94 protein-coding genes and 2 riboswitches (2 of these 96 only partly in view) are annotated in these 115,343 nt (G+C 73.3%); of the genes, 54 read left to right on the top strand and 40 right to left on the bottom strand.

Annotated features, from left to right (window positions below):
• Positions 1-199: the 5' portion of a methylmalonyl-CoA epimerase gene (mce, locus tag ACY0MR_RS12120; RefSeq protein ID WP_055602101.1), read on the bottom strand. 254 nt of this gene lie to the left of the window's left edge; 199 of the gene's 453 nt are visible here — the first part of the coding sequence; its start codon is at positions 197-199; the stop codon falls past the left edge of the window.
• 137 nt (positions 200-336) lie between these two features.
• Between mce and ACY0MR_RS12115 the strand changes: the two genes are divergently transcribed.
• Positions 337-1,539: an acetyl-CoA C-acetyltransferase gene (locus ACY0MR_RS12115; protein ID WP_361853495.1), complete on the top strand. Its 1,203-nt coding sequence runs from the start codon at positions 337-339 to the stop codon at positions 1,537-1,539.
• Positions 1,540-1,574: 35 nt separating this feature from the next.
• Positions 1,575-2,531, top strand: a complete 957-nt coding sequence (gene meaB, locus ACY0MR_RS12110) for a methylmalonyl Co-A mutase-associated GTPase MeaB (protein WP_361853498.1) — start codon at positions 1,575-1,577, stop codon at positions 2,529-2,531.
• Positions 2,532-2,630: 99 nt separating this feature from the next.
• On the opposite strand, the gene ACY0MR_RS12105 is transcribed toward meaB, so the two are convergent.
• The 4 genes from ACY0MR_RS12105 to ACY0MR_RS12090 all read right to left on the bottom strand — a co-directional run bounded on the left by ACY0MR_RS12105 (position 2,631) and on the right by ACY0MR_RS12090 (position 5,261).
• The gene (locus ACY0MR_RS12105) at positions 2,631-3,107 is read right to left on the bottom strand and encodes a MarR family winged helix-turn-helix transcriptional regulator (protein ID WP_361853501.1); all 477 of its coding nucleotides are present in this window, start codon (positions 3,105-3,107) and stop codon (positions 2,631-2,633) included.
• Between the two features lie 83 nt (positions 3,108-3,190).
• Positions 3,191-3,976, bottom strand: a complete 786-nt coding sequence (locus ACY0MR_RS12100; protein ID WP_473560683.1) for an AIM24 family protein — start codon at positions 3,974-3,976, stop codon at positions 3,191-3,193.
• A complete protein-coding gene (locus ACY0MR_RS12095; protein WP_361853507.1) occupies positions 3,973-4,623 on the bottom strand; it encodes an AIM24 family protein in 651 nt (216 codons plus the stop codon). The genes ACY0MR_RS12100 and ACY0MR_RS12095 overlap by 4 nt, the downstream gene beginning before the upstream one ends.
• Positions 4,623-5,261, bottom strand: coding sequence for an AIM24 family protein (locus ACY0MR_RS12090; protein WP_221745145.1), 639 nt, complete (start codon positions 5,259-5,261; stop codon positions 4,623-4,625). Before ACY0MR_RS12090 ends, ACY0MR_RS12095 begins: the two co-directional genes overlap by 1 nt.
• Before the next feature lie 107 nt (positions 5,262-5,368).
• Between ACY0MR_RS12090 and ACY0MR_RS12085 the strand changes: the two genes are divergently transcribed.
• From ACY0MR_RS12085 to glxA, 4 genes are all read left to right on the top strand, one after another.
• The gene (locus tag ACY0MR_RS12085; protein WP_388793545.1) at positions 5,369-5,722 is read left to right on the top strand and encodes a DUF3817 domain-containing protein; all 354 of its coding nucleotides are present in this window, start codon (positions 5,369-5,371) and stop codon (positions 5,720-5,722) included.
• Positions 5,719-6,015 (top strand): MTH1187 family thiamine-binding protein, encoded by a 297-nt coding sequence (locus ACY0MR_RS12080; protein WP_361853513.1) that lies wholly within the window; start codon positions 5,719-5,721, stop codon positions 6,013-6,015. The genes ACY0MR_RS12085 and ACY0MR_RS12080 overlap by 4 nt, the downstream gene beginning before the upstream one ends.
• 205 nt (positions 6,016-6,220) lie before the next feature.
• Complete coding sequence (locus tag ACY0MR_RS12075) at positions 6,221-8,038, top strand: glycosyltransferase family 2 protein (RefSeq protein ID WP_473560681.1); 1,818 nt, start codon at positions 6,221-6,223, stop codon at positions 8,036-8,038.
• Between the two features lie 3 nt (positions 8,039-8,041).
• Complete coding sequence (gene glxA / locus ACY0MR_RS12070; RefSeq protein WP_473560679.1) at positions 8,042-10,006, top strand: radical copper oxidase GlxA; 1,965 nt, start codon at positions 8,042-8,044, stop codon at positions 10,004-10,006.
• A 29-nt stretch (positions 10,007-10,035) separates the two neighbouring features.
• Here the strand turns inward: glxA and ACY0MR_RS12065 are convergent, their stop codons facing one another.
• Positions 10,036-11,052 carry a glycoside hydrolase family 6 protein gene (locus ACY0MR_RS12065; protein WP_388793551.1) on the bottom strand — a complete coding sequence of 339 codons (1,017 nt, stop codon included), beginning with the start codon at positions 11,050-11,052 and terminating at the stop codon, positions 10,036-10,038.
• 79 nt (positions 11,053-11,131) lie between these two features.
• A complete protein-coding gene (locus ACY0MR_RS12060) occupies positions 11,132-12,124 on the bottom strand; it encodes an ArsR/SmtB family transcription factor (RefSeq protein ID WP_473560677.1) in 993 nt (330 codons plus the stop codon).
• Positions 12,125-12,217: 93 nt separating this feature from the next.
• Between ACY0MR_RS12060 and ACY0MR_RS12055 the strand changes: the two genes are divergently transcribed.
• The 4 genes from ACY0MR_RS12055 (at position 12,218) to ACY0MR_RS12040 (ending at position 16,638) form a co-directional block, all read left to right on the top strand.
• Positions 12,218-13,879 carry an MFS transporter gene (locus tag ACY0MR_RS12055; protein ID WP_473560675.1) on the top strand — a complete coding sequence of 554 codons (1,662 nt, stop codon included), beginning with the start codon at positions 12,218-12,220 and terminating at the stop codon, positions 13,877-13,879.
• 31 nt (positions 13,880-13,910) lie between these two features.
• Positions 13,911-14,420 carry a MarR family winged helix-turn-helix transcriptional regulator gene (locus ACY0MR_RS12050; RefSeq protein ID WP_361863175.1) on the top strand — a complete coding sequence of 170 codons (510 nt, stop codon included), beginning with the start codon at positions 13,911-13,913 and terminating at the stop codon, positions 14,418-14,420.
• 113 nt (positions 14,421-14,533) lie between these two features.
• Positions 14,534-14,866, top strand: a complete 333-nt coding sequence (locus ACY0MR_RS12045; protein ID WP_361863178.1) for a DUF3817 domain-containing protein — start codon at positions 14,534-14,536, stop codon at positions 14,864-14,866.
• Between the two features lie 71 nt (positions 14,867-14,937).
• Positions 14,938-16,638 carry an acyl-CoA mutase large subunit family protein gene (locus ACY0MR_RS12040; protein ID WP_388793558.1) on the top strand — a complete coding sequence of 567 codons (1,701 nt, stop codon included), beginning with the start codon at positions 14,938-14,940 and terminating at the stop codon, positions 16,636-16,638.
• A gap of 101 nt (positions 16,639-16,739) precedes the next feature.
• On the opposite strand, the gene ACY0MR_RS12035 is transcribed toward ACY0MR_RS12040, so the two are convergent.
• Positions 16,740-17,369 carry a TetR/AcrR family transcriptional regulator gene (locus ACY0MR_RS12035; protein ID WP_361858005.1) on the bottom strand — a complete coding sequence of 210 codons (630 nt, stop codon included), beginning with the start codon at positions 17,367-17,369 and terminating at the stop codon, positions 16,740-16,742.
• Positions 17,370-17,694: 325 nt separating this feature from the next.
• Here ACY0MR_RS12035 and ACY0MR_RS12030 point away from each other — a divergent pair, with 325 nt between their 5' ends.
• The 4 genes from ACY0MR_RS12030 (at position 17,695) to ACY0MR_RS12015 (ending at position 21,951) form a co-directional block, all read left to right on the top strand.
• Positions 17,695-18,672 carry a tetratricopeptide repeat protein gene (locus ACY0MR_RS12030; RefSeq protein WP_361858002.1) on the top strand — a complete coding sequence of 326 codons (978 nt, stop codon included), beginning with the start codon at positions 17,695-17,697 and terminating at the stop codon, positions 18,670-18,672.
• 590 nt (positions 18,673-19,262) lie between these two features.
• On the top strand, positions 19,263-19,946 hold the full coding sequence (locus tag ACY0MR_RS12025; RefSeq protein ID WP_361857999.1) for a DUF6230 family protein: 684 nt from the start codon (positions 19,263-19,265) through the stop codon (positions 19,944-19,946).
• A gap of 117 nt (positions 19,947-20,063) precedes the next feature.
• A complete protein-coding gene (locus tag ACY0MR_RS12020) occupies positions 20,064-20,651 on the top strand; it encodes a DUF6114 domain-containing protein (RefSeq protein WP_392862285.1) in 588 nt (195 codons plus the stop codon).
• Entirely contained in the window at positions 20,641-21,951 is a 1,311-nt protein-coding gene (locus ACY0MR_RS12015; RefSeq protein ID WP_473560671.1) for a hypothetical protein, read from the top strand. Before ACY0MR_RS12020 ends, ACY0MR_RS12015 begins: the two co-directional genes overlap by 11 nt.
• Before the next feature lie 88 nt (positions 21,952-22,039).
• Here the strand turns inward: ACY0MR_RS12015 and pyk are convergent, their stop codons facing one another.
• From pyk to pta, 3 genes are all read right to left on the bottom strand, one after another.
• Positions 22,040-23,470, bottom strand: coding sequence for a pyruvate kinase (gene pyk / locus ACY0MR_RS12010; RefSeq protein WP_388793566.1), 1,431 nt, complete (start codon positions 23,468-23,470; stop codon positions 22,040-22,042).
• Between the two features lie 82 nt (positions 23,471-23,552).
• On the bottom strand, positions 23,553-24,863 hold the full coding sequence (locus ACY0MR_RS12005; protein ID WP_392862288.1) for an acetate kinase: 1,311 nt from the start codon (positions 24,861-24,863) through the stop codon (positions 23,553-23,555).
• Positions 24,860-26,953 carry a phosphate acetyltransferase gene (pta, locus tag ACY0MR_RS12000; RefSeq protein WP_403311909.1) on the bottom strand — a complete coding sequence of 698 codons (2,094 nt, stop codon included), beginning with the start codon at positions 26,951-26,953 and terminating at the stop codon, positions 24,860-24,862. Before pta ends, ACY0MR_RS12005 begins: the two co-directional genes overlap by 4 nt.
• A 346-nt stretch (positions 26,954-27,299) precedes the next feature.
• Between pta and ACY0MR_RS11995 the strand changes: the two genes are divergently transcribed.
• Both ACY0MR_RS11995 and ACY0MR_RS11990 read left to right on the top strand, forming a co-directional pair.
• A complete protein-coding gene (locus ACY0MR_RS11995) occupies positions 27,300-28,325 on the top strand; it encodes an ATP-dependent 6-phosphofructokinase (RefSeq protein ID WP_388793572.1) in 1,026 nt (341 codons plus the stop codon).
• A gap of 664 nt (positions 28,326-28,989) precedes the next feature.
• Positions 28,990-30,204: a helix-turn-helix domain-containing protein gene (locus ACY0MR_RS11990; protein ID WP_473560667.1), complete on the top strand. Its 1,215-nt coding sequence runs from the start codon at positions 28,990-28,992 to the stop codon at positions 30,202-30,204.
• A 204-nt stretch (positions 30,205-30,408) separates the two neighbouring features.
• Here ACY0MR_RS11990 and ACY0MR_RS11985 read toward each other — a convergent pair whose 3' ends face one another.
• Positions 30,409-31,149: a tyrosine-protein phosphatase gene (locus ACY0MR_RS11985; RefSeq protein WP_388793576.1), complete on the bottom strand. Its 741-nt coding sequence runs from the start codon at positions 31,147-31,149 to the stop codon at positions 30,409-30,411.
• 155 nt (positions 31,150-31,304) lie between these two features.
• Between ACY0MR_RS11985 and ACY0MR_RS11980 the strand changes: the two genes are divergently transcribed.
• Together ACY0MR_RS11980 and ACY0MR_RS11975 are read left to right on the top strand one after the other, a co-directional pair.
• Positions 31,305-32,546 carry a phage baseplate protein gene (locus tag ACY0MR_RS11980; RefSeq protein ID WP_392205857.1) on the top strand — a complete coding sequence of 414 codons (1,242 nt, stop codon included), beginning with the start codon at positions 31,305-31,307 and terminating at the stop codon, positions 32,544-32,546.
• Between the two features lie 50 nt (positions 32,547-32,596).
• The gene (locus tag ACY0MR_RS11975) at positions 32,597-33,058 is read left to right on the top strand and encodes a hypothetical protein (protein WP_404085409.1); all 462 of its coding nucleotides are present in this window, start codon (positions 32,597-32,599) and stop codon (positions 33,056-33,058) included.
• A gap of 69 nt (positions 33,059-33,127) precedes the next feature.
• Here the strand turns inward: ACY0MR_RS11975 and ACY0MR_RS11970 are convergent, their stop codons facing one another.
• The 3 genes from ACY0MR_RS11970 to ACY0MR_RS11960 form a co-directional block, all read right to left on the bottom strand.
• Entirely contained in the window at positions 33,128-33,739 is a 612-nt protein-coding gene (locus ACY0MR_RS11970) for a helix-turn-helix domain-containing protein (RefSeq protein ID WP_388794110.1), read from the bottom strand.
• Positions 33,740-33,915: 176 nt separating this feature from the next.
• Positions 33,916-34,611 (bottom strand): response regulator, encoded by a 696-nt coding sequence (locus tag ACY0MR_RS11965; protein WP_361862221.1) that lies wholly within the window; start codon positions 34,609-34,611, stop codon positions 33,916-33,918.
• Complete coding sequence (locus ACY0MR_RS11960) at positions 34,608-36,347, bottom strand: sensor histidine kinase (protein WP_473560663.1); 1,740 nt, start codon at positions 36,345-36,347, stop codon at positions 34,608-34,610. The genes ACY0MR_RS11965 and ACY0MR_RS11960 overlap by 4 nt, the downstream gene beginning before the upstream one ends.
• A 138-nt stretch (positions 36,348-36,485) precedes the next feature.
• On the opposite strand from ACY0MR_RS11960, the gene ACY0MR_RS11955 reads away from it, so the two are divergent.
• The 4 genes from ACY0MR_RS11955 (at position 36,486) to ACY0MR_RS11940 (ending at position 41,408) form a co-directional block, all read left to right on the top strand.
• Positions 36,486-37,907: a cation:dicarboxylate symporter family transporter gene (locus ACY0MR_RS11955; protein ID WP_388793586.1), complete on the top strand. Its 1,422-nt coding sequence runs from the start codon at positions 36,486-36,488 to the stop codon at positions 37,905-37,907.
• Between the two features lie 327 nt (positions 37,908-38,234).
• On the top strand, positions 38,235-38,669 hold the full coding sequence (locus ACY0MR_RS11950; protein ID WP_388793588.1) for a MerR family transcriptional regulator: 435 nt from the start codon (positions 38,235-38,237) through the stop codon (positions 38,667-38,669).
• Positions 38,666-39,004 carry a thioredoxin family protein gene (locus tag ACY0MR_RS11945; RefSeq protein WP_451061323.1) on the top strand — a complete coding sequence of 113 codons (339 nt, stop codon included), beginning with the start codon at positions 38,666-38,668 and terminating at the stop codon, positions 39,002-39,004. Before ACY0MR_RS11950 ends, ACY0MR_RS11945 begins: the two co-directional genes overlap by 4 nt.
• Before the next feature lie 157 nt (positions 39,005-39,161).
• A complete protein-coding gene (locus ACY0MR_RS11940) occupies positions 39,162-41,408 on the top strand; it encodes a HelD family protein (protein ID WP_473560660.1) in 2,247 nt (748 codons plus the stop codon).
• Here the strand turns inward: ACY0MR_RS11940 and ACY0MR_RS11935 are convergent.
• From ACY0MR_RS11935 to ACY0MR_RS11910, 6 genes are all read right to left on the bottom strand, one after another.
• Positions 41,383-42,297 carry a ScbA/BarX family gamma-butyrolactone biosynthesis protein gene (locus ACY0MR_RS11935; protein WP_473560658.1) on the bottom strand — a complete coding sequence of 305 codons (915 nt, stop codon included), beginning with the start codon at positions 42,295-42,297 and terminating at the stop codon, positions 41,383-41,385. The genes ACY0MR_RS11940 and ACY0MR_RS11935 overlap by 26 nt on opposite strands.
• Positions 42,298-42,459: 162 nt before the next feature.
• Positions 42,460-44,751: a 1,4-alpha-glucan branching enzyme gene (gene glgB / locus ACY0MR_RS11930; RefSeq protein ID WP_388793596.1), complete on the bottom strand. Its 2,292-nt coding sequence runs from the start codon at positions 44,749-44,751 to the stop codon at positions 42,460-42,462.
• 183 nt (positions 44,752-44,934) lie between these two features.
• Complete coding sequence (locus ACY0MR_RS11925; protein WP_404085394.1) at positions 44,935-46,284, bottom strand: maltokinase N-terminal cap-like domain-containing protein; 1,350 nt, start codon at positions 46,282-46,284, stop codon at positions 44,935-44,937.
• A 246-nt stretch (positions 46,285-46,530) separates the two neighbouring features.
• Positions 46,531-48,225: a maltose alpha-D-glucosyltransferase gene (gene treS / locus ACY0MR_RS11920; RefSeq protein ID WP_388793600.1), complete on the bottom strand. Its 1,695-nt coding sequence runs from the start codon at positions 48,223-48,225 to the stop codon at positions 46,531-46,533.
• Positions 48,222-50,216, bottom strand: coding sequence for an alpha-1,4-glucan--maltose-1-phosphate maltosyltransferase (locus tag ACY0MR_RS11915; RefSeq protein ID WP_388793602.1), 1,995 nt, complete (start codon positions 50,214-50,216; stop codon positions 48,222-48,224). Before ACY0MR_RS11915 ends, treS begins: the two co-directional genes overlap by 4 nt.
• Before the next feature lie 364 nt (positions 50,217-50,580).
• Positions 50,581-51,507, bottom strand: coding sequence for an SDR family oxidoreductase (locus ACY0MR_RS11910; RefSeq protein WP_388793604.1), 927 nt, complete (start codon positions 51,505-51,507; stop codon positions 50,581-50,583).
• A 118-nt stretch (positions 51,508-51,625) separates the two neighbouring features.
• Between ACY0MR_RS11910 and ACY0MR_RS11905 the strand changes: the two genes are divergently transcribed.
• The 6 genes from ACY0MR_RS11905 (at position 51,626) to glgP (ending at position 60,986) form a co-directional block, all read left to right on the top strand.
• Positions 51,626-52,609: an AraC family transcriptional regulator gene (locus tag ACY0MR_RS11905; RefSeq protein WP_361854254.1), complete on the top strand. Its 984-nt coding sequence runs from the start codon at positions 51,626-51,628 to the stop codon at positions 52,607-52,609.
• A 212-nt stretch (positions 52,610-52,821) separates the two neighbouring features.
• Positions 52,822-54,252, top strand: a complete 1,431-nt coding sequence (locus ACY0MR_RS11900; protein ID WP_473560654.1) for a 4-hydroxyphenylacetate 3-hydroxylase family protein — start codon at positions 52,822-52,824, stop codon at positions 54,250-54,252.
• On the top strand, positions 54,249-55,682 hold the full coding sequence (locus ACY0MR_RS11895) for an MFS transporter (protein WP_473560652.1): 1,434 nt from the start codon (positions 54,249-54,251) through the stop codon (positions 55,680-55,682). Before ACY0MR_RS11900 ends, ACY0MR_RS11895 begins: the two co-directional genes overlap by 4 nt.
• An 88-nt stretch (positions 55,683-55,770) precedes the next feature.
• Positions 55,771-56,880 carry a monodechloroaminopyrrolnitrin synthase PrnB family protein gene (locus ACY0MR_RS11890; protein ID WP_388793610.1) on the top strand — a complete coding sequence of 370 codons (1,110 nt, stop codon included), beginning with the start codon at positions 55,771-55,773 and terminating at the stop codon, positions 56,878-56,880.
• A 22-nt stretch (positions 56,881-56,902) separates the two neighbouring features.
• On the top strand, positions 56,903-58,282 hold the full coding sequence (locus ACY0MR_RS11885; RefSeq protein WP_392862312.1) for an FAD-dependent monooxygenase: 1,380 nt from the start codon (positions 56,903-56,905) through the stop codon (positions 58,280-58,282).
• 127 nt (positions 58,283-58,409) lie between these two features.
• Positions 58,410-60,986, top strand: a complete 2,577-nt coding sequence (glgP, locus tag ACY0MR_RS11880) for an alpha-glucan family phosphorylase (protein WP_473560650.1) — start codon at positions 58,410-58,412, stop codon at positions 60,984-60,986.
• A 93-nt stretch (positions 60,987-61,079) separates the two neighbouring features.
• Here glgP and ACY0MR_RS11875 read toward each other — a convergent pair whose 3' ends face one another.
• The 6 genes from ACY0MR_RS11875 to glgX all read right to left on the bottom strand — a co-directional run bounded on the left by ACY0MR_RS11875 (position 61,080) and on the right by glgX (position 72,169).
• Positions 61,080-62,624: a sensor histidine kinase gene (locus ACY0MR_RS11875; protein WP_403311887.1), complete on the bottom strand. Its 1,545-nt coding sequence runs from the start codon at positions 62,622-62,624 to the stop codon at positions 61,080-61,082.
• Positions 62,617-63,276, bottom strand: a complete 660-nt coding sequence (locus ACY0MR_RS11870) for a response regulator transcription factor (RefSeq protein WP_473560648.1) — start codon at positions 63,274-63,276, stop codon at positions 62,617-62,619. The genes ACY0MR_RS11875 and ACY0MR_RS11870 overlap by 8 nt, the downstream gene beginning before the upstream one ends.
• Before the next feature lie 143 nt (positions 63,277-63,419).
• Positions 63,420-65,450 carry a M4 family metallopeptidase gene (locus ACY0MR_RS11865; RefSeq protein ID WP_473560646.1) on the bottom strand — a complete coding sequence of 677 codons (2,031 nt, stop codon included), beginning with the start codon at positions 65,448-65,450 and terminating at the stop codon, positions 63,420-63,422.
• A 602-nt stretch (positions 65,451-66,052) separates the two neighbouring features.
• Entirely contained in the window at positions 66,053-67,861 is a 1,809-nt protein-coding gene (locus ACY0MR_RS11860; RefSeq protein ID WP_473560644.1) for an ABC transporter ATP-binding protein, read from the bottom strand.
• On the bottom strand, positions 67,858-69,681 hold the full coding sequence (locus tag ACY0MR_RS11855) for an ABC transporter ATP-binding protein (RefSeq protein ID WP_473560642.1): 1,824 nt from the start codon (positions 69,679-69,681) through the stop codon (positions 67,858-67,860). The genes ACY0MR_RS11860 and ACY0MR_RS11855 overlap by 4 nt, the downstream gene beginning before the upstream one ends.
• A gap of 286 nt (positions 69,682-69,967) precedes the next feature.
• A complete protein-coding gene (gene glgX / locus ACY0MR_RS11850; protein ID WP_388793625.1) occupies positions 69,968-72,169 on the bottom strand; it encodes a glycogen debranching protein GlgX in 2,202 nt (733 codons plus the stop codon).
• Positions 72,170-72,373: 204 nt separating this feature from the next.
• Between glgX and ACY0MR_RS11845 the strand changes: the two genes are divergently transcribed.
• From ACY0MR_RS11845 to ACY0MR_RS11820, 6 genes are all read left to right on the top strand, one after another.
• Entirely contained in the window at positions 72,374-73,552 is a 1,179-nt protein-coding gene (locus ACY0MR_RS11845; RefSeq protein ID WP_473560640.1) for a L,D-transpeptidase, read from the top strand.
• A gap of 207 nt (positions 73,553-73,759) precedes the next feature.
• Positions 73,760-75,022, top strand: coding sequence for a L,D-transpeptidase (locus ACY0MR_RS11840; protein WP_392862323.1), 1,263 nt, complete (start codon positions 73,760-73,762; stop codon positions 75,020-75,022).
• A gap of 86 nt (positions 75,023-75,108) precedes the next feature.
• Positions 75,109-75,876, top strand: a complete 768-nt coding sequence (locus tag ACY0MR_RS11835) for an enoyl-CoA hydratase/isomerase family protein (protein WP_388793631.1) — start codon at positions 75,109-75,111, stop codon at positions 75,874-75,876.
• An 80-nt stretch (positions 75,877-75,956) separates the two neighbouring features.
• Positions 75,957-76,463 carry an ATP-binding protein gene (locus ACY0MR_RS11830; RefSeq protein WP_361852203.1) on the top strand — a complete coding sequence of 169 codons (507 nt, stop codon included), beginning with the start codon at positions 75,957-75,959 and terminating at the stop codon, positions 76,461-76,463.
• A 405-nt stretch (positions 76,464-76,868) separates the two neighbouring features.
• Positions 76,869-77,633, top strand: coding sequence for a polysaccharide deacetylase family protein (locus ACY0MR_RS11825; protein ID WP_404085374.1), 765 nt, complete (start codon positions 76,869-76,871; stop codon positions 77,631-77,633).
• The gene (locus ACY0MR_RS11820; protein ID WP_388793635.1) at positions 77,633-78,853 is read left to right on the top strand and encodes a YncE family protein; all 1,221 of its coding nucleotides are present in this window, start codon (positions 77,633-77,635) and stop codon (positions 78,851-78,853) included. Before ACY0MR_RS11825 ends, ACY0MR_RS11820 begins: the two co-directional genes overlap by 1 nt.
• A gap of 53 nt (positions 78,854-78,906) precedes the next feature.
• Here the strand turns inward: ACY0MR_RS11820 and ACY0MR_RS11815 are convergent, their stop codons facing one another.
• Positions 78,907-79,545 (bottom strand): GNAT family N-acetyltransferase, encoded by a 639-nt coding sequence (locus tag ACY0MR_RS11815; protein WP_388793637.1) that lies wholly within the window; start codon positions 79,543-79,545, stop codon positions 78,907-78,909.
• 74 nt (positions 79,546-79,619) lie between these two features.
• Here ACY0MR_RS11815 and ACY0MR_RS11810 point away from each other — a divergent pair, with 74 nt between their 5' ends.
• Complete coding sequence (locus ACY0MR_RS11810; RefSeq protein WP_030320427.1) at positions 79,620-79,835, top strand: EF-hand domain-containing protein; 216 nt, start codon at positions 79,620-79,622, stop codon at positions 79,833-79,835.
• A 712-nt stretch (positions 79,836-80,547) separates the two neighbouring features.
• Positions 80,548-80,808, top strand: coding sequence for a hypothetical protein (locus tag ACY0MR_RS11805; protein ID WP_361857698.1), 261 nt, complete (start codon positions 80,548-80,550; stop codon positions 80,806-80,808).
• A 43-nt stretch (positions 80,809-80,851) separates the two neighbouring features.
• On the opposite strand, the gene ACY0MR_RS11800 is transcribed toward ACY0MR_RS11805, so the two are convergent.
• Positions 80,852-81,835 (bottom strand): helix-turn-helix transcriptional regulator, encoded by a 984-nt coding sequence (locus ACY0MR_RS11800; RefSeq protein WP_388793639.1) that lies wholly within the window; start codon positions 81,833-81,835, stop codon positions 80,852-80,854.
• A 150-nt stretch (positions 81,836-81,985) separates the two neighbouring features.
• On the opposite strand from ACY0MR_RS11800, the gene ACY0MR_RS11795 reads away from it, so the two are divergent.
• Positions 81,986-82,513: a hypothetical protein gene (locus ACY0MR_RS11795; protein WP_388793641.1), complete on the top strand. Its 528-nt coding sequence runs from the start codon at positions 81,986-81,988 to the stop codon at positions 82,511-82,513.
• A 52-nt stretch (positions 82,514-82,565) separates the two neighbouring features.
• Positions 82,566-83,171 carry a response regulator transcription factor gene (locus ACY0MR_RS11790; RefSeq protein WP_361857691.1) on the top strand — a complete coding sequence of 202 codons (606 nt, stop codon included), beginning with the start codon at positions 82,566-82,568 and terminating at the stop codon, positions 83,169-83,171.
• A gap of 95 nt (positions 83,172-83,266) precedes the next feature.
• Here the strand turns inward: ACY0MR_RS11790 and ACY0MR_RS11785 are convergent, their stop codons facing one another.
• From ACY0MR_RS11785 to ACY0MR_RS11770, 4 genes are read right to left on the bottom strand one after another with little or no spacing between them, the layout of a single operon-like run.
• Positions 83,267-84,382 carry a 3-dehydroquinate synthase II family protein gene (locus ACY0MR_RS11785; RefSeq protein WP_015036309.1) on the bottom strand — a complete coding sequence of 372 codons (1,116 nt, stop codon included), beginning with the start codon at positions 84,380-84,382 and terminating at the stop codon, positions 83,267-83,269.
• On the bottom strand, positions 84,354-85,343 hold the full coding sequence (locus ACY0MR_RS11780; protein ID WP_361857688.1) for a 2-amino-3,7-dideoxy-D-threo-hept-6-ulosonate synthase: 990 nt from the start codon (positions 85,341-85,343) through the stop codon (positions 84,354-84,356). The genes ACY0MR_RS11785 and ACY0MR_RS11780 overlap by 29 nt, the downstream gene beginning before the upstream one ends.
• Entirely contained in the window at positions 85,340-87,022 is a 1,683-nt protein-coding gene (locus tag ACY0MR_RS11775) for a class I adenylate-forming enzyme family protein (protein ID WP_473560635.1), read from the bottom strand. The genes ACY0MR_RS11780 and ACY0MR_RS11775 overlap by 4 nt, the downstream gene beginning before the upstream one ends.
• A gap of 44 nt (positions 87,023-87,066) precedes the next feature.
• A complete protein-coding gene (locus tag ACY0MR_RS11770) occupies positions 87,067-88,527 on the bottom strand; it encodes a multicopper oxidase family protein (protein WP_361857682.1) in 1,461 nt (486 codons plus the stop codon).
• A gap of 377 nt (positions 88,528-88,904) precedes the next feature.
• On the opposite strand from ACY0MR_RS11770, the gene ACY0MR_RS11765 reads away from it, so the two are divergent.
• From ACY0MR_RS11765 to ACY0MR_RS11755, 3 genes are all read left to right on the top strand, one after another.
• Positions 88,905-90,443 carry a SagB/ThcOx family dehydrogenase gene (locus ACY0MR_RS11765; RefSeq protein ID WP_473560634.1) on the top strand — a complete coding sequence of 513 codons (1,539 nt, stop codon included), beginning with the start codon at positions 88,905-88,907 and terminating at the stop codon, positions 90,441-90,443.
• 142 nt (positions 90,444-90,585) lie between these two features.
• Positions 90,586-90,762, top strand: coding sequence for a thiazolylpeptide-type bacteriocin (locus ACY0MR_RS11760; RefSeq protein WP_073912617.1), 177 nt, complete (start codon positions 90,586-90,588; stop codon positions 90,760-90,762).
• 36 nt (positions 90,763-90,798) lie between these two features.
• Positions 90,799-90,969, top strand: a complete 171-nt coding sequence (locus tag ACY0MR_RS11755) for a thiazolylpeptide-type bacteriocin (protein WP_015036315.1) — start codon at positions 90,799-90,801, stop codon at positions 90,967-90,969.
• Positions 90,970-91,209: 240 nt separating this feature from the next.
• Here ACY0MR_RS11755 and ACY0MR_RS11750 read toward each other — a convergent pair whose 3' ends face one another.
• Complete coding sequence (locus ACY0MR_RS11750; RefSeq protein ID WP_388793649.1) at positions 91,210-91,773, bottom strand: DUF7010 family protein; 564 nt, start codon at positions 91,771-91,773, stop codon at positions 91,210-91,212.
• 234 nt (positions 91,774-92,007) lie between these two features.
• Between ACY0MR_RS11750 and ACY0MR_RS11745 the strand changes: the two genes are divergently transcribed.
• Genes ACY0MR_RS11745 through ACY0MR_RS11720 form a run of 6 tightly spaced genes read left to right on the top strand, consistent with a single transcriptional unit; the run spans position 92,008 to position 102,145 of the window.
• The gene (locus ACY0MR_RS11745; protein ID WP_392862332.1) at positions 92,008-93,222 is read left to right on the top strand and encodes a hypothetical protein; all 1,215 of its coding nucleotides are present in this window, start codon (positions 92,008-92,010) and stop codon (positions 93,220-93,222) included.
• The gene (locus ACY0MR_RS11740) at positions 93,219-95,915 is read left to right on the top strand and encodes a lantibiotic dehydratase (RefSeq protein ID WP_473560631.1); all 2,697 of its coding nucleotides are present in this window, start codon (positions 93,219-93,221) and stop codon (positions 95,913-95,915) included. Before ACY0MR_RS11745 ends, ACY0MR_RS11740 begins: the two co-directional genes overlap by 4 nt.
• Positions 95,912-97,684, top strand: coding sequence for a hypothetical protein (locus ACY0MR_RS11735; RefSeq protein ID WP_473560629.1), 1,773 nt, complete (start codon positions 95,912-95,914; stop codon positions 97,682-97,684). Before ACY0MR_RS11740 ends, ACY0MR_RS11735 begins: the two co-directional genes overlap by 4 nt.
• Positions 97,674-99,623, top strand: coding sequence for a TOMM precursor leader peptide-binding protein (locus ACY0MR_RS11730; RefSeq protein ID WP_473560628.1), 1,950 nt, complete (start codon positions 97,674-97,676; stop codon positions 99,621-99,623). The genes ACY0MR_RS11735 and ACY0MR_RS11730 overlap by 11 nt, the downstream gene beginning before the upstream one ends.
• Positions 99,620-101,182, top strand: a complete 1,563-nt coding sequence (locus ACY0MR_RS11725) for a nitroreductase family protein (protein WP_473560626.1) — start codon at positions 99,620-99,622, stop codon at positions 101,180-101,182. Before ACY0MR_RS11730 ends, ACY0MR_RS11725 begins: the two co-directional genes overlap by 4 nt.
• Before the next feature lie 12 nt (positions 101,183-101,194).
• Positions 101,195-102,145, top strand: coding sequence for a thiopeptide-type bacteriocin biosynthesis protein (locus tag ACY0MR_RS11720; protein ID WP_473560624.1), 951 nt, complete (start codon positions 101,195-101,197; stop codon positions 102,143-102,145).
• 72 nt (positions 102,146-102,217) lie between these two features.
• Here the strand turns inward: ACY0MR_RS11720 and ACY0MR_RS11715 are convergent, their stop codons facing one another.
• Positions 102,218-103,051, bottom strand: a complete 834-nt coding sequence (locus tag ACY0MR_RS11715; RefSeq protein WP_361854087.1) for an ABC transporter permease — start codon at positions 103,049-103,051, stop codon at positions 102,218-102,220.
• On the bottom strand, positions 103,048-104,037 hold the full coding sequence (locus ACY0MR_RS11710) for an ABC transporter ATP-binding protein (protein WP_392862345.1): 990 nt from the start codon (positions 104,035-104,037) through the stop codon (positions 103,048-103,050). The genes ACY0MR_RS11715 and ACY0MR_RS11710 overlap by 4 nt, the downstream gene beginning before the upstream one ends.
• A 220-nt stretch (positions 104,038-104,257) precedes the next feature.
• On the opposite strand from ACY0MR_RS11710, the gene ACY0MR_RS11705 reads away from it, so the two are divergent.
• Together ACY0MR_RS11705 and ACY0MR_RS11700 are read left to right on the top strand one after the other, a co-directional pair.
• Positions 104,258-105,580 carry an FAD-dependent monooxygenase gene (locus ACY0MR_RS11705; protein ID WP_473560622.1) on the top strand — a complete coding sequence of 441 codons (1,323 nt, stop codon included), beginning with the start codon at positions 104,258-104,260 and terminating at the stop codon, positions 105,578-105,580.
• A gap of 151 nt (positions 105,581-105,731) precedes the next feature.
• Complete coding sequence (locus ACY0MR_RS11700; RefSeq protein ID WP_361854081.1) at positions 105,732-105,971, top strand: hypothetical protein; 240 nt, start codon at positions 105,732-105,734, stop codon at positions 105,969-105,971.
• A gap of 75 nt (positions 105,972-106,046) precedes the next feature.
• Here ACY0MR_RS11700 and ACY0MR_RS11695 read toward each other — a convergent pair whose 3' ends face one another.
• From ACY0MR_RS11695 to gcvT, 4 genes are all read right to left on the bottom strand, one after another.
• Complete coding sequence (locus ACY0MR_RS11695; RefSeq protein ID WP_404085355.1) at positions 106,047-107,417, bottom strand: L-serine ammonia-lyase; 1,371 nt, start codon at positions 107,415-107,417, stop codon at positions 106,047-106,049.
• A gap of 162 nt (positions 107,418-107,579) precedes the next feature.
• The gene (locus ACY0MR_RS11690; protein ID WP_388793671.1) at positions 107,580-108,839 is read right to left on the bottom strand and encodes a serine hydroxymethyltransferase; all 1,260 of its coding nucleotides are present in this window, start codon (positions 108,837-108,839) and stop codon (positions 107,580-107,582) included.
• Between the two features lie 24 nt (positions 108,840-108,863).
• The gene (gene gcvH / locus ACY0MR_RS11685; protein WP_361854072.1) at positions 108,864-109,241 is read right to left on the bottom strand and encodes a glycine cleavage system protein GcvH; all 378 of its coding nucleotides are present in this window, start codon (positions 109,239-109,241) and stop codon (positions 108,864-108,866) included.
• A gap of 77 nt (positions 109,242-109,318) precedes the next feature.
• Positions 109,319-110,443 carry a glycine cleavage system aminomethyltransferase GcvT gene (gene gcvT, locus ACY0MR_RS11680; RefSeq protein ID WP_473560619.1) on the bottom strand — a complete coding sequence of 375 codons (1,125 nt, stop codon included), beginning with the start codon at positions 110,441-110,443 and terminating at the stop codon, positions 109,319-109,321.
• 59 nt (positions 110,444-110,502) lie between these two features.
• A riboswitch (glycine riboswitch) is annotated at positions 110,503-110,614 on the bottom strand.
• Between the two features lies 1 nt (position 110,615).
• A riboswitch (glycine riboswitch) is annotated at positions 110,616-110,714 on the bottom strand.
• 151 nt (positions 110,715-110,865) lie between these two features.
• Between gcvT and ACY0MR_RS11675 the strand changes: the two genes are divergently transcribed.
• The 5 genes from ACY0MR_RS11675 to ACY0MR_RS11655 all read left to right on the top strand — a co-directional run.
• The gene (locus ACY0MR_RS11675) at positions 110,866-111,528 is read left to right on the top strand and encodes an AAA family ATPase (RefSeq protein ID WP_388793676.1); all 663 of its coding nucleotides are present in this window, start codon (positions 110,866-110,868) and stop codon (positions 111,526-111,528) included.
• Between the two features lie 180 nt (positions 111,529-111,708).
• The gene (locus tag ACY0MR_RS11670) at positions 111,709-112,449 is read left to right on the top strand and encodes an enhanced serine sensitivity protein SseB (protein ID WP_361854064.1); all 741 of its coding nucleotides are present in this window, start codon (positions 111,709-111,711) and stop codon (positions 112,447-112,449) included.
• An 86-nt stretch (positions 112,450-112,535) separates the two neighbouring features.
• Positions 112,536-113,327 carry an enhanced serine sensitivity protein SseB C-terminal domain-containing protein gene (locus ACY0MR_RS11665; RefSeq protein WP_388793678.1) on the top strand — a complete coding sequence of 264 codons (792 nt, stop codon included), beginning with the start codon at positions 112,536-112,538 and terminating at the stop codon, positions 113,325-113,327.
• A 364-nt stretch (positions 113,328-113,691) separates the two neighbouring features.
• A complete protein-coding gene (locus ACY0MR_RS11660) occupies positions 113,692-114,717 on the top strand; it encodes an ABC transporter permease (protein WP_361854058.1) in 1,026 nt (341 codons plus the stop codon).
• 109 nt (positions 114,718-114,826) lie between these two features.
• A protein-coding gene (locus ACY0MR_RS11655) for an ABC transporter substrate-binding protein (protein WP_388793680.1) crosses the window boundary here: on the top strand, positions 114,827-115,343 show its 5' end (the start). Its footprint extends 1,250 nt past the window's final position; the window shows 517 of its 1,767 coding nt (coding positions 1-517); it begins with the start codon at positions 114,827-114,829; its stop codon lies beyond the right edge, outside the window.

The raw sequence follows: 115,343 nt of genomic DNA, 5'->3' as shown, positions 1-115,343 counted from the left end.
CCCGGGTGGGCTCCAGGAGCTGGAGGTAGGAGGCCCCGCCGTCCGAGGTGTCGTTGATCTTGAGCATGGCCTCGCGGACGCCCTGCTCCTCGTTGACCTCGGAGTGGAAGACCTCGAAACCGTACGTGGCACGGTAGAACTCGACGGTCTTGTCCAGGTCGAAACAGGCGATCCCGATGTGGTCGATTCGCGTCAGCATGCCTCCAGTGCAGCGCCGCCGGGGTGGTTACGCAACGTGCGCGCCGTCACACCGACCGGCCGATGACCGGGCGGTCCGCCGCTCAGTACATTGGCGGTAAACCCTCGTTCACTTCTCATCCCTAGGGGCCGTGCCTCATGTCTGGAACGACCGGTACCACCTCAGTGATCGTCGCGGGCGCCCGTACGCCCATGGGTCGCCTGCTCGGTTCGCTCAAGTCCTTCTCGGGCGCCGACCTCGGCGGTTTCGCGATCAAGGCCGCCCTCGACCGTGCGGGCATCGGCGGCGACCAGGTGCAGTACGTGATCATGGGCCAGGTGCTCCAGGCGGGTGCCGGGCAGATCCCCGCCCGCCAGGCCGCGGTCAAGGCCGGCATCCCGATGAACGTGCCGGCCCTCACCGTCAACAAGGTGTGTCTGTCCGGTCTCGACGCCATCGCGCTCGCCGACCAGCTGATCCGCGCGGGTGAGTTCGACGTGGTCGTGGCCGGCGGCCAGGAGTCGATGACCAACGCCCCGCACCTGCTGCCGAAGTCCCGCGACGGCTTCAAGTACGGCGCCGTGGAGATGCTCGACGCCATGGCGTACGACGGTCTGACCGACGCCTTCGAGAACATCGCCATGGGCGAGTCCACGGAGAAGCACAACACCCGCCTGGGCATCCGGCGCCCCGAGCAGGACGAGATCGCCGCCCTCTCGCACCAGCGTGCCGCCGCGGCCCAGAAGAACGGCATCTTCGAGGCCGAGATCACCCCGGTCGAGATCCCGCAGCGCAAGGGCGAGCCCGTCGTCTTCTCCAAGGACGAGGGCATCCGCGCGGAGACCACCGCCGAGTCCCTCGGCAAGCTCCGCCCGGCCTTCGCCAAGGACGGCACCATCACCGCCGGCTCCTCCTCGCAGATCTCCGACGGCGCCGCCGCCGTCGTCGTGATGAGCAAGGCCAAGGCCGAGGAGCTGGGCCTGGAGTGGATCGCCGAGATCGGCGCCCACGGCAACGTGGCCGGTCCGGACAACTCGCTCCAGTCGCAGCCGTCGAACGCCATCCTGCACGCGCTGAAGAAGGAGGGCCTGACCGTCGACGACCTCGACCTGATCGAGATCAACGAGGCCTTCGCCGCGGTGGCCGTCCAGTCAATGAAGGACCTCGGCGTTACCCCCGAGAAGGTGAACGTCAACGGTGGCGCCATCGCCCTCGGCCACCCGATCGGCATGTCCGGCGCCCGCGTGGTGCTGCACCTGGCCCTGGAGCTCAAGCGGCGCGGCGGCGGCATCGGCGCGGCGGCCCTGTGCGGCGGCGGCGGTCAGGGCGACGCGCTGATCGTCCGCGTCGCCGGCAAGTAAGTCACCTCGGCAAGGTCAGGCAAGGAGCTCAGCACATGGTGGACGTCCCCGCTCTGGTCGCCCAGGCACGGGAGGGCAGGCCGCGGGCCGTGGCCCGGCTGATCTCGCTCGTGGAGGGGGCGTCCCCGCAGCTGCGCGAGGTCATGGCGGCGCTCGCGCCGCTCACCGGCGGCGCGTACGTGGTGGGCCTGACCGGCTCGCCCGGCGTCGGCAAGTCCACGTCGACGTCCGCGCTGGTCTCCGCCTACCGGCGGGCGGGCAAGCGGGTCGGCGTCCTGGCCGTCGACCCGTCGTCGCCGTTCAGCGGCGGTGCGCTTCTCGGCGACCGGATCCGGATGGCGGACCACGCCTCCGACCCGGGCGTCTACATCCGCTCCATGGCCACCCGCGGCCACCTGGGCGGACTCGCCTGGTCGGCGCCGCAGGCGATCCGCGTCCTGGACGCGGCCGGCTGCGAGGTGATCCTGGTGGAGACGGTCGGCGTCGGGCAGTCGGAGGTCGAGATCGCCTCCCAGGCCGACACCTCCGTCGTCCTCCTCGCGCCGGGCATGGGTGACGGGATCCAGGCCGCCAAGGCGGGCATCCTGGAGATCGGCGACGTGTACGTGGTGAACAAGGCGGACCGGGACGGCGCGGACGCGACCGCCCGGGAGCTCAACCACATGCTGGGGCTGGGCGAGGCGCGCGGGCCCGGCGACTGGCGGCCGCCTATCGTGAAGACGGTCGCGGCGCGCGGCGAGGGCGTCGACGAGGTCGTGGAGGCCCTGGAGAAGCACCGCGCGTGGATGGAGGAGCACGGGGTCCTGGCGGAGCGCCGCCGGGTCCGCGCCGCGCGCGAGGTGGAGACCATCGCGGTCACGGCGCTGCGGGAGCGGATCGGCGACCTGCACGGCGACCGGCGTCTGGACGCCCTCGCGGAGCGGATCGTGGCGGGCGACCTCGACCCGTACGCCGCCTCGGACGAGCTGGTCGCGAGCCTGACGGGCAACTGAGCGGGGCCGCGGCCCCGCGGGTACGGAGAAGGGCCCCACCGGGACGACCGGTGGGGCCCTTCTCCGTCAGGTCCGCCGGGTCCGACGGGTCCGTCGGGGCTACGGCTTGCCGCGGCGGCCGCGCAGCTGGTCGGCGACCGGCTTGAGGGACTCGCGCAGGTCGCCGAGGGCGTCCGGGCCGATCTGGTCGATGAAGTGCTTGCGCACCGACTCGACGTGGTGCGGGGCGACCTTCTGCATCGTGGCCATGCCCGCGTCGGTCAGCACCGCGTACAGCCCGCGCCGGTCGGACTCGCAGTTCTCCCGCCGGACCAGTCCGGCGTTCTCCATCCGGGTGATCTGGTGCGAGAGCCGGCTCTTCGACTGGAGCGTGGCCGCGGCCAGGTCGCTCATGCGCAGTCGCCGTTCCGCCGACTCCGAGAGGTTCACGAGGATCTCGTAGTCGTTCATCGTCAGGCCGAAGGGCTGGAGGTCCCGCTCCAGCTGGTACGTCAGCATTCTGTTGACGTCCAGGAATGTGCGCCACGCACACTGCTCGGCGTCGGTGAGCCACGGAGTGGCGGTCTCGGTCTCCATGTATGGATTCTACCTAAGAAGTTGAATACTTGACGAAGTCTGGGAGCGTGCGTTCGATGACGTCACACTCCGCAGACTACCGCTCACAGCCCGAAGCGACGCTGGAGGTCACCGAGCTGGCCGGGAAGGCGCGGTACCGAGCCTTGCACAGACTGGCCTGAACCGGGCGATCCGTGGCCCCCCGGCACGCCCGCCTGGGCCGGCGGCCCGCCGATCTCCCGCTCCGCCATCAGGATCTCCGTCGACTGGAGCAGGACCGTCCCCGTCCCCACGAACTCGAACTGGTGCTCCTCGCCGGAGGTGCCCCCGAGGCCGGTCAGCGCGCGCACGCCCCCCATCACGCCCGTCATGTACCCGTGGTCGTAGTGGTGGCAGGGGGAGGGGCAGTCCGCCCAGCCGACCAGCGCCTGCGGGTCCACCCGCATCGGGGGCTCCATGAAGACCACCGGGCCGTTCGACGCGGCCACGAACTTGCCGGTGCCGATCAGCGTCACGAAGCCCGGCACGATCGACTGCTTCAGCGCGAGGCTCGGCTGGTAGGCCAGCAGGTTCCCCGAGCGGATCGTCAGGTTGCCCTCGTCGAGGTCGAACGAGTTCACGTCGAAGGCCCGGTCCGCCAGCAGCATCTTGCCGCTGCCCTCCGCGACCACCCAGTCGCTCGCGTGCAGCGGCGAGTGGAAGGACGTCCGGACCAGGCGGTCCAGCCGCCCGTGCCCGATGCCGTTGAACTCGATCCGCCCGTAGTAGGCGATCATCTTGCCCTTCTGCAGGAACCACTGGGAGCCCTTGAGCTCCACGCAGAAGGTGTACGCGTTCACGTTGTCGTCCGACGGCAGGGTCGCCGGGTCGTGGATCACGGGACCGGTCACAGCTTCTCCTCCGAGGCCTGCACGTACACCGCACCGCTGCCGCTCAGCTCCAGCTGGAACGCCTCGCCCGAGCCGCGGCCCACCATGTCGCGCCAGCCGAGCGCGGTGGAGAGCTTGTTCCGCACGTCGCCGTGGTGGGCCACGTACGCCTGCGGGTCCACGTGGACCGGGCGGCCCGGGGTGATCGGCAGCTCGATCACCCCGCCGTGCGCCATCACCGCGACCGCGCCGTGCCCCCTGAGGGTGGTGGTGAAGAGGCCCTGGCCGGTCACCTGGCCGCGGACCATGCCCATGACCCCGCCCTGCGAGCCCATGAACATCGTGCCCTGCTCCAGGGTGCCGTCGAAGGCCAGCAGCCGGTCGGCCTCCACGTACAGGGTGTCCCCGGTCAGCCCGATCACCTGGATGTGGTGACCGCCGTGCCCGAACATCACCGTGCCGTTCCCCTCGACGGTCATCAGCGGCGTCGCCTCGCCGGCCACGCGGCGGCCGATCATCGACATCACACCGCCCTGGCCGCCGGCGGTGTTCGGCGTGAAAGTGACGTCGCCGCGGTACGCGAGCATCGCGCCACGCTGGCTGAACATCCGCTGCCCGGGGACGACCGTCGCCTCGATCATCTTCGAGTTGATCTCACGGAACGGCACTAGACGTCCCCTCCGACCGTGTTGCGCTCGCTCGGCTGGACGTACACGAGGCCGTCCCCCTCGAACCGGATCTGGAAGGCCTCGCCGCCGCCCTCGCCCATGAAGGTGCGGAACGTCACACCCGACTGGAAGTGCTGCTGGAGGTTGCCCTGGTGGGCGATGTACGCGCCGGGGTCGACCTGGAGCGGGTACTGCGGGGTCACCCGCAGCACCACCGCCGGGCCGTCGGACATGATCGCGGCCTGGCCCGTCCCCTCCACGGTCGTGGTGAAGAGGCCGTTGCCGGTCGCTCCGCCGCGCAGGCCCGTGAAGGTGGTGCCGGTGCGCAGCCCCGCGTCGGTGCAGAGCAGATTGCTCGCCTCGACCCAGAGCTTGTCGCCGTGCAGCGAGACGAGGTTGATCTCGGAGGCCCGGTCGGCGAACCAGCAGGTCCCCTGGCCGCGCACCTCCATCACCTCCATCTGCTCACCCGTGAGCCGGCGGGTGACCATGCCGCGCAGGCCCTCACCGCCACCGCTCATCTTCTTGAACGCCATCTGGCCGTCGTAGGCGACCATCGAGCCGTTCTTCGCCTTGACGGCGTCGCCGGTCATGGAGACGGCGAGCACCTTGCTGCCTTGGAGTCGGAACGTTGCCACCCGCTGAAGGTACTGGGGACCCGGATAAAGAGACAGCAAAGTCGGCATGCACAATGGACGGGCCCTTGTGCATCCGTTCACAAGATCGAACGAAGGTGACCCCCTCCGTGGACATCAAGACCGCTTCCTCCCTCCACCGGCTCCGGCTCGTCTCCGCGCCGGAGGCCGTCTCGTTCCTGCTCCTGCTCGTCTGCTCGGTGCTGAAGCGGACGACGGACTTCAACGCGGTGCCGGTCATGGGTGCGATCCACGGCCTGCTGTTCGTCCTCTACGTGCTGTTCTGGCTGGACGCCTGGAACCGCACCAAGTGGAGCTTCGGGACCGCCGCCCTCTACTTCGTCCTCTCCGTGCTGCCGTTCGGCGGCTTCTACGCCGAGCGGAGGCTGAAGCGCGAGGCCCAGGACGCGGTCATCGCCTCCCGCGCCCGCGCCGAGCAGACCCAGGGCGCGGTGAAGGCGTGATCGTCGCGTTCTCCGTCACCCCGCTGGGCGTGGGGGAGGAGGTCGGCGAGTACGTCGCCGACGCCGTCCGCGTGGTCCGCGAGTCCGGCCTCCCCCACCGCACCGACGCCATGTTCACCTCCGTCGAGGGCGAGACCTGGGACCAGGTCATGGACGTCGTGAAGCGCGCCGTCGCCGCCGTGGAGGCGCGGGCGCCGCGCGTCTCGGTCGTCATGAAGGTCGACATCCGCCCCGGCGTCACGGACGGCCTGACCAGCAAGGTCGCCACGGTGGAGCGGTACCTGGAGGGCTGAGGCCCCCGCTCCCGCCCCCCGGCGAGAAGCCCCCGGTCCCCTGCGGGACCGGGGGCTCCGTCGTGCCCGGGGGCGGCCGCCCCCGCGCCTGGAGGGTGCCGCCGGCCTCCCCCGGACCGACCCACTCGGAGTAGTCCAGTCGACACGCCGGTGGTTCGCCCCTTTTGCTGGGCTATCGGCATGTTCGACGACCGCGGGAGGCATCGTGGGCCGAGGAGGGTACGACTACGAGACCTACAGCCGACTCGCCGGTCCGCTCACCGAACCCGACCCGGTGGCCTACACGGTCCGGTACCGGAGCCTGCTCGCGAAGGAGCCGCACCGCGTCCGGGCCGTCCTCCTGATGAGCCTCGCGCCCGTCCTCTCGGGCCTCCTCCTGGCCTACCTCGTCTGGCCGAGCCACCGCACCGTCCGGGAGGGCGGCGACCCCCTGCTCGTCCACCTCGACACCGCGATGCTCGTGTCGATCGGCCTCATCTGCCTCTTCATGCTGGTGAACGTCACGTCGATCGCCCACGCCACCATGGTCGCCCGCGACCCCATACCCGTGTACGCCGAGCCGGGCACCCGGGTCGCCTTCCTCACCACGTACGTCCCGGGCAAGGAACCGCTCGCCATGGTCCGCGCGACCCTCCGGGGCGCCACCCGGCTGCGGCACGACGGCCCCCTCGACCTCTGGCTCCTCGACGAGGCCGACTCCGCCGAGGCCCGGGAGCTCTGCGCCGAACTGGGCGTACGCCACTTCAGCCGGGCCGGCGTCCCGGAGTGGAACCGCGCCGAGGGAGTCCACCGGGCGAAGACCAAGCACGGCAACTACAACGCCTGGCTCGCCGCGCACGGCGACGCCTACGACTACTTCGCCTCCGTCGACACCGACCACGTCCCGCTCCCCGACCTGCTGGAGCGGATGCTCGGCTACTTCCGCGACCCCGACGTCGCCTTCGTCGTCGGACCGCAGGTGTACGGCAACTACACCGGCGTCGTCACCAAGGCCGCCGAGTCCCAGCAGTTCCTCTTCCACGCCCTCGTCCAGCGCGCCGGGAACCGCTACCACGCGCCCATGTTCGTCGGCACCAACAACGCCGTCCGGATCTCCGCGCTCCGGCAGATCGGCGGCCTGCGCGACTCGATCACCGAGGACATGGCCACCGGCTTCGAACTGCACCGCAGGAGGAACCCGGACACCGGCCGCTTCTGGCGCTCCGTCTACACCCCCGACGTCCTCGCCGTCGGCGAGGGCCCGGCCTCCTGGACGGACTTCTTCACCCAGCAGCTCCGCTGGTCCCGGGGCACGTACGAGACGATCCTCCGGCAGTACTGGAAGACGCCCTTCCGCGTCCCGCCGGGCCGCTTCCTCAACTACACCCTGATGCTCGCCTACTACCCGATGACCGCGGTCAACTGGCTCCTGGGCATCCTCAGCAGCGTCCTCTACCTCTGGTTCGGCGCCTCCGGCACCCAGGTCTCCACCTCCGTCTGGCTGATGATCTACAGCGACGCCGTCGCCCTCCAGATCGGCCTCTACCTCTGGAACCGGCGGCACAACGTCTCGCCCCACGAGCCCGAGGGCTCCGGCGGCCTCGCCGGCATGGCGATGTCCGCGGTCTCCGCCCCCGTCTACCTCATGTCGCTGGGCTCGGCGGTCCTGCGCACCCGCGGCCGCTTCGTCGTCACCCCCAAGGGCGGCGAGGCCAGCCCCGACCGGCTCGCGACCTTCCGCATCCACCTCTTCTGGGCGGCGGTCCTCCTCGTCTCGCTCGCCGCCTCCGTCCCCCTCGGACACACCCACGCGGCCATGCGCACCTGGGCGTCGCTCGCCCTCGTCATCGCCCTCGCCCCGGTCACCCTCTGGGCCTGCGCGGCCGTCCGCAGGAGGCGGGTGCTCCGCGTCCGCGCCCAGGCCCGCGCGCGGACCCGCGCCCGCCGCCCCGCCGGGACCCGCGAAGGGGCCGCCACGGCAGCCGCCGCGCCGCACCCGACCGCCCCCGTGGGCCCCGCGCCCACGACGACCGGAGGGAGCTGACCCATGGCGAACCGGCCGTCGGCGAAGTTCCGGAAGACCCTCCTCGGCAGCGGGGCGGTCGTGGTCCTCGCGGCGCTCAACGCCCCCGCCGCGGTCTCCTTCGCCGAGCAGAGGTACCACGCCTACAAGATCGCCCAGCCCGGCTACCAGCGGCGCTTCGGCTCCTGGGCCGAGGTCCCGGTCCCCGAGCAGTACCGCGTCAACGCCATCCACGCGGCCCTGCTGCACACCGGCAAGGTCCTGCTCATCGCCGGCTCCGGCAACAGCCAGAAGAACTTCGACGCGGGGACCTTCGAGACCGTCCTCTGGGACCCCGCCGCGAACACCTTCAAGAAGATCCCGACGCCCGTCGACTTCTTCTGCTCCGGCCACACCCAGCTCCCCGACGGCCGGCTGCTCGTCGCGGGCGGCACCGCCCGGTACGAGATCCTCGACGGCGAGGTCAGGAGGGCCGGCGGGGGCATGCGGGTCAAGAACGAGAACCCCGACAAGGCCGTCACCCTCAGGAAGGGCACCGTCTTCCGCTCGCCCTCCGGCATCGAGTACGTCTCCCGGTTCGACGTCACCGTCCCCAGGGCGAAGCGCGAGTTCGAGATCTCCTACGACGGCGGCGGCCGGATGAAGCCGTGGAAGACCAAGGTCACCGCCGCCGAGGCCCGGGTCTTCGTCGAGGCCCGCGAGGAGGGCCCGCAGGCCCTCACCACCGAGGCCGCGCAGTACGAGGTCGTCGGCCTCAAGGGCGACGACGCCGACGACGTCTACGGCCTGGCGCAGAAGCTCACCACCGAGAAGCAGGACTTCCAGGGCATCAAGGGCGCCTACGAGTTCGACCCGAGGGCCGAGCGGTACGTCCCCGTCGCCCCCATGAAGGACGCCCGCTGGTACCCCACCCTGGTCACCCTCGACGACGGCCGGGTCCTCGCCGTCTCGGGGCTCGACGACGTCGGCGACGTCGTCCCCGGCGACAACGAGATCTACGACCCCGCGACGAAGAAGTGGACCAAGGGCCCCACCCGCTACTTCCCCACCTACCCCTCCCTCTTCCTCACCCGGGGCGGCAAGCTCCTCTACACCGGCTCCAACGCCGGATACGGCCCCGCCGACAAGGGCCGCGCGCCGGGCCTGTGGGACCTGGAGAAGAACGCCTTCACCCCGCTCGGCGGGCTCACCGACCCCGACCAGCTGGAGACCTCCTCCTCCCTGCTGCTCGCCCCGGCCCAGGACCAGAAGGTGATGGTCCTCGGCGGCGGAGGGGTCGGCGAGTCGCCCCGGTCGACCGCCCGCACCTCGATCGTCGACGTCTCCGCGGACAGTCCCGTCTTCACCGACGGGCCGGCGCTCCCGCAGGGCACCCGCTACCTCAGCAGCGTCCTGCTGCCCGACGACACCGTCCTCACCACCGGCGGCTCGCGGGACTACCGGGGCCGCGGCGGCAGCGACATCCTCAAGGCCCAGTTCTACGACCCGCGGACCAACGCCTTCACCGCGGCGGCCGCACCCACCGTCGGCCGGAACTACCACTCCGAGGCGCTGCTGCTGCCCGACGGACGGGTCGTCACCTTCGGCTCCGACCCGCTCTTCGACGACAAGGACGACACCCGCCTCGGCACCTTCGAGCAGCGCGTCGAGGTCTTCACCCCGCCCTACCTCCACCGGGCCGGCGCCGACCGGCCCGTCCTGGGGGAGGGGCCGCAGGAGCTCGACCAGAACGGCCGCGCCACCTTCAAGACCGCGGACGCCGGCCGGATCGCCGAGGCCCGGCTCATGCGCCCCAGCGCCGTCACCCACACCACCGACGTCGAACAGCGCTCCGTGGAGCTCGGGCTGACGAGGAGCGGGAACGGGACGACGGTCACCGTCGACGTGCCGGACGACCGGACCCTCGTCCCGCCCGGCTGGTACATGCTCTTCGTCACCGACGCCGACGGCATCCCGTCCGAGGCGAAGTGGATCCAGGTCGGCGACTGACCCGGGCGGCCCGCCGCGGGCCCGCGGAGCTACCCCCGCGCCCGGCGCGCCAGACCCAGGGCGTACTCCGGCCACCAGGTGCCCGCGGCCGGGCCGCCCCGGCACGTGCCGTCCGAGTCGCCGGGGCGTTTGATCCACAGGTACGCGTCCACCAGGCCGTCCCCGGTCCGGTCGGTCGGCGGGACGCCGAGGGCCCGGCCGGGCGGATTGCACCAGGCGTCCGCCCGGTCGCCGGGGAGCGGGCCGTCGCCGTTGCGGCTGGTGTCCACCGTGAAGTGCGCGCCGCCGAGCAGCCCCGACAGCGCGGCGCCGAACTCCCGCACCCGGTCGGTCGTCTGGAAGTTGGAGACGTTCAGCGCGAAGCCGTCCGCGCGGGCGACCCCCGCCCGGCGCAGCGGCTCCACCAGCCGGCCCGGGTCGTCGATCCACGCCGGGTTGCCCGCGTCCAGGTAGACCCGCGTGCGGGGCTGCCGCTTGAGCCGGTCGACCGCCTCGGCCAGCAGCCCGTACCGCTCGTCGTGGTACTCGGCCGGGGTGCAGCCGTCCACGAGGTGCGGCACCGCGTCCGGCTCCAGGACGACGATCGCGGCGGACTCCCCGAGCGCGGCGGCGAAGGACTCGATCCAGGCCCGGTAGGCCCCCGCGTCGTGCGCGCCGCCCGCCGAGTACATGCCGCAGTCGCGGTGCGGGATGTTGTACGCCACGAACACCGCCGTACGGTCCTGCGCGGCCGCCCCCCGCACCGCACGGGTGATCTCCGGCACGGGATCGTCGCCGGCCGGCCAGTCCGCTACCGGGCGGTCCGCGATCCGCCGCAGGACCTTCGCGTCCTCGGCCCGGCCCCCCGCCTCGTACGCGCGCACCTGGCGGGCCGCGTCGCTCTCCGGGTCCACCCAGAACGGCGAGCCGCCTTCGGGGGCCGCCGTCTCGCCGCGCGCGGACGGCGGACCGACCGGACCCCGCCGCGGCGCGTCCCCGCCGCACCCGGCCACGAGCAGGAGGCAGGCGAGGACCAGGGCGGCGGCGGTGACGGTGCGGCGGGACATCCGGCCCCCAGGCTCGGGTACGGCGGGCACGGCGCCCCGGGCGGACGGCGGGGCGAGCCGGGCCATCGTGACACGCGGGTCAATCCGTTCCGGGCTGCGACACCGCGATCCCCAGCGGGGTCCGCTCGTACAGCACCTGGTGGCCGTACCGCCGCGAGGTCAGCAGTCCCGCGTCCCGCAGCACCGCCAGATGCGCGGAGACGGTGGACGGGGCCCGGCCCAGCAGGTGCGAGAGCGCCGTCGTCCCCATCGGCTCGGCCAGGGCGCACAGGACGTCCGCCCGCACCGGGCCGAGGAGCCGCCCGAGCGCCTCCGGGGTGCGGTCGCCCGCCCCGGACCACAGACCGCCGATCCCGCGCGCCGGGTAGACCACCGTCGGCTGCCACGGCGGATCGAAGCCGCTCACCACGTCCGGCCAGGTGAACACCGACGGCATCAGGACGAGCCCCTGCCCCTCCAGCGGCCGGACGTGCTCGCCGCGGTAGGCGACCCGCAGCGTGGCGGCCCGCGCGTCCCACGCGAAGGCCGGGTGCAGCTCGTCCAGGAGCCGTTCGAGCCCGCCCTCGGCCAGCCGCCGCGAGTGGTAGGCCACGTCCGCCTCCAGGAGGGCCCGCAGCCGGGGCCAGTCCGGGGCGATCAGCGCCTCCCACGCCGCCCTGAGCAGCTCGGCGAGCCGCAGCACGGCCCCGGCGGGATCGGCGAGGAGCCGCCGCCCCTCGGGTGTCTCCGCGGCCCCCGGGGTGTCCGCGAGCGCCCGCTCGAAGTCGGTCAGGACCAGCGCCGGATCGGTCTCCCGCACCGCCGCGATCTCGTCCTCGAAGGCGGCGGCCGGTCCCAGCGGCGGCGGGTAGAGGAAGTCCGGACTGTGCCCGTGCAGGGGCATCAGCAGGTGCAGCGGCCCGAGGTCGAGCTCCCGCGCGGCGGACGCGATCCGCCGCATCCACGGCAGGTGGTAGCCCTGCCTGCCGGGCCGGGCCAGGACCCGTACGGCGGAGTGCGTCTCCCAGAGGGGCGAGATCGCGAACCGGATCCGCAGCGGATCGGCCTCGCCGAAGCGCAGGTGGTACGGCACGGGCCCTCCGGGCGGGACGAGCGGACGAGCGGAAGATTCGCCTGGGTCCGAAAGTCTAGGGCGGGCCGCCCCGCCGACGGCACGCTGCCTGCCATGCCCACCCACGACGACCCCACCACCGCACCACCCGGGACCGGACCGCGACCGACCGCACCCGCGACCGTCCCCGCGCTTGCGCCCGCGACCCCGTCCGCACCCGTACCCGCGCCCGCGTGCGCACCCGTACCCGCGACTGCGATTGAGTCCGCGCCCGTCCCCGCACCCGCAACCGTCCCCGCGCTTGCGCCCGCGCCCGCGACCCCGTCCGCACCCGTACCCGCGCCCGCGTGCGCACCCGCACCCGCGACTGCGTCCGCACTCGCACCCGTCCCCGCGCCCCCGCCCGAGCCCGAGCCCGCGTCCGCACCCGCGACCGTCTCCGCGACCGAGCCCGCCTGCGAGCCGCCGGCCGCGCCCGCGGACCCCGCCGCCCCCGGCCCCGCTCCCGGTCCCGCCGGACGGCCCGGCTACCGGGCCGTCTTCCGGGTGCGGGAGTTCCGGGTCGTCTTCGTGGCGCACCTGTTCTCGCTGCTCGGCGTCGTCGTCAGCGAACTCGCCCTCACCGTGCTCGTCTACGACCTCACCCGCTCCCCGCTCCTCTCCTCCCTCACCTTCGCCCTCGGCTTCCTCCCCTACCTCGTCGGCGGCACCCTGCTCGCCGGGCTCACCGACCGGTTCCCGCCCCGCCGGATCCTGGTGGTCTGCGACCTCTTCTGCGCGGCCTGCGTCGCGCTCATGGTCGTCCCCTCCACCTCCGTCGCCGTCCTGCTCGTGCTGCGCTGCGCCATCGCCGTCGTCTCGCCCGTCTTCAACGGCACCCGGATGGCGACCCTCGCCGACATCCTGGGCGAGGGCGACCTCTTCGTCCTGGGCCGCTCCCTGCTCCGGATCGTCTCCCAGAGCGCCCTGCTGACCGGCTACGCCGTCGGCGGCGTCCTGCTCACCGTCCTCCCGCCGCGCGGCGCGCTCGCCGTCACCGCCACCACCTTCCTCGTCTCCGCGCTGCTCCTCCGGTTCGGCACGGTCCGCCGGCCCGCCCGCGCCCCCGCGTCCGGGGCGGCCGGGAGCGGGCTCTCCGGCACCTGGGCCGTCCTGCGCGACCGCCGCGTCCGCGCCCTGATGCTGATGTTCTGGGCGCCGCCGCTCTTCGCGGTCGTCCCGGAAGCGCTCGCCGCGCCCTACGCCGACCGGATCGGCGTCTCCACCGCGGCGCTCGGCCTCCTCATGTGCGCGCTGCCCGTCGGCACCATCGCGGGCGAGCTGTTCGCCGGGGCCTTCCTGTCCGCCGCGACCCGCTCCCGGATCGTGCTGCCGCTCGCCGTGACCGGCGTCCTGCCGTACCTGCTCTACGCGCCCGAGCCCGGCGTGCCCCTCGCGGCCGCCGCCCTCTTCCTGGCGGGTGCCACCGGGGCGTACACCCTCGGCCTCGACGCCTGGTTCGTCGCCGCCGTCCCGGAGGAGCAGCGGGGGAGGGCCATGACCCTGATGACGGCGGGCATGATGACCGTCCAGGGCGTCGGGATGGCGGGCGCCGGCCTCGCCGCCGAGTTCGTCCCGGTGCACGCGGTCGTCGCCGGCACGGGGGTCCTCGGCACCCTCTGCCTGCTCGCCGCCGCCGCCGAACTGCGGGCGGCCGGGGCGGCGGGCGCGCCGGGAGGGGCGCGGCGGCGGGGGACCGGCGGGGCGGCCGGCGACCGAAAGGCGAGACGGGGCTGACCGGCATGTGACCAGTCGGTAAGGTCGACGCGTGCCGAAGCCGCTCAGTCTCCCCTTCGACCCCATCGCCCGCGCCGACGAACTCTGGCAGAAGCGCTGGGGCCCGGTCCCCTCGATGGCCGCGATCACCTCGATCATGCGCGCCCACCAGATCCTCCTCGCGGAGGTCGACGCCGTCGTCAAGCCGTACGGGCTGACCTTCGCGCGCTACGAGGCACTGGTGCTGCTCACCTTCTCCAAGGCGGGCGAGCTGCCGATGTCCAAGATCGGCGAGCGGCTGATGGTCCACCCGACGTCTGTGACGAACACGGTGGACCGGCTCGTGAAGTCCGGGCTGGTCGACAAGCGCCCCAACCCCAACGACGGCCGCGGAACGCTCGCCTCCATCACGGAGAAGGGCCGTGAGGTGGTCGAGGCCGCCACCCGCGACCTGATGGGGATGGACTTCGGGCTCGGCGCCTACGACGCCGAGGAGTGCGCCGAGATCTTCGCGATGCTGCGCCCGCTGCGGGTCGCCGCGGACGATTTCGACGAGAGCTGACGCGCCCGGCCGCGGGGGCCGGTCGGGACCGGCCGGCCGGGCCGACCGGCCGGGGCCCGTCGGGACCGGACCCGCGCGAAGATCGCCCGGAACGTGCCGTTACGCTCGACGGCATGAAATCCAGCGTGCTGACCCGTTACCGCGTCATGGCGTACATCACCGCCGTCATGCTGCTCGTGCTGTGCACCTGCATGGTCTTCAAGTACGGGTTCGACATGGGCGAGGACGTGACCTTCGCGGTCTCCCAGGCCCACGGCGTCCTCTACATCATCTACCTCGTCTTCGCCTTCGACCTGGGCTCCAAGGCTCGCTGGCCGTTCGGGAAGCTGCTCTGGGTCCTGGTCTCGGGCACCATCCCCTTCGCCGCGTTCTTCGTCGAGCGCAAGGTCGTCGCCGAGACCCTGCCGCTGATCGACGGCGCCCGGCCGGAGCCGGTCAAGGCCTGACACGGACCCCCGCACTGGTGTGCGGGGGTTTCCCATCGACATTTACTAGGACGTCCTAGTAAATTCGAAGCATGGACGCTGACGCCATCGAGGAAGGCCGCCGTCGCTGGCAGGCCCGTTACGACAAGGCCCGCAAGCGGGACGCCGACTTCACCACGCTCTCCGGCGACGCCGTCGAGCCGGTCTACGGGCCCCGGCCCGGCGACACCTACGAGGGGTTCGAGCGCATCGGCTGGCCCGGCGAGTACCCCTACACCCGGGGCCTCCACGCCACCGGCTACCGCGGCCGGACGTGGACCATCCGCCAGTTCGCCGGCTTCGGCAACGCCGAGCAGACCAACGAGCGCTACAAGATGATCCTCGCCGCCGGCGGCGGCGGCCTCTCCGTCGCCTTCGACATGCCCACCCTCATGGGCCGCGACTCCGACGACCCCCGCGCCCTCGGCGAGGTCGGCCACTGCGGTGTCGCCATCGACTCCGCCGCCGACATGGAGGTCCTCTTCAAGGACATCCCGCTCGGCGACGTCACCACCTCGATGACGATCTCCGGCCCCGCCGTGCCCGTCTTCTGCATGTACCTCGTCGCCGCCGAGCGCCAGGGCGTCGACCCCGCCGTGCTCAACGGCACCCTCCAGACGGACATCTTCAAGGAGTACATCGCGCAGAAGGAGTGGCTCTTCGAGCCCGAGCCCCACCTGCGCCTCATCGGCGACCTGATGGAGCACTGCGCGCAGGGCATCCCCGCGTACAAGCCACTCTCCGTCTCCGGCTACCACATCCGCGAGGCCGGGGCGACGGCCGCGCAGGAGCTCGCGTACACCCTCGCCGACGGCTTCGGCTACGTCGAGCTCGGCCTCAGCCGCGGCCTCGACGTGGACGTCTTCGCCCCCGGCCTGTCCTTCTTCTTCGACGCCCACCTCGACTTCTTCGAGGAGATCGCCAAGTTCCGCGCCGCCCGCCGGATCTGGGCGCGCTGGATGAAGGAGGTGTACGGCGCCCGGACCGACAAGGCCCAGTGGCTCCGCTTCCACACCCAGACCGCCGGTGTCTCCCTCACCGCCCAGCAGCCCTACAACAACGTCGTCCGGACCGCCGTGGAGGCCCTCTCCGCCGTCCTCGGCGGCACCAACTCCCTCCACACCAACGCCCTCGACGAGACCCTCGCGCTCCCCAGCGAGCAGGCCGCCGAGATCGCCCTGCGCACCCAGCAGGTCCTCATGGAGGAGACCGGCGTCGCCAACGTCGCCGACCCGCTGGGCGGCTCCTGGTACGTCGAGCAGCTCACCGACCGCATCGAGGCCGACGCCGAGAAGATCTTCGACCAGATCAAGGAGCGGGGCCGCCGGGCCCACCCCGACGGACAGCACCCCATCGGGCCGATGACCTCCGGCATCCTGCGCGGCATCGAGGACGGCTGGTTCACCGGCGAGATCGCCGAGTCCGCCTTCCAGTACCAGCGGTCCCTGGAGAAGGGCGACAAGCGCGTCGTCGGCGTCAACGTCCACCACGGCTCCGTCACCGGCGACCTGGAGATCCTCCGCGTCAGCCACGAGGTCGAGTGGGAGCAGGTCCGGGTCCTCGGCGAGCGCAAGGAGCGCCGCGACGACGCCCGGGTCCGCGCCTCCCTCGACGCGATGCTGGCGGCGGCCCGGGACGGCTCGAACATGATCGCCCCGATGCTGGACGCCGTCCGCGCCGAGGCCACCCTCGGCGAGATCTGCAACGCCCTGCGGGACGAGTGGGGCGTCTACACGGAGCCCCCGGGCTTCTGATCCTCCGCCCGCGACGGCCCCTGCCCGGGCCGTCCGGATCGCGCCCTCACGCGTCAGGGGCGGTACGGGACGTCCCGTACCGCCCCTGACGCGCGGAGCCCTCAGCCCGCGGCGGCCGCCGCCCCCAGGCCGCCCACCAGGAGCGCCGAGAGCCGGGCCACCCACGGTTCGTCGACCGGCTCCGCGCTCACCAGGGCGCGGTGCACGACCGCGCCCGCGATCACGTCGAAGATCAGGTCGTCGGTGGCGTCCACCGCCACCGGGTCCCGGTCCGCCGGGAGTTCGCCGCGCCGCTGCGCCCGCATCCGGCCCTCCAGGACGAGCCGCTTCTGCCGGTCGACGATCGAGGCCCTTATCCGTTCGCGCAGCGGTTCGTCACGGGTCGACTCGGCCACCACCGCCATCAGGGCCGTCTTGGTCTCGGGGCGTTCGAGCAGGGCCGCGAACTGGAGGACGACGTTCTCGATGTCGGCCTGGAGGGAACCCAGGTCGGGCAGTTCGAGTTCATCGAAGAGGACGGCGACGGCGTCGACCACGAGCTCGCTCTTGTTGGCCCAGCGCCGGTACAGGGTGGTCTTGGCGACCCCGGCCCGGCCCGCCACGTCCCCCATCGTGAGCTTGGACCAACCCAGCTCCACCAGGGCCGCCCGGGTCGCCTCCAGGATGGCCGCGTCGGCCTCGATGGAGCGGGGGCGCCCGGTACGGGTGATGCGGTCGGTGCGGCTACACATGGAGGTCGACCATACCCGCCGGTAGGTACGGCGCCAGAGGGGCGGCGTGTGAGGCAGTTCACCGTACGGATCCGGCCCGCGCCCTCCCCCCGGCTCACCCCGGGGAGTTACGCTACGACCCGTAGCGAAAGGCATTGAGCGGCCTGAGCGACAACCAAGCACCGGGTGGGGACCCGGCGCAAGCAGGCACCGGATGGGGATCCGGTGTGAAGCGAAGACGAAGAACCGTGTCGCCCCACGTCTCGCACACCGGCGGGAGACGTGTGGACGGCACGGTTCAGCCATGGCTTACCGGTTACGCGCGCGGAGGGGGGAGGATGTACGTATGCAGCCCCGAAACATGTCCATGAGCGGCGTCGTCGACCTCGCCGCGGTGAAGGCGGCCGGAGAGGCCAAGGCGAAGGCGGAGCAGACGCGCGCCGCCGCCGCCCGGCAGGGCGGCCCCGCCGCCGTGCCCCCGTCCGCCCTGGTGATCGACGTCGACGAGGCGGGCTTCGAGCGCGATGTGCTCCAGCGTTCCGCCGAGGTCCCGGTCGTCCTCGACTTCTGGGCCGAGTGGTGCGAGCCCTGCAAGCAGCTCGGCCCGCTCCTGGAGCGGCTCGCCGTCGAGTACAACGGCCGCTTCCTGCTCGCGAAGATCGACGTCGACGCCAACCAGATGCTGATGCAGCAGTTCGGCATCCAGGGAATTCCGGCCGTTTTCGCGGTGGTCGCCGGGCAGGCGCTGCCGCTCTTCCAGGGCGCCGTGCCCGAGGCCCAGATCCGCGAGACCCTCGACCAGCTGATCCAGATCGGCGAGGAGCGCTTCGGTCTGACCGGTATCGTCGTGGACGCGGACGGCGCGGGCCCCGACGGCGAGGCGGCCGAGGCCGGCCGGCCCGCCGGCCCGTACGACGCGATCCTGGAGGCGGCCATGGCCGCCCTCGACGCGGGCGATCTGGCCGGCGCCGTGCAGGCGTACAAGAACGTGCTCGCCGACGACCCGGCCCACCCGGAGGCCAAGCTGGGCCTCGCCCAGGCAGAACTCCTCGCCCGGGTGCAGGACCTCGACCCGGCCGCGGTCCGCAAGGCCGCCGCCGACGGTCCGGCCGACGTGGCCGCGCAGATCGCCGCCGCCGACCTCGATCTGGTGGGCGGTCACGTGCAGGACGCCTTCGGGCGTCTCGTCGAGACCGTGCGCCGCACGGCCGGCGAGGACCGGAACGCCGCGCGCCTGCGGCTCCTGGAGCTCTTCGAGGTGATCGGCGCCGACGACCCGCGGGTCACGGCGGCCCGGCAGGCCCTGGCGCGGGTGCTCTTCTAGCCCCGTCCCGTGCGCCCGATCGTCCGACGATTTGGCAGCAGAGTGACAAAAGGCGGCCGCGCTTTACCAAAACTTGGTAATCGCGGCCGCTGTTACTTGCAGTAAATCGAACCTGTTGTTCTGTCCGTATTCTTCCGGTCATCTGACGACATTCCCTGTGTCGCGAACGCACCCTCCGTGCCCGTTCGGCCCCACCCCGCCATGGCGTGGTTATCCACCCGTTACTAGCCAGTAACGAACCCCCTTGTGCGGGGGCCCGGAATGGACCACGATCGGCGACGCTCGGTCCGAACCGCACCACCCCGGCAACCACCCGGGACGCGGCGAGGGTCCCCACCGGGCGGACCGGTGTTCCGGCACCGGTCGTGGACAGGGGGGTTCCCGCTCTCACCGAACGGGGCCTGTCCAATCAGGTCGCGCGCCAAGGCGCGGCCCATGGTTGTCGCTCGGGGGTGATCGCCGGTGATTCGGACGCGCAACGCGCCGCCTGATGCCTCGGCGCTCTCCTTCCCGAGGACGTAGCTCTTCTCCCATCCCAGGACGGGCCCCGGGCCCTTCCGGAGATGTACGTCCGAGAAGGAGGAATTCTCATGAAGTCCCAGGTTCGTGGCGGGACCAGATGGAAGCGGTTCGCCGTCGTCATGGTCCCGAGTGTGGCCGCGACGGCCGCGATCGGTGTCGGCCTGGCCCAGGGCGCGCTGGCCGCGTCCTTCAGCATCTCCGGCCAGGAATTCAAGGTTAAGGCGAACAGCCTCGTCGGTACGGACTTCGTCCAGTACGGCAGCGTCGACGCCGGCAAGGACCTCGAGGGCAAGGACTTCGCCGCCCCGGTGGCGGTGTCCGGCTTCTCCGAGGCCTGGATCACGAACATGTGCCAGTCGGTCGTCACGCCGAAGGTGCCGTTCATCGGTGACGTCACCCTCCGCCTGGAGGCCGGCACCGAGGCCGCCAAGACCGGCAAGACCCAGGACAAGGTCTACGCGAAGGGCATCTACCTCGATGTCTCCGAGCTCAAGGCCGACGCCGAGTTCAGCAACATCGACATCGGCGTCGCGGCCGGCCAGCTCAACGCGGGCCCCGACGGCAAGCCGGTTCCGGGCAAGCCGGGCATCCAGCCCAACACCAAGGCCAACCCGTACGGCTTCGGCCAGCGTGCCGAGCAGGCCACGCTGAACAACGTGGAGCAGAAGGCGTGGGCCACCACGGCCGGCACCTTCAAGCTCCCCGACCTTCACCTGTCCCTGAGCCGGGGCACGTCGAAGGAGTGCTACTAGGACTGACCGGTCCGTGAGGACCAGGTCGTCCTGAGGGTGGGGCCGCCCCGTGCGGTCCCACCCGCCAGGCACCCTCTCTTCAACTTCTCAGCAACACCGCTTCCAGGGAGCTGTTCCATGAGCGCCGAGATCCCCGCCTCCCGCGAAGTCCCCACGAAGGAGAACCGGTTCAAGGTCTGGCGGCAGACCCGGCCCTTCTGGGCGGGACTGTTCACCATGATCGGCGGCGTGCCGATCGCCTACCTTCCGTACGGGGACATGCGGCTCGGCAATGTCACCCTCGCCATGCAGACGACCGCCGGAGCCGGCGCGCTGATCATCGGCGTCCTGCTCATCACGCTCGGTCTGACGATGTGGTTCCAGCCCATCGTCCGGGTGTTCGCGGGTGTCGCGACGATCGTCCTGGCGCTCGTCTCCATTCCGGTCTCGAACTTCGGCGGCCTGGTCATCGGCTACCTGTTCGCGGTCATCGGCGGCGGCATGTCCGCCGCGTGGGCGCCCGCCCCGCCGGCCGAGGAGACCGAAGAGGAGGCGGCCGACGCAGAGCACGACAGCAGGCCGGAGGCCGCCGGTGAGGCCGCCCCCGCCCTCGACCCCGAGACCGAGGCCATGGTCGCTGCCGTGTTCCCGGAGCAGCGCGAGGGCCAGAAGCCGCTGACCGACACCACGATCGACGCCAAGGGCGGGAGGAACAGTGCGGGGTGACGAGACCCAGTCTGCGCTCGCGAAGGAGGGCCCGCGGCACGCGGCCCCCCGCAGGTCGCTGCTGAACAGGATCCAGGGACCCGCGGGCAAGGCGATGGCGCTCGCCGCCATGCCGACCGCGGTGTTCGTGGGCATGGGCCTCACGCCCAAGCTCGCCCTCGCCGACGAGAAGGACATCCCCTTCGCCCCCGGCCCCTGCGTGACGCGCTCGGACGAGCCCGCGCAGGAGGAGACGACCAAGCCGGCGGAGACGGCCAAGCCGAAGCCGTCCGACACCCCCACCGCGACGCCCTCGGCGACCGCGCCCACCGCCACCGCGGCCCCCACCGCCACCGGAAGCCCGACGCCGACCGCGACGGAGACCGGGCAGGCGACCACCGAGCAGACGGGCGACCGGGCGAAGGCCACCGCCGCGCCGACCGCGACGCCGACGGCCACGCCCACACCGACCACGTCCAAGAACCCGCTCGACCCGCTGGGTCTCGGCGACGCCCTCAAGGACCTGTTCGACGGCCCGGACCCCAAGCCGTCCGAGACGCCCACCACGGCGGCCCCGACGACCCAGGCGCCCACCCCGAGCGCCTCCACGACGCCTCCCGCGGACAAGCCGGACACCGCCGACGAGCCGGCCTCGACCACCGCGCCGAAGCCGGCCGACTCCCCGAAGCCGGCCGACGACCCGGCGGAGAAGACCAAGCGGCAGATCGAGCAGGCCGCGGAGAAGGCCGGCGCCGAGGTCGAGGAACTGCCGGAGGGCGCCAAGGGCCTCGACGCCAAGAAGGACGAGGACATACCCGACGGGGCCAAGCCCCACATCCCGTGCGCCGTCCCGGACCCCGAGGCGCTGGCGGCGGCCGAACTGGAGCCCGGCATCCCGCTGCTCCCGGACGAGCCGTGGCGGCTGGACAGCACGAAGCTCACCCTGGAGGGCCTCCACTACCACGGCATCGTCGAGGTCAGGACCGGCAGCGGCAAGATCAAGAAGGCGCTGAAGTTCACCGCGTCCAAGGTCAAGATCAAGGACCTGCACCAGACGACGGTCCACTCCGACGGCCGGTCGGCCCACGTCCGGTCCACCCCGGGCAAGGAGTCGACCATCACCGAGGGCACGGTGACCATGTACACGGAGTCCCTGAAGGGCAACCTCTTCGGGCTCTTCCCGGTCACCTTCAGCCCGGCGACCCCGCCCCCGCTGGACGTCCCGCTCGCCATCTTCACCGACGTGACGGTCATGCAGGCCGGCCAGTTCGGCGGCACCCTGCGGGTCCCGGGCCTCCGCAACACGATCGAGCCCAGCTGATCCCGACCCGCACCCGGCCCCGTCCGCACGGCGGTCCGTACGACGAAGCCCCCGTCCGCACCGAGCGGACGGGGGCTTCGTCGTGGCGTCAGGCGCGCTCGCCGCCACCGAGGTGGTGGACGCGGACCATGTTGGTGGTGCCGGGGACGCCGGGGGGCGAGCCGGCGGTGATGACCATGGTGTCGCCCGCGTTGTAGCGCTGGAGCTTCAGGAGCTCGGCGTCGACCAGGTCGACCATCGCGTCGGTGTTGTCCACGTGCGGGACGACGAAGGACTCGACGCCCCAGCTCAGGGTGAGCTGGTTGCGGGTGTTCTCGTCCGTCGTGAAGGCGAGGATCGGCTGCTGCACGCGGTAGCGCGAGAGGCGGCGGGCCGTGTCGCCGGACTGGGTGAAGGCGACGAGCGCCTTGCCGCCCAGGAAGTCGGCGATCTCGCAGGCCGCGCGGGCGACGGAACCGCCCTGGGTGCGCGGCTTCTTGCCCGGGACCAGGGGCTGGAGGCCCTTGGAGAGCAGCTCCTCCTCGGCCGCCGCGACGATCTTCGACATCGTCTTGACGGTCTCGATCGGGTACGCGCCGACCGAGGACTCGGCCGACAGCATGACCGCGTCCGCGCCGTCCAGGATCGCGTTGGCGACGTCGCTCGCCTCGGCGCGGGTCGGCCGCGAGTTGGTGATCATCGACTCCATCATCTGGGTCGCGACGATGACCGGCTTGGCGTTGCGGCGGCACATCTCCACGAGGCGCTTCTGCACCATCGGGACCTTCTCGAGCGGGTACTCGACGGCGAGGTCGCCGCGGGCCACCATGACCGCGTCGAAGGCCGCGACGACGGCCTCCATGTTCTCGACGGCCTGCGGCTTCTCCACCTTGGCGATGACGGGGACCCGGCGGCCCTCCTCGTCCATCACCTTGTGGACGTCCTTGACGTCGTCGGCGTCGCGGACGAAGGAGAGGGCGACCATGTCGCAGCCCATGCGGAGCGCGAAGCGGAGGTCGTCGACGTCCTTCTCCGACAGGGCGGGGACGTTCACGGCCGCGCCGGGCAGGTTGATGCCCTTGTGGTCCGAGATGACGCCGCCCTCGACGACGATCGTCTTGACCCGGGGACCGTCGACCTCGACGACCCGCAGCTCGACGTTGCCGTCGTTGATCAGGACCTGGTCGCCCTTGGAGACGTCTCCGGGCAGGCCCTTGTAGGTGGTGCCGCAGATGGACTTGTCCCCGGGGACGTCGTCGGTGGTGATGGTGAACTCGTCACCGCGCACCAGCTCGACGGGGCCCTCGGCGAAGGTCTCCAGCCGGATCTTGGGGCCCTGGAGGTCGGCGAGCACACCGACGGCGCGACCGGTGTCCGCGGCGACCTGCCGGACGCGGTCGTACCGCTCCTGGTGCTCGGCCTGGGAACCGTGGCTGAAGTTGAATCGGGCCACGTTCATGCCGGCCTCGATGAGAGCCTTCAGCTGCTCATACGAGTCGACGGCGGGGCCCAGCGTGCAGACGATTTTGGAACGGCGCATGAGGCGGATCCTATCCGTTTGTTTCACTGCGGAATATTCCGGCTGGCGGAAAGTACAAATGGGCGCGGGGTCGCTCAGGCGTTCACTTCTCCGACCGCGTGTCCGACCGTGTACCCGGCCGGTCCGCGGCTACCGCTCCGCCCACGAGGGCGAAGGCCTGACGGGCGATCTCCAGCTCCTCGTCCGTCGGCACCACCGCGACCGCCACCCGCGCGTAGTCCGGCGAGATCAGCCGCGCCTCGCCGGACCGCACCGCGTTGAGGTCCGCGTCCACCGCGAGCCCCAGCTCCTCCAGGCCCGAGATCGCGGCCTCCCGCACCGGGGCCGCGTTCTCCCCGACCCCCGCCGTGAACGCCACCGCGTCCACCCGGCCGAGCACCGCGTAGTACGCCCCGATGTACTTCTTCAACCGGTGGACGTAGATGTCGAAGGCGAGCGCCGCCCGCTCGTCGCCCTCGTCCACCCGCCGGCGGATCTCCCGCATGTCGTTGTCGCCGCAGAGCCCCACCAGACCGGACCTCTTGTTCAGCAGCGTGTCGATCTCGTCGGCCGACATGCCCGCCACCCGCTTGAGGTGGAAGGTGACCGCCGGGTCGATGTCGCCCGAGCGGGTGCCCATCACCAGGCCCTCCAGCGGCGTCAGGCCCATCGAGGTGTCCACGCACCGGCCGCCCCGCACCGCCGAGGCCGACGCCCCGTTGCCCAGGTGGAGCACGATCACGTTCACCTCCTCCGGCTCCCTGCCGAGCAGCCTCGCCGTCTCCCGCGACACGTACGCGTGGGAGGTGCCGTGGAAGCCGTACCGCCGGATCCGGTGCGCGTCCGCCGTCTCGACGTCGATCGCGTACCGCGCCGCCGCCTCCGGCATCGTCGTGTGGAACGCCGTGTCGAAGACCGCGACCTGCGGCAGGTCGGGGCGGAGCGCCGTCGCCGTCCGGATGCCGGTCAGGTTCGCCGGGTTGTGCAGCGGCGCCACCGGCACGAGCCGCTCGATCTCCGCCAGCACCTCGTCGTCGATGACCGTCGGCTCGGTGAACCGCAGCCCGCCGTGCACCACCCGGTGGCCGATCGCCGCCAGCTCGGGCGAGTCGAGCCCGAGCCCGTCCGCCGCCAGCTCCGCGGCGACCGCCTTCAGCGCGGCCGCGTGGTCGGCGATCGGGCCGGTCTGCTCGCGCTTCACCCCGCCGCCGCCCTGGAGCGGGGTGTGCACCAGCCGCGAGGTCTCCTCGCCGATCCGCTCGACGAGCCCCTGGGCGAGCCGCTCGCCGTCGCGCATGTCGAGCAGCTGGTACTTCACCGAGGACGAACCGGAGTTGAGGACGAGCACCCGGGTCGGCCCGGCGGTGGGGGAGTCGGGGGAGTCGGGGGAGGCGGGAGAGGGGTGGGCGGTCATGCGGGGAGCTCCTGACCCTGGACGGGGACCTGGGACTGGATCGCCGTGATGGCGACCGTGTTGACGATGTCGCTGACGAGCGCGCCGCGCGAGAGGTCGTTCACCGGCTTGCGCAGACCCTGCAGCACGGGGCCGACGGCCACGGCGCCGGCCGAACGCTGCACGGCCTTGTAGGTGTTGTTGCCGGTGTTGAGGTCCGGGAAGATCAGCACGGTCGCCTGCCCCGCCACCTCCGAGTCCGGCAGCTTCGTCGCCGCGACCGAGGGCTCGACGGCGGCGTCGTACTGGATGGGGCCCTCGATCCGCAGCTCCGGGTGCGCCGCGCGGACCAGCTTCGTCGCCTCCCGCACCTTGTCCACGTCGGCCCCCGAGCCCGAGGTGCCGGTCGAGTACGAGAGCATCGCGATCCTCGGCTCGACACCGAAGCGGGCCGCGGTGGCCGCCGACTGGACGGCGATGTCCGCGAGCTGCTCGGCGTTCGGATCCGGGTTGACCGCGCAGTCGCCGTACACGAGGACCCGGTCGGCGAGGCACATGAAGAACACCGAGGAGACGATCGAGGCGTCCGGCTTCGTCTTGATGATCTCGAACGCGGGCCGGATCGTCGCCGCCGTGGAGTGCACCGACCCCGACACCATGCCGTCGGCGAGGCCCTCCTGGACCATCAGCGTGCCGAAGTAGTTGACGTCGGACACGACGTCGTACGCCAGCTCCACCGTGACGCCCTTGTGGGCCCGCAGCGCCGCGTACTTCTCGGCGAACGCGTCCCGCAGCTCCGAGGTCGCCGGGTCGATCAGCTGCGTGTCGCCGAGCGCGATCCCCAGGTCGGCGGCCTTCTTGCGGACGACCTCGACGTCGCCGAGCAGGGTCAGGTCGCACACGTCGCGGCGCAGCAGCACGTCCGCGGCCCGCAGCACCCGCTCCTCGGTGCCCTCCGGCAGCACCACGCGGCGCCGGTCGGCGCGGGCCTGCTCGATGAGCTCGTGCTCGAACATCATCGGGGTGACCCGGCCGCTGCGCGCCACCGAGATCCGCTTGAGCAGGTCGGCCGTGTCCACGTGCCGCTCGAACAGGCCGAGGGCCGTCTCCGCCTTGCGCGGCGTGGCCGCGTTCAGCTTGCCCTCCAGGGCGAAGAGTTCGGTGGCGGTCGGGAAGCTGTTGCCCGGGACGGAGAGGACCGGGGTGCCCGGCGCGAGCCGGGCCGCCAGGGTCAGGATCTCGTCGCTCGGCCGCTCGTTCAGGGTGAGCAGCACCCCGGCGATCGGCGGGGTGCCGGCCGAGTGCGCGGCCAGCGCCCCGACGACCAGGTCGGCCCGGTCCCCGGGGGTGACGACGAGGCAGCCCGGCGTCAGCGCGTTGAGGAAGTTCGGCAGCATCGCTCCGCCGAAGACGAAGTCCAGCGCGTCGCGGGCGAGCCCCGCGTCGTCGCCGAGGACGACGGAGGCGCCCAGCGCGTGCTTGATCTGCGCGACCGTCGGCGCGGCCAGCGCCGGCTCGTCCGGCAGGACGGAGCAGGGCACCGGCAGCCGGGCGGCGAGCCGCTCGGCGATGACCTCGCGGTCCTCGACCGCCACCCGGTTCACGATCATGGCGAGCACGTCGCAGCCGAGACCGTCGTACGCCCGGAAGGCGTTGCGCGTCTCGGCCCGCACGGACTCCGCCGACTGGCCCTTGCCGCCGACGACGGGTATGACCGAGGCGCCGAACTCGTTCGCGAGCCGGGCGTTGAGCGCCAGTTCGTCGGGGAGCTGGGTGGCGGCGAAGTCGGTGCCGAGGACGAGGACGACCTCGTAGTCCCGGGCCACCGCGTGGAAGCGGTCGACGAGCTGCGACACCAGCTCGTCGGTGCCCCGCTCGGCCTGCAGCGCGGAGGCCTCGTGGTAGTCCATGCCGTAGACCGTCGAGGCGTCCTGCGAGAGCCGGTAGCGGGTGCGCAGGAGGTCGAAGAGCCGGTCGGGGCCGTCGTGCACCAGCGGCCGGAACACCCCCACCCGGTCCACCTGGCGGGTGAGGAGCTCCATGACTCCCAGCTCGACGACCTGGCGGCCGTCACCGCGGTCGATCCCGGTCACGTACACGCTGCGCGTCACGCCGTGGTCTCCTGTCCAGTCCTGCGGAAAACGGGACTCACGGAGCCGGGGGCGAGCGGCGCCCTCACGGCACGCTCGCGGCCCGTACGCCGACCGACGCCGTCGAACCTCGCGTCCATCGGCGGTGCTCAGAAAGCCCCGAAAGGGCGGCATTACCCCCTTGACAATACCCCCGCCGGTGGTTAGGCCGCCCGCCGGGCGAAGGGCCTCGGAGCCCGGGACCAAAGGCCTCCCCGGCCGTTCCGGAGCGGACGCGCGGAGCGTCCGTGAGCGCACCCCTCGGGCCGAACGTGTGAGAATCGCTGTGGCTCACCAAGGAACGCGACCGAGCAGGAGACACAGCACGATGCGCATCGGAGTTCTCACCGCAGGCGGCGACTGCCCCGGCCTGAACGCAGTGATCCGGTCGGTCGTGCACCGGGCGCTGACCGGCCACGACGACGAAGTCATCGGCTTCGAGGACGGGTTCAAGGGCCTCCTCGACGGCCACTTCCGCCCCCTCGACCTCAACGCCGTCAGCGGCATCCTGGCCCGCGGCGGCACCATCCTCGGATCGGCCCGCCTGGAGCGGAACCGGCTGGCCGAGGCCGCCGCGTCCGCCCCCGACCTGGCCCGCGAGTACGGCATCGACGTCCTCATCCCGATCGGCGGCGAGGGCACCCTGACCGCCGCCCGGATGCTCTCCGACGCGGGCATGCCCGTCGTCGGCGTCCCCAAGACGATCGACAACGACATCTCGTCCACGGACCGCACCTTCGGCTTCGACACCGCCGTCGGCGTCGCCACCGAGGCGATGGACCGTCTGAAGACCACCGCCGAGTCGCACCAGCGCGTGATGGTCGTCGAGGTGATGGGCCGCCACGCCGGCTGGATCGCCCTGGAGTCCGGCATGGCCGGCGGCGCGCACGGCATCTGCCTGCCCGAGCGCCCGTTCCAGGTCGACGACCTGGTCAAGATGGTCGAGGAGCGCTTCGCCCGCGGCAAGAAGTTCGCCGTCATCTGCGTCGCCGAGGGCGCCCATCCGGTCGAGGGCTCCATGGAGTACCAGAAGGGCGAGATCGACCAGTTCGGCCACGAGCGCTTCCAGGGCATCGGCAACCAGCTCGCCGTCGAGCTGGAACGGCGCCTCGGCAAGGAGGCCCGCCCGGTCATCCTCGGCCACGTCCAGCGCGGCGGCACGCCGACCGCGTACGACCGGGTGCTCGCGACCCGCTTCGGCTGGCACGCGGTGGAGGCCGCGCACCGCGGCGAGTTCGGCCGGATGACGGCGCTGCGCGGCACGGGCGTGGAGATGGTCCCGCTGGCCGAGGCGGTCACCCGTCTGAAGACGGTTCCGGAGGACCGCATCCGCGAGGCGGAGTCGGTCTTCTAGACCCCGCGGGCGGACCCGCCGCCCGATCCCACGGCGCGCGCCGCCGACGACTCCGGCGGCCGCCCGGTGGGCTGCGGCCGGACCGCACCGCCGATGACTCCGGCGGCCGTCCCGTCGGCCGTCGGGGGATCACCACGCCCGGACGTCGTCCGGCCGCCTCGCCCGGCTGTCCCGCCGGCCTTCGCCCGGCAGCGGCATCCGGCCGTCCCGCCGGCCTCGGCCGGGCCGCGCGCTGTTCGCCCTTCGCGCGACCGCCCCGCCGCCTCTCGCCAGGCCGCGCCGTCCGTCCGTCCTCCGCGCGACCGCCCCGTCGGCCCGTCCGTCCTCCGCGCGACCTCCCGCAGGCCGTCGCGGGGCCGGCCTTCCGGTCCCGGGCCGTACGGTCCCCCGCCTGGGACCTTCGTCCCGAACCGTCCCGGATTCCCGCCGGGACCCGCGCACACCCGAGTGGCCCCGACCGTCACGGGGGGACGGTCGGGGCCACTCCGCTGTGCGCGGCGTCACCCCCGTAATTGCCGGGATCCACTCTTGAGCCCGAGCGCGGGATCAACAAGGCTGGGGGCTTGTCCCGGACATGTCCCAACCCGTGTCCGGGGGAGTCCGGCGGAGTCCCGCAGGGGCGTGGCGGAGTCCGGCGGCGTGCGCCGGAGGGGGAGAGGCACGGATGGCACCGGGGCGGCACACCCCCGACCCGCGGGGGGCGCGCACCCCCGCCGAGTTCCTCGCGGCCCTCCAGGCCCTCAAGGAACGGTCGGGGCTGACCTACCACGAGCTGTCGTCCCGCGCGGAGGAGCTCGGGGACGTCCTGCCCCGGTCCACGGTGGCGAACATGCTGGCCCGCGCGACCCTGCCCCGCGAGGAACTGCTGACCGCCTTCGTCCGCGCCTGCGGAGCCACACCGGACGAGCTGACGGAATGGCGGCGGGCACGGACGGAGCTGGCGGGCCGGGGGGCGTACGGCGCCGCCGAGGCGTCCTCCTCGGGCGGGTTCGTGGCGGCGGCGCAGGCGCCGGAGACGGCTGGGGCGGCGGAGGCGACGGGGACGGGTGCGCCGGCGGCGGAGACGCCCGTGGCGTCGGCGGATCCGGTGGCCGGGTCGGCCGCGGAGGCGCCGCACGTCACCGGAGGCCGCGGGGCCGGGGTCGTGGCGATCCCCGAGGGCCCCGGAGACGCCCCCGACGGCCGGACGGTGTCCGCGCCGCCGTCCTGGCCCGTCGGCGAGGACACCGTCCGGCCGCCGGGGGACGCGTCCGGCACCCCGGCCCGCATACGGCGCGCGCTCGTCGCCGCCGTCGCCGTGACCGGGCTCGTCCTCGCCGGGTTCAGCGTCCTCGCCCTGCTCCGCGGCGGCGGCACGGGCCAGGCCGGCCGGCCGTCCGGCACCCCCAGCGCGGCGGTCGGCGCCGCCGTGGCGCCCGCCGCCGGAGACGTCCGCGTCCGGGTGGCCGGCACCGCCTTCTGCCTCGGCGAGCGGCGCGGCACCCGATCCGGACAGGTCCACCAAGTGCCGTGTGCGGAACCGGACTTCCCTCGTTACTCGCTCGTCCGGGCGGGGGCCGGCCGGTGGCGGATCGCCTCCGACCACCCCGACTTCGGCCCCGGCTGCTCCGGGATACCCTCCGGCGGCCGGATACCCGACGCCGCGTTCGAGGACTCCGAGTGCGGGGACCCCGGCCGGGTGGAGTCCTTCGCCCTGGAGCCGTACGTCCCCGCCGGGGGTGCCGTGCGCGGCTACCGGATCGTCCCGGTCGGCTCGGCGACCCGCGGCACCTGCGTCACCGTCGTCGGCGACCGCTCGGCCGCGGGGGCGCGACTGGCCCAGGCGCCCTGCGCGCCGGACGCGGCCGGCCAGCTCTTCTCCTTCGAGCGCCGGAACTGAGCCGCCGGCCGGCGCACGGCACTCCGAGTGCCACCGACCGGGGACGGGCCGGCGCACCGCACCCGGAGTACCCCCGACCACCGACCGGCGGTCGCACCGCACCCGGAGCGCCACCGACCGGCGGCCGGCCGGCACACCCACCCGAGCGCACCCGGCGGACGACCGGCCGACCGACGGGCTCGCGGTCCGGCCGACGGCAGCTCCCTAGGGCCGCTCGACCAGACGGGCCCTCAGGGCCGTCACGACCGCCGGGTCGAGACCGACGTGGCCGGTGACGTACGCGTCCACCGAGCCGTACCGCGCGCGCAGGTCCTCCAGGAACAGCCGGATGACGTCGGCGGGCGCCCGGCCGTAGGACGGCCAGCGGAGGGCGCGGCCCGGGTGGGCGGCGCGCCAGTCGGCGACCAGTCGCTCCGTGGCCCGTTCGGTCAGGGCGAAGTCCGCCAGGATCTCCTCGTCGGGAACGCCCAGGAGGGAGAGGACGACGGCGGCGAGCAGCCCCGTCCGGTCCTTCCCGGAGGCGCAGTGGAAGACGAGCGGGCCGTCGGCGGCGGCGATGACCTCCAGGGCCGTACGGAGTTCCACCGCGCCGTCCTCGGCGACCTCGGCGAACCGGTCGGCGAGGTAGCGCCAGGGGTCGAGGTCCGGGTCGATCTCCGCCTGGTCGTAGGGGCGGTGCTCGATGGAGAGGTTGTGCCAGGAGACCTCCTCGGTCTCCGGCAGGCGCCCCTTGGCCGCGATCTCCCACGGGTAGCGCAGGTCGATCACCGTGGCCACGCCGAGCGCGCGGAAGCGTTCCAGATCGGCGGGGTCGGGGCCCGCGAGCTTGGCGAGGGAGTCGGAGCGGTAGAGGGTCTCCCACCGCACGGTCCCGCCGTCGTCGGTCCGATAGCCGCCCAGGTCACGGAAGTTGTGGAGCCGTTGGAACGGGATGTGTCGTCTCACCGCGCCCATGTACGTGCCGGGCAGCGGAATTCGAGCTTCCCGGCTGCGGCCGTCCGCGCTCGCCGCGGGGTGCCGCACGCGCCGAGGGCGGCGGACGTGTGTCCCATACAATCTGCCCTGCGGTCCGCTCCGGGCCGCAGGGAAGGGACTTCTTCGTGGCTCATTCGGATCTCATCGACCTGACCGGACCCTGGGGCCGGATCCTCAGTGGTACGCCCCTGAACCACGAGACCCATACGCGGGCGGGCCAGTCCATGGCCGTAGACCCGGTCACGCACGAGCTCTTCGTGGTGCAGGTGCGGGGCGTGCCCACGGACGGGGACCTGTGCGTCTACCGCATGGACCGCAGGACCGGGCGTCCGATCGACACCATGCACCTCACCGGTTTCGGCCACGGGAACCAGATCGGCGCGCAGCACCTCGACGGCACCACCCACCTCTGGACGGACGCCGGGCCGCTGTCCGGCGACTACGGCACCCGGGTCGCCCGGGTCCCCTACCGCCCCGGGCAGACGCTCTCCCCGTCCTCGCCCGGGGTGACGGCGCCCTTCCGCCCCACGCCCGACGCCGAGCAGTCCTCGCCGAACGTCGACCCGATCCACCACCGCCTCACGGTCCGATACATCACCGGCGCGGCGGGCGCGGAGCGGGTCTTCTTCCGCCAGTACCCCATCGATCCGGTCACCGGCGCGGTCACCTGGACCGCGACGAGGACGATCGAGCTGCCCCTCGGCGGGTTCTTCGTGAACCACAAGTCGCCCACCCCGCAGGGGTTCGCGTCGCTGGGCGAGTACCTCTACCTCTACACGGGCAGTCCCGAGAAGAACAACACCCACATCACCGCGGTGTCCTGGGCGGACGGCTCCTTCGTCGCGGGGCCCCAGCACATCACCGCCGTGCCCGGTCTCGACCGCCGGGAGCCGGAGGGCATGTGCATCGAGCCGATGGGCGACGAGGCGCGGCTCCTGTTCGGCTTCAGCGGCAGCCTCACCACTCCGCGCGAGGCCACGATCTGCTTCCTCTCGACGGACGCGCCGGTGCAGGGCGTGAAGCTCCTGACGGACTGGACCCCGCTCACCGGGGTATCCGGAGCGACCCCGCAGACGGGTCTGATGAGCCCGCGCGGGCGCCTGGTCTCGCTGGCCGGGACCACCTTCCTCCAGCTCCGCGGCGGCTTCGACTGCGACATCACCGCCGAGGGCCCGTTCGCCCAGCTCCCGCCCACGCTGACCCCCAGCCGTACGGTCAGGGCCGAGGTCACCCGCAACAACCAGGGCGGCCGCTGCGTCTGCCGCGTGGAGGTGGACTCCCGCGGAAGGCTCTCCGTGTTCGGCCCGACGGCCGACAACCGGATCACCTGGATCGGTCTCGACAACTTTTCCGCGGCCTGGCGCTGACGGCTCGTCCGCACGCCCGCCGCCTTCCTTTCGCTCCCGGAGGACCCACCATGCCCCGCACCGGCACCAGCCGCCGCAGCCTGCTCACCGCCGCCGTCGCCGTCCCCGCTGCGACCCTCGGCGCCCCCCTGCTCGCCACCCCCGCCGCGGCCGACGCCCCCGGCGGCATCGTCGTCGTCCACGACTGGCAGCCGCTCACCCTGGCCTCGGGGGTCACCGCCGCCGTGGACGTCCCGGCCGTCCGCGTCGTGAAGATCGCCGGCACGGACTTCCTCCAGATGCGCGGCGGATTCACCGGCCAGTTCACGGCCGACACCGTGATCGGCGCCCTGCCGACGACGATCACGGTGCCGAAGGTGGTCCGCGCGGTCTGTCCCCGCAACAACTCCGCCGGCATCAACTCCTGCCGCGTGGAGGTCCACACGACCGGCCGCGTCACGGTGTTCGGCGGAACGGCCGCCAACGACATCACCTGGGTCACGCTCGACAGCTACTCGGCCGTCCTCGCCTGAGCCCCGCACCCCCGGGCCGTGGACAGGGCGCGGCCGCCGACGGTCGCCGTCACCCGCGCCCCGCGCCCCTCAGGCGCCGACGGCCGCCCAGAAGTGGCCGGTGATGTCGTCGAGGTAGGCCCGGCCCTCGTTGCCGGTGCCGCCCGAGGCGCCCCAGCTGCTCGTCGCCGCCATCCGGGCGTGGTAGTCGGTGTGCAGCTGCTGGAGCACGCGCTCCAGGGTCTGCCTGGGCAGCGGCAGCATCTTCACGGCCGGCTTCACGTAGGCCTGCCAGCGGTGGGTGGTGGCGGCGTTCCGCAGCAGCTCCGCGAGGGCCTCGTCACCGCCCGTGGCGGTGATCAGGGCGCGTGGCCCGAGCCCGAGCACCTCGGCCAGCGCTGCCGTCTGGCGTTCGGTGCCGCGCCAGCTGCCCTCGTCCTCCATGCGCTGGTACGCGGGGGCCGCGACGCCGATCCGCCGGGCCAGCTCCTCCGGGGCGAGACCGCGCGCCATCCGGTGCTCGCGCAGGGTCGAGGCGGCGGAGATGAGCTCGGCGGGGGCGCACCACAGGACGCCCGCGAGCGCGGTGAGCTCCTGCTCGCTCGGGAGCAGGCGGCCGCGTTCCCAGGCGACGACGGTGTCGGGGGTGACGAAGAGGCCGTACTGCGCGCGCAGGCCGTACGCGACGTGACCGTGGGCCATGCCGAGACCCTCGCGCAGGCGTCGCGCGGCCAGGGCGTTGAAGGGTGGGGAGGGTTGGTGCACCCGGTCACCGTAGAGCGGAGGGTGACGGCTGGCTACGGTGCGTTCCCCCAACATGCGAAGTCGTAGGAACATGGGAACCGGTCGGTAACCGCAGGTGGTGGCATGCGGGACGATCAGTGACCGCGGGCCGGTCCCTCCAGCCAGCGGTACTGGAGTTCCGGGCGCCCGATCTGCCCGTACTGCGGGGCACGCACGGCCCGCCCCTCGGTGACCAGGTGTTCCAGGTAGCGGCGGGCCGTGATCCGGGAGATCCCGACGGCCGCGCCGGCCTCGGCGGCGGTGAGCCCGCCGGGCGTGGACCGGAGGGTCCGCGTGACGGACTCCAGGGTGGGCGCGCTCAGCCCCTTGGGGAGCGTCGTCGGGTGCGGGGCCCGGAGGGTGGCGAGCGCGCGGTCGACCTCGTCCTGCCCGGAGGCCTCGCCCGCGGTCGCCCGGAACTCGGCGTACCGGGCGAGCCGGTCCCGCAGGGTCGCGAAGGCGAAGGGCTTCAGGACGTACTGGACGACGCCGAGCGACACGCCCTCGCGGACGACCGCCAGGTCGCGGGCCGAGGTCACGGCGATCACGTCCGCCGAGTGCCCGGCGGCGCGCAGCGCGCGCAGGAGCTGCAGTCCGTGGCCGTCGGGGAGGTAGAGGTCGAGCAGGATCAGGTCCACGGGGGTCCGCTCCAGGGCGCGCACGGCGGCGGCCCGGGAGTGCGCGACGCCCACGACGGTGAAGCCGTCGACCCGCCCCGCGTAGAGGGCGTGGGCGTCCGCGGCGACCGGGTCGTCCTCGACGACGAGCACCCGCAGGGGAGGCGCGCTCACGCGACCACCTCCGGGGCGCCGTGCGGCGGCGGCGGTCCGCCGGAGCCGGGGGGTGCCGTGCCCGGGTCGCGGCCGGGGGCGGAGTGTCCGCCGGGGCGGGTGCGCGCGCCGTCCCGTGGCGGCGGCACCGGGGCCGTGTCCGGCCCGGACGCCGGCAGGGGCAGCCGTACGGTGAACTGCGCCCCGCCCCCCTCCGCGTCCGCCACGTCGAGCGTGCCCGCGGCACGCGACACCGCCTGGCCCACCAGGGCCAGGCCCAGCCCCCGGCCGGGGCCCCGGGTCGTCCAGCCCCGGCCGAGGACCGCGTCGCGGTCGGCCGGGCGGACGCCGGGGCCGGTGTCGGCGACCCGGAGGAGCAGCTCGCCGTCCCCCGCACGCGCCGCGACCGTCACGGTCACCCGCGCCTGCGGGCTGCCGCCCGCGGCCTCCACCGCGTTGTCGATGAGGTTGCCGAGGATCGTCACCAGGTCCCGGGACGGCAGGGCCGCGGGCACCAGGCCGTCGTCGATGCGGCTGTCCTCGGTGAGCACCAGCTCCACGCCCCGCTCGTTCGCCTGCGCCGCCTTGCCCAGCAGCAGGGCCGCCAGCACCGGCTCGCCGACCGCGTCCACGACCCGGTCGGTCAGCGCCTGGGCCAGCTCCAGCTCGGCCGTCGCGAAGTCCACCGCCTCCTGGACCCGGCCCAGCTCGATGAGGGACACGACCGTGTGCAGCCGGTTCGCCGCCTCGTGCGCCTGCGAGCGGAGTGCCTCCGTGAACCCCCGCTCCGAGTCCAACTCGCCCGAGAGGGACTGGAGTTCGGTGCGGTCCCGCAGGGTCGCGACCGTGCCGCGCCGCTCGCCCCCCACCACCGGCCGGGTGTTCACCACCAGGACCCGGTCCGCCGTCAGATGGGTCTCGTCGACCCGCGGCTCCGAGGACAGCAGCGCGCCGGTGAGCGACGCGGGGAGGCCGAGTTCGGCGGCCGGACGGCCGACGACCCCGTCGTCCAGACCGAGCAGCTCCCGCGCCCCGTCGTTGATGAGCGCGATCCGCCGCCCTCCGTCGAGCATCACGAGCCCCTCGCGGACCGCGTGCAGCGCGGCCTCGTGGTAGTCGTGCATCCGGCTCAGCTCCGTCGCGTTCATGCCGTGCGTGTGGCGCCGCAGCCGCGCGTTGACCACGTACGTCCCCGCCCCGCCGAGCGCGAGCGCGGCACCCGCCATCCCCAGCAGCGCGGTGACCTGCTCCCGTACCTGTTCGCTGATCTTGTCGATGGTGATGCCGGCGCTGACCAGCGCGACGACGCGACCGCCGTCGAAGACGGGCGCCACCGTCCGCACGGAGGGACCGAGCACCCCCAGGTGCGTCTCGGAGTACGTCCGGCCCGCCGCCGCCTCCTCGATGTGGCCGAGGTACGTCCGGCCGATCTGCTCCGGCTCGGGGTGGGTCCAGCGGGTGCCGTCCGGCGCCATGATCACCACGAAGGCCACGCCCGCGTGGCGGCGCAGGGCCTCGGCGTACGGCTGGAGCACCGCGGTGGGCTCGGCGGACCGGGCCGCGGCGACCACCGAGGGCGAGTCGGCGACGGCCGCGGCGGTGGCCGCGGACTGGCGCCGCGCGGTCTCCTCGGCCTGCGCCCGGTCCGTGAGGTAGGCGAAGACCGCGCACCCGGCCACGACGACGGCCACGAGCACGACCTGCATCGCGAAGAGCTGGCCGGCCAGGCTGCGGGGACGGGGGAGGGGGAAACGCATGCGGGTAAGTGTGCACGTGGGACCGTGCGCCGACGCATCGCGTTCCCGAATCGTGCCCTGCCCGGGCCGCCCGCCCCTCCCTCCGTACCTTTCGGCCGTGAACGAAACGCACGCAACCGTGACCCCGGTCACAGGCTGATGGATGCTCTCGGAGTCCACCGGGACGTGGACACCCATCAGCACGAGGAGGACCCCGTGGCCGCACGACGGGACCGTACGCACTATCTCTATCTGGCCGTGATCGGAGCCGTGGTGCTCGGCATCGCGGTCGGATTCCTGGCGCCCGGCGTCGCCGTCGAGCTGAAGCCGCTGGGCACCGGCTTCGTGAACCTGATCAAGATGATGATCTCGCCGATCATCTTCTGCACGATCGTGCTCGGCGTCGGATCGGTCAGGAAGGCCGCGAAGGTCGGCGCCGTCGGCGGTCTCGCCCTCGGCTACTTCCTCCTGATGTCGACCGTCGCGCTCGGGATCGGCCTCGTCGTCGGCAACCTCCTGGAGCCCGGCTCCGGGCTGCACCTCACCAAGGAGCTGGCCGAGGCGGGCGCCAAGCAGGCCGAGGGCGCGAGCGAGTCCACGCCGGACTTCCTGCTCGGGATCATCCCCACGACCGTCGTCTCCGCCTTCACCGAGGGCGAGGTGCTCCAGACCCTCCTCGTCGCCCTGCTGGCCGGCTTCGCGCTGCAGGCGATGGGGGCGGCCGGCGAACCGGTTCTGCGCGGGATCGGCCACATCCAGCGGCTCGTCTTCCGCATCCTCGGCATGATCATGTGGGTCGCGCCGGTCGGCGCGTTCGGCGCGATCGCGGCCGTCGTCGGCGCGACGGGCGTCGACGCGCTGAAGTCCCTCGCCGTCATCATGATCGGCTTCTACCTGACCTGCGCGATCTTCGTGTTCGTGGTCCTCGGGGCGCTGCTCAGGGTGGTCGCCGGGCTCAACATCTGGAGCCTCCTGAGGTACCTGGGCCGCGAGTTCCTGCTGATCCTCTCCACCTCCTCGTCCGAGTCCGCGCTGCCGCGGCTCATCGCCAAGATGGAGCACCTCGGGGTCAGCAAGCCGGTCGTCGGCATCACCGTGCCGACCGGCTACTCCTTCAACCTCGACGGCACCGCGATCTACCTCACGATGGCCTCGCTCTTCGTCGCCGAGGCGATGGGCGACCCGCTCTCCGTGGGCGAACAGATCTCCCTCCTCGTCTTCATGATCATCGCCTCGAAGGGGGCGGCGGGCGTCACCGGCGCCGGTCTCGCCACCCTCGCGGGCGGCCTCCAGTCGCACCGGCCCGAGCTGGTCGACGGGGTCGGCCTGATCGTCGGCATCGACCGCTTCATGAGCGAGGCGCGCGCCCTGACCAACTTCGCGGGCAACGCCGTCGCCACGGTCCTCGTCGGCACCTGGACGAAGGAGATCGACCGGGAGCGGGTCGCGGAGGTGCTCGCGGGGCGGGTGCCGTTCGACGAGAAGACGCTGGTGGACGACCACGCGCCGGCCGGTGACGGGACGCCGGTGCCGGACCAGCGGGCCGAGGAGGGCGAGGAGAAGGCGCGCGCGGGCGTCTGAGCACCCGGGGCGGGGCGGGCCCACCGCCCCGCCCCGCCCGCGGAGTCCCCGACGCCGGGGGCCCGGCCCTGGTTTCGGGACGGCCCGCGGTGGGGGAGGAAGCCGGGCAGCGGCACCTGATCCCCACCCCCGCCCGAACCCGCCGCTCCAGTCGCCCCCCGCACCCCCCGCACACCCCCCCCACAGTCAGGTCCCGGGCCTTGAGCCGGATCCGGGGCCGGAGGGAAGGGCGCCCTCCGAACGGGGGCGCCCTCCTGCAACACCCACCCGGGGCGCCCCCGGCAAGGGTCTTGCCTTGACGTCGGCGTCAAGGCGTACGTTCGGCGCATGCGCATCGGAGAGCTCGCCGAGCGGGCCGGCACGACCACACGGACTCTGCGCTACTACGAGTCCCGTGGCCTGCTGGCCGCCCGGCGCACGGAGAACGGCCACCGCACCTACGACGAGGGCGACCTGCGCCTCCTCCGGCAGATCAGGACCCTGCAGGACTTCGGGTTCGAGCTGGAGGAGACGCGGCCGTTCGTCGACTGCCTGCGCGCCGGGCATCCGGCGGGGGACTCCTGTCCCGCGTCGATCGCCGTCTACCGGCGGAAGGTCGCCGAGCTGGACGGGCTGATCGACCAGCTGCGGGCGGTGCGGGCCGAGGTGGGCGCCCAGCTGCTGCGGGCCGAGGCGGAGCTGCCGCACGGTCCGGAGCCCCGGTGCGAGCTCGGTGCGGAACGGTACGGGGAAGCGGCGACGACGGAGGGACGACGGGCATGACGACGTACACGGGAGAGGTGGCCGAGGTCACCGACGCCGACTTCGCGGCGGAGGTGCTGGCCGCCGCGGGGCCGGTCCTGGTGAAGTTCACCGCGGAGTGGTGCGGGCCCTGCCGGCAGCTCACCCCGGTGCTCGCCGCGCTCGCCGCGGAGGAGGCGGAGCGGCTCCGCGTCGTCGAGATCGACGTCGACCGGAACCCGGGGACCACGGCGGCGTACGGGGTCCTCGCGACCCCCACCCTCATGGTGTTCCGGGCGGGCGAGCCCGTGAAGGCGATCGTCGGCGCCCGGCCGAAGCGCCGCCTGCTGCAGGACCTGGCGGACGTCCTCGGGTAGGGCGGACGTCCGCCTTTTCCGGCAGGGCATACGGAAATACCCCGACTACAATTGACAGTCGGGGTATTTCATCGCGTATATTAATGAATTCTGCGCCCGGATTCACCACGGGCGCAGAGAAGTTCAATAAACGCACTGTATCGCGCCGGGAGTCGAATTGTCAACCGAGGAATTTCGGAACGAACAGCAATTCATCACCGAACTGTACGCACGCCTCGACGACCTGAGGGACCAGGCCGAGGCGGCCGTCGAGCGCGCCCTGCGCACCCCGGGCGTCGGCGGCAACCAGGGCCGGCTCGAACGGGACGTCATGGTCGCCGAGCAGTCCGGACTGCTCGCCGCGCTCAACGCGGGGGAGAGCGGGCTCTGCTTCGGCCGCCTCGTCTTCAAGGACGGGCGCGACCACCACATCGGCCGGCTCGGCATCCGCGAGGACGACGCGCACCGCACCCCGCTGGTCGTCGACTGGCGCGCCGAGGTCGCCCGGCCCTTCTACCTCGCCACCGGGTACGAGCCGATGGGGCTCTCCCGCCGACGCCACATCAGCACCCTCGGCCGCACGGTCACGGCCCTGCACGACGAGGTGCTCGACCTCGCCGACGCCACCCGCACCGGACACGAGAGCAGGGACGCCGACGAGGTCCTGCTCGCCTCGCTCGACGCCGCCCGCACCGGCCGGATGCACGACATCGTGCAGACCATCCAGGCCGAGCAGGACGCCATCATCCGCTCCCCGCACCGCGGGGTCCTGGTCGTCGAGGGCGGCCCCGGCACCGGCAAGACGGCCGTCGCCCTGCACCGCGCCGCCTACCTCCTCTACGCCCACCGCGAGCAGCTCGCCAAACGGGCCGTCCTCATCGTCGGCCCCAACCCCGCCTTCCTCGGCTACATCGGCAATGTCCTCCCCTCCCTCGGAGAGACCGGCGTCCTCCTGGCCACCCCCGCCGAGCTCTTCCCCGGCGTACGGGCCACCGGGACCGACACGCCCCGCGCCGCCGCCGTCAAGGGCTCGGCCGCCATGGCCGAGGCGCTCGCCGCGGCGGTCCGCGACCGCCAGCAGGTCCCCGGGCGCGGCGAGCCGCTGATCGTCCCGCACGAGGACGGCGACCTGGTCATCGACTGGGACATGGCCCTGGAGGCCCGCCACAAGGCCCGCGAGACGGCCCTCCCGCACAACCTCGCCCGCCCCTACTTCGTCTTCCGGATCCTCGACGCGCTCGCCGAGCAGCTCGCCGACCGGATCGGCGCCGACCCGTACGGCGGCCCCAACTTCCTCGGCCCGGACGACATCGCCCTGCTCGCCAAGGGCATCGCGGGCAACCCCGACGTGTACGCCGCGATCGACACCCTCTGGCCCGCGCTCACCCCGCAGGACTTCCTCGCCGACTACCTGGCCGAACCCACCCACCTCGCCGACGCGGACGACCTCCGCGCGATCCGGCGCGACGGCGGCGCCTGGACGCCCGCCGACGTGCCGCTGCTCGACGAGGCCGCCGAACTCCTCGGCGAGGACGACTCGGCGGCCCGGGCCGCCCAGGAGGCCGAGCGCCAGAAGCAGATCCAGTACGCGCAGGGCGTCCTCGACGTCTCCTACGCCTCCCGCACCTACGAGTTCGAGGACAAGGAGGAGCACGACAAGGACGCCTCCGAGGTGCTCTCCGCCCACGACATCATCGACGCCGAGCGCTTCGCCGAGCGCCACGAGGAGGCCGACCACCGCACCGCCGCCGAACGCGCCGCCGCCGACCGCACCTGGGCCTTCGGGCACATCATCGTCGACGAGGCCCAGGAGCTCTCCGCGATGGCCTGGCGGCTCCTCATGCGCCGCAGTCCCAGCCGCTCGATGACCCTGGTCGGCGACCCCGCCCAGACCGGCGACCCGGCCGGCGTCGGGGCCTGGGAGCAGATCCTCGCCCCGCACGTGGAGGACCGCTGGGAACTGGTCCGCCTCGGCGTCAACTACCGCACGCCCGCCGAGATCATGGCCGTCGCGGCCGCGGTGCGACGGGCCGACGACCCGGCCTTCGAGCCGCCGAGCTCGGTGCGGTCCACCGGGGTGGAGCCCTGGGACCGCACGGTGGACGACCCGGTGAAGGAGGCCGCCGACGCGGTCGCGAACGAGCTGCGCGAGGAGGGCCGGATCGCGGTGATCGCCCCGCCCGAGCTGCACCCCGGGCTGATCGCCGCCCTGCCGGACGCCGCGTACGGCCGGGCCCCCGACCTCACCCGGCCGGTCGTGCTCCTCGACCCCCGGCAGGCGAAGGGCCTGGAGTTCGACACCGTCCTGGTCGTCGACCCGGAGGGCGTCGTGGCCGGGGCCGCGCACGGGACGAACGACCTGTACGTGGCGCTGACCCGGGCGACCCAGCGGCTCGGGATCATCCGGTCCGCAGCGCGCACGTGAAGAGCCGCGCCCCGTCCTGGTAGCCGGTGACCTCGAATGCCCCGGCCTCCGTCGCGGCGGCCCCGTCGCCGCCCGCGGGCACCGCCCGGAGCAGGCAGGGGCCGCCGTGGAACTCGGCGTACCGGTCGAAGGCGATCCGCAGGGAGACCGGCAGGCACGGGCGGGGCCACACGGCCGCCGAGACGGCCTGCCGGCCCGCCTCCAGGAAGAGCATCCCCGGTATGTGGTCGTTGGGCCGCTGGAAGAGGGTGGGGTGGGCGGTGTCGACGACCAGCTCCCACACCCCCTCCCGGCCGGTGGGGGCGAGGAGGACGTCGTCCACCCTCGCCCGCCCGGCGAGCGGCGCCGGGGCGCGGCGCGTCCACGGTCCGGGGCGCACGACCCCGGCCTCGACCCGCCCGCCGCGCAGTCTGCGGTAGGCGGCGCCGCCGGCGAAACGGGCCCGGGCCCCGCCCGTCGCCACCACCCCCGCCCCGCGCCGGACGGTCCACTCCACCAGCATCTCGGACAACTGGCCGCCCCGCAGCACGAGTTCGACGAACCGGATCTCGATGTCCGGATCTCCGCCCTCGACGTCGAGCCCCGCCGGGTCGCAGCTCAGCGAGATCTCGTTCAGCAGGATGTGCCGGGTCAGCGGAAGCCCGTGGACCGAGTGCAGGAGCGCCATCGTGGCCTGCCGCAGCGTCTCGACGACCAGGAGCGGGTCGTGGTACCGCTCCCCACCCCGGCGGACCGGGGTGAAGAACGGGTGGTCGGTGGGCCAGCTGGCCCGGACCGCGAAGCGCTCCCTCCCGTCGAGCGGTCGCCACTCGACGGGAAAGGTGTCCTCGCCGCGCACCCGGTGGCAGAGCTGCGGCGACAGACGCCGCTCGATGGTGTCCTGCGTCATGTGCCCGCCCATCTGGACCTGTCGGCCTGATCTGGAGAGCGAACATAGCCGAACGGCGGGCGATTTGCCCGAACGCGTGAACCATCAACTGAATGAGCGTCACTTATCGGACAGGTGGCGCTCTTTACCGCCTTGCCGGCCCCCGGCCGCCGACTCCACCGGTCACGCCGGCCGCAGCCAGACCGTCGCGAGGGGCGGCAGCGTCATCCGGATGCTGGCCGCCCGCCCGTGGTGCGGAACCGATTCCGCCTTCACCGGATCGCGCCCCACCACGTCCCCGCCGCCGTACCGGCCGGCATCCGTGTTCAGCACCTCCGACCAGGCCACCACCGCGTCCGGCACACCGAGCCGGTAGTCGTGCCGGACCACCGGCGAGAAGTTCGACACCGCGAGCAGGGGCGAGCCGAACGCGTCGAGACGCAGGAACGCGAAGACGTTGTCCTCGGCCGCGTCGCCGACCACCCACTGGAAACCGTCCGGCGCGGTGTCCCGCTCCCACAGCGAGGGCGTCGCCTGGTAGACCGTGTTCAGATCCCGGACCAGGTCCCGGACGCCCCGGTGGTCGGGCTCCGCGCCGTACGCCGGATCCAGCAGCCACCAGTCGGGGCCGTGATCCGCCGACCACTCCGCCCCCTGCGCGAACTCCTGCCCCATGTACAGGAGTTGCTTGCCGGGATGAGCCCACATGAAGCCCAGGTACGCCCGGTGGTTGGCCCGCTGCTGCCACCAGTCGCCCGGCATCTTCGACACCAGCGACCGCTTGCCGTGCACCACCTCGTCGTGGGAGATCGGCAGGATGTAGTTCTCGCTGTACGCGTACACCATCGAGAACGTCATCTCGTGGTGGTGGTACTTCCGGTGCACCGGCTCCTTCTGCACGTACTCCAGGGAGTCGTGCATCCAGCCCATGTTCCACTTCATCCCGAAGCCCAGACCGCCGAAGCCGCCCGGCCCCACCTGGTCCGTCGCCCGGGTCACGCCGTCCCAGGCCGTCGACTCCTCCGCGAACGTCACGATCCCCGGGCAGCGCCGGTACACCGTCGCGTTCATCTCCTGCAGGAAGGCGACCGCGTCCAGGTTCTCCCGGCCGCCGTACTCGTTCGGCAGCCACTCGCCGTGCTCCCGCGAGTAGTCCAGGTAGAGCATCGACGCCACCGCGTCCACCCGCAGCCCGTCGATGTGGAACTCCTGGCACCAGTACACGGCGTTCGCCACCAGGAAGTTCCGCACCTCCTTGCGGCCGTAGTCGAACTCCAGCGTCCCCCAGTCGGGGTGGTGCGAGCGGCGCGGGTCCTCGTGCTCGTACAGCGGCCTGCCGTCGAACTCCGCGAGCGCCCAGTCGTCCTTCGGGAAGTGCGCCGGGACCCAGTCCATCAGCACCCCGATGCCCGCCGCGTGCAGCGCGTCGACCAGGAACCGGAAGTCGTCGGGCGTGCCCATCCGCGCCGTCGGCGCGTAGAAGCCGGTGACCTGGTAGCCCCAGGAGCCGCCGAAGGGGTGCTCGGTGACCGGCATCAGCTCCACATGGGTGAAGCCGAGGTCCCGGACGTACGCGGGGAGCTGCTCCGCCAGCTGCCGGTAGCTCAGCCCCGGCCGCCAGGACGGCAGGTGGACCTCGTAGACGGAGATCGGCGCCTCGTGGGGCGGTCGCGTCCCCCGCCGGGCCATCCACTCGGCGTCGCCCCAGGTGTGGTGCGAGGCCGTCACGATCGACGCGGTGTTCGGCGGGCACTCGGTGCGCCGGGCCATCGGGTCCGCCCGGACGGTGTGCGTCCCGTCCGGCCGGGTGATGTCGAACTTGTACAGCGCGCCCTCGCCGATCCCGGGCACGAACAGCTCCCACACGCCCGTCGAACCCAGCGAGCGCATCGGCAGCGCCGTGCCGTCCCAGTGCGTGAAGTCACCCGTCACGCGGACGCCGCGGGCGTTCGGCGCCCAGACGGCGAAGCGGGTGCCGGCGACCCCGTCGTGGGTCATCGGACGGGCCCCCAGGGCCGTCCACAGCTCCTCGTGCCGGCCCTCGCCGATCAGATGCAGGTCGAGCTCGCCGAGGGAGGGCAGGAAGCGGTACGGGTCGTGGACCGCGAGCTCGTCCCGACCGTCCTCGTACCGGACGCGCAGCTCGTACGCGGGGACCTTGCGGAGCAGGGGCAGCAGCCCGGAGAAGAACCCGTCGCCCTCGCTCCGGAGCGGGATCCGCCGGCCCTTCGCGAGCACGGTGACCTCCTTCGCCCACGGGCGGAGCACCCGGACCACCACGCCGCCCCGGACCGGGTGCGCGCCGAGCACGCCGTGCGGGTCGTGGTGCTCACCGGCGAGCAGCCGGGCCCGGTCGCCCGGGTCGAGCGGTGGCGCCTGCCGGGGCGCCGGGGGCGCGGCGGTCCGGCCGGCCTTGGCCGGCTTGCCGGTCGTGGTGCTGCTGCGGGCCGTCTTGCCTGCGGGGCGGGCGGTCACCGGGATGCCTCCTGGGGGATACGGGGGGTACGGATGCGCAACGGTGTCGAAAGGGAACGGGACACTCGGCCGAACGGGGGCGGGTGGGTCGGTGCAGGCGGGAGGGGGCGAACGACTGCGCCGAACGGGGTGTGACCGGCGGGCACGGTCCGGACCTCTGCGGGCGGATGCGGGGTGGCGGGGTCATTCCGGGGTCGCCAGGCGCTCGATGGCCGACATCGGGACCGGGAGCCAGTCCGGCCGGTGCCGGGCCTCGTACACGACCTCGTACACCGCCTTGTCCGTCTCGTAGGCCCGCAGCAGCGCCGGGTCCGTCCGCGGGTCCTCGCCCGCCGCCTCCGCGTACCCGGTGCAGTACGCCGCCCGGCTCCGCGCCGCCCAGTCCGCGTTCCACGGCCGGTGCGTGCGGGCCGCGTAGTCGAAGGAGCGGAGCATGCCGGCCACGTCCCGGACCGGGTGCTGCGGGCTGCGCCGCTCGTCGAGCGGCTTCGCCGGCTCGCCCTCGAAGTCGATGACGGCCCAGCCGCCGTCGGACCCGCGCAGCGTCTGCCCGAGGTGCAGGTCGCCGTGGATGCGCTGGACCACCCCGTCCCCGGCCGTGCCGCTCGCCGCCGCGAAGACGGCGCGCAGGCCGGGGACGAACGGCAGCAGCGCCGGCACGGCCTGCGCGGCCGTGTGCAGCCGGCGGTCCATGGCGGCCACCAGCCGCTCCGACTCGGCCCGGCCGAGCCGGCGGGTGGGCAGCGCCTCCGCGAGGGCCAGGTGGACCTCGGCCGTGGCCCGGCCGAGCGCCCGCGCCTCCGCGGCGAAGTCCCGTCCGTCGGCCAGCGCGTCGAGGGCGAGCCGCCAGCCGTCGCGGGAGTCGCGGAGGTACGGCTGGAGGACGCCCAGCGTCGCCGCGCCCGACTCGAACCAGGCGACCGGTGCCGGGACCCGGGCGCACCCGGCGCCCGCGAGGGCGAGGGGGAGCTCCAGGTCGGGGTTGGCCCCCGGACTGACCCGTCGGAAGATCTTGAGGATGAACGAATCTCCATAGACGAGGGACGAGTTGGACTGCTCGGCGTCCAGCACCCGGGGGGCGAGTGCGGGCGGCAGTGCCGTGGTGGCGTGGAAGCGCAGCGGGCCGGTCCGGCCCGGGTTGCGCAGCCGCTCGTAGAGGAGGCCGGCGAGCCGCGGGTCGCGCAGCCCCTCGTACACGGCGCGTCCGGCGAGCGGCCCCTGCCGGATCCGCCCGATCAGGGCGGGGGCGAGGCGGGGTGGCAGCTGGGTCCGTACGCCCAGGAGCAGTTGGTAGCAGTCGGCGGGTGCTCCGGCCGGGCGGCCGGGTTGTTCGACCCGTACGAGCAGATGGAGAAGACCGGGTCCGGCGCCGTCCAGGGGCAGCAGCTCGGTGGCCGCGTCCAGCGTGAATCCGGTGACCCGGCGGCCCTTGCCCGCGAACCAGCGCTGCCGGGGCAGCCATTCGTGGAGCAGGGGCGCGAGGGACGGAAGGAGGGCGTCCGGGGCCCGGGTGGTGGATGCGGTCTCCGGCATGGCATCGCGTCCTTTCCCCGGGGCGCGCAGAGAACTGTCGTATGCGTTCAAATGCGCAGAGTGTCCCGGATGGCGGCTGGGGCTGTCCGGATGTGCGGGACGTGTCGGAGGGGGAAGATCCGTATGGGCCCGGCAAGAAGGCCCGGATGGACCTGAATCGTGCGGTGGAACGTGTGTGGGTCACAGTGCCCAGGGTGGGACGGGAGGAAACCGCCCCACCTCGGACGAATCAGAACCGACCGTGGGTCAGCCCTTCTTGAGACGGAACCAGTAGAAGCCGTGTCCCGCAAGGGTCAGGAGGTAGGGGAGCTGGCCGATGGCCGGGAACGTCACCCCGCCGATCAGCTCGACGGGCTGGGCTCCGTCGAAGCGCCGCAGATCGAGTTCGGTCGGCTGCGCGAACCGCGAGAAGTTGTTCACGCAGAGGACCAGATCGTCGCCGTCCTCCCGGAGGAAGGCCAGTACCGCCGGGTTGGACGCGGGGAGTTCGGTGTAGGTGCCCGTCCCGAACGCCCTGTTCTGCTTGCGGATCTCGATCATCCGCTTCGTCCAGTGCAGCAGCGAGGACGGCGAGGTCATCCCCGACTCGACGTTCGTGACCTGGTAGCCGTGGACGGGGTCCATGATGGCCGGAAGGTACAGCCGTCCCGGGTCGCACGAGGAGAAGCCGGCGTTCCGGTCGGGGGTCCACTGCATCGGGGTGCGGACGCCGTCCCGGTCGCCCAGCCAGATGTTGTCGCCCATGCCGATCTCGTCGCCGTAGTACAGCACCGGGGAGCCCGGCAGCGAGAAGAGCAGCGCGGTGAACAGCTCCATCTGGTTGCGGTCGTTGTCGAGGAGCGGGGCGAGGCGGCGGCGGATGCCGATGTTGGCCCGCATCCGCGGATCCTTGGCGTACTCCGCGTACATGTAGTCGCGCTCCTCGTCCGTGACCATCTCGAGCGTGAGCTCGTCGTGGTTGCGGAGGAAGATGCCCCACTGGCAGCCGGAGGGGATCTCCGGGGTCTTCGCCAGGATCTCCGAGACCGGGTAGCGGGACTCGCGCCGCACGGCCATGAAGATCCGCGGCATCACCGGGAAGTGGAACGCCATGTGGCACTCGTCGCCGCCGGAGCGGAAGTCCCCGAAGTAGTCGACGACGTCCTCGGGCCACTGGTTGGCCTCGGCCAGCAGCACCGTGTCCGGGTAGTGGTCGTCGATCTCCTTGCGGACCCGCTTGAGGAAGGCGTGGGTCGCGGGGAGGTTCTCGCAGTTGGTGCCCTCCTGCTGGTACAGGTACGGCACCGCGTCGAGCCGGAAGCCGTCGATGCCCAGGTCGAGCCAGAACTTGAGCGCGGACAGGATCTCCTCCTGCACCGCCGGGTTCTCGTAGTTGAGGTCGGGCTGGTGCGAGAAGAACCGGTGCCAGTAGTACTGCTTGCGGATCGGGTCGAAGGTCCAGTTCGAGGACTCGGTGTCGACGAAGATGATCCGGGCGTCCGCGTACTGCTTGTCGTCGTCGGCCCAGACGTAGTAGTCGCCGTAGGGTCCGTCGGGGTCGCGCCGCGACTCCTGGAACCACTCGTGCTGGTCGCTCGTGTGGTTCATGACGAAGTCGATGACCACGCGCATCCCGCGCTGGTGGGCCGCGTCGACGAACTCCACGAAGTCGGCCAGGTCGCCGAACTCCGGCAGCACCGACGTGTAGTCGGCGACGTCGTAGCCGCCGTCCCTCAGCGGGGACTTGAAGAACGGCGGCAGCCAGAGGCAGTCCACGCCCAGCCACTGGAGATAGTCCAGCTTGGACGTGATGCCCTTCAGATCGCCGACTCCGTCCCCGTTGCTGTCCTGGAAGGAGCGGACGAGGACCTCGTAGAACACCGCCCGCTTGAACCAGTCGGGATCGCGGTCCTTGGCGGGGGTGTCCTCGAAGGTGTCGGGGACGGGCTCGTTGACAGTCATGAGGTGGGTGACCCTCCGGTCTGCGGGGACGGTCGCAGGACGAGGACGTGCGCGGGCGTGACACCCGGTTCCAGGCGCACGTAGCTGGCCCTGCCCCAGTGATAGGTCTCGCCGGTGAGCTCGTCGCGCACCGGCACGGTCTCGTGCCAGTCGAGGCCGAGTTCCGGCATGTCCAACGAGAGCGTCGCCTCCTGGGTGTGGTGCGGGTCGAGGTTGACGACCACCAGAACGATGTTCGAACCCGAACGCTTGCTGTACGCGATCACCTGCGGGTTGTCCGTGTCGTGGAACGTGATGTTCCGCAGGCGCCGCAGCGCCGGGTTGCGGCGCCTGATCCGGTTCAGCGCGGTGATCAGCGGGGTGATCGTCCTCCCGGCCCGCTCCGCCGACTCCCAGTCCCTCGGCCGGAGTTGGTACTTCTCCGAATCGAGGTACTCCTCGCTCCCGTCCCGCAGGGCGGTGCCCTCGCACAGCTCGTACCCGGCGTACATGCCCCAGGAGGGCGACAGCGTCGCCGCGAGCACCGCGCGCGCCTCGAAGGCCGGCCGGCCCCCCTTCTGGAGGTAGGCGTGCAGGATGTCCGGGGTGTTCACGAAGAAGTTCGGCCGCATCTGCGCCGCCGTCTCGCCGGAGAGCTCCGTCAGGTACTCCGTGAGCTCCTCCTTGGTGTTCCGCCAGGTGAAGTACGTGTACGACTGCTGGAAGCCGATCGCGCCAAGGGTCCGCATCATCGCCGGCCGGGTGAAGGCCTCCGCCAGGAAGATCACGTCCGGGTCGGCGGCGTTGATCTCGCCGATCACCCGCTCCCAGAACACCACCGGCTTGGTGTGCGGGTTGTCGACGCGGAAGATCCGCACCCCGTGGTCCATCCAGTGCCGCAGGATCCGCACCGTCTCCGCGACGATCCCGTCCATGTTGTCGGCGGCCGCGTCGAACGCGATCGGGTAGATGTCCTGGTACTTCTTCGGCGGGTTCTCCGCGTACGCGATCGAACCGTCCGGACGGTGGTGGAACCACTCCGGGTGCTTCTCCACCCACGGATGGTCGGGGGAGCACTGGAGCGCGAAGTCCAGCGCGATCTCCAGCCGCAGCTCCCGGGCCCGCGCCACGAAGGCGTCGAAGTCCTCGAAGGTCCCCAGATCCGGGTGGAGCGCGTCGTGCCCGCCCTCCGGAGAACCGATCGCCCACGGCACGCCGACGTCGTTCGGCGCGGCGGACAGGGTGTTGTTGGGGCCCTTGCGGTGGGTCTCGCCGATCGGGTGCACCGGCGGCAGGTAGACCACGTCGAAGCCCATCGCGGCCACCGCCGGGAGCCGCTCGGCCGCCGTGCGGAAGGAGCCCGGGACCGTGCGGCCCTCGACCGTCCGGACGCCCTCCGAGCGCGGGAAGAACTCGTACCAGGAGCCGTACAGGGCGCGCTCCCGCTCCACCCGGAGGGGCAACGCGGGCGAGGCGGACAGCAGTTCGCGCAGCGGGTGGCGGTCGAGGGACTCCACGACCCGGGGGTTCAGGGCCGCCGCGAGGCGGCCGGCGGCCGGCCGGGACGCGTCGCGCAGCGCGTCCGCCGCGGCGAGCACCGCCTCCCGGGCGCCACCCTTCTTCGGCACCCCCTTCGCGGCCCGCTCGTGCAGCTCGGCGCCCTCGGCGAGGACGAGCTCGGAGTCGATCCCGGCCGGGATCTTGATCTTCGCGACGTGGCGCCAGGTGGCCACCGGATCGCTCCACGCCTCGACGGTGTACGTCCACAGGCCTTCGGCGTCCGGGGTGACCTCGGCGCCCCACCGGTCGGTGCCCGGCGCCAGCTCGCGCATCGGCGTCCAGGGGCCGGGGCGGCCCGACGGGCCGCGCAGCACGACGTTCGCGGCGACGGCGTCGTGCCCCTCGCGGAAGACGGTCGCCGTCACCTCGAAGGACTCTCCGGCCACCGCCTTCGCGGGGCGTCGGCCGCAGTCGACCAGTGGGCGTACGTCCAGCACGGGAATGCGTCCCATGAGCGGATTCACAGCATCACCTGACGGGTTACGGGGGTGCGGGTGGTGGTTGTGCGCTCTTTCTAGCTCCGTCGACGGCCGACGGGTTGCGGGCATGGCCGCTCCTGTCCGCGTTCACTCGGATGGCGGGTCCACAGGGATGAACAGGGGTCAAAGGGAGACGGGTTCGAGGGGTACCGCAAAAGCCTTCCACGGTCTTCGGGCGGGCAATCCAGGCGCTTTGTTAACTACTAGGACGTAGCCGAGGCGGCAACCCCGGACACCGGACAGGGAAAGATCCGCGCCGTTCTCCCCGCCGCTCCGGCCCGCGGCACGGAAACGGCCCCGTCCCGGACGGGACGGGGCCGTTTCGCCCAGGACGTGATCAGTGCCGGGGAGACGTGTCCGAGGACCACACCTGCCAGGGCTGGCGCGCCACCCATTCCTCCACCGGAGCCGGTTCGAGGCCCAGGACCTCCGTGGACACGCCGTCGTCGTCCGCCATCAGCAGCGGATCCGCCCCGCTCGCCATGAAGTGGTAGATACCGGCCACCCCCGCCGCCGTCGCCGGACCCAGCAGTCCGGCGAGGCCCCGCTCGAAAGCGGCCGGATCCAGCTCCTCGTACCGCACCGCCCGCCCGAGCCCCCGGCCGAACGCCTCGGCGAGCTCACCGCCCGTCAGCGAGCGCTCGCCGCCGATGTCGAACGTCCGGCCCTCCAGGTCCTCCCGGGTGAGCGCCGCCAGCGCCGCCTCCGCCAGACCCCGGTGCGACAGCCACGCCGTCCGCGCCGAGGCCGGCAGCGGATAGGCGAGCACCCCGTCGTCGACCAGGGACGGCCCGTTCCACGGCGAGAACAGGTTGTCCAGGTACACCGGCGGCCGGATCACCACCAGCGGCACCCCGCTGTCCCGCAGCACCCGCTCCGCCAGCCGGCGCGTCTCGAAGGCCGCCACGTCCGTCGGCCCCAGCGGGATCCGGGTGTTGGAGTTGAAGACCAGCCGCTCCGTCCCCGCGTCCAGGGCCGCCTCCGCCACGTTCCGCGCGTACGCCTCCACCCGGTCCGCCTCGTACACCAGCGGCATCGTCATGAACGCGTGGGTCGTCCCCTCGAACAGCTGCCGCACGTCGTCCGGCCGGCCCAGGTCGCCGGAGAGGAAGAAGGCCCCCGGCAGCGGCGGCCGGTCGGCCGACGCCCGCCGCGTCAGCGTCCGCACCCCGTGCTGCCGCTCCGCGAGCAGACGCGCCACCGCACCCCCCTGGAACCCCGTCGCGCCCACCACCGCCACCCGCATCGGATTCTCACTGGACATGTGTTCTGAGGCCCTTCGATAGACTTTCCCGGCTGTCGTGTCGGCGTCCCCCCCAGGCTCGCCGCCACGGCTTCGGCCGTTCAATTAACAAACCGGGGCGGAAGTTGAAGGATCGTCCATGGCAATCGTGGGAACCGACCGTCACGCACAGCAGCCCGACCAGGACGAGCAGGACGACCTGCTGAGCGAACTGCTCAAACCCCTCCGGCTCACCGGGGTCTTCGACAGCCGCTGGCACGTCCGCGCCCCCTGGGCCATCGAGGGCGACGCCGAACGCAGCTGCGCCGTCCTCCACTACGTCGTCGAGGGCGACTGCTGGATCACCACCGAGGACGAGGCCCCCCTCGAACTCCACGCCGGAGACCTCGTCGTCTTCCCGACCGGGACCGCGCACCGCCTCTCCGACCGGCCCGAGCGCCAGGGCCTCCCGCTCAAGGCCGTCCTGCCCGAACGGCAGCCCGGCACCTCCGGCGAGATCGTCATCGAGGGCAGCGGTCCCGAGAGCCGCCTCCTCTGCGCCGGTCTGCACTACGACGCCAGCGCCGCCACCGACCTCTACACCTCGCTGCCCTGGGCACTCGTCCTCGACGGCCCCCAGGTCGACCGCGAGCCGCTGCTCCGCGACACCCTGCGGCTGCTGGCCGCCCCCGACCGGCCCGTCGGACCCGGCGACCGACTCATCACCCTGCGGGCCTTCGAGATGGCCCTGGTCCTGGCCCTCCGGCCGCTGCTCCGCGAACTCGCGGGCAACCCGGCCTCACTGCCGCTGCTGCGGCACCCCGGGATCAGCCGCGCCGTCGTCATGATGGCCACCCGCTTCGCCGACCCCTGGACCATCGACTCCCTCGCCCGCGAGGTCGGCATGTCCCGCTCCGCGTTCACCGCCTCCTTCCGCGACCTCGTCGGCGAGTCGCCCGCCCGCTACCTCGCCGCCCGCCGGATGCACGAGGCGGGCCGGCTCCTCACCGAGACCAGCCTCCCCCAGTCGGCGGTGCCCGCCCGCGTCGGCTACCAGAGCGCCGTCGGCTTCCACCTGGCCTTCCGCAAGTGGTTCGGGGTCACCCCGGGGGAGTACCGCGCGGGAGCCGACCGGGCCGCCTGACGGCACCGCCCGGCCCTCCGGGGACCCCCGGCGGACCTCCGGGACCCCGCCGCGGCACCGCCGCGGCGCCCCGGATCCGCCGACCTGACATCTTCGGGACTCCCTGGCCGGTTATTAAGGACCCCTGGCCGGACGCTCATTGTCCGGACGGGTCGCCCCGGACAGGCTCGGGACCGGCAGTGCCGTGACACCCGAGGAGAGGCGACACACCGGTGACGAGGTCCGGGCAGGAGTATCTGGAGGGGCTGCGCGACGGACGCGAGGTCTGGCTCGACGGAGAACGGGTCGAGGACGTCACCGCCCACCCGGCCTTCCGGGCCACCGCGGCCTCCTTCGCCGGCCTCTACGACCTCGCCGACGACCCCGCCCACCACCCCGTCCTCGTCCGCGACGGGGTGCGCCTCGCCTCCCGCGTCCCCCGCTCCTACGAGGACCTCGTCGCCCGCCGCCGCGCCTTCCGCACCACGGCCCGCGCCAGCTTCGGCTTCCTCGGCCGCACCCCCGACTACATGGCCGCCGGATCGGCCGGCTTCGCCGCCGCGCCCGCCGTCTTCACCGGCGAGACCTTCGACGGCGCCGCACACGCCCTCGCCCTCCACCGCCGGCTCGCCGAGGACGACCTGCACTGCGCCTTCACCCTCGGCAACCCGGCCCCCGGCCACGGCGGCGAGGACCTCACCCTGCGGGTCGTGGCCGAACGGGACGGCGGGATCGTCGTCCGCGGCGCCAAGACCGTCGGCACCGGCGCCGTCTTCGCCGACGAGATCCTCGTCGGCACCATCGAACCGCTCGCCCCCGACGACACCGAACACGCCGTGACCTTCGCCGTACGCGTCGACACCCCCGGCCTCAGACTGATCTCCCGCACCTCCTACGAGGAACGCTCCCGGTCCGTCTACGACCAGCCGCTGTCCTCCCGGTACGACGAGAACGACGCCATGCTGGTCTGCGAGGACGTCTTCGTCCCCTGGGAACGGGTCCTCACCCACCGCGACCCCGCCACCACCGGCGCCGTCTGGTGGCAGACGCCCGCCTACCTCAACTTCGTCCACCAGTCCGCGACCCGCTTCTGGACCAAACTGGAGTTCCTCACCGGACTCGCCATCCTCATCACCCGCTCGAACGGCACCGAGGACCTCCCGCCCGTCACCCAGGCCGTCGGCCGGCTCCTCGGCGCGGTCGCCCAGGCCAAGGCCTTCGTCCTCGCCGCCGAAGCCTCGTACGAGGAGGTCGACGGCGGCCGCGGCGGCGTCCGCCCCGGCCAGGACATCTCCTTCGCCCAGCGGATCATGGCCGGCGAGCTCTACCCCCGCGCCGTCCAGGACATCCGGCTCCTCGCGGGCGGCGCCCTCGTCCAGCTCCCCGCCAGCGGACGCGACCTCCTGCACCCCGAACTCGGGCCCCTCGTCCGCCGCTACTTCGGCACCCGCGAGCACCCCGCCGAGGACCGGGTCAAGCTGCTCAAGCTGGCCTGGGACGCCCTCGGATCCGAGTTCGCCGGACGCCACGAGCAGTACGAGCGCCTCTACCACGGCGCCCCGCACGTCTACCTGACCATGCAGACCCGGGCCGGCGCCGCGGAGGACTGCGAGGACCTCGCACGGGCCTGCCTCGACGGCTACGGCCTCGGGACGACCCGTTGACGACGGCCCCGGCGCCACGACGCGGGGCGCTCGCCCTGCTCGCCGCCACCCAGCTCCTGCTCATCATGGACACCGCGATCGTCAACGTCGCCCTGCCCTCCGTCGGCGACGACCTCGCCGCCGGCTCCACCGGACTCTCCTGGGTCGCCAACGCCTACCTCATCACCTTCGGCGGCCTGCTCCTCCTCGGCGGCCGGGTCGCCGACCTCCTCGGCCACCGGCGGGTCTTCCTCGGCGGCCTCGGCCTGCTCGCCGCCGCCTCCGCCGCCGGCGGCCTGGCCCCCGGCACCGACGCCCTCGTCGCCGCCCGCGCCGCCCAGGGCGTCGGCGCCGCGCTCGCCGCGGCCGCCGCCTTCGCCCTGCTGCTCCTGCTCCACCCCGACGGCCCGGCCCGGCACCGGGCGCTCGGCACCTTCGCCGCCATGGGAGGCCTCGGCGGAGTCCTCGGCACCGTCCTCGGCGGCGTCGTCACCGACCTCCTCGGCTGGCGCGCCACCTTCTGGCTGAACGTCCTGCTCGCCGCCGTCCTCGCCGCCCTCGCCCTCCGCATCCTGGACCGCCCCACCCGGACCGCCGGCCCGGGCGGCTTCGACCTCGCCGGGGCGCTCACCGCCACCGCCGGCCTCGGACTCCTCGCCTACGCCCTGGTCGGCGCGGCCGAGGCCGGATGGCTGTCCGCCCGCACCCTCGGCGCCGGAGGAGCCGGCCTCGCCCTGCTGCTCGCCTTCGCCGCCGTCGAACGGCGGGCCGCCGCGCCGCTCGTCCCGCCGGCGGTGCTGAACCGCCCCGCGCTCCGGCTGTCCAACACCCTCGCCGCCCTCGCCCAGACGACCCTCTTCCCGATGTTCTTCCTGGTCAGCCTCTACCTCCAGGACGTACTCGGACAGTCGCCGCTCGGCGGCGGCCTCGGCCTGCTGCCGCTCTCCCTCGTCGTCGTCGCGGTCGCCCCGCAGACCGGCCGGATCATCTTCCGCCTCGGCCTGCACCGGACCATGACCCTGGGATTCGCCCTGCTCTGCGCCGGGACCCTCTGGCTGGCCCTCGCCCTCACCCCCGACGGCGGCTTCGCGGACACCGTCCTCGCCCCCAGCCTGGTCCTCGGCGCCGCCCTGCCGCTGGTCATGGTCACCACCAACGTGGCGGCGACGGCCGACGCCACCGCCGAGGAGACCGGACTCGCCTCCGGACTCGTCAACACCAGCCAGCAGTTCGGCTCCGTCCTCGGCCTCGCTGTCCTGGTGGCCGTCGCCACCGGCCGTACGGAGGCCGCCGACGCGACCCGGGCCGCCGCCGAGACCGCCGGCCACCGCGCCGCCCTTCTCACCGGCGCCGCCTTCGCCGCCGCGGCCGCACTCGCCTCCCTCCGCCTCCACCCGCCCCGACCGGTCCCGGCCCCGCCACGCGGGAGACGGATCACCGACCGCCGCTGACCGCCCGCACCAGCACCACTGCCCCCCGACCACCGGCGGGTGAGCCGTTCCTCTCCGGCGAACCGAGCCCCGAACAGGAGGAACCCCCGTGCAACTGGGCGACCCGCGCCACCGCACCGAGGACATACGCACCGCCGACCCGCTCGGCGCCGACGGACTGCTCGCCGCCGTCCCCGCGATGAACGCCGACGCCGACGTCGCCGCCCTCACCGTCGCGCTCCGCGCCCTCGTGCCGGACCCCGACCGGGCCGCCCAGTGGAGCGTCGGCCACGCACTCGCCGCCATGCGCGACCTCGGCATCCTGCTCGGCTCGCTCAAACGCCACGGCGTCCAGCCCCTCGCCGCCGTCCCCGAGGCCCTGCCCGTCCTCGAACTCCTCGGCCGGCGCACCGACATGATCCCCCGGGACACCGTCCACCACTACACGACCTGGAACCCGCCCGGCCCCCGCCGCCGCACCTACACCGGCCATCCGACGGAGGCCCGGCTCCAGGACGCCGTCCGGATGGTCTTCCCCGGCCTCGTCGCCGCACTCGACGACTGCGGCCGGGTCGCCCGCCTCGAACCGTACGACCCCGGCTTCGCCGCCGCCCTCGACCGGGTCGCCCGCCACGTGCGGGCCATGGTCGACTCCATCGACCTCACGGTGGCCCAGGTGCCGCCGGAGTTCTTCGCGACCGTCCTGCGCCCCTACTTCGAGGAGGTCGAGGTCGACGGCCGGGACTACCTCGGACCGGCCGCCGCACAGGTCCCGCTCTGGCTGATCGACCTGACCCTCTGGCAGTGCGACCGCTCCGACCCCGCCTACCAGGCCTTCCTCACCGAGTCCGTGCCCTACGCGCTGCCCGCCTGGCGCGCCTTCCACGCCCGGCACCGCGGCGGGGTGTCGGCGGTCAGCAAGCTCTCCGCCGCCGTCAGCTGGGAGGGCGCCGACCGGCTGCCGCCCCCGCTGACCGCTTCCGCGGAGGCACTCGGCCGGGTGCTGCGCCTCCTGAAGACCTTCCGCGCCCGGCACCTCGGCATCGCCCGCAAGGCCTACAGCGAGGAGACACGGCTGTACGAGGAGGGCAGCGGCGGGGCCCCGGTCGCGCTGCTGCGCTCGATCCTGGATCTGACCAGGGAGAACGAGACCATGGTGCGCCGCGCGACCGTGCGACGCAGTCCCGCAGGGGCCCCCGTCGGGCCGTCGGCCGCGTAGCGGCGCCGAAGGAGCAGTCGTCATGTCCCCCCACACCCCGTCCGCGTTCCCGCCGGCCCACCGCCGCCGCCCCGCGCCGGACTACCGGGAGAGCCCGCACATCGTGATCGCCGGCGGCGGCGTCGCGGGCCTCACCACCGCCCTCTCGCTGCACGCCGCCGGCTTCCAGCGCGTCACGGTCGTCGAGACGGCCCCCGCGATCCGCCCCGTCGGCGCCGGACTCAACCTGATGCCGAACGCCGTCCGCGAACTGGACGCGCTCGGCCTCCTCGACGCCCTGGAGGCGGGCGCCCTGCGCACCCGCGAGCTGCGCTACTACCACCGCTCCGGCGGCCTGATATCCCGCGAGACCCGCGGCCTCGGCGCGGGCTACCTCTGGCCGCAGCTGTCCGTCCATCGCGGGCACCTCCAGCAGGTCCTCGCGGGTGCCGTACGGGCCAGGCTCGGACCCGCCGCCCTGGTCACCGGCGTCCGGGTGAGCGGGGTGGAGCCGACCCCGGACGGGCGGCCGCGCCTGCGGCTCGAACACCGGGACGGCGCCGTGCGCGGCCGCGCCTCCCTCGAACCCGACCTGCTCGTCGGCGCGGACGGCGTCCGCTCCACGGTCCGGGCGGCGCTGCACCCCGACGAGGGCGAACCGCCGTGGAACGGAATGCTGGTCTGGCGCGGGGTCTCCCGGATGCCCGCCCGCGCCGTCGGGTCGTTCATGCTCATCGCCGGCGACGACCGGCAGAAGGCCGTCGTCTACCCGATGGGCCGCCCGACGGGACCCGACCGGGAGGTCCTGGTGAACTGGGCCCTCGCCCGCCCCGCGGAACGCACCTGCCGGTCCGGGACGGCGTCCGGGGAGGAGCGGTTCCTGGGCGACTGGAACCGGCCGGTCCCCGTGGAGACCTTCCTCCCGTTCTACGAGGGCTGGGAGTTCGACGGCGTCAGCGTCCCCGACGTGCTGCGCGCCGCCGACTCCGCGTACGAGTACCCGATGGTCGACCGCGAGCCCCTGGACCGTTGGACCCACGGCCGCACCACCCTCGTCGGCGACGCCGCCCACGCCATGTACCCGATCGGCTCCAACGGTGCGACCCAGTCGATCGTCGACGCGCGCTCCCTCGCCCACGCCCTCGCCCGCCACGCCGACCCGGAGGACGGCCTCGCCGCGTACGAGCGGGACCGCCGCCCGGTCACCACCGCCCTCCAGCGGGCCAACCGCGAGCAGGGCCCCGAGGTCGTCATCGACCTCGCGCACGCCCGCGCCCCGCACGGCTTCGGCGACATCCACGACGTCATCCCCGCCGAGGAACTCGCCGCCGTCGCCCACCGCTACGCCGCCACCGGGGCCTTCGACCCGGCGACCGTGAACCAGGGCTCCCCGTACGAGGTCCGCCTCCCCGCCGTCGGCTGACACGCGCCCCACGCTCCCGTGCGCCGTCGCACGGCGGGGGCGGTGTGCCCTAACGTCTGAGCGGAACGACGGACGCACAGCGTGGTGCGTCCACTCCGCTCCGTACTCGCCTGCGAAGGTGGAACGCGTGAAGGCAATCCGTCGATTCACCGTGCGTCCCGTCCTCCCCGACACCCTGCGACCCCTCGCCGAACTCGCGCACAACCTGCGCTGGTCCTGGCACGAACCCACCCGCGCCCTCTTCGAGTCCCTCGAACCCCCCGGCCGGACCGCCCCGTCCGGCGGCACCGACCCCGTCCGGATCCTCGCAGCCCTCGAAGCCCCCCGGCTCGCCGCGCTCGCCGCCGACCAGGACTTCCTGGCCCGGCTCCGGGCCGCCGCCGAGGACCTCGACACCTACCTGCACGCCCCCCGGTGGTACCAGCAGGCCGCCGGCGGCACGACCGCCGCGCCCGCCGCCCTCGCCTACTTCTCACCCGAGTTCGGCGTCACCGCCGCCCTGCCCCAGTACTCCGGCGGCCTCGGGATCCTGGCCGGCGACCACCTCAAGTCCGCGAGCGACCTCGGCGTCCCGCTCATCGGCGTCGGCCTGCTCTACCGGCACGGCTACTTCCGCCAGTCCCTCGGCCGGGACGGCTGGCAGCAGGAGCAGTACCCCGTCCTCGACCCCGGCGAGCTGCCGGTCACCCTGCTCCGCGAGGCCGACGGCAGCCCCGCCCGGATCACCCTCGCCCTGCCCGGCGGCCGCAGCCTGCACGCCCACCTGTGGATCGCGCGGGTCGGCCGCGTGCCCCTCCTCATGCTCGACTCCGACGTCGAGGAGAACGCCCCGGGCGAACGGAGCGTCACCGACCGGCTGTACGGCGGCGGCAGCGAGCACCGGCTCCTCCAGGAGATGCTGCTCGGCATCGGCGGCGTCCGCGCCGTCCGCACCTACACCCGGCTCACCGGCACCCCCGACCCCGAGGTCTTCCACACCAACGAGGGCCACGCCGGCTTCCTCGGCCTCGAACGCATCCGCGAACTCCAGGGCGAGGGGCTCGACTTCGACAGCGCCCTGGAGACCGTCCGCGCCGGGACCGTGTTCACCACCCACACCCCCGTCCCGGCCGGCATCGACCGCTTCGACCGCACGCTGGTCGCCCGCCACCTCGGCGAGGACGGCGCGCTTCCCGGCGTCGACACCGGGAAGGTCCTCGCCCTCGGCGACGAGACCCCGCTGGGCGGCGAACCCGGCGTCTTCAACATGGCGGCCATGGGCCTGCGCCTCGCCCAGCGCGCCAACGGCGTCTCCACCCTCCACGGAGCCGTCAGCCGGGCCATGTTCGCCGGACTCTGGCCGGGGTTCGACGCCGAGGAGGTCCCGATCACCTCGGTCACCAACGGGGTGCACGCCCCCACCTGGGTCGCCCCCGAGGTCGGCCGGCTCGGCCCCGACCCCGCCGACCGCGAACTGTGGGACCTGCGCCGCACCCTGCGCGAACGGCTCGTGACCGACGTACGGGAGCGGCTGCGCGCCTCCTGGCGGCAGCGCGGAGCGGCAGCCGCCGAACTCGGCTGGACGGACTCCGTCCTCGACCCCGACGTCCTCACCATCGGCTTCGCCCGCCGGGTCCCCTCGTACAAGCGGCTCACCCTCATGCTGCGGGACAAGGACCGGCTGCGGGCGCTGCTGCTCCACCCCGAGCGCCCCGTGCAGCTCGTCGTCGCCGGCAAGGCGCACCCCGCCGACGACGGCGGCAAGCGGCTCGTGCAGGAACTCGTCCGGTTCGCCGACGACCCCCGGGTCCGGCACCGGATCGTCTTCCTGCCCGACTACGGGATGGCGATGGCCCGGGGCCTCTACCCCGGCTGCGACGTCTGGCTCAACAACCCCCTGCGCCCCCTGGAGGCCTGCGGCACCAGCGGCATGAAGGCCGCGCTCAACGGCTGCCTCAACCTCTCCGTCCTCGACGGCTGGTGGGACGAGTGGTTCGAGCCCGACTTCGGCTGGGCGATCCCCACCGCCGACGGGGCCGCCGCCGCGGACGAGGACCGCCGCGACGACCTGGAGGCCGCCGCGCTCTACGAGCTGATCGAGCGCCGCGTCGCGCCCCGCTTCTACGACCGGGGCCCCGACGGCGTCCCGGCCGGCTGGACGTCGATGGTCCGCCGCACCCTCACCGACCTCGGTCCGAAGGTGCTCGCCGACCGGATGGTCCGCGAGTACGTCGAGCGGCTGTACGTGCCCGCGGCCGCCGCGCACCGGGCGCTCACCCCGGACCGGGCGCGGGACCTCGCCGCCTGGAAGGCGCGGGTCAGGGAGGCCTGGCCGAAGGTGACCGTCGACCGCGTCGAGGTCGGCGACGACCTCGCGGACGACCTCGCCGACGCGGAGCTCGGGGCGACACCGGTCGTCCGGGTCCGGGTCGCCCTCGGCGCGCTCGCCCCCGACGACGTCGAGGTGCAGGCCGTCACCGGCCGGGTCGACGCCGACGACACCCTCGCCGACCTCCGCGCCGTCCCGCTGAAGCCGGTGGGCGGCCCGGACCTGGAGGGCAGGCAGCCGTACGCGGGCACCCTGGCGCTCGACCGCACCGGCTCCTTCGGCTGCACGGTCCGGGTCCGCCCCTCCCACCCGCTCCTCGCCCACCCGGCGGAACTCGGCCTGGCGGCCCTGCCGGAGGAGACGACGGGCGAGGGGGCGGGCCTGCTGCTCCGGTAGCGCATCCGACCGGGGGAGTCCGGCCGGCCGGACCGGACTCCCCCTTCGGGGAGCGCCCCGCCGGCCGGGCCCGCTCGCTCGGCAGGACGACTCCTAGGGCACCTCGGCCTTGTCGGCGAGGTGCCCGTCGACGAAGCACAGCCGGTACACCGGTACGGCGGCCAGCATCGTCGAGCGGTAGTACCGGCACTCGTCCATCCCGGAGGGCTCCGGAGGAGCCTGCTGCGGCGGGCCGTCCAGCGGGTGCTCGGGCCAGTCGTCGATCATCTCGTCGAGCCGCGCGGGCGTCTGCCCGAGCCGGACCCTCGCGAAGTCGTCCGGCTCCAGGTACGACTGGGCCTGCGTCCACGCGGCGACCGCCAGCATCAGCGCGCCGAGCGCGGCGAGGAGGGCGAGCGGGATCCAGATCGCCCGCGCCAGGCCCTTGCGGACCTCGCGGCGCGCCAGGTCCAGCTCCCTGGCCGAGGTGGGGGCGGCCGGGAGCGGCGCGGGGGCCCGGCGCGGCAGCACGGCCGTCAGGGCGAAGCCGCCGTCCCCGGTGACCCGGTGGCCGAGGGTGCCGCCGGCGAGGCGGACCCGCTCGCCGAGCGCGACGAGGCCGGTCCCGCCGGAGCGGGAGCCGAGCGGGGGCGGGCCCGTGCCGGGGCCGCTGACGACCTCGACCCGTACCGTCGCCGCCTCGTCGTCCTGCGGGGTGACGGCGACGGCGACCGCCGCGCCGGGTGCGTGCTTGGCCGCGTTGGTGAGGCCCTCCTGCACGACCCGGTGCAGGGCGAGCCCCGCCATCCCCGGCAGCGTGGGCACGGGCGTCGCGGCGAGGGTGACCGTGAGCCCCGACGCGCGGGCCCGGGCCGCCAGTTCCTCGACGGTCTCGCCGGCCGGGCTCGTCGGCGCGGTGTCGTCCTCCTCGCGCAGGACGCCGATGATGTCCCGCAGCCGGGCCGTCGCGTCGGCCGCCGCGCGCCGCAGCTCGCCCGCCGCCCGCTGCTGCTCGGGCCCCAGGTCGGGGGAGACCTCCAGGGCGCCCGCGCGGATGGCGATGAGGGCCAGGTCGTGCCCCAGCGAGTCGTGCATGTCGCCCGCTATCCGCGACCGCTCCCGCAGCCGCTCGCGGTCGGCGACGGCCGCGTGCTCCCGCTCCATCCGGTCCGCCAGCTGCCAGCCGCTCTGCACCAGGCGGTCGTACTGGCGCACGTACCGGCCGATCAGCCAGGGCGCGACGACGGCGAGGGCGAGGACGAGCAGCAGGGTGAACCACTGGCCGAGCGAGGTGCGGGTGATCCAGGTGAGGACCAGGCCGGTGGCGGCGATCGCGCCGAACAGCCAGAGCGCGGCCCGGGTGTGCTCCTGGCGGCGGCCCGCGAGGTAGCCGAAGGCGACCAGGGCCAGGCTGTACGAGGGGGTGAAGAGTTCCAGGGTGGCCTGCAGGGAGGCGGCCACCACGGCCGCGAGCGACACCAGCGGCCACGACCGGCTGACCGCGACGCAGCCCGCGAGGACCACCACGCCCGTGCCCACCAGGGCCCAGCTGCCGCCGTCGTTCGGGTCCGACTTCAGCAGGACCGGCACGCAGAGCAGCAGCCAGAGGAGGAGGTCGAAGAGGCGCTCGCGGACCGGTTCGCGGGCCGCCTCACGCATCGCCGGTCACCAGGCCCGCCTCGTACGCGAGGACCGCGAGCTGGACCCGGTTGCGCAGGCCGAGCCGGCCGAGGACGGCGCTGACATGGGCCTTGACCGTGCCCTCGACGACGTACATGCGGTCGGCGATCTCCTGGTTGGAGAGTCCGGCGCCGAGCAGGGCGACGACCTCCCGCTCCCGGCCGGTGAGCCGGTCGAGGCGGGCGCGGGCCGCGGCCGCGCGGGTCAGGCGCTCGCCGCCGAGGGTGTCGATGACCCGGCGGGCGACGGTGGGGGAGAGGGCGGCGGCGCCGCCGGCCACCGCCCTGACCCCGGCGATCAGCTCGCGCGGGTCCCCGGACTTGAGGAGGAAGCCGCTGACCCCGCCGCCGAGGGCGCGGGCGATGTACGCGTCCTCGGAGAAGGTGGTGAGCATGACGACGGCGGTGCCGGGGACGGCCCCGCGCAGTTCCTCGGCGGCGCCGAGTCCGTCGAGGCGGGGCATCCGGATGTCCAGGAGGGCGACGTCGGGGCGGTGCTCGCGGGCGAGCTCGACGGCCTCGTGGCCGTCGCCGGCCTCGGCGACCACCTCGATCCCGGGGTCGGTGGCGAGGATGGCCCGCACCCCGGCCCTGATCATCGTCTCGTCGTCGGCCAGCAGCACCCTGATCATGGGTCCCAGGGTACGGAGGGGTCCCGGGGTACGGAGGGCGCCGTCGGGGCCCGGACGCACGGACGCCCGGAGGGAAGGATCCCTCCGGGCGTCCGGCACTTGTGACTCGGGTTCACTCACTCACGCGTCTGCCCTCGCGGGGCCTACGGGAAGGTGAGCTTGAAGCTGTTGATGTAGCCGGTGTCGACCGCGGCCTTGTCCTGGACGCGGAGCTTCCAGGCGCCGTTGGCGACCTCGGAGGAGGCGTTCACGGTGAAGGTCTGGACGATGTTGTCGGCGCTGCCGCCGGAGCGGTTGGAGAGGCTGTAGGCCGATCCGTCCGGGGCGACGAGGTCGACGACGAGGTCGCCGCGGTAGGTGTGGACGATGTTGACGTCCACCTTGAGGGCGGAGGGGGCGTTGCCCGTGATGCCCGTGACGTTGACCGTGGAGGTCACCGCGGCGCCGTTGTCCGGGATGGACACGTCGGCCGTGTTCTCGAAGACCTTGCCGGGCTGCGGCTCGCCGCCGCCGGGCCGGGTGCCGACGTTGATGGCCGCCCAGGCGTGCTGGACCGCGAGCGTCTCGGGGGCGTTGGCGCCGTACAGCTCGGTGGCGACCGCGACGGTGCCCGTGCGGGCCGCGGCGTAGTTGGTGTTCGAGCTGAACTTGGTGGTGAGCGCCTTGAACCAGATCAGCGAGGCCTTGTCGCGGCCGATGCCGGTGACGGGCAGGCCGTCGGAGGTGGGCGAGTCGTAGTTCACGCCGTTGACGGTCTTGGCGCCGCTGCCCTCGGAGAGCAGGTAGTACCAGTGGTTCGCCGGGCCCGAGGAGTAGTGGACGTCGATGCCGCCGAGGCCGGAGTACCACGCGTCCTTGGACGAGCCGTCCTTGCTCGGCTTGTCCATGTAGCGGAGCGGGGTGCCGTTGCCGCGGATGTCGATCTTCTCGCCGACCAGGTAGTCGCCCGGGTCGTTGGCGTTGTTGGCGTAGAACTCGACGGCCGCCGCGAAGATGTCCGAGGTGGCCTCGTTGAGGCCGCCGGACTCGCCGCTGTAGACCAGGCCGGCCGTGTTCGAGGTGACGCCGTGCGTCATCTCGTGCGCCGCCACGTCGATGGAGGTCAGGGGCTTGGTGTTGCCCGCGCCGTCGCCGTACGTCATGCAGAAGCAGGAGTCCGACCAGAAGGCGTTGACGTACGCGTTGCCGTAGTGGACCCGGGAGTACGCGCCGACGCCGTCACCGCGGATGCCGGTGCGGCCGTGCACGTTCTTGTAGTAGTCCCAGGTGAGCGCGGCGCCGTAGTGCGCGTCGGCGCCGGCCGTCTCCTTGTTGGACGGCGTGCCGTTGCCCCACACGTCGGTGCTGTTGGTGAACAGCGTGCCGGTGCCGGACGTACCGCCGTTGAGGTTGTACGTCTTGTGGTTGCCGCGGCCGGTGTCGGTCAGCGTGTACGAGGGCGCGGTGCCGAGGGTCACCTGGCCGCTGTACTGCGTGTTTCCGGTGCCGGTCTCGATGGCCTGCCACTCGAAGAGCTTCGCGCCGGTCTTCGCGTCCGTCACGACGTGCAGCTCGTTCGGGGTGCCGTCGTGCTGGAGGCCGCCGACGACGGTCTCGTACGCGAGCACGGGGCTGCCGTTGGCCGCCCAGACGACCTTGCGCGGGGCGCGGTCGGCCTTGGCCCGGTCGGAGCCGTCCGCCTTGGCGAGGCCGACGGCCTGCTTCTCGGCGGCGGCCGGGGCCAGGGTGGCGGAGGTGGGGATGTTCTTGAGCTCCGCGCGCGTCGACTTGGTGACGCCGGTGGTCTTGCCGGCCTTGGTCTCGGCGACGATCAGGTCGCCGCCCAGGACGGGCAGTCCGGCGTAGGTGCGCTCGTAGCGCGTGTGGGTGGTGCCGTCGCGGTCCTGCACGACGTCGCGGACGACCAGCTTCTCCTGGGCGCCGAGGCCGAGTTCCTTGGCCTGGGCGGCCTTGCCGGCGTCGGCCGCCTTGATGAGCGCGGTGCGCTCGGCGGGGGTGAGGTCGGCCGGGAGCTTGCCGGGGTTCGCCGAGGTGCCCTGCTGGGCCTTCGGGGCGATGCTCCAGGGGGCGTCGGCCGCGGTGGCGGCACCCGTCTGGACGCTCACGGCGAGCATGGCGGCGGCAGCGATCAGAGCGCCGGTCGCGGTGGCGCGACGGCTGGGCGTGGATCTCACGCAGACTCCTTCTTGCGAGGGGGGTACCGGCGGACTGGGGTGGTCCATCCGGGCGGAGCAAGCAGAGCTGTGGAGCACGTTCACATGGCGCGGACTCGTTCGGGTGAAGCGCTGAACGGTGGTGCGAAGAGCCGGGGAGAGAGTGACAGGAATGACGAGGACCTGTCAGGAGTGCGTCGGCAAGTTGGCCGGAAATCGTTCGCTGCACGTAAGGCCGTGTTCGTTAAGCGGACGTTTCGTCGATCAAGGCCGCGATGTCGTCCGATGTTCGTCCGAGCCTGAATTCGGGGAGCGTCCGCAGTTCGAGACGGGGGTCGTCGGCGGTCGTCGCGGAGGTCGGCTCCGGGGGCTGGGGCGCCGGTTGTATCGCGTCTCCGGCGTGGCTCGTTCTGGTCCATCCGGTTGGTGTGGGAGATGCCCGGATCCTGCTGCTCCTGGGGGGCGTGGGGGCCGTTCCGGGGGTCGCGTTCGGGACTCATGATTTACGGCGCATCTGGCGCGGTTTCCGGTGAACGCTCTTGTTGCGCCACAAATCACGTTTTACGTCCCGAACGCGACCCCCGGAACGGCCCCCACTCGGCTCGGAGTTCGTCGACAGGCCTCTAACCCACGAGACTCTCCCGCCAGGCGTGGTGCAGTCCCGCGTAGTGGCCCTCGCCCGTCACCAGGTCCGACGGCGCCCCGTCCTCGACGATCCGGCCCGACTCCATCACCAGGACCCGGTCCGCGACCTCGACCGTCGACAGGCGATGGGCGATGACCACCGCCGTACGGCCCGCGAGCACCGTGTCCATGGCCCGCTGCACCGCCCGTTCGCCCGGGACGTCCAGCGAGCTGGTGGCCTCGTCCAGGATGAGGACCGCCGGGTCCGCCAGGAGGGCGCGTGCGAAGGCGACCAACTGGCGCTGGCCCGCCGAGATGCGGCCGCCCCGTTTGCGCACGTCCGTGTCGTAGCCGTCGGGCAGACCCTTGATGAAGTCGTGCGCGCCGATCGCGCGGGCCGCGTCCTCGATCTCCTCGCGGGTCGCGTCCGGGCGGCCGATCGCGATGTTCTCGGCGACCGTGCCCGAGAAGAGGAACGCCTCCTGGGTGACCATGACGACGCCCCGCCGCAGCTCCGGCGTGCTCAGCTCCCGCAGGTCCACGCCGTCGAGCCGCACCGCGCCGTCCGTGGGGTCGTAGAACCGGGCCAGCAGCTTCGCCAGGGTCGACTTCCCCGCTCCCGTGGCCCCCACCACGGCCACCGTCTGTCCGGCCGGGATGGTCAGGTCGAAGGAGGGCAGGACCTCGCCGCCCGTACGGTAGGCGAAGCGGACGCCGTCGAAGACCACCTCGCGGCCCGGTGCCCCGGTGCGGGCGGGCAGGGCGCGGGGAGCCGCGGCCTCCGGCACGCCGGGCTCCTGGGCCAGCAGCCCGGCGATCTTGGTGAGGGACGCGGCCGCCGACTCGTACGAGTTGAGGAACATGCCCAGCCGGTCGATCGGGTCGTACAGCCGCCGCATGTACAGCACCGCCGCCGCCAGGACGCCCAGTTCGAGGGAGCCCGCCGCCACCCGGTAGGCGCCCCAGAGGCACATCCCGGCGACCGCCGTGTTGGCGACGAGCCGCGACCCCACGACGTAGCGGGCCATCTCCAGGAGCGCGTCGCCGTTGCTGCGCTCGTGCCGGCGGTTGAGCGCCTCGAACTCGGTGTCGTTGACCCGCTCCCGGCGGAACGCCCGCACCGGACGGATCCCGTTCATCGTCTCCGCGAACTTCACGATCACGCCCGCGATGGCCGTGGAGCGCTCGGCGTACACCGCCCCGGCCCGGCGCCGGTAGACACGGACCAGCAGCAGCAGCGGGACGAAGGACGCCACCGCGACCGCGCCGATCCCCGCGTCGAGCCAGAGCAGGATCACCGAGATCGACACGAACGACAGGACGACGCCGATCAGCTCCTGCAGCCCCTCCGAGAGGAGCTCCCGCAGGGACTCGACGTCCGTGGTCGAGCGGGAGATCAGCCGGCCCGAGGTGTACCGCTCGTGGAAGTCGACGCTGAGGACCTGCGCGTGCCGGAAGATCCGGCCGCGCAGGTCGAGCAGCACGTCCTGGTTGACCCGGGCCGCCCCGCGCACGAAGACGTACTGGAGGAGCCCCGAGAGCGCCGCGCAGAGGAGGTAGCCGACGCCCACCGCGAGGACGGGGCCGTGGTCGCCCGCGCGGAAGGCCGGGACGCCCCGGTCGATGGCGTACGCGACGAGGAGCGGGCCCGCCTGGACCGCCGCCTCCTTGACGAGGAGCACCAGGGCCGCGACCGCGACCCGCAGGCGGTGCGACCCGAGCAGCGAACGGAGCAGGGCGCCCGTCGCCCCGGGGGGCGCCGGAAGGTCGTCGCGGTCGAAGGGGTCGCTGGTCTGCTGCTCGGTCATCGGTTCCCGCCCTCGCCTTCGCCGGACATCAGCCAGGCGTACTCCTCGCTGCTGCGCAGCAGTTCGTGATGGGTGCCCACGGCCGTGATCCGGCCCCGGGACAGCAGCGCCACCCGGTCGGCGAGCATCACCGTCGACGGGCGGTGCGCCACGACGAGCGCCGTGGTGTCCCGCAGGACCTCCCGGAGGGCCGCCTCGACCCGGGCCTCGGTGTGGACGTCGAGCGCGGACAGCGGGTCGTCCAGGACCAGGAAGCGGGGGCGCCCGACGACCGCCCTCGCCAGGGCGAGCCGCTGCCGCTGGCCGCCGGACAGGCTCAGTCCCTGCTCGCCGACCTGGGTCGCGGCGCCCTCGGGCAGCCGTCCGACGAAGCCCTCCGCCTGTGCCACGCCGAGGGCGCGGCGCAGCTCCGGCTCGCCCGCCGCTCCGTCCGTGCCCATCAGGACGTTGTCGCCGACGCTCGCGGAGAAGAGCGTCGGCTCCTCGAAGGCCATCGAGACCAGGGACCGGAGCCGTTCCCGCTCCATCAGGGCGATGTCCTCGCCGTCCAGGAGGATGCGGCCGCCGGACGCCTCGTGCAGCCGGGGCACCAGGGCGGTGAGGGTGGTCTTGCCGGAGCCCGTGCCGCCGACCAAGGCCAGCGTCTCGCCGGGGCGGATGTGCAGGTCGACGCCGTCCAGGACGGGCGGCGCGTCGGCCGGGGCGTCCGGGTAGCGGAACGTCACCCCCTCGAAGCGCACCCCGGCCGGGCCGCCGGCCGCCGCGGGTCCGGCCGCGGCCGTCCCGGGCTCCTCCTGGGCGTCCATCACCTCGAAGTACCGCTCCGTCGCGGTCGCCGCCTCCTGGCTCATCGCCAGCAGGAAGCCGATCGACTCGACCGGCCAGCGCAGCGCGAGGGCCGTCGACAGGAACGCGACGAGTGTGCCCGCGGAGAGGTCCCCGTCCGCCACCTGGACCGTGCCGAGGACGAGCGCCGCCCCGATGGCCAGTTCGGGTACGAAGGTGATGACCGCCCAGATCATGGCGAGCAGCCGGGCCTTGACGAGCTCCGTGCCGCGCAGCCGGCCGGAGAGCTCCCGGAAGGCGGTCGCCTGGCTGCGGTGACGGCCGAAGCCCTTGACGATCCGGATGCCGAGGACGCTCTCCTCGACCACCGTCGTCAGGTCGCCGACCTGGTCCTGGGCGCGCCGCGCGACCAGCCCGTACCGGCCCTCGAAGATCGAGCAGACGATGACGAGGGGGATCACGGGGGTGAGGAGGACGAGCCCGAGCGACCAGTCCTGGGCGAGCAGCAGGACATAACCCGCGATGATCGTCACGCCGTTGACCAGCAGGAACGTCAGCGGGAAGGCCAGGAACATCCGGACCAGCATCAGGTCGGTCGTACCGCGGGAGAGGAGCTGGCCCGAGGCCCACCGGTCATGGAAGGAGATCGGGAGCCGCTGGAGCCGGCCGTACAGCTCGGCCCGCATCCGGGCCTCCACGCCCGCCAGGGGACGGGCCACCAGCCACCGCCGGTACCCGAAGAGGACCGCCTCGGCGATGCCGAGGAGCAGGAGGTAGAGCGCGCCCAGCCACACGCCGCCCGGGTCCCGGTCCGCGACCGGTCCGTCGACCAGCCACTTCAGCACGAGCGGGATGACGAGCGACAGACAGGACGCGACGATCGCGACGAACGCGGCCGTGAACAACCGCCCCCGCACGGGCCGCACGTACGGCCAGAGGCGCAGCAGACCCCGCACCGCGGAGCGCTCACGGGCGGCGCGGGGGCCCGCGGAGTCGGGGGCGGGGGGCTCTGGGGCGACAGGTTTCTCGGGCATCAGGTCCGACCCTACGGTTCACCACTGACACGTCTCATCCCGTTTTCCGGCCGACCGGGAGCACGGCCCGGCCGACCGGGAGCACGGCCCGGCCGACCGGGAGCACGGCCCGGCCGACCGGGAGCACGGCCCGGCCGACCGGGAGCACGGCCCGGCCGACCGGAAGCACCCACGGGTCGCCCCGGAGCACGCCCCGGCGCGCCCCCGCCGGGCGGTCCCCGCGCCCCCGCCGGGCGGTCCCCGCGCCCCCGCCGGGCGGTCCCCGGGCCCCGGCCGGCCCGGCCCCCTACGTCCGCACCCGCAGCAGCACCACCGATCTGGCCCCGACCTCGATCGTCGCGCCGCCCGCGTGCTCCGTGCCCGGTGGGGCCGACTGGTCCTCGCGGGACGTGTCGACGACCAGTTCGTACGTCTCCGCCCACGGCGGGCCCGGGAGGCGGAAGTCCAGCGGGCGCGGGCCCGCGTGCAGGACGGCGAGGAAGCTGTCGTCGGTGATCTGCTCGCCGCGCTCGTCCCGGCCCGGTATGTCGCGGCCCGACAGGTAGAGGCCGAGCGTGGCCGTGGGCGCGTACCAGTCGGGTTCCGTCATCTCCGTCCCCTCCGCGGTGAACCAGGCGAGGTCCCGCAGCCCGTCGGAACCCTGGGGGCGCCCGGAGAAGAACGCGCGGCGGCGCAGTACCGGGTGGTCGTGGCGGAGGGCGAGCAGCCGGCGGGTCAGGGCGAGGAGCTGGGCCCGGCCGGGGGAGTCCGGCAGGGTCCAGTCGACCCAGCCGATCGGGTTGTCCTGGCAGTAGGCGTTGTTGTTGCCGCCCTGGGTGCGGCCCATCTCGTCGCCGGAGACGAGCATCGGGACGCCGGTGGAGAGCAGCAGGGTGGTGAGGAGGTTGCGCTGCTGGCGCAGGCGCAGTCCGTTGACGCCGGGGTCGTCGGTCTCGCCCTCCACCCCGCAGTTCCAGGAGCGGTTGTCGTGGGTGCCGTCGCGGTTGCCCTCGCCGTTGGCCTCGTTGTGCTTGCGCTCGTAGGTGACGAGGTCCCGCAGGGTGAAGCCGTCGTGCGCGGTGACGAAGTTGACGGAGGCGTACGGTCTGCGGCCGCCCCAGGCGTACAGGTCGCTGGAGCCGGAGAGCCGGTACCCGAGGTCGCGGACGTCGGGCAGCGCCCCGCGCCAGAAGTCGCGTACGGCGTCCCGGTACCGGTCGTTCCACTCGGTCCAGAGCGGCGGGAAGGCGCCGACCTGGTAGCCGCCGTTGCCCACGTCCCACGGCTCGGCGATCAGCTTGACCCGGCGGAGCACCGGATCCTGGGCGATCACCGCGAGGAAGGGGGACAGCATGTCGACGTCGTGCATGGAGCGGGCCAGGGCGGCCGCGAGGTCGAAGCGGAATCCGTCGACGCCCATCTCCGTGACCCAGTAGCGGAGGCTGTCGGTGATGAGGCGGAGCACCTGCGGCTGGACGACGTGCAGGGTGTTGCCGCAGCCGGTGTAGTCGGCGTAGCGGCGGGCGTCGGACTGGAGGCGGTAGTAGCCGCGGTTGTCGATGCCCTTGAGCGAGAGCGTCGGGCCCAGCTCGCCCGCCTCCGCCGTGTGGTTGTAGACGACGTCGAGGATGACCTCGATGCCGGCCGCGTGCAGGGCCCGCACCATCCGCTTGAACTCGCCGACCTGCTGTCCGGCCGTGCCCGAGGAGGAGTAGTCGGCGTGCGGGGCGAAGTAGCCGATGGAGTTGTAGCCCCAGTGGTTGCGCAGGCCCCGCCGCAGGAGGTGGTCCTCGTGCGCGAACTGGTGCACCGGGAGCAGTTCCACCGCCGTCACCCCGAGCCGGACGAGGTGGTCGATCGCCGCCGGGTGCGCCAGCCCCGCGTACGTGCCGCGGAGGTGCTCGGGGATGCCCGGGTGGAGCCGGGTGAAGCCCTTCACGTGCAGCTCGTAGATGACCGAGTCCTGCCAGGGCGTCTTGGGTCTGCGGTCGTCGGACCAGTCGTCGTCGTCCTGCACGACGACCCCCTTGGGGACGTGCGGCGCCGAGTCCCGCTCGTCGCGGACGGTGTCGGCGACGTGCTGCTGCGGCCAGTCCCTCACGTGCCCGTAGACCTCGGGGGGCAGCGCGAAGTCGCCGTCCACGGCCCGCGCGTACGGGTCGAGGAGCAGCTTCGCCGGGTTCCAGCGGGCCCCGGTCCAGGGGTCCCAGCGGCCGTGGACCCGGTAGCCGTACCGCTGCCCGGCCCCGATCCCCGGCACGAACCCGTGCCAGATCTCGTGGGTCAGCTCCGTCAGCGGCAGCCGCAGCTCCGTGCCGTCCGGGGCGAAGAGGCACAGCTCGACCGCCTCCGCGCCGCCCGCCCACAGGGCGAAGTTCGTGCCGGCCACCCCGTCGGGGCCGACCCGGCAGCGGGCCCCGAGCGGCGTGGGTGCGCCCGGCCACACCGGCGGCCCGGCCCGCTCCGGGGCATGCTCTGGTACCGCCTCCTGCTCGGCTGCGCTCGTCACCGTCCCGGCCTCCAGCGGCTCGTCGGGCCCGCACGCAGGGGAGCGGCGGCGTCCCGGCCGCCGCTCCCGCGCGTGGTTCTCCCCCCTGTTCTGCCCGGCAGGTGCGGCTCCCAACATGACCCGCACGCACGTTTCCCCTGGAGGGTGGCCGTCGTTGGGCCGAGCGTGACATTCGTATGCAAGCGGGCGAGGTACGCCCTCGTGGTGGCGGGACTGTTGGCGGGCCTCGTGGGCTGCACCGGGGCGGGCGGCGGAGGCGGGCTCGACCTCGGCCTGCCGGGCAAGGCGCGGGCTCCCGGGGACGTGATCCGGGTCAGTCCGGAGGACGGCAGCCGGGGCGTGCCGGCCGAGGGTCCGGTCGAGGTGAAGGTGGACAGCGGGCGGCTCGAACGGGTGACCGTCGTCCAGGTGGAGGACGGCCGGCGGACCCGGGTCGACGGGGAGGTCTCCGCCGACGGGCTGCGCTGGCGGCCCCGGCCGGACTCCCGGCTCGCGCTGGCCGCGAAGTACAGCGTGGACGCCGTCGCGCTCGACGCGCACGGACGCCGCTCGGCCCGGCACACCACCTTCACCACCGCGGTGCCCGAGAGCCGGTTCATCGGCTACTTCAAACCGGAGAACCGTTCCACGGTCGGCACCGGCATGATCGTCTCCTTCGGCTTCAACATGCCGATTGAGAACCGGGCGGCGGTCGAGCGGGCCATCCGCGTCACCTCGGTCCCGCCGGTGGAGGTCGTCGGGCACTGGTTCGGCAAGGAGCGGCTGGACTTCCGGCCCGCCTCCTACTGGAGTCCGGGCACCGAGGTCACCGTCGAACTGGCCCTGCGGGACGTCGAGGGGGCGCCCGGCGTCTACGGCATCCAGAACAAGAAGGTCGGCTTCACCGTCGGGCGCTCCCAGGTGTCCGTGGTGGACGCGGCGGCCCACACCATGGAGGTCAGGCGGGGCGGCGAGGTCCTCGCCACCGTGCCGATCACCGCGGGGGCGCCGAAGACGACCACGTACAACGGGAAGATGGTCGTCACCGAGCTGTACGACGTGACCCGGATGAACGGGGCCACGGTCGGCTTCGGCGGCGAGTACGACATCAAGGACGTCCCGCACGCCATCCGGCTGACCGACTCGGGCACCTTCCTGCACGGCAACTACTGGGCCGATCCGAGCACCTTCGGCTCCGCCAACGTCAGCCACGGCTGCGTCGGCCTCCGGGACGACAAGGGCGGCAGCGCCGACTCGCCGGCCGGCTGGTTCTTCGAGCGCACCCTGATCGGGGACGTGGTGGAGGTGGTCAACTCCCGCGACCGGAAGGTGGCCGCCGACAACGGTCTCGGGGGCTGGAACATGCCCTGGGACGAGTGGAGGGCGGGCTCCGCGCGGGACTGACCCGGGGGCGTCCCCTCCGGCCCCCCGCGCACCCTCCGGCGCCTCCGGCCCCTCCCGTCGTCTTAGCAGGTCGATCGGGACGGAACGGTGACATTCACGAGGATCTTTCGTGTCCTGCGGTGTGATTATCTAGCGCCGTGTGCGCGAGCGGATGCGCACGGGGGTGGGGCCGGGCGGTGCCGGGCCGTGCGAGGGGAGAACACCACAGTGAACGGGCAGCCGATATCGGGGGCATCGGTCGGAGCGACCGGGCGGCGCGGCCGGCGCGGGGGCGTCAGGCTGCAGGCCCTGGCGGCGGGGGCGCTGCTCCTCGTGCTCACGGCCTGCGGCGGCGGTGAGACGGCGAACGGCGGTGCGGGGGGCCAGGGCCCGGCCGCGCAAGGCGGCGGCAAGCAGGACAACGCGGCCTCGCAGGCGGTCGTGACGATCCTCCCGAAGGACGGTGCCGACGCCGTCGCGACCAGCGGGGTCCTCAAGGTCACCGCGGCGCAGGGCAAGCTGACCACGGTCACCGTCGCCGACTCCAAGGGCACCGCGGTCGAGGGCCGGATCGCGGCCGACGGCGCCAGCTGGACGCCGACCGCACATCTGGCCGCGGCCACGCAGTACAAGGTCCACGCGATCGCGAAGGACGCCGAGGGCCGCGAGTCGGCGAAGGACACCACCTTCACCACCCTCGTCCCGAAGAACACCTTCATCGGCCAGTACACGCCGGAGGACGGTTCGACCGTCGGCGTCGGCATGCCGGTGTCCATCAACTTCACCCGGGGCATCACCGACCCGGAGGCCGTCGAGAAGGCCATCAAGGTGACGGCCGTGCCGTCCGTGCCGATCGAGGGCCACTGGTTCGGGAACGACCGCCTCGACTTCCGCCCGGAGAACTACTGGGCCGCGGGCACCAAGGTGACGGTGCACCTCAACCTGGACGGCGTCGAGGGCCGCCCGGGCGTCTACGGCAAGCAGAAGAAGACGATCAGCTTCACCATCGGACGCCGCCAGGTCTCCACCGTCGACGCGAGCGCCAAGACGATGAAGGTCGAGCGCGACGGCAAGATCATCAAGACCCTCCCGATCACCGCGGGCGCGCCGTCCACGACCACCTACAACGGTCAGATGGTCATCAGCGAGAAGTACAAGGTGACCCGCATGAACGGGGCCACGGTCGGCTTCGGCGGCGAGTACGACATCAAGGACGTCCCGCACGCCATGCGCCTGTCCACCTCCGGCACCTTCGTGCACGGCAACTACTGGGCCGGGGCGGGCACGTTCGGTTCCGCCAACGTCAGCCACGGCTGCGTCGGCCTCCAGGACGCGCGGGGCGCGGGCGACGGCTCGATGCCGGCCGCCTGGTTCTACGACCGCTCGATCATCGGCGACGTGGTCGTCGTGAAGAACTCGAAGGACAAGCAGATCCAGCCGGAGAACGGTCTCAACGGCTGGAACATGGACTGGTCGGAGTGGATCAAGTAGTCCACCCGTGATCCGTCCGGGAGGGCCCGGTGCTGTGAGCAACGGCACCGGGCCCTCCCGCGTTAACGGACACTAACCTTCCTCCCATGACTGTGAACCTCGAAGTCGCCGAAGGCGTCGGCACGATCCGCCTCGACCGCCCCCCGATGAACGCCCTGGACGTCGCCACCCAGGACCGGCTGCGCGAACTCGCCCAGGAGGCGACCGACCGCGACGACGTGCGGGCCGTGATCATCTACGGCGGCGAGAAGGTGTTCGCGGCCGGCGCGGACATCAAGGAGATGCAGGTCATGGACCACGTGGCCATGGTCAAGCGCTCCCGCGCGCTCCAGGACTCCTTCACCGCCGTCGCCCGCATCCCCAAGCCGGTCGTCGCCGCCGTCACCGGCTACGCCCTCGGGGGCGGCTGCGAGCTCGCGCTCTGCGCCGACTACCGGATCGCCGCCGACAACGCCAAGCTCGGCCAGCCGGAGATCCTGCTCGGCCTGATCCCGGGCGCCGGCGGCACGCAGCGGCTGGCCCGGCTCGTCGGCCCCTCCAAGGCCAAGGACCTCATCTTCACCGGCCGGATGGTCAAGGCCGAGGAGGCCCTGACCCTCGGCCTGGTCGACCGCGTCGTCCCCGCCGCCGAGGTGTACGAGCAGGCGCACGCCTGGGCCGCCAGGCTGGCGCAGGGCCCGGCCGTCGCGCTGCGGGCCGCGAAGGAGGCGATCGACCAGGGCCTGGAGGCCGACATCGACACCGGCCTCGCCATCGAGCGCACCTGGTTCGCGGGTCTGTTCGCGACCGCCGACCGCGAGAACGGGATGCGCAGCTTCGTCGAGGAGGGCCCGGGGAAGGCGAAGTTCGCCTGAGGTGACAGACCATCATCCGTGGGGGCCGATTCCGCCGGAACGGCCCCCGCGACCGGCTCCGTGCGGCCATGATGGGGGGCATGGCGGGCCTGGAGGGTACGGAGCAGCCGTGGCAGCGCACCGGCGCCGCCGCGGCGCGGTGGTCACCGGCCGCGGAAGACGAACAGGCCGCCCACACAGTCGAGTTGTACGGCAACCCGGCCGAGGAGGACGTACGGCTGCCGTCCCGGCCCGAGTCCGCGTGGGTGGCCCGGAGGCTCACCCAGCACGTGGTGCTGCGGCAGTGGGCGCTCGGCCCGCAGATCGCCGAGCACGCGGTGCTCCTGGTGTCGGAGCTGGTCGGGAACGCGGTCCGGCACACCGGCGCGCGGGTCTTCGCGCTGCGCCTGCAGCGGCGGCGCGGCTGGATCCGGGTCGAGGTGCGCGACCCCTCGCGCGGACTGCCCTGCCTGATGCCGGTGCACGAGCTCGACACGAGCGGCCGGGGCCTCTTCCTGGTCGACAAGCTCTCGGACCGGTGGGGCGTGGACCTGGCCCCCCGCGGCAAGACGACCTGGTTCGAGATGCGGGTCGCCGACCGCCCCTGAGCGGCGCGCGCTCCGGATGAGGAGCGCCCCCGGACGCACGTGAGCCCCCGTGCGCCGTGGTGGGGCGCCCTGGGGGCTCTCGTGTGATGCGCCGTGGACGGGGGGGTGTATCCACGGCCGCTGTGTCGACCTGGCCCGGGTCAATGGGGGTCGTTCCCTCGACTATGGCAGACAGGTGGCCCGACCGCCAAAAGTCCCTAGTGGGGCAAAACGGACTATAGATGGACACTTTAATAGTGAATCGTTGGTGACGTGTCGCACTCACCTTGCAAACAGTGAATGACTATGCGGTTCGATGGTTGTTCCTCGGGGTCGTCCGCATGCTGGACGCCCGTCGGGTGACCGTAAACGTCCTGAATTGGCGTAATCGTTACGAACCGGGCTCTACCACCCTTAAATGGTCGCGTGAAGCCGATCGACCGCCGCGGAGTCCTCCGCGCGGGCGCGACCGCGGCCCTCGCGGGAGCCCTCGCCACCGCCTGCGGCACGGACCCCCGCCCCGCCGGGCCCGCGCCCCGGCGCCCCGCCCCCGCACCCGTCGCGGCCCCCGCCCCCCGCAGCCTTCCCGGACAGCCGGCCGAGATCGTCCACGGCCCCCGCGACCGGCCCCGGGTCGCGCTCACCTTCCACGGCCAGGGCGACCCCGCCCTCGCCCGCACCCTCCTCGGCCAGGCCGAGAAGGCCGGCGCCCGCGTCACCGTCCTCGCCGTCGGCAGCTGGCTCGACCAGCACCCCGACCTCGCCCGCCGCGTCCTCGACGGCGGGCACGACCTCGGCAACCACACCCAGCGGCACATCGACGTCAACGGCATGACCGAGACCGAGGCCCTCGCCGAGATCGAGGCCTGCGCCGCCCGGCTGCGCCGGCTCACCGGCTCCATCGGCACCTGGTTCCGGCCCTCCCGCACCCAGCACGCGGCCCCCGCCGTCCTGCACGCCGCCCGACGCGCCGGATACCCCCACGTCCTCTCGTACGACGTCGACTCCCTCGACTTCACCTCGCCCGGCGCCCCCGCCGTCGTCCGCAACGTCACCGGATCCGTCCGTGCCGGATCCGTCGTCAGCCTGCACTTCGGCTACCCGGACACCGCCGCCGCGCTGCCCCTCCTCCTCGCCGAACTCGACCGCCGCGGACTGCGTGCGGTCACCACCACGGAGCTGCTGACCTGATGGCACACCCCCCGCAGAGACACCCCGCGCGGCCCCACCGCACCCGGCCGCCCCTCGCGCGCCGGACCCGGGTCCTCCTCGCCGCCGCCCTGCTCGCCGCGCTCGCCGGCTGCGGCGGGGGAGACCCGGGCGGCGCCGCCCCGGTGAAGAAGGCCGCGCCCGCCGTCCCGAAGCCCCCCGCGGCCCCCGCCGGACTCCCCGGGATGCCGCCGCTCCTCGACCCGAAGGACGTCTACGCCGCCGACCGGCCCGACAAGCTCTCCCCGGTCGTCAAGGACTTCCCCTCCCGGGTCTACGTCCCCAACACCAACTCCCGCACCGTCTCCGTCATCGACCCGGCCACCTACCAGGTCGTCGAGACCATCCCCGTCGGCGACCAGCCCCAGCACGTCGTGCCCTCCTGGGACCTGAAGACCCTCTGGGTCAACAACAACCGGGGCCACACCCTGACCCCCATCGACCCGGCCACCGGCCGCGCCGGCAAGCCCGTCGAGGTCCACGACCCCTACAACCTCTACTTCACCCCCAACGGCAGGTACGCCGTCGTGATGGCCTCCCTCGACCGCGAACTCGTCTTCCGCGACCCGCACACGATGGAGCGGAGGAAGTCCGTCCCGGTCAGCTGCTACGGCGTCAACCACGCCGACTTCTCCGCCGACGGCCGCTACTTCGTCGTCTCCTGCGAGTTCTCCGGCGAACTCCTGAAGGTCGACACCGAGAAGATGGAGGTGATCGGCCAGCAGAAACTGCCCTTCCAGGGCGCCATGCCGCAGGACGTGAAGATCTCCCCGGACGGCAGGACCTTCTACATCGCCGACATGATGGCCCACGGCATGTGGGTCCTCGACGGCGAGAAGTTCACCACCCCGACCCTGATGCCCACCGGCAAGGGCGCCCACGGGCTCTACGTCAGCCGGGACTCCCGCGAGATGTACGTCCCCAACCGCGGCGAGGGCTCCGTCTCGGTCTTCGACTTCGAGAAGAACCGGCTGACGAAGAAGTGGTGGCTGCCGGACGGCGGATCCCCCGACATGGGCGGCGTCTCCGCGGACGGCAAGGTCCTCTGGCTCTCCGGCCGCTACGACTCCGAGGTGTACGCGATCGACACCGCGACCGGCAAGCAACTGGCCCGCATCCCGGTCGGCAGCGGCCCCCACGGCCTCGCCGTCTACCCGCAGCCGGGGCGCTACTCGCTCGGCCACACGGGGGTCTTCCGCTAGGCCTAGGGCCTGTCCTGCCGATCAGGCCGGGCTCGCGGGCCCGGGCCGGGCGGTCAGCCCGCGACCAGGAGGGCCTCCGAGGCCACCGGCCGGTAGCCGGCCGCCTGGAAGGCGCGGACGCTCCGGGCGTTGCCCGGGGACTGCTGGGCCCACACCACGCCGTCCGGCGTCAGGTGCCGGGCCGCGGTGGCCAGCGCCCGGCCCAGGCCCCGGTGCCGTACGTCCTCGTCGACCTCGACCGCCGCCTCCCAGCGGCCCGCCACGCCCCGGCCCAGCACCACGAGACCGCCGTCCGCCGCCCACACCCGGACCTCGTCGCGGAACTTCAGGGCCCGCGCGACCCGGGGGTGGTCCGGGTCGGCGATCTCCCGCAGCTCCAGCGGGGGCGGGCCCGGCAGGGCGTCGGCGACGGTGAGCAGGTCGATCGTGTTCATGTGCCGGCCGGTGCGGGCCATCAGCGCCACCAGGAAGGCCGGGTTCATGCTGGCCGCCAGCGGGTCGCTCGCCGTCGCCGCGAGCGCGGACCGCACCCACTCCGGGTCGGCGTCCGTGAAGACCACCGAATGCGCGGTGAAGGCGAGCACCCCCGCGTCCCGGGGGCCCGGCTGCGGCACGACCGACGTCGTCCCGTCCGGGGGAGGGAACGCCCCGCGCGCCGCCGCCGCCAGGATCCGTGCCACCTCGTCGCTCATACCCCCATCATCCGGCAGGGCCGGGCCAGCTAATCTGACCCCCGTCAGAGAAGCACCAAGAAGGGGCGGAAGCAGTGGCGGACATCGACTCGGCACGTACGGCATTCAACAAGTTCGACGCCGACGGGGACGGTTTCATCACGGCCGCGGAGTACAAGAGCCTCATGGCGCAGCACGGCGACTTCCACGTCACCGAGTCGGTCGCCGAGGTGCTCATCAAGCAGCGTGACGACAACGGCGACGGCGTCCTCTCCTGGGACGAGTTCTGGGCCCACTACAGCAAGGCCTGACCCACCCGCCCCGACGGGCCGCAACACCGCGTTGCCGCCCGTCCGGGGCCCGGTGACGCCCGTCCGGTGACACCTCCCGGACGCGCACGGACGCGGACGAGCACGGACGCGCACGGACGCGGACGCGCACCGACGCGCACTCCTCGGCGCACGGACGCCCGCGTCCGCGCTCCGCCGCCGCGGCCACCGCCGCGCCCCGCCGGCAGCCCCCGCGCGACCATCGCGACCCGCGTCCCGCGGCCCCCGGCCGCCTCCCGCACCCCTCCCGCCGAGCCGCTCGGCGCGGCGCCGGCCGCCGGCCGATCCGCACGGGACCTCTCCCCGTGCGTTCCCGTGACGTCTTCCGGGACGCCCCCGCGCGGCCCCCGCCGCCCGTCCGTCCGCCCCGTGCCCGTGGCACGTCGCTGCATCACATGCCGGTGGCCGGATCCGGGCCCGGCGCGCGAACGATCTCCGCCGCGCTTCCCACCTGGCCTTTTGGCCGGAAGACGAGGGTCCGCCCAGGGCTTCGCCCCGTACTCCCGCGCAGGTCGTGAGGCAGCTCATTGCCAGGCAGCTTCCTGGCCTGTCCGGAAGCGGACAGCCGGGGGCCCCCGGTGATTACCTCTAGGTGTGCAGCCGGGGAGGCCGAAAAGCCACCGGCCGCCAAGGACCTCCAGACACGCACGTACGCCGCACTCGTACCGCATCCGCAACCGGAACGGAGACCCACATGTCCTGTCGCTCCCGCCGCGCAAGCAGTGTCCTCGCCGCCGTCGCCGCCGCCGTCCTCGGCGGACTGGTGCTGGCCTCCCCGGCCGAGGCCGCCCCCGCCGCCCCGCACACCGTCGCCCAGCGCGGCGACGACTTCGTCTGGCCGACCCCGCCGCACCCGCAGATGCCCGACCTCCCGTGCGTCCCGACGCTGCCCGGCATGCCCTGCGTCATCGACCTCCCGGACGACTTCGTCTGGCCCATCGCCCCCCGGGACTGACCACCATGAACACCATGACCGCCGCCACGGCCGCCGCCCCGCTTCAGATCCACTCCCGGCGGGTCGCCTGCACCCCCGCCTCGAACCGGCTCGACGCGCCCAGCCGCTCCATCAGGTCGGCCACGATCCGCCGCTCCGTCCGCACGCCGATGCCCAGCGCCCGCGCCACGGCCTCGTCGGTGAGACCGCTCGCCAGGAGCTGGAGCAGCTTGCGCTCCTGCGGGGTGAGCCCGCCGGGCAGGGCGTCCCCCGGCCCGTTCAGCGGCGAGGCGTGCTCCCAGTAGGCCTCGAACAGGGCGCGCATGGCCATGACCACCGGCTGGCTGCTGAAGAGCAGCGCGGACGGCTGGGCCTGGCCCGGCAGCCCGGCCACCACCGCCGCCGTCGTGTCCACGATGAGCAGCCGCATCGGAAGCGTCGGCGAGGTGCGGATCTCGCTGCTCCGCTCCGCCATCCACTGGGCGTGCGCCCGGGTGACCCGGTCGCCGGCGACGCTGTCCAGGTAGATGGTCCGGAAGCGGACGCCCCGCTCCATGGCCCGCTCGTTCAGGGGCCGGCCGGCCTCGACGGACTCCTCCGTCAGGGCCTTGCCGGGATGGAAGGCGAGCGACTCGCGCGTACAGGACTCGGCCAGGGCCTCCAGCCGGGTGCGGATGTCGTCGACGTTGTCGAGGTGCTCCGCCCCGTCCAGACCGCCCGACCGGCCCGAGGCCGTGTACTCGGCGGCGAGCGCGGCGAGCGCGGCCCGGTTCTGCTCGATCCGCTGCTGCCGCGAGGCGAGTTCGCGCTCCTCGCGCTGGAGCAGCACCTTCAGGCCGAGCGACGGGTTCACCGCGCGCATCCGGCCCGGGGTGTCCCGGGACGGGGCCAGCAGGGAGAGCCTTGTCAGCAGGTCGAGCGCCTCCGCGACCTGCTCGGTCGTACAGCTCAGCAGTTTCGCCAGACGCTCGGGATCGTGCTCCTTGTGGAACAGGATCGCGCGGTACACGCCCAGCGTGTGTTGGTCGAGCGACGAGACCTCGTCCACGGTGTCCCCCAACGGTCGTACCGCCCCGGGGTCGATCGGGGCGGAGTTCCGAACCGGGGCCGGTGCCCCATGCGCCCGAGCGCCCCGGTCCACCCCATTCACCAGATCATCACGCTACCTGTTCGACGATCTCCTCGAAAGGGACGTCACGTGCTCCAGACCGGTTCCTCCCCGCCGCGGCTCGACGGTCTCGTCGTCCTCGTCGTCGACGCCACCACGGGTGTCGGCCGGGAGCTCGCGACCCGGCTGAGCGCCGCCGGAGCGGTCGTCGCCGTCGTCGGCGCCGGCCATCCCGACCGCGGCGACGACGCCGCCACCAACGCCGCCTTCCTCTGCAAGGCGCTCAGCGACGCGGGGCTGCTCGCCCTGCCGTACCGGATCGACGTCCGCGATCCCGCCGAGGCCGGCCGGCTGCCCGCGCAGATCGCCGCCGACGCGGCGCCGGTGAACGCCGCGGTCGTCGTCCTGCCGGCGCCGGACGCCCCCGGTGAACTGACGGACGCCTTCCGCGCCGTGTCGGCCGCCCTCGCGGCCGCCCTGCCGCCCGGCGCCCGGTACATCGAGCGCACTCCGGCCGCCGCGGCCGGACCGGAGACGACGACGGCCGGGGACCGCACCTGGCTCCGCTCCGTCGTCGACAGCCTGGCCGCCGACGCGGCACGGGCGACCAGCCGCTGAGACCGGCGGTCCGCGAGGGCCGCCGCCACAGAAGTCACCACGGGGGAGAATCATGTCCATTCGCGTCGTCGTGGCAGGTGACCACCAACTGGTCCTGGAAGCCTTCGCCGAGACCCTGAACGGCACCAACGGCCTGGACGTCGTGGGACTCGCCACGACCTTCGAGGCGGTGCTCCCGGCCGTCCAGCGGCACCGGCCCACGGTGCTCCTGCTCGGCGAGAGCACCATGGGGGGCAAGGCGCTGCACGCCGCCACCCAGGTGCGCTCGCACCACCCGGCCTGCGGCGTGGCGCTGATGGTCGGCTCGGCCACGCCGTCCGTGGTGGACCGGGCGGTGGCGGCCGGCGCCCTCGGCGTCGTCCCCAAGACGGCCCGGCTGCCGCAGCTGATCACCACCCTCGTGGGGGTCGCGGGAGGCTGCCTCACCGTCGACCCGGGACTGCTGCGGACGCCGGCGGCGGGGGAGACGGTGCTCAGCGTCCGGGAGACGGACGTGCTGCGGCTGACCGCCGGCGGGGCGACCGTCAAGGAGATCGCGGGCGAGCTCTACCTCGCGGCGGGGACGGTACGGAACCTCACCTCGGCGGCGATCAAGAAGCTGGGCGGGCGCAACCGGTTCGACGCGGCGCGCATCGCGGCCGAATGCGGGCTGCTGTGAGGGCGGCGGCGGGGCCCGGACGCGCGCCGGCCCCGGCACGAGGCGTGCCGGGGCGGGGCTTCACGACAAGGTGGAGCAGGGCGCTCCGTGCGCTCCTACTTCTCCAGGCAGAACTCGTTGATCGGGTAGCCGACATGACGGTCGGCCGTCGGCAGGTGACCCAGGATGCGGTCGCCCGGCTTGAGTTCGGTGCTGTTGAGCACCGAGGCGCCGGGGCCGAGGACCCGGACGTGCCAGTCGTCCTGGAGGATCAGGTTGACCGTCTGCCCGCTCGGCGCGACCGCGTCGATGGAGATGAGCGGACGGGTCTCGATCTTCACCCGGCCGACGCTGACCGGCCGGGTGCGGCCGTCGACGTCGACCGCCAGGACGGAGCTGCCGGCGTGCAGCTCGCTCAGGTAGTGGGTGCGGCCGTTCTGCCCCACGGTGTACGAGTGCAGGGCGCCCGCGTTCACCCGGAACGGGCGGGTCGGCATGTACGGCAGCGGGTGGGTCTCGCTGACGCACAGGACCATGCCCTTGGAGTGGGAGCCCACCAGGATGCCCTCGTCCTTGCGGAAGTGGGTCGTGGTGTCGACGCAGGCACGCTCGCCCATGCCGATGTGCGTGGTCGCCGTGACCTCCAGCTCGACCAGGGAGATCTCCCCGCCGTGCGCGGTCGCCGCGGTCCGCAGGGCCGTCGCGTCGCCGACCGTGCGGCCCCGCATCAGGACCCCGTCCGAGCCGTGCTCCAGGACGCCGTACAGGATCTCGGCCTCCTCGGTGTCGGCGGCCGTCGTCACGATGGAGCCGGGCGCGCCCGAGGCGGCCGCGATGACGATCTCCAGCGGGATCTTCGTCGGGTCGCGGAAGTCGAGGACGCTCCACGCCTCCAGCCGGGCCGCCAGGCAGGCGTCCTCCAGCGTGTCGGCGTCGACGATCTCCACGTACCGGCCGAACTGCACGTCCGGGTGGGCCGCTTCGAGCTCGGCCCGGGCGTCCCGCGGGCCGGGGACGATCACGACGTCGGCCTCGCCGAGGTCGGCGGGCACGGTGGCGGCGCCGTCCTCGAAGAGCAGGACCTTGCGGACCGTGGGCGGCAGGCCGGCGAACACGGCCGGGTCGGCGGCGACGATGCCGTCGATCTTCTGGTGCACGGCCTCCTCGAGGACGGCGGCGGTGGCGGCGCCGGCCTCACGGATGTCAAGCCAGCACAGTTTGGCGTCCGTCATGATGCGGACCTCCTGTCAGATGGTCGAGAGACGTGCCGTCGAGCGACGGGCCGTCGTGGTGGGTGTCGTCGTGGTGCGGGTCGTCGAGCGGTGTGCCGTCGAGGTGGTCGGGGGTGAGGCGTTCGCTGTGAAGCCGCTCCCGGTCGCCCGCCTCGCTGAACGGGCCGGTGGTGAAGTGCTGTTCGGGGAAGTGGTGCACGATCCTGGCGACCTTCGCCGCCAGCGCCCGCGGGTCCTTGGCCTGGAAGATGTTGCGGCCCATGGCCACCCCGCCCGCCCCTCCGGCGATGGCGTCCCGGACGTACGCCAGGACGTCCTCCTCCTTCTCCAGGGCGGGTCCGCCGGCCACGAGCACCGGCACCGGGCAGGCCGCGGTCAGGTCGAGCATCTCCGCGGTGGATCCGAGGAAGACGGTCTTGACCAGGTCCGCGCCCAGGTCCGCGGCGATCGTCACGGCGTGCGCCACGACCGCGGGGTCCCGGGGGTCGCTGATCCGCGGCCCGCGGGGGTACACCATCGCGAGCAGCGGCAGGTTCCAGCGGTCGCAGGCGTCGGCGATCCGTCCGAGGTCGCCGATCTGCTCCCGCTCGTCGTCGGAGCCGAGGTTGACGTGGACGCTGACCGCGTCCGCGCCGAGGCGCAGGGCCTCCTCGACGCCGGCGACGACGTACTTGGCGTTGGGGTCGAGCGCCTGGCTGGTGCTCGCGTTGAGGTGGATGATCAGCGACATCGCGGCGAACCGCTCCGGGCTGATGTGCCGGACGCTGCCCTTGTGGACGACGACGGCGTCGGCGCCGCCGGCCGCGATCCGGGCGGCGAGCTGGTCCAGCGTCGTGCCCTTGGGCACCACGGGACCGTCGTGGATCGAATGGTCGAGAGGGGTGATCATCAGGCCGGCCGTGCTGTGGCGGTAGAGCCGCCGAAGCCGCAGCGACCGGGCGAAGTGGCCGAAACCGGTCATGGAACGCCCTTTCTGGTTCGCGAGGAGGCGTGATCGGGCTGGTGACCCGCGCCGCTCACGCGGACGGGGTCGTCCCGCGCGGTGGCTCCGCGCGGGGAGCTGAGGGCCGGCCCGCCGCCGCGCGGTCCGCCCGCGGCGGTGCCGAGGGCGCCCGACGCGACGGGGTCCGGCGGCGAGACGGAGCGGAGGTAGGCGCGGTCCGGCTTGCCCGAGGGGGTGAGGGGCAGCCGCGGCCAGACCGAGACGCGTACCGGAGTGTGCTCCGGGGTCAGCGCCGCGGCCACGTAGCCCCGCAGGTCGCAGGAGGTGTGCCCGGCCCCCGAGTACAGCTCCACGGCCGCGTGCACCTGCTCCACCCAGTCGCGGTCCCGCACCCCGAACACCGTCGCCTGACGCACCTGCGGATGGCGCATCAGCGCCTCCTCGATGGCCGCCGGGTCCAGCTTGAGCCCGCCGTGCTTGATCACGTCGCCCACCCGGCCGTCGAGCCGGAGGTAGCCGTACCGGTCCCAGTGCCCCAGGTCCCCGGTGCACAGCCAGCCGTCGCGGAAGACCGTCCCGGTGCGCTCCTCGTCGCCGAGGTAGCCGGCCGTGACCGTCGGCGAGCTGATCCAGATCTCGCCCGACACCCCCCGCTCCACCTGGGGGCCGCCGCCCGGACCGCGGATCTCGACCCGCACCCAGGGGAAGGGGCGGCCCGCCGAGCCGAGCAGCTCGGGCTCCCGGTGGTCCAGCGGGTTGAGGCTGCTGATGCCGCCCGCCTCCGTCGTCCCGTACACCTGGATGAGCACGTCGCCGAAGAGCTCGACGGCCCGCGCCACCCGCGTCGGCGCGGCCGGGGTGCCGCTGTAGGTGATGCGGCGCAGGGACGACAGGTCGGTCCGCGGGGCGGCCGGATGGTCCAGGAGCCGGTAGAGGTGCGGGACGGCGAGGTACACGTCGGTGACCCCGTGCCGCTCGAAGGCGTCCAGGACGTCGCCCGCGTCGAACTCGTCGTGCAGCACGACCCGTCCGCCGCTCGCGAGCACCGCGTCGGCCATCGGCGCGGTCGTGTGGCTGATCGGCGTGACGGACAGCAGCGTCGCGGGTCCCCGGGGATCGAGGCCATGGGCGAGGCGGCTGACGAGCTCCTCACGCGTGTCGTACCGCTGGGCGACCATCTTCGGCCGTCCGGTGCTCCCGCTGGTGAACTCGACGGTCGCGAGGTCCTCCGGGCGCGGCTCGGGCAGCCGGGCCGGCAGCGCCTCGGCGGATCCGGCCGCCGTCCCCCAGGGGACGGTCAGCGCGGTCACGGCCGGGACGCGGCGGGTGAGCCAGTCGCCGCGCTCGGCGCTCTCGTCGTCGACGAGCAGCACCGACACCCGCAGGTCCTCCAGGAGTCGGGCCTGGGTGGAGACCGAGAAGGTCTCCGTGTCGGTCCGCGGGTTCATCGACCGCACGTACACGGAAGTGGCGCCCAGGAGATGGACGGCGTACCGGGCGCCGAGCATCAGCGGCCGGTTGGGGCCGGTCAGCACGGCGACGGTGTCACCGGGGCGGACGCCGCGGGAGTGCAGCAGGGCCGTGGTGGCCCGCACCGAGCCGGCGAGCCGGCCGGCGGTGACGGCCTCGTCGGCGCGGTGGATCACCACGCGCCCCGGGTCCTTTCCGAGGGCGTCGAGAATGCGGCGTACGTACATGGTTCCTCCTTTCCGGAACGAGGAGTTCGGTGGTGCGGAAGAAGTCAGGAGATGCGCATCTGCGCCATCATTCCCATGGCGCTGTGGTCGATCATGTGGCAGTGGTAGGGAAAGACGCCGCGGTGGGTGTCGAAGGTCAACTGGAGTTTCGCGGTCTGCCCCGGGAAGAGGAGCACGGTGTCCTTGAGGCCGGCCTCCGCCGGATAGACCGGCATTCCGTCCCTTTCGAGGATCCGGAACTGCACCAGGTGGGTGTGGAAGTTGTGCGGGACGGTCGTGCTGGTGTTCTTGACCGTCCACACCTCGGTGGACCCCCAGGCGATCTCGGTGTCGATCCGGTCGTGGTCGAAGGTCTTCTCGTTGATGTAGGCGAGGTGGCCGGTGCCCGGCTCGTCCATCCGCAGTTCGAAGCTCCGCTCCACGGTCGGCGCGGGCAGCGGCGGCAGGGTGGTGAGGACGTCCGGCACCCGGCTGGTGTCGGGCACCTTCTCCTCGACGTCGAAGCGCATGACCTGCCCGACGAGCTCGGTCGGCCCGGGGCCCAGCATGTTCGCCAGGGTGACCTGGGTGCCCGGGGCGTACCGGGAGAAGTCGATGACGAAGTCGGCCCGCTCGCCGGGGGAGAGGACGACCACCGGCGAGGGCGCGGGTGCCGGCAGGAGGCCGCCGTCCGAGCCGACGTGGATGATCGGGCTGCCGTCGGACAGCGCCATCACGAAGATCCGCAGGTTGCAGGAGTTGACCATCCGGAAGCGGTACTTGCGCGCCTTGACCTTCATGTACGGCCACGGTGCCCCGTTGACCAGGAGGGTCGTGCGGTTGAGGGCGTCGTCCATCGTGTAGACCATCTGCCCCGCCGCGTCGAAGTGCGCGTCCCGGAGGATCAGCGGCACCTCGTACGGCCCCGAGGGCAGTCCGAGCGCGTCCTCGGCCTCGTCGCCGAGGAGGTAGAGCCCGGACAGGCCCCGGTAGACGTGCTCGGACTCCGTGTGGTGCGCGTGGTCGTGCGTCCACAGCGTGGCGCCCACCTGGCGGTTGGCGTACACGTACGTCTTCGAACGGCCCGGCTGGATCAGGTCCATCATCCCGCCGTCCTGGTCCTGCGGGTTGTTGCCGCCGTGCAGGTGGACCGAGGTCGGCGCGGACAGCGCGTTGATCTGCTTCACGACCGTCGTGCGCCCGCTGCGGGCCCGGATCGTGGGGCCGGGGAACGTGCCGTTGTACGTCAGGACCTCGGTCCGCAGCCCGGGCAGGATCCCGACGCGCGCCCGGCGCATGGTGACCGCGTAGTAGTCGGCCGACCGGGTCCGCCGGTACGGGGCGAGGACCCGGGGGCGCGGCAGCGGCACGGTGAACGGGGTGACCGCGGGCGGGCCGGCGGGCGGCTCGGCGGCCACCGCCTGCGTACCGGAGGTGAGGCTCTGGAACACCCCGCCGGCCGCGCCGACAGCGCCGACGGCACCGGCCGTGAGTCCGAGTCGTATCGCGTTGCGGCGAGAGAACACAGCGGATTCCTAACGTGACGGTTTTCCGGGAACGGTGGTGAATTCGTTCTCCGAGCATGGGCGCGAATCGCCGGAACTCCGAGCGCGGGCGCCCCGGTTCTTGCATGTGTCACGCGATCGATGACCTCGGTCATATCCGCCGGTCGGTACGGGAATCCGGCACTCCGGGATGACGGGAGTCACGGCGCGAAATGCGGTCCGTCACGCCCCCGCCGGGAAATGTCACCGGATCCGGCGGCCGCGGATCGGGCGCGGGCTCCCCGCGCGAGAGTGGTGCCCGGCGTCTGCCCTGCGTACGGCGCCCCTTCCGTCCGCCGGCCCCCGGGGCCCGCACGGCCCCGGCGCCGGACCGTCATCCTCGCGCCCACGGAGGCACCGTGCAGACCACGCAGACCCCCTCGGACACCGGCCCCCTCCCCCTCGAACCCGCCCGCGCCGTACCGGCGTTCACCGGCGGCGTCCGCGTCCTCTTCGCCGCCGGCGACGGCGACGTCGCGACCCTCGCCGGACCCGCCACCTCCCTCGCCCTCCGCCCGATCCGGGACGGCGTCCGGACCGCCCTGGAGCGGCTCGCCGAAGGACCCCTGCCCGCAGAGGAGTTGTACGAGGGGCTCCGCCCCGCCGAGCGCGTCCGGTTCGACCGGGTCCTCGACCGCGCCCGGCACCTGGTCGCCCACGCCGTCCTCTCCCGCGGCGGCCGCCGCGAACTGCTCCGCCTGGAACCGGTGGCGCGTGACGCGGCGTACGAGCCGGTCCGCGTCCCCGCCGGCGCCACCGTGCGCCTCTCCCGCTTCGCCTTCTGCCGCACCCGGGACGGCGCCCTCGTCCTGGAGTCGCCGCTCGTCAAGCTGCGGGCGGTGCTCACCGACCCGGCGGCCCGGACACTGGCCGCCGCGCTGGGCGAGCCCGGCACCCCCGCCCGGCTCGGCGCGGACGCCGGACTCGACGAGGCCGGCACCACCGACGTCCTCGGCCACCTCGTGGGCGCCGGTTTCGCCGAACTCGCCGACGAGGACGGGGTCTTCGCCTCCGACGGCGAACCCGTGCTGCGCCAGTGGGACTTCCACGACCTCCTCTTCCACTCGCGCATCCGCTCCGGCCGGTACGACGACGTCTTCGGCGCCGTCTACCCGCACCGCGGGGCCATCGAGCCCCGGCCGGCCGTGCGCCCCGTCCCCGAGGGCCCCTCCGTCCCCCTCCACCGGCCGACCCGGGAGGAGATCGCCGCGCACGACCCGTCCCTCACCACCGCGATCGAGACCCGGCGGTCCATCCGCGGCTACGGCGACGAGGAGATGACCGCCCGCCAGCTCGGCGCGTTCCTCTACCGCGTCGCCCGCGTCCGCGCCCACTACACGCCGGAACCGGGCAGCGAGCGCGACGAGGTCGTCTCCCGCCCCTACCCCAGCGGCGGCCAGGGCTACGAGCTGGAGCTGTACGTCACCGTGCGGCGCTGCGCGGGCCTGGCCCCCGGCATCTACTACTACGACCCCGTCGGCCACCGGCTCGTCCTGCGCAACGAGGAGGAGGCCGACCGCGAGTCGCTCTTCCACGTGGCCTCCCGGGCCACCGGCATGGAGGCGCGTCCCGACGTCCTCGTCACCGTCACGGCCCGCTTCCAGCGCATGTCGTGGAAGTACCGGGCCATCGCCTACGCGACCACGCTCCGCCACACCGGGGTGCTCTACCAGACGATGTACCTGGTCGCGACGGCCCTCGGGCTGGCCCCCTGCGCCCTGGGCAACGGCGACGCCGACATGTCCGCGCGGGTGCTCGGCCTGGACTACCTCCAGGAGTCCTCGGTGGGCGACTTCCTGCTCGGCAGCCGGCGCCCGGACGACTCCGTCGCAGGTGAGCCGGGTGACGGGTGGCGGATGCTCAACAACCCCGAGTGGTCCCTTCCCGAGAACGCCTGAGCCCTACCGGCATGACGCCGGTTATTCCGGGCGTGATAAACGTCAGGCGGAACTCGGAAGGTCTGGTGCGGGGCAGGGCGGGTCAGCATTATTGGTGTTGCAGCCGAACGGTTGCCGAGAAGAATTCGGAAAGGAATTCAGAATGAGCATCGACGACATCAAGCAGGGCCAGGACGCGGACAAGGCGTTCGAGAACTTCGACGTCGACGAGCTGGAGACCCTCGAGGTCGCCCAGGGCGTGGCCCTCCCGGAGATGGGTGCCTCCAGCGGCTCGATCGGCACCTCGTCCTCCAGCTCCTCCACCTGCTCCGCCTGCTGAAAACCCCCCAACCGAAACGCTGAAAGGAAACACACCATGAGCATCGACGACATCAAGAACGGCGACGACGCGGCCTTCGACAACTTCGACGTCGCGGAGCTGGAGACCCTCGAGGTCGCCCAGGGCGTGGCCCTCCCGGAGATGGGTGCCTCCAGCGGCTCGATCGGCACCTCGTCGTCGTCCTCCTCGACCTGCTCGGCCTGCTGACCGGGTAACCGAGGCTGAACGCACGACGCACGAAGGATGCGACCGCCCGGCTCCGGCCGGGTGGCGCATCCTCGCGTGCGTCGCGGTGTTTCCGGGGGTGCGGGCCGTCAGCCCTCGGGGCCCTTTCGGCCGTCAGCCCTCAGGCCCTTTCGGCCGTGCGTCCCCAGGCCCTTTCGGCCGTGCGTCCCCAGGCTCTTTCGGCCGTGCGTCCCCAGGCTCTTTCGGCCGCGCAGGACCCCGTCAGCCGCGCAGGGCCACGTGGAAGGACGAGGCCCAGAGCACGACCGCCGCACCCAGACCCACCACGGTGCGGATCGTCTCCGCGGTGGTGCCGGCCGCCAGGACGACGAACCCCACCAGCGCGACCGCCGTCAGGAAGACCGCGGTCCACGTGTACTGACCCTGGTCGAAGAGGCGCGCGAGCGGGAAGAAGTGCAGGCCCACGACCAGGCAGATCCCGACCGGGATGAACTCCGGGTGGCCCGAGGCGTTCGACGCGGCGATGACCGCGAAGATCGCCACCAGCTCGGCCACGTTGACCAGCCCGACTCCCCGGTTCCACTTCTCCGGGAGGCGGACGAGGCGGGTGACCGGACCCGCGGTGCCCCGGAAGGCGAGCACCACCGCGCCGGCGGTCACGGCGGCCGCGACCACCCCGACCGCGACGGACACGGGCACCGCCGCTATTCCCGAACCGCCCGCGAAGGCCCATACGAGGGCGAAGACGGCGAGGACGATCGCCCCGCGGCGGCGCAGATTGCGCGTGAGTGCGAGGCACTCGGCGTCGGTGGTTTCCGTAGTCATGGCGCGGACCCTACAACCACACTCCTCGATGATCCGACCGCGTTGTCTGTTTTCAGCCAGGCCGCCGCGGGGGCGACGCGAACCGAGCCGTGGCCCGAGCGTCACGGAATGGGTGACAGATGTCAGCCCGAGCCCCTTTCCTCTTTTCCCGCGCAATTCCCCGGCACATGATTGCGGCCGGAAGTTGAAGAAAGCCCAGGACGTTGTTCTCGAATTCTCGGAAGGTGCGAAAGCATGGGGGTTGATGCGCTGGAGCGCACTGCCGTGAAGCCGGATTCCGACGGCCTGACGGGCGTGCGGCTGCACACACGGATGCCGGTCACACCGGCCTGGCTCGCCCGGTACGTCGTACCGGTCGCCCGCGCGCTGAACGAGGCGGGCGCTCCCGCCGTCCAGCTGCGCCGCGGGTGGCTGCACGGGCCGCACGTCGACATCCTCGCCCGGGACGCCGCCGGCGCCCCGGGCGGCGGCCCCGACTGGGAGGGCGTCGCCCGCGCCCTGGACGCCGGCCCGCTCGACCCGCCCCGGGCCCTCACCGAGGAGACCTACCTCGACCAGGCCCGCGAGTTCGGCCGCCTGGAGGCCGTCCAGCCCCCCTACCTGCCGCTGCGCGAGCACGGCGCCGTCGAGCGGATCGAGCGCGCCGGCCAGGGCGGAGCCGTCACCCGCGACCCGCGCCTCGACCGCTTCCGCACCGTCGTGCACGGAGCCCTGACGCCCGCACTCCTGCGGACGATCGACGACCTCGCCGGCGAGACCGGCTCCGGCACGCTCCGGCTCGCCGAGGCCTTCGTCGCCCTCGCCGACACCCACACCCTCGGCCTCGGCTACGGCGTCTTCTCCCCCCGCTCCCACGTCGAGGCCTTCCTCGCCTGGGCCGCGCCGACCAAGGACGTCCGCCCCGTCTTCCAGCAGCGCCTCGCCCAGGACGCGCCCGTGCTCCGCCGGGTCGTCGAGCAGCGGCTCAGCGGCGAGGTCACCGCGACCGCCGCCGCCTGGCGCACCGGACTCGCCTACGGCGCCGGCGCGCTGGAGAGCGCCGTCGCCGCCGGAACCCTCACCCTGGACCTCCTCGACGGCGCCACCGCCGGACTCGACCGCTCGGAGATGGGCCCGCCCGGAGCCACCACCGTCGTCCCGCAGGGCGAGCAGCCCGACAGCGACTTCCACCGGACCGTCGGCGAGGCCGGCGTGACCTCGGCCCCGTCCCCGTGGTTCGCCTCCTTCCGCCTCCTCACCAACCTCTTCTACGAGCAGCTGCCGCTGCTCACCGTCTCCCCGATGCAGCGCTACTACACCTGCTTCGCCGTCGCCGAGACGGTCGACGAGGTCCTCGGCGTCTCCTGGCGCGAGCGCATCGCCGCGCACCCCCGCGCCGGGAGCACGAGTTCCGCCGCCCCCGCCCCGAGCGCCGCTCCGGGCACCGCCCCCGAGGGAGCCCTTCGATGACCGCCCCCGTGATCGGCAGCCCGACGGACCCGCGCGGGGCCGTGCCGCCCGAGCCGGCGACCGCACCGGCACCCGCCCCGACGACCGCCCCGACCTCCGCGCCCGCGCGGTCGGCGCCGGTACCCGAGCCGCTCTGGTTCCTCCGGGTCAACCCGCTGCGCCGGGCCCGGCTCGCCGACGCCGGACTGCGCCGGCAGCTCGTCCTCCTCACCGCCGCCGAGCAGACCCTCGCCGAGGCCGCGGCCGCCGCGTCCGACGAGCTGTACGAACGGATCGGCGCCGCGACCGACGACGCGGACCGGCGGGCGCTCATCGCCCTGCGCCGCGCCGTGAACAGCGGCAAGGCCCCGAAGGCGACCCCGGACGAGGCCGGCCCCGTGATCGGCGCCTGGCTCGAAGCCCGCCGGGAACGCGACCGGATCCGCGCCGAACTGGTCGACGGCTACCCCGACGCGGCCGAACGCGAGCGCGGGGTCCTCGCCGAACTCCTCGGCGACGCCGACCTGCTGCGCTCGCTCGCCCTCGTCGCCCCCGAGGTCCACCAGGAGGCCGAGCGCTACCGCGCCGCCGTCCGGGCCCCCGGCAAGGTCCCCGCCAAGAGTCGCAAGTCCGAGCGCGGACTCATCCAGTACGTCACCCGCGCCATGGTCCGCACGAGCCCCCTCGCCCGCTTCACGGCCGTCGGCATCGCCGAGCCCGACCCGGCCGCGCCCGGCCCCGACGAGGCGGGCTTCGGCGGCGCGACCGCCTTCCCCGGCCTCGACCGCGTGATGCTCAACTACGTGCTCGGCGGCCTGCCCGACCCCGCCGACCGGGCCGTCGAGGACCTGTGGATCGGCCTCCCGCCGACCTCCGCCCCCGACCCGGCGGCCGGCAAGCTCTTCTTCCTGAAGCCCTCGCCCGAGGGGATGCGCCGGGCCGCCGTCGCCCTCGACGGACCCGCCGGAGACCTCCTCGACGCGGTCTCCATGGGCCCCCGCCCCTTCGCCTCCGTCGTCGCCCACGTCGCCGAACGCTCCGGCATCGCCGCCGCGGACGCCGACCAGAAGGTCCGCGGCGCCGTCGCCCAGGGCCTCCTCTGCACCTTCCACGAGGCCGAGGACGGCTCCACCGACTACGACGTCCTGCTCACCCCCGACGACCCCCGCCCCGTGACGAAGCTGCTCACCGACCGCGTCAAGGCGGGCCTGCCGGCCTTCACCGCCGCACCCGCCGCCGGACGCGGCGACGCCCTGGCCGAGCTGCGCGGAGCCCTCGGCGAACTCAGCCACGCCGCCGGCCGCCCCGCCCACGTCACGGTCGAGGAGGACTACGTGATGCCGCCGCTCAGGGTGGCCACGGAACCCTGGAAGGAGTCCCTGAAGGACCTCGGCCCCGCCGTCGAGCTCCTCACCGTCTTCGACTGGCTGCACGACGTCCGCGTCCTCATGACCGCCGCGTTCGTCGAGCGCTTCGGCCCCGGGGCCAACGTCCCCCTCGCCGCCCACGCCCCCTTCGTCGTCGGCGAGGTCTCCCGCCGCGCCGCCGCCATGGCCGCCGTGTACGGCCCCGACGGCCCCGGCGACCCGACCGCCCTCAAGGGCATCGGCCCCGCCGACGGCTCACTGGAGCGCATCTACGAACTGCGCCGCGAGGTCACCGCATCGCTCCACGCCCTCATCGGAGAGGCCGTCGAGCGCGGCGACGACACCCTCCGCATCAGCCCGGAGCAGGTCGCGGGCCTCACCGGCGACCTCCCGGAGCGCTTCCGCCGCGACCCGCTGATCTACGGCATCCTGCTCCAGCGCGGCGACGGCCACCTCGTCCTCAACGACGGCCTGCCGGGCCACGGCATGCTCTACGCCCGCTTCCTGGAGGCCGACCGCCGCCTCGGCGGCCGCGCCCTGCCCCGCCTCGCCGACCACGTACGCCGGGTGTACGGCTACGACGGCGCCCGGGTCACCGAGGACCTGGGCCTGCACCGCCTCAACGTCAACGCACACACCCCGATCCTGCCCGGCGGCCTCACCCCCGACGACTGGTTCGGACTGCGGCTCGCCCACGACCCCGAGACCGACTCCCTGCGCGTCGAGGACGCCGACGGCGCCCCGCTGCGGGTCCTCCCGCTCGGCACCGGCCACCCCGGCCTGTTCCCGCCGCCGCTCTCCGTCGCCTCCGGCCTCGCCATCAGCGGCCGCCTCTTCAACGCCCTCCCCAACAGCTGGCACGCCGCCACCCCCTGGGACCGCACCGCCACCCGCGTCGCGCCCCGGATGGCCGTCGGCGACGTCCTCATCGGCCGCCGCCGCTGGTACGGCGGAGAGGAACTGGCCACCGCCCTGGCCGCCGGCCCCGAGGAGCACGAGCGGCTGCTCGCCCTCAACGCCTGGCGCGCCAGGCACGGCGTCCCCGAGGAGGTCGTCGTCAAGACCGTCCCCGAGGACGAGGGCCCGCTCTCCGTCGGAGCCCCCGACATCCAGTCCAAGCGCCTCCAGCAGAAGCCCCAGTACGTGGACCTGAGCAGCGCGCTCGGCGCCCGCGTCCTGCCCCGGATGCTGGAGCGCCGCGGCGCCGACACCGGCGGCAGCTACCTGGAGGAGGCGCTGCCCGGCGTCGTCGACGGCACCCACGCCACCGAGTGGGTCGTCGAGGTCGGCCGTACGGCCGGCGGCCGCTTCACCTACCACCCGACGACCGAGGCGGAGGAGCGATGACCACGCCCGCGAAGGCGCTCAGGACGCGCCCCGACCTGCACTACGCGCCCGTCCCCGGCGGCGTCTACTTCAGCGGCGTCCGCGCCCGGTTCGTCCTGCGCGGCTCCGAGGTCCTGCACGCCGTCGCCCAGGGCTGCGTCCCGCTCCTGGAGGGCGGCACCGACGAGGACGCGCTCGTCGCCGAGATCGGCACCGAGCGCGCCCGCCCCGCCGTCCGCCTCCTCGTCGACAAGCTCCGCGAGAACGGACTGCTCCTCGACCCGGCCGCGCACACCGCGTCCGAACCGCCCGCCGACGTCCGGGCACGGCACGCCGAGGCGCTCGCCCGCCTCGAAGGACTGCTCGACGACCCGTACGGGGCCTTCGCCCGGCTGCGCGCCGCGACCGTCCTGGTCACCGGCCCGCCCACCGCCACCGGACCGGCCGTCCGCGGCCTGCGCCGGGCCGGGGTCGGCACCGTCCTCACCGGGACGGAGAAGGCACCCGCCGTCCCGGACGCGGTCCTCGACATCCGCGAGGACGACGGAGGCCCGGCACCGTCCGCCGACGCGCCCCTCGTCGTCCCCGTACGCCTCGGCGGCACCGGCGTCACCCTCGTCGGCCCCGCCCTCACCGACCCCTCGGACCGGACCGTCCGCGACGCGTTCCACACCCGGGCCCGCGCCTGGGCCGACGCCGAGTCCACCGCACCCGCGCCCCGCCCCGTGGCGGACGCGCTCGCCGGCGCCCTCGGGGCACAGCTCCTCGTCGACGTCCTCACCGGCACCGCCGACCCGGGCGAGGCCCACGTCGTGCACGGGACGGACCTGGTCTCCGACCGGGTCACCGTCGGGGGAGCCCACCAGGCGGCCGCGACCGGCCGGCCGGGCTCCCTCCCCGAGGGTCCGTACACCCTCGGCTCCGCCCCCGCCGACGCCCGCCCCGAACCGGACGAGGCACGCGAGACGGCGACCCCGCTCACCGCCCGCTGGACCGGGCCGCTCGCCCTCGCCGAGGGCGCCGACCTGCCCCAGATGCCGCTCGCCCTGCGCGCCGCCGAACTCCGCACCGGCGGCCCCACGACCACGGTCCTCGCCTGGGCCGCCCACCAGGAGACCGCCACCGCGGCGGCCGTCCTGCAGGCCCTGCGGGCCCTCATCCCCGGGGATCCCACCCCGGCGGCAGGCCCGCCCGCCCGCATCCCCGGGGATCCCACCCCGGCGGCAGGGCTCACGAGGGAACACTGGCTCCTCGACGGCGCACTGCGCCTGCTCGCCGAGGAGACGGCGCCCCTTCCGGCGAAGACCGACACCCCGCACGTGCCGCCCGCGGCCCTCCCGGCGGGCGCTCCCGCCGCGGCCGCGGGCGGCGTGGCGTGCGGGGGTCTCGACGCGGAGGGCCTGCGGATCCTCGCCGCACTCCGCGCCCTGCTGCCCGCGGAACCCGTGATACGGCTCCACGCCGTCACCGGACTCGACTGGCGGCTCGCCGAGGTGACCGCCGACGGCACCGCGCTCGGCCGGGCCTGGGGCGCCGACACGGCCGAGGCCGCCCGGAACGCCCTGTGCACCGCCCTCGCCCACGTCCAGACCGCGGACGCCCCCGGCACCGTCGACCCGCTCTCCACCGACGCCCTGCTCCTCGCCGACCGCGCCGTCCTGGACGCCCTCCGCGCCCAGCTGGCCGCCCGCACCGGCACCGCCTACCGGGGCGAGGCCCACCGCCACGACCCCGTGCTCGGCGAGCTCCCCCTCTGGTACGGCCCCGTGGAGGCCCACGATGCCCACTGACACGCTCACCCCCGTCCCCGCCCCGGCCCTCGCCCGGGGCCCCGGGCTCGACGCCCCGCCCGACCATCTGGCAGACGAGGCGTGGCGCCCCGCGCTCGACGCCCTCGCCGGCCTCCTCCCCGAGGGCACCGTCGCGGTCGACCGCGGCTGGCACCTCGACTGGGAGCGGGCGCGGTTCGACGAGGCCGCCGCCACCGGCCGGCCCCACCTCTCGGTCCGTGTCCTCGCCGACGAGGTCCTGGTGGGACCGCTCTGGCGGCCGGGCACCGACGCCGGCTGCGCCGGCTGCGCCGAGGTCCGCGACCGCACCGTCCCCGACCACCCGCTCGCCGGCGACCTGCGCCACGCGACCGCGGCCCCCGGGCCGGGCGCGCCGCTCCTCCCCGAACTGCTCCGGGCGACCCTGGAGCACCTGGCGAGGCGGCCGCTCGGGCCCGGCGAACTCTTCTCCGTCTCGCCGCGCGGCCTGCGCCGGCACCGGATCGCCCGCAGCTTCCACTGCCCGCTCTGCGGACCGGCGTACGAACGCCTCGACGGCACGCGGACCCCGGCGCCGCTCACCCCGACCGACCGGCCGGCCTTCCCGGACGACTGCACCCGCACCGCCGCGAGCCGGCTCGTCGAGCGCGGCGTGCTCCAGGACCGCCTGGTCGACGACCGCTTCGGTCCCGTCCGCGCGCTGCTGCGCGAGTCCCGCGCCCCCTTCGCGATGAGCATGGCCGTCGTGCCGGACGCCCCGGCGATGGGCCACGGCCGCGCCCGGACCTTCGCCGAGACCGGACCCGTGGCGATCCTGGAGGCGTACGAGCGGCTCGCGGGCTTCCCGTACGACATCCCGGTCCTCACCCACCGCTCCTACACCGAGGTCGCGGACCACGCCGTCGACCCGGCGGGGCTCGGGCGGTACACGCCCGAGCAGCTCGCCCACCCGACCAGCCGGGCCACGCCGTTCGACGCGGACACCCCGATGGACTGGGTGTGGGGCCACGACCTCGACGACGGCCGACCCCTGCTCGTCCCCGCCGACCACGCCTTCTACCAGTACGAGTACAACCACCGCCGCGACCGCCGGGCCGCCCGCGCCGCCGGCACACCCGGCCGCAAGCACTACTTCTACGAGTCGTCCAGCGGCTGCGCCGTCGGCGCCAACCTCGAAGAGGCCGCCCTGCACTCGCTGTTCGAGCTCGCGGAGCGGGACGCCTTCCTGCTCTCCTGGCACCGCGCCGCGCCCCTGCCGGCCATCCCGAACTCCTCCCTCACCGACCCCACCAGCCGCGCCATGATCGAGCTGATGGAGTCCCGCGGCTTCGACGTGCACCTCCTCGTCGCCACCCGGGACATCGGCCTGCCGGTCGTCTGGGTGCTCGCGGTCAACCGCCTCAACCCCTTCCCCGCCACCTTCTCCTCGGCCGGCTCCGGCGCCGACCCGCAGTCCGCGATCCGGGGCGCCCTGCGCGAGGTCGCCCAGCTCGTCACCAACCCGGTCGACTGGACCCGCGAGACCGTCGAACCGATGGTCGAGGACCCCTGGCTGGTCCAGGAGCTGGAGGACCACGTCCGCTTCTCCTCGCTGCCCGAGACCGCCGCCCGCGCCACCGCCGCGCTCGGCGGACCCCGGGTCACGCTCGACGAGGCCTTCCCCGACTGGCCGGGCCGCATGGCGCGGGGCTCCGGCGGGGACGTGCGGGGCGCCCTGGACTTCGTCCGCGGACTGTTCGCCGAGGCCGGGCTCGACCGGATCGTCCTCGTCGACCAGACCAGCCGCGAACACGCCGACGCCGGCATCCACGTGGCCCGCGCGGTCGTCCCCGGCATCGTCCCGATGTGCTTCGGCCACGCCCAGCAGCGGCTGGCCGGACTGCCCCGGCTCACCGCCGCCCTGCGCGGCACCGGGCAGGAGCACCGGGCGATCCCCCTCGACCCCCACCCGTTCCCGTGACCGCCCCGACGGCCCCCCGCGCGGCCGCCGGCGCGGAGGCGCCGCCCCGCCGCGGCCCCGTCGACCTGCCGGGACCCGAGGGCGACAACAGCATCGCCCGCGAACCCCTCTGGTACGCCTACGGGGCGGGCGACGACGCACCCGAGGCACCCCCGTGGACCTGGGTCCCGCAACCACCGCCCGACACGCACGTACCGCCCCCGCCGCCGCGCGGGGGCGGCCCGCGCGAGTCCCTGCCGCTCGGCACCCACGAGCGGCTCGCGGCGCTGCCGTACCCCGGGCCGCGACCCGGAGCCGCACGGGGACCGGGCGCGGCCGAACCGGTCGGGGACCGGCTCGGCCGCGCCCTCGTCACCGCCTTCGGGCCCCAGCGGAGAGAGCCCGAGAACCCCTACAACGACCACCGGCCGTACGCCTCGCCGCGCTGCCTGTTCCCCGTCCACGCCTTCGTGGACGGGGGCGCGGGCATGCCGTGGCGCCTCCTCGAACCGGACCGGCACGCCCTCACCGGCACCCGGGAGGCCCCCGCGGGCAACATCGTCCTCACCGGCCGGTACACGAGCGTGCCGCCCGCCTACCAGTGGTTCCGAGGCTCCCTCATCGCGATCGAACTCGGCTTCGTGCTCAGGGCGTTGAGCCTGGGCCTCGAACTCTTCGACGTGCCGGCCAGGCTCCGGCTCCCCGGCCCGGACGCCCACGCGCTGCTCCCCGCGCTCGGCCTCGACGACGCCTGGGCCTGGTCCCTGCCCTTCGTCGTGGAACTCGACGGCGGGGGAGCGCCGCCCGGCGGCACGGCCCCCGCCCCCGGACCGCCGGCCCACCTCGCCCGCACCGACCCCGCCCTCGACGCGCTGATCCGCGTCAACCGGGAACAGACCTACGCCCCCGCCCCCGCCCCGCTCACCACCGCCGTCCCGGACGGCCTCGGCCCGTCGGCGGCCGCGCCGGACTGGGCCGAGCTGCTGTGGCGGCGCCACTCCGGACGCATGCCGAGGGCCCTGCACGGCATGAGCGGACGCCGCGCCGACGTGCCGGCCGAGGCACTCGACAGCGCCGCCCGCTGGCTCTCCGTACCGCCGCCCGGCACCGAACTCGCCGCGGCCTTCGCGATGCTGACCGCCACCGCCGTCGTCCAGGGCGTCGACGGGCGGACCGACGGAGTCCACCGGCTCCGGGACGGCGCCGCGCACCTCCTGCGCGCCGACCCGGCCGCACCCGAGCGGCTGGAGGAGCAGTACGGCTACGGCGTCTCGCCCGTCAACGGCTGCGCCATCCGCCACGCCCCCCTGACCGTGTTCCTGTCGGTACGGACCCGGGAGCTCTTCGCGCGCCTCGGGACCGCCGGCTGGGGCGCCGTCCAGCACGCCGCCGGCTGGGCCGCGCACGGACTCTGCCTGTCCGCCGCCGCCTCCGGCCTCTTCGCCCGCCCCGTGCGGGCCTTCAAGGAGATTCCCACCCAGCGCGTCCTCGGCCTCGCACCCGACGAGATGATCGTCCTGTCCGTGGTCGTGGGAGTACCGCAGGACACCGGCGGCGCGCTGCTCGACCTCAGACTCTGAAGGAGCGTCCCCGTGACCCCGACCCCGACCCCCGCGGCGGCCACCGCCCCGCCGCCCGCGGCGCCGGCGACCGCATGGACCGCCTGGCACCTCCACCTCGGCACGACGGCCCGGTCGGCACACGACCGGGTCGTCACCGACGTCATCGGCCCCACCGTCCACGAACTCGCCCCCGGCACACCCTGGTTCTTCATCCGCTACTGGCAGTCCGGCCCGCACCTCCGGCTCCGCGTGGGCGACCTCGACGAGGCCGCACGCACCCGCGTGGCGGCCGCGCTCGCCGCCCGCCTGGCCGTCGCCGGCGCGCCCGCGCCGGGCGAGGAGCCGCTCGACCCCGCCGCCTACCGCAGCGGGGCCGAGCGGCTCGCCGCCGCCGGCGAGACCGGCGAGAACACCTCCGTGAAGGCCCTGCTGCCGCCCGGTGTCCACCCGGCCGTCTACGAGCCGGAGTTCGACCGCTACGGCGGCCGAGCCCTGATGCCCGCCGCCGAGTCCCTCTTCACCCTGTCCAGCACCCTCGTCCTCGCCGCCCTGCCCCGGGTGGGCGACGAGCGGCAGCGGGCCCTGCTCGCCCTGCGCGGCACCGTCGCCGTCGCGGCCGCCCTCGGGGACCCGGCGGAACGCGCGTACTACTACGCCCACGGCCTCGGCGCCTGGCGCGCCTGGGCCGCCGAGGCGGGCCACCCGGCCGAACTCCTCGACACGATCACCCGGGTCGAGGGTGCGGTCGCCCTCGACCCGGACGCCCACGGTCCCTTCGCCGGCTGGCACGCCCGGATCACCGCCCACGCGGACGCGATCCGCGCCCAGTCGCCGACCCACCCGGGCATGGTCCTCTTCTCGCACGCGCACATGCTCCACAACCGGCTCGGCCTCAGCCTCCTGGAGGAGCTGCGCACCTACGCCGTCCTGGCCCGCGCCTTCCCCCTGCCGGAGGGCGCCCCCGTACCGCGGAACGTCTGACCGCAGCCCCCCACGGGGAACACGAAAGGCCCGACCGGTCGCCGGTCGGGCCTTTTCGTGGTGCTCGCCCGCCTACTCGGGGCGCGGGTCCCAGCGGAAGCTGCGGACGGCGATCAGGGCTCCGATCACGCCCCAGGCGGCGAGGACCGCCAGGTCGCGCCACTGGAAGCCGGCGTCCTGGGTGAAGAGCGCCAGCATGGCGTCGTTGAACGGCTTGACGGGCAGCAGGCCCGCGATCGTGTTCAGCAGCTCGGCGTGGATCGGGAAGTAGCTGCCCGAGATGAAGACCAGCGGGAACTGGATGAACTGCACGACGGCCGGGGCCGCCTCCGAGTTCTTGATCAGCGAGGCCACGCCGACGCCCAGCGCGCAGAAGCTGGCCGCGCCGAGGACGAGGGTGAGCAGGACCGCGCCCCAGTGGGTGGGCAGGTCCACGCCGTAGAGCGCGCCGATGCCGAAGACGAGCGCGACGTCGACGATGCTCACGACGACGCAGTGCACGAGCAGACCGGCGAAGTAGACCCAGGCCGGCAGGGGCGTGGCGTGCAGCCGCTTCAGCACGCCGGTCTGCCGGCGCATCGCGAGCACGATCGCCAACTGGCCGTAGCAGGCGCCGAGTACGGACACGGCGGCGATCACCGGTGTGTAGTACTGCATGCCGGTCAGGCCGAAGAAGAAGTCCTCGCCCTCGCTGCCGCTGAACACGGCCCCGAAGATGCTGATGATCACGATGGGCAGGACGAACGTGAAGACCATCGACTGCGGATTGCGCCAGAACGACAGCTGCTCGTACCGGATCTGATGACCCAGCAGGGCCAGCGGGTTCCGTTCGCGCGGGGCGTCCGCGCGGGCCGCCGAGGCCGCCGGGGCGGTCGTCTCGGTGCTCGGGGGGATCAGGGTGGTCATGAGCGGCTCCGTCCGGGTCGGCGGCCTCGTCCCGCGGGCGCCTTGCGCTCCCGCGCGGACGACGGCGAGGAGGCTTCCTGCTGTACGTACTCGCTGGTCAGGCTCAGGTAGACGTCCTCGAGCGTCGGCTGCTCGACGGTCAGCCGGTCGAGCGGCGCGCCCCGGTCGAGCGCCCAGCCGGTCAGCCGGTGCAGCGCGGCCGTCGGCTCGGTCGTCTCGGCCGTCACCAGGCCGTCCTCCACGTCGCTCACCTGCAGGGGAACGTCGGCGAGCGCGGCGCCGGACGGGAGCGCGAAGCGGATCCGGGTCTGGGCGCTGTCGCGGCCGCCCAGGGTGTCCGGGGTGCCGGAGGCGACGATCCGGCCCTCGGCGATGACCACGACCGAATCGGCCAGCGCCTGCGCCTCGTCCATGTAGTGGGTGGTGAGGACGATGGTCGTGCCGTCGTCGCGGAGGTTGCGCACGACGTCCCAGGCGCCGCGGCGGGCGTTGGGGTCGAAGCCGGTCGTCGGCTCGTCGAGGAACAGCAGCCGGGGCCGGCCGACGACGCCGAGCGCCAGGTCGAGCCGGCGCTTCTGGCCGCCCGACAGGTCCTTGACCTTGGCGCCCTTCTTCTCCTCCAGGCCGACGAGGTCGAGGAGTTCGTCGACGTTCCGCGGGTCCGGGTAGTAGCCCGCGTTGCGGGCCACCGTCTCCCGCACCGACAGATAGGGCTCCACGGCGATGTCCTGGAGGACGAGGCCGACCTGGCCGCGCAGCCAGTGGCCGTCCGCCTTGACGCCGGGGTCGCGGCCGAGGACCTCGACCCGGCCGCCGTCGCGCTCCCGGAAGCCCTCCAGGATCTCCAGGGTGGTGGTCTTGCCCGCGCCGTTCGGCCCGAGCAGGGCGAAGATCTCGCCCTCGGCGACGCTGAAGTCGACGCCGCGCACGGCCTCGTGGTCGCCGTACCGCTTCTGCAGGCCTTCCACGGCCACCGCGGCGGTCACCGCGGTCCCTCGGCTCGTGTCACTGTGTGCCTCCCGGTGTGGTGGTGGGACGTCGTGGGGTCGTCGCCCGCAGACGGACTCCGGGGCGCCGCCTCGACGTTAGGCGCGGGCCGGGGGCCCGGCCGGGCCCCGGAGGGGCGGCGGTGACGGACGTCATGGAAGCCGCGACAGTTGTCAGAGGGGGGCGTGACCCGCGTTGCCGGGGGCCGGTGGGCGACCCATGCTCGGGGTGCGGCGGACGGCCGGGCCGCGGGATTCCGCGGCCGGTGGCGCCGACGGTGCCGACACAGCAGCGACACGGAAGGCGGTCTCAAAGGTGCGGTTCGGGGATCTGGACGAGTGGGGAGCGGAGGAGCGGCCGCACGTCTCGGTGGTCGGTGCCGGCATCGGCGGACTGACGCTGGCCGGTGCGCTCTCCTCCATGGGAGTTCTGTACACGGTGTACGAGCAGACGCGGCGGCTGGCGGAGGTGGGGGCGGGAGTCCAGCTCTCGCCCAACGCCGTCCGGCCGCTGCTGCGGCTCGGCCTCGGCCCGGCGCTGCGCGAGCGGGCGGTGGCGATCGAGGCCATGGAGGTACGGGGGTGGAGCGGGCGGCCGATCGCCCGGACGCCCCTGGGCGCGGAGTGCGAGCGGATGTTCGGAGCCCCGTACTACACGGTGCACCGGGCCCACCTGCACGACGCGCTCCTGACCCTCGTCGACGGGGGCAGCCTGAAGCTGGGCGAGCGCCTGAGCGGGGCGCGGGAGGCGGACGGGCCGGACGGCGGCGTGCGGCTGTCCTTCGAGGACGGCACCGTCCGCGGGGCGGAGCTGGTCGTGGGCGCCGACGGCATCCACTCCACCGTCCGCGAGGCGTTCCGGCGCGACGAGCCCGAGTTCTCGGGTCTCGGCATCTACCGGGGCCTGGTGCCCGTGGACCGGCTGCCGGACGAGGCCCGCGCGCCTCTGGTGCGCCTCTGGCTCGGCCCGGGCGGGCACTTCGTGTGCTACCCGGTCGCGGCGGGGGAGTACCTGAGCTTCGCGGCGACGGTGCCGATGGCGCAGTCCCCGGGCGAGTCCTGGTCGGTGCCGGGCGACCCGGAGGCGCTGCGCCGGGTCTTCGGCGGCTGGACCGGTCTGGTCGCGGACGTCGTGGGCGCCGTGGAGTCGACCCTCCAGTGGGCGCTGCACGACCGGCCGCCGCTGGACGTGTGGTCCTCGCGCCGGCTGACCCTGCTCGGCGACGCGGCCCATCCGATGCTGCCGTTCATGGCGCAGGGCGCGAACCAGGCGATCGAGGACGCGATGGACCTGGCGGCCTGCCTGGCCGATCCGGCGTCCTCGACGACGGCGGCACGGCTCGACCGCTACCAGTCGCTCCGGATCCCCCGCACGGCGGAGATCCAGCGCGGCTCGCGCGGCAACGCCGGGATCCTGCACCTGCCGGACGGCCCGGCCCAGCGGCGCCGCGACGCGCGCATGGCGGTCCACGCGTCCCTCCGCGACCGGGCGATGCTGTACGCGCACGAGACGGGCAGGAGCGTGGTGCCGACCCCGGCGTGATCGGGTTATTGGTCTGGACCTATTGTGCGGCTCGGCCCGCGACGGTACGTTCGACCCGGCTGCGCAGCCGGCACATTCCGCACCGCAACGCTTCACATCGCATCGTCACGCACTCCGCCGGGGCATCCCGGCGTTTTCAGGAGGACATGCCATGTACCGTCGCATCGCAGCCCTACTCGCCACCGCGGCCACGGCCGGAGCGCTCGCGCTCGGCACCGCGGGCACCGCCGAGGCCGCGGGTCCCGGCTTCTACCCGCGCAGCCACCACTCCTCGTACGCCGAGTGCCAGGCGGCGGGCGTCGCGGGCCGCCCGCTCTGGGGCGCGCTCTTCCTCTGCGAGCCCTTCGCCCCGTCGCGCCCGGACGTCTACGTCCTCTGGGTGCGCTACTGACCCGGCCCCCGGCCCGGGCGGCGGCGGCCGCCCGGCCCGGGGACCGTCATGTGAGCAATCGATTCAGCACCCGATTCAGCACTCGATGATGTTCACCGCGAGCCCGCCGCGCGCGGTCTCCTTGTACTTCACGCTCATGTCCGCGCCGGTCTCCTTCATGGTCTTGATGACCTTGTCGAGGGAGACCAGGTGGCTGCCGTCGCCGCGCATCGACATCTTCGCCGCCGTGACGGCCTTGACCGCCGCCATGCCGTTGCGCTCGATGCACGGGATCTGCACCAGGCCGCCGACCGGGTCGCAGGTCAGGCCCAGGTTGTGCTCCATGCCGATCTCGGCCGCGTTCTCCACCTGCTCCGGCGTGCCGCCGAGGACCTCGGCGAGCGCGCCCGCCGCCATCGAGCAGGCCGAGCCGACCTCGCCCTGGCAGCCGACCTCGGCGCCGGAGATCGAGGCGTTCTCCTTGAAGAGCATGCCGACCGCGCCGGCGGCCAGCATGAAGCGGACGATGCCGTCGTCGTCGGCGCCGGGCACGAAGTTCGTGTAGTAGTGCAGGACGGCGGGGATGATGCCGGCCGCGCCGTTCGTCGGGGCGGTGACCACCCGGCCGCCCGCCGCGTTCTCCTCGTTCACGGCCATCGCGTAGAGGGTGATCCACTCCATGGCGTGCATCTTGGGGTCGCCCTCGGAGCGCAGCTTGCGGGCCAGGTTCGCGGCGCGCCGGCGCACCTTCAGGCCGCCGGGCAGGATTCCCTCGCGGGACATGCCGCGCGAGACGCAGGACTGCATGACCCGCCAGATCTCCAGCAGGCCCGCGCGGATCTCGTCCTCGGTGCGCCAGGCCTTCTCGTTCTCCAGCATCAGCGCGGAGATCGACAGGCCCGTCTCCTTCGCGAGGCGGAGCAGCTCGTCGCCGGTGCGGAAGGGGTACTTCAGGACGGTGTCGTCCGGGACGATCGGGTTCTCGCCCTGGACGGCGTCCTCGTCCACGACGAAGCCGCCGCCGACCGAGTAGTACGTCTTCTCCAGGACCGGGGCGCCCTCGGCGTCGTACGCGAAGATCGTCATGCCGTTGGCGTGGTACGGCAGCGCCTTGCGCCGGTGCAGGATCAGGTCGGCGTCGAAGTCGAAGGGGATCTCGTGCGCGCCGAGCAGGTTGATCCGGCCGCTCGACTTGATCCGCTCGACCTCGTCGTCGGCCGTCTCCACGTTCACGGTGCGGGGCGAGCTGCCCTCCAGGCCCAGCAGGACCGCCTTCGGGGTCCCGTGGCCGTGGCCGGTCGCACCCAGGGAGCCGTACAGCTCCGCCCGGACGTGGGCGGTGTGGGCCAGCAGGCCCTCGTTCTTCAGGCGGCGGGCGAACATCCGGGCGGCTCGCATCGGACCCACCGTGTGGGAGCTCGACGGACCGATGCCGATCGAGAACAGGTCGAAGACCGAGATGGCCACGAAGACTCCTTGTGGGGGCTAGACGCCGTTGTCTGCCGGGGTGGAGCAGAGAAGCGCGAAGAAGGACATGCGGTACAGCGCGAGGACATGGGGTGGGGCACCGCGCTCACCGTCCAGTGTGCGCGGTGCCCCAGGGTTCCGGTCGAACAAAAGCGTACGAAACTACTTCAGGCCGGGGTACAGCGGGTGCTTGTCCGCCAGCGCGGTGACCCGCGCCTTGAGGGACTCGGCGTCGAAGCCGGGCTTCAGGGTCTCCGCGATGATGTCGGCGACCTCGGCGAAGTCCTCGGTCCGGAAGCCGCGGGTGGCGAGCGCCGGCGTGCCGATGCGCAGACCCGAGGTGACCATCGGCGGGCGCGGGTCGTTCGGAACGGCGTTCCGGTTGACCGTGATGCCCACCTCGTGGAGGCGGTCCTCGGCCTGCTGGCCGTCCAGCTCGCTGTCGCGCAGGTCGACGAGGAGCAGGTGGACGTCCGTGCCGCCGGACAGGACGGAGACACCGTGGGCGGTGACGTCGTCCTGGACCAGGCGCTCGGCGATGATGCGGGCGCCGTCCAGGGTGCGCTGCTGGCGCTCCTTGAACTCCTCCGAGGCCGCGACCTTGAAGGAGACGGCCTTGGCCGCGATCACGTGCTCCAGCGGGCCGCCCTGGAAACCGGGGAAGACCGAGGAGTTCAGCTTCTTCGCGAACTCCTTCTTCGCGAGGATGATGCCGCCGCGGGGGCCGCCGAGCGTCTTGTGCGTGGTGGAGGTCACCACGTCCGCGTACTCGACCGGGTTCGGGTGCAGACCGGCCGCGACCAGGCCCGCGAAGTGGGCCATGTCGACCCACAGGTAGGCCTCGACCTCGTCGGCGATCCGGCGGAACTCGGCGAAGTCCAGCTGGCGCGGGTAGGCGGACCAGCCCGCGATGATCACCTTGGGGCGGTGCTCCTTGGCGAGGCGCTCGACCTCGGCCATGTCGACCAGACCGGCCTCGTCCACGTGGTACGCGACCACGTCGAACTGCTTGCCCGAGAAGTTCAGGCGCATGCCGTGGGTCAGGTGGCCGCCGTGCGCCAGGTCCAGACCCAGGATCGTGTCGCCGGGCTGGGCGATCGCGAAGAGGGCGGCCTGGTTCGCGGAGGCGCCGGAGTGCGGCTGGACGTTGGCGTACTCGGCGCCGAACAGGTCCTTGATCCGGTCGATCGCGATCTGCTCGGCCACGTCGACGTGCTCGCAGCCGCCGTAGTAGCGGCGGCCCGGGTAGCCCTCGGCGTACTTGTTGGTGAGGACGGAGCCCTGCGCCTCCATGACGGCGACCGGAGCGAAGTTCTCCGACGCGATCATCTCGAGGGTGGACTGCTGACGGCGGAGCTCGGCGTCGACGGCTGCGGCGACGTCCGGGTCCAGCTCGTGGAGGGGAGTGTTCAGAAGCGACATGAATCGATCCCTAGGGGTGTCGGGTTAGCCGGCGGTGAACGCGGCGTACTCGTCGGCGGTGAGCAGGTCCTCCGGCTCGCCCGTGAGCCGTACCTTGAACAGCCAGCCACCCTCGAACGGAGCGGTGTTCACGAGGGACGGGTCGTCCACGACGTCCTGGTTGGCCTCGACGATCTCGCCCGTCACCGGGGCGTACAGGTCGCTGACCGACTTGGTGGACTCCAGCTCGCCGCAGGACTCGCCCGCGGTGATCGTGGAGCCGACCTCCGGGAGCTGGGCGTAGACGACGTCACCGAGCGCGTTGGCGGCGAACTCCGTGATGCCGACGGTCGCGACACCGTCCTCGGCGGCCGACAGCCACTCGTGCTCCTTGGTGTAGCGCAGCTGCTGGGGGTTGCTCATGGCCTGATTCTCCTGGATCGGGGGAGTGCTGATGAACGTGGGTCTTGCGGGATGAGACGCGAAGTGAGACGGATGCGTCACTTCTGGCGCTTGTAGAACGGCAGTGCCACGACCTCGTAGGGCTCGTGGGTGCCCCGGATGTCCACACCTACACCCTGGGTGCCGGGCTCGGCGTGCGCCGCGTCCACGTACGCTATGGCGATCGGCTTTCCGAGGGTGGGGGAGGGGGCGCCGGAGGTGACCTCGCCGATCACCACGCCGTCCTTGACCACGGAGAAGCCGGCCCGCGGGACCCGGCGGCCCTCGGCGACCAGACCGACGAGCTTGCGCGGCGGGGCGGTCTCGGCGCGCTCGGCGGCCTTCTCCAGCGCCTCACGGCCGACGAAGCGGCCGTCGTTCGTCGTCTTCTCGAACTTCACGACCCGGCCCAGACCCGCGTCGAAGGGGGTCAGCGCGGTGGTCAGCTCGTGGCCGTACAGCGGCATGCCCGCCTCCAGGCGGAGCGTGTCGCGGCAGGACAGGCCGCAGGGGATCAGACCGACCGGCGCGCCGGCCTCGGTCAGCGCCCGCCAGACCTGCTCGGCGTGCTCGGGCTTCAGGAACAGCTCGAAGCCGTCCTCGCCGGTGTAGCCGGTGCGGGCGATCAGCGCGGGCACCCCGGCGACCGTGCCCGGCAGGCCGGCGTAGTACTTCAGCCCGTCCAGGTCGGCGTCCGTGAGCGACTTCAGGATGCCGGGGGACTCCGGGCCCTGGACCGCGATCAGGGCGTAGGCGTCGCGGTCGTCCCGGACCTCGGCGTCGAAGCCCTCCGCGCGGGCCGTGAGCGCGTCCAGGACGGTCTGCGCGTTGGAGGCGTTGGCGACGACCATGTACTCCGTCTCGCCGAGGCGGTACACGATCAGGTCGTCGAGGATCCCGCCGTCCTCCTGGCAGATCATCGTGTACCGGGCGCGGCCCACGCCCACCGTGGAGATGTTGCCGACCAGGGCGTGGTCGAGGAGCTCGACGGCCTGCGGGCCGGTGACCGTGATCTCGCCCATGTGGGAGAGGTCGAACAGGCCCGCCCGGGTGCGGACGGCGACGTGCTCGTCCCGCTCGCTGCCGTACCGGAGCGGCATGTCCCAGCCGGCGAAGTCGGTCATGGTCGCGCCCAGCGAACGATGCAGGGCATCGAGGGCGGTCAGACGGGGGGCAGTGCTCATGGGTGGCTCCCGGGTCCCAAGGGCGTGATCGGTGACGAAACACATGACGGGCGAGGACGTCCTCCCCATCTGTCATGGAACCTGAGAGGTTCACCGAGAGCATCTCGTCGCCGAGAGATCGGTTTGCACCTTGGGTGGGGACACGCCACGGTGTCCCGCTTTTCAGATCTGCCTCATCCACGCGGTACGGGGCCTGAGAGATTCAAGGGAGGGTCTTGCTCCTTCGGCGTCCGGACACGCCTGGCGTCCGGAACTCTCCCGCGCGGATTCGAGCGGCCGGTATGCGATTGTGTGGCGACTGTGCGCGCCTGGCGCGCACATCATTGCACGCGAGGTCGGCGGGGCACATCGCTTGTGTCCCATTACCGCTTCTTTACACTTTGTGGGCAAGGGTCTTCCCGGGCCCGGCAGGGGGAGAAGCGATGAGGTACGAGCACACCGGCGCATATGCCCGAAGTACCGGCATACCGTCCCAGCGGGCCCGCGCGCGCACCCGCGGCCGCGGACGCCTCCTGCGCGACCTGCGCGAGCGCGGCGGCCGCGGCCCCCGCGCCCTCACCTTCGCCCCCGGCGACCTGGTGGTCGTCTCCGGCCTGCCCGGCAGCGGCAAGTCCACCCTGATGCGACGCGCCGCCGACGGCGCCGGCATCGACTCGCAGGACACCCGGGAGCGCTGGGAGGCCCGCATGCCCCGCCTCCTGCCGTACGCCGTCTACCGCCCGCTGGTCCGCATCGCGCACTACGCGGGTCTGCACCGCGCCCTGCGCTCCGGCGCCGGGGTGATCGTGCACGACTGCGGCACCCAGTCCTGGGTGCGGGGCTGGCTCGCCCGGGAGGCCCGGCGCCGCGGCCGCGCCCTCCACCTGGTCCTCCTCGACGTGGAGCCGGACACCGCCCGCGCGGGCCAGCGGGCCCGCGGCCGGGGCGTCTCCGCGTACGCCTTCGCCCGGCACCGGCGGGCCGTCGCCCGGCTCGTCGCCGCCGCGGAGTCCGGCCGGCTGCCGCACGGCTGCGCCTCCGCGACCCTGCTCGACCGGGACGCGGCGGACCTCCTGCGGACGATCGGCTTCCGCCAGGCGGCCTGAGGCGGGGCGGCCTGTGCCCCGGCGGCGCACGACCGCCCGCCGGGGCCCGGCCGCTGTGACGTACGCCCCTGTCCCGGAGTGTCCGTACCGCTTCTTTTGGCCACGGCGGCGCCGGGGCGGCGTTAGGGTGCTGCCGGGGCGGCCGGTACGGCAGGCCGTGCGAGAAGGGGAAACGCGACCGTGGACGTGACGTGGCCGGGCAACGAGCTGGAAGAGGTCCTTGCCGCCTCACTCGGCAACCCCGCGGCGGGCGCCCGCCTCGTCGAGGTCCTCGGCCGCAGCCCGGTCTGGGTGCCCCTGCCCAACGGCGGCGGACCCGACAGCCCGAACCTCGACCTCGCCACCATGGAGATCGACGGCGCGGCCTACGTCCCCGTCTTCAGCTCCGAGGAGCAGTTCCTCGCCTGCGTCGGCGGCCACATGTCGTTCACCGTCGCCCCGGCCCGTGACTTCGCCCGCGGCCTGCCCCCGCAGCTCGGCATCGCCGTGAACCCCGGCGGCGTCGTCGGCGTCCCGCTGCCCCCGCCGGCCGTCGCCGAGCTCTGCCGCGTCGGCCGCACCCCGCTCGACGGGCCCGCCACCGGCGGCCGCGTCCGGCTCTTCGAGCCCGACTGGCAGGACGACCCGGTCGACTTCCTCGCCGCCGCGTCCGCCGAGTTCGAGGCCACCGGCGTCGTCACCACCGCCCGCCGGGCCCTCGCCAGCGTCGAGGGCACCGAACCCGCCCTCTTCATCGGCGTGCAGCTCGCGGCCTGGGACGGCGTCGACCGCAACGCGCCCCTGGACGCCCTCGGCCGCGCCCTCGGCCGCGTCGAGTGCGCCTGGCCGGTCAACCTCATCCTGCTCGACATGGCACAGGACCCGGTCGGCGACTGGATGCTGGAGCGGGTGCGCCCCTTCTACCAGCGCGCCGCCGTGTGACGGACGGCCTGTTTAAGCTGAACTTCTCGACAGCAGGCACAGACGTCGGCAACAGCGACGGCGACGGAAGAGGGGCAGGACCCAGGGTGAGCGCGTCAGGCACCGCGGCGACCGGACAGGTCGAGCACATGCTGCGCCAGGTGGCACCCGGACGCTACGACGCGTACGAGCAGCTGCTGCACGCCCTCGCCGACGGCGAGCTGTGGATGCTGCTCTGGCAGGGCTCACCCGGCTCGTCCGACGCCCAGTACGGGAACATGGAGGTCGACGGCTTCGGCTACGCGCCCTGCGTCACCTCCGCGCAGGAACTGGCCGCCTCCGGCTGGCACCGCGCCCACGAGCTCGTCACCGGCCGGGAGATCGCCCGCGCCCTCTACCCCGACCGCTGGGGCGTCTGGCTCAATCCGCACGCCCCCGGCGGCGGCGTCGGCATCCCCTGGGCCGACCTCCGCCGGATCGCCACCGGCCTCGACCGGATGCCCGCCGGGCCGCTCCGGGTCACCGAGCCCACCCTGGAGATCCCGCAGTTCTACGCCCTGCTCACGCAGAACGCGCACCGCACCCCCGCCGTCCGGGCGCTGCGCCGCGGCTGGGTGCAGCCCGCGCTCGGCTCCCCGTACCTCGCCATCGGCCTCGACCTGTACGACACCTCGGCGGCCGCCGTCGACACCGTGCGGTCGATGATGCGCCAGTCCATCGGCTCCGTACCCGACGGGCTGCCCGTCTCCACGGTCGCCCTCTCCGACGGGTACGACCCGGTGGCCCTCTGGCTCCGCGCCAACGGCCGTCCGTTCTACGACCGCGAGGCGCACGCCGGACGCGGCGGGGCGCCCGCCCCGGGCTACGGATACCCCCCGCCGGCGCCGTCCGGATACTGAGACGTACGCCTTCTCCCCTTCTTCCCCACCAGCCTCCGGAGTCCGCTCCGGAGGCTTTCGTTCGCCCCAATTCAGGAGCTCGAACGCACAGTTGAGGGGACATGTCCGATTGGGGGGAAGAGGCCCCGAGATGGTCCGCTCAGGCGCCCCCGACGTCCGGATAACGGAAGTCGCAGCACCGCATCACGTTTGAGCAAACATTCCTCGTCAGGGCTGGCGGGTGATCACGAGCACATTGAAGACTCCCCGGAACACCGGGCGTTCGGCTCCTTTCGAGCAGGTCGCCCGGCAGGTTGTTCCACCGAGCCGCTACCCGCGGCGGGCAAGGGCCGGCTACCGGCGGCCGAGAGGGGTCCTCACCACGATGACGGCACCACTGCACGAGAAGAGTGCGGGCGAGGCGACCGCCACCGTCGATGGCGCGCCCGACGCCCCCGGCACCCCCGAGGCCGGCGCCCCCGCCAAGGCGATCGAGGGCCGCTCGCCCTGGCAGATCGCCTGGACCCGGCTCAAGCGCGACAAACTGGCCCTCGCGGGCGCCTTCGTCGTCGTCTTCCTCATCCTCGTCGCGATCTTCGCGCCGGTCATCGTCGGCCTCCTCGGCCACCCGCCGGACGAGTTCCACGAGGACCAGATCGACCCCCTGTTCGGCACCCCGATCGGCTCCTGGGGCGGCGTCAGCTCCGACTTCCTCTTCGGAGTCGAGCCCGTCAACGGCCGCGACGTCTTCAGCCGCATCGTCTACGGCGCCCGGATCTCGCTCCTCGTCGCCTTCCTCGCGGCGGTCTTCGCCGTCGTCCTCGGCACGGTCCTCGGCATCATCGCCGGCTACTTCGGCGGCTGGGTCGACGCGGCCCTCAGCCGGGTCATGGACGTGATGCTCGCCTTCCCGCAGCTGCTCTTCACGATCGCCCTCGTCTCCGTCCTGCCGAACCAGCTCCTCGGCCTCGACGGCTCCGGCGTCCGCATCGCCGCCCTGGTGCTCGTCATCGGCTTCTTCGGCTGGCCGTACGTCGGCCGCATCGTCCGCGGCCAGACCCTCTCGCTGCGCAACCGCGAGTACGTCGAGGCCGCCCAGAGCCTCGGCGCCGGCCGCCTCTACATCCTCCGCCGCGAGCTGCTGCCGAACCTGATCGCCCCGATCACGGTCTACGCGACCCTCATGATCCCCACCAACATCCTCACCGAAGCGGCGCTCAGCTTCCTCGGCGCGGGTGTCAAGCCGCCCACGGCCTCCTGGGGACAGATGCTGTCGACGGCCATCACCACCTACGAGTCGGACCCGCTGTTCATGGTGATCCCCGGCTTCGCGATCTTCATCACCGTCCTGGCGTTCAACCTCTTCGGCGACGGCGTGCGTGACGCGCTCGACCCGAAGGGCTCCCGCTGACCGTTCGCCGACGACCCGCACCACCCGCCCCTGCCGCTGGCGACAGGAGGCTGAACCCCAATCGGCGGACCGCCGTACGGCCGCCACTATCCCGGAGGTTGCTGGACCCATGCTGAAGAGCTCTCAGCGCAGAATCGCCGCGGGCGCGCTGCTCGCGGCGGCCACGATGGTCGTCACCACCGCGTGCGGTGGCGGCAACGGCGGCGACAGCGGCGACAAGGGCAAGGGCGGCGCGCCCGGCTTCGACGCCGCCGTGAACAAGGTCGCCAACGCCTCCGACAAGAAGGGCGGCGAGCTGAAGTTCATCGGCTCGCAGGAGGCCGACTCGTGGGACCCGCAGCGCGGCTACTACGGCTTCGTGTGGGACTTCGCGCGCTACTACACCCGTCAGCTGGTCACCTTCAAGGCCGAGCCGGGCGCCGCCTCCACCGAGCTCGTCCCGGACCTCGCCACCGACGCCGGCAAGGTCTCGGCCGACGGCCTCACCTACACCTTCACGCTGAAGGACGGGGTGACCTGGGAGGACGGCAAGCCGATCACCTCCAAGGACATCAAGTACGGCATCGAGCGCATCTGGGCCCAGGACGTCATCTCCGGCGGCCCGATCTACCTGCAGCAGGTCCTCG

It is taken from the genome of Streptomyces sp. JN8, from assembly GCF_055808075.1.
This window is presented reverse-complemented; position numbering and strand designations above follow the sequence as displayed.

Coding starts and splice junctions, on each gene's coding strand:
- ACY0MR_RS12030 (WP_361858002.1), top strand. CDS start 17,695: ATGCAGCCCCGAAACATGTCCATGAGCGGCGTCGTCGACCTCGCCGCG.
- ACY0MR_RS11745 (WP_392862332.1), top strand. CDS start 92,008: ATGGGGGTTGATGCGCTGGAGCGCACTGCCGTGAAGCCGGATTCCGAC.
- ACY0MR_RS12105 (WP_361853501.1), bottom strand. CDS start 3,107: ATGGAGACCGAGACCGCCACTCCGTGGCTCACCGACGCCGAGCAGTGT.
- ACY0MR_RS11830 (WP_361852203.1), top strand. CDS start 75,957: ATGGCGGGCCTGGAGGGTACGGAGCAGCCGTGGCAGCGCACCGGCGCC.
- ACY0MR_RS11715 (WP_361854087.1), bottom strand. CDS start 103,051: ATGACCACCCTGATCCCCCCGAGCACCGAGACGACCGCCCCGGCGGCC.
- ACY0MR_RS12065 (WP_388793551.1), bottom strand. CDS start 11,052: ATGTCCCGCCGCACCGTCACCGCCGCCGCCCTGGTCCTCGCCTGCCTC.
- ACY0MR_RS12025 (WP_361857999.1), top strand. CDS start 19,263: ATGAAGTCCCAGGTTCGTGGCGGGACCAGATGGAAGCGGTTCGCCGTC.
- ACY0MR_RS11960 (WP_473560663.1), bottom strand. CDS start 36,347: ATGCGTTTCCCCCTCCCCCGTCCCCGCAGCCTGGCCGGCCAGCTCTTC.
- ACY0MR_RS12035 (WP_361858005.1), bottom strand. CDS start 17,369: ATGTGTAGCCGCACCGACCGCATCACCCGTACCGGGCGCCCCCGCTCC.
- ACY0MR_RS11875 (WP_403311887.1), bottom strand. CDS start 62,624: ATGCGTGAGGCGGCCCGCGAACCGGTCCGCGAGCGCCTCTTCGACCTC.
- ACY0MR_RS12020 (WP_392862285.1), top strand. CDS start 20,064: ATGAGCGCCGAGATCCCCGCCTCCCGCGAAGTCCCCACGAAGGAGAAC.
- ACY0MR_RS11975 (WP_404085409.1), top strand. CDS start 32,597: ATGCCCCGCACCGGCACCAGCCGCCGCAGCCTGCTCACCGCCGCCGTC.
- ACY0MR_RS11915 (WP_388793602.1), bottom strand. CDS start 50,216: ATGGGACGCATTCCCGTGCTGGACGTACGCCCACTGGTCGACTGCGGC.
- pyk (WP_388793566.1), bottom strand. CDS start 23,470: ATGCGCCGTTCCAAAATCGTCTGCACGCTGGGCCCCGCCGTCGACTCG.
- ACY0MR_RS11700 (WP_361854081.1), top strand. CDS start 105,732: ATGTACCGTCGCATCGCAGCCCTACTCGCCACCGCGGCCACGGCCGGA.
- ACY0MR_RS11675 (WP_388793676.1), top strand. CDS start 110,866: ATGAGGTACGAGCACACCGGCGCATATGCCCGAAGTACCGGCATACCG.
- ACY0MR_RS11935 (WP_473560658.1), bottom strand. CDS start 42,297: ATGACGCAGGACACCATCGAGCGGCGTCTGTCGCCGCAGCTCTGCCAC.
- ACY0MR_RS11970 (WP_388794110.1), bottom strand. CDS start 33,739: ATGGCCCACGGTCACGTCGCGTACGGCCTGCGCGCGCAGTACGGCCTC.
- gcvH (WP_361854072.1), bottom strand. CDS start 109,241: ATGAGCAACCCCCAGCAGCTGCGCTACACCAAGGAGCACGAGTGGCTG.
- ACY0MR_RS12040 (WP_388793558.1), top strand. CDS start 14,938: ATGGACGCTGACGCCATCGAGGAAGGCCGCCGTCGCTGGCAGGCCCGT.
- ACY0MR_RS11805 (WP_361857698.1), top strand. CDS start 80,548: ATGTCCTGTCGCTCCCGCCGCGCAAGCAGTGTCCTCGCCGCCGTCGCC.
- ACY0MR_RS11705 (WP_473560622.1), top strand. CDS start 104,258: ATGCTCGGGGTGCGGCGGACGGCCGGGCCGCGGGATTCCGCGGCCGGT.
- ACY0MR_RS11735 (WP_473560629.1), top strand. CDS start 95,912: ATGACCACGCCCGCGAAGGCGCTCAGGACGCGCCCCGACCTGCACTAC.
- ACY0MR_RS11790 (WP_361857691.1), top strand. CDS start 82,566: ATGTCCATTCGCGTCGTCGTGGCAGGTGACCACCAACTGGTCCTGGAA.
- ACY0MR_RS11835 (WP_388793631.1), top strand. CDS start 75,109: ATGACTGTGAACCTCGAAGTCGCCGAAGGCGTCGGCACGATCCGCCTC.
- ACY0MR_RS11820 (WP_388793635.1), top strand. CDS start 77,633: ATGGCACACCCCCCGCAGAGACACCCCGCGCGGCCCCACCGCACCCGG.
- gcvT (WP_473560619.1), bottom strand. CDS start 110,443: ATGAGCACTGCCCCCCGTCTGACCGCCCTCGATGCCCTGCATCGTTCG.
- ACY0MR_RS11855 (WP_473560642.1), bottom strand. CDS start 69,681: ATGCCCGAGAAACCTGTCGCCCCAGAGCCCCCCGCCCCCGACTCCGCG.
- ACY0MR_RS11785 (WP_015036309.1), bottom strand. CDS start 84,382: ATGACGGACGCCAAACTGTGCTGGCTTGACATCCGTGAGGCCGGCGCC.
- ACY0MR_RS11945 (WP_451061323.1), top strand. CDS start 38,666: ATGACGACGTACACGGGAGAGGTGGCCGAGGTCACCGACGCCGACTTC.
- treS (WP_388793600.1), bottom strand. CDS start 48,225: ATGACTGTCAACGAGCCCGTCCCCGACACCTTCGAGGACACCCCCGCC.
- ACY0MR_RS12005 (WP_392862288.1), bottom strand. CDS start 24,863: ATGACCGCCCACCCCTCTCCCGCCTCCCCCGACTCCCCCGACTCCCCC.
- ACY0MR_RS11910 (WP_388793604.1), bottom strand. CDS start 51,507: ATGTCCAGTGAGAATCCGATGCGGGTGGCGGTGGTGGGCGCGACGGGG.
- ACY0MR_RS11815 (WP_388793637.1), bottom strand. CDS start 79,545: ATGAGCGACGAGGTGGCACGGATCCTGGCGGCGGCGGCGCGCGGGGCG.
- ACY0MR_RS11950 (WP_388793588.1), top strand. CDS start 38,235: ATGCGCATCGGAGAGCTCGCCGAGCGGGCCGGCACGACCACACGGACT.
- ACY0MR_RS11660 (WP_361854058.1), top strand. CDS start 113,692: ATGACGGCACCACTGCACGAGAAGAGTGCGGGCGAGGCGACCGCCACC.
- ACY0MR_RS11870 (WP_473560648.1), bottom strand. CDS start 63,276: ATGATCAGGGTGCTGCTGGCCGACGACGAGACGATGATCAGGGCCGGG.
- ACY0MR_RS11955 (WP_388793586.1), top strand. CDS start 36,486: ATGGATGCTCTCGGAGTCCACCGGGACGTGGACACCCATCAGCACGAG.
- ACY0MR_RS11690 (WP_388793671.1), bottom strand. CDS start 108,839: ATGTCGCTTCTGAACACTCCCCTCCACGAGCTGGACCCGGACGTCGCC.
- ACY0MR_RS11730 (WP_473560628.1), top strand. CDS start 97,674: ATGCCCACTGACACGCTCACCCCCGTCCCCGCCCCGGCCCTCGCCCGG.
- ACY0MR_RS11755 (WP_015036315.1), top strand. CDS start 90,799: ATGAGCATCGACGACATCAAGAACGGCGACGACGCGGCCTTCGACAAC.
- meaB (WP_361853498.1), top strand. CDS start 1,575: ATGGTGGACGTCCCCGCTCTGGTCGCCCAGGCACGGGAGGGCAGGCCG.
- ACY0MR_RS12045 (WP_361863178.1), top strand. CDS start 14,534: ATGAAATCCAGCGTGCTGACCCGTTACCGCGTCATGGCGTACATCACC.
- ACY0MR_RS11995 (WP_388793572.1), top strand. CDS start 27,300: ATGCGCATCGGAGTTCTCACCGCAGGCGGCGACTGCCCCGGCCTGAAC.
- ACY0MR_RS11990 (WP_473560667.1), top strand. CDS start 28,990: ATGGCACCGGGGCGGCACACCCCCGACCCGCGGGGGGCGCGCACCCCC.
- ACY0MR_RS11760 (WP_073912617.1), top strand. CDS start 90,586: ATGAGCATCGACGACATCAAGCAGGGCCAGGACGCGGACAAGGCGTTC.
- ACY0MR_RS11775 (WP_473560635.1), bottom strand. CDS start 87,022: ATGTACGTACGCCGCATTCTCGACGCCCTCGGAAAGGACCCGGGGCGC.
- ACY0MR_RS12055 (WP_473560675.1), top strand. CDS start 12,218: ATGCCCACCCACGACGACCCCACCACCGCACCACCCGGGACCGGACCG.
- ACY0MR_RS11740 (WP_473560631.1), top strand. CDS start 93,219: ATGACCGCCCCCGTGATCGGCAGCCCGACGGACCCGCGCGGGGCCGTG.
- ACY0MR_RS11885 (WP_392862312.1), top strand. CDS start 56,903: ATGTCCCCCCACACCCCGTCCGCGTTCCCGCCGGCCCACCGCCGCCGC.
- ACY0MR_RS11750 (WP_388793649.1), bottom strand. CDS start 91,773: ATGACTACGGAAACCACCGACGCCGAGTGCCTCGCACTCACGCGCAAT.
- ACY0MR_RS11925 (WP_404085394.1), bottom strand. CDS start 46,284: ATGCCGGAGACCGCATCCACCACCCGGGCCCCGGACGCCCTCCTTCCG.
- glxA (WP_473560679.1), top strand. CDS start 8,042: ATGGCGAACCGGCCGTCGGCGAAGTTCCGGAAGACCCTCCTCGGCAGC.
- ACY0MR_RS11860 (WP_473560644.1), bottom strand. CDS start 67,861: ATGACCGAGCAGCAGACCAGCGACCCCTTCGACCGCGACGACCTTCCG.
- ACY0MR_RS12115 (WP_361853495.1), top strand. CDS start 337: ATGTCTGGAACGACCGGTACCACCTCAGTGATCGTCGCGGGCGCCCGT.
- ACY0MR_RS11780 (WP_361857688.1), bottom strand. CDS start 85,343: ATGACCGGTTTCGGCCACTTCGCCCGGTCGCTGCGGCTTCGGCGGCTC.
- ACY0MR_RS11905 (WP_361854254.1), top strand. CDS start 51,626: ATGGCAATCGTGGGAACCGACCGTCACGCACAGCAGCCCGACCAGGAC.